A 113,329-nucleotide genomic window follows, 5' to 3' on the forward strand; every position below is an offset into this window, starting at 1 on the left:
TGGCCCAGGCCCGCGGCGAGGACCGCGCCGTCGGCGGTGAGGACGCCCCCGTCGGCCAGCGTGAGGCGCACCCCCTCGCCCTCCGGGCCGGCGGCGGTGACGCGTCCGGCCACGAACCGGGCGGCGGGTCCGGCGCCGACCGGGAGCGGGCCGCCGTCGGGTCCGGTCTCGGCGCGCAGGGCGGCGACGCAGGCGGCGGCGAGCCGTCGCGGGTCCACCTGATGGTCGTCCGGGGCGTCGAAGCCGGCGGCCAGGCCCGGGGCCAGGGCGGGCTCGGCGCGGCGCAGCGCGCGGACGGAGACGGGCTCGACCCGGCGACCGAGGATCGAGGCGTGCTCGAGCACGTGGTCCCAGGCGCGGGCGTCCGAGGGGTCCGCGGCCACGATCCAGGCGCCCTGTGCGAGGAAGCCCGTCTCCACATCGGTGAAGGCGGCGAGCAGGTCCACGAGGGCCGGGTAGGCCTCCCAGCCGGCCTGCAGCAGCGGGGCGAGGTCGTCCTGGCTGAACTGGGTCTCGGCGAGCGGCGCGAGCATCCCCGCCGCGGCGTGGGTGGCCCCGGCCACGGCGTGCGGGCGCCCGGCGGCGTCCAGCTCGGGGGCGATCAGGGTGACGGCGTGGCCTGCGGCACGCAGACGCACGGCGGCGGTGAGGCCGATGATCCCGGCCCCGACGACGGCCACGTGCACGGACCGGTCCTCCTCACGGCGGCATGACCCGCATCGAGTGGTGATGGTCGGCCGCGCCGGCGCGGTGCGCCCCTGCGGCCCTCTCAGCCCGGCGTGTGCGGCCCGGGCTCCCATGGAACAGCGGCCAGTCTGCCACAGTGGGCGCATGCACTCCCCCGATCCGCTCCTGATGACCGCGGCCGGCCGCGACGACGGCGGCACCGGCCCCGGCGCGCGCCGCCGCGCCCGCCTCGCCGCCTCCCGGCTGTACGTCTGCACCGACCTGCAGCGGTTCCTGCGCCCGGACGGCACGCTCGACACGGCCGCGTTCGCCGACTTCTGCGCGGCGGCGTTCCGCGGCGGAGTAGACGTGATCCAGGTGCGGGACAAGGCCGTGGACGTGGCGGTCGAGCTGGCCGCGTTCGCCACGCTCGTCCCGCTGGCCCGGGAGCACGGGGCGCTCTCGGCCGCCAACGACCGCGCCGACGTCGCCGCCCTGGCCGGGGTGGACGTGTTCCACACGGGCCAGACCGACCTGACCACCGCGCAGTGCCGCGCCCTGCTGGGCCCGGACGTGGTGCTCGGCCGCTCGTGCCACACCGAGGCGCAGGTGCGCGGCGCCCGCGCGGAGGACGGCCTGGACTACTTCTGCACGGGGCCGGTGTGGGCGACGCCCACGAAGCCGGGCCGGGCCGCCGTCGGACTGGAACTGCCGACCCTCGCCGCACGCCTGGACGCGGAGGACCCGGCGGGGGCGCGGCCGTGGTTCGCCATCGGCGGCGTCGACGCGGACCGGCTGCCCGAGGTCCGCGCGGCCGGGGCGGAACGGATCGTGGTGGTCCGCGCCGTGACGCAGGCCGAGGACCCCGAGGCCGCGGCCCGGACCCTGCGCGCGGGCCTGCCCGGCTGACGCGCCCCGCGGGGAGGTCACGGACGGGCCGTCCTGATGGTGTAGAGTCGACGAGTCCGCAACGCGCTCGACGCGTCGCGACCCCCGCCTCCGTAGCTCAGGGGATAGAGCGTCTGCCTCCGGAGCAGAAGGCCGCAGGTTCGAATCCTGCCGGGGGCACGAGCGAACAGAGCCGGACCCCCGTGGCGACACGGTGGTCCGGCTCTTCTGCGTTCTGCGGACCCGGACGCTCGAGCGGAGCGGGAGGTCCGGGTCACCGGCATTCGAGGCGGGAAATCGACCTCATAGGACGTCCCGAGGTGCGTATTCGCCGGATTTCCCGCCTCGAACGTGTCGAAGCCCGGAGGTCCCGCCCTCAGCCCCGCTGCGCATGACCGTGGTCGACGGGCCCGTGCCACGTCGGCCGCGAGGCGTCCCCGACCGCGAGCGCCTCCCCCGCCCGCATCGCGTCGGCCAGCCACGGCTTGGCCCGCTCGAGTGCGTCGTCCCAGCTCAGGCCCGCCCCGGCCAGCGTGGCCAGGGCCGAGGAGAGGGTGCAGCCGGTGCCGTGCGAGGCGCGGGTCGTCACGCGCGGGCCGCGCACCTCGTGCACGGCCCCGCCCACGCGCACGACGGCGTCCGGCACCTCCGCCGCTGCGGCCTCGGGCGCCTCGGTCTCGTCCAGGTGCCCGCCCTTGAGCAGCACCGTCACCCCGTGCTCGGCGGCCAGGCCCCGCGCCGCGTCGAGGGCGGCGTCCCAGTCCGTCGCGTCCCGCCCGGTCAGCCGGGCCAGCTCGGGCAGGTTGGGTGTCACCAGGTGCGCCACCCGCAGCAGCCGGGCCCACGCGGCGCGCCCGTCGTCGTCGCCGACCGCGGTGAGGGCGTCCCCGCTCGAGGCCACCATGACCGGGTCCAGCACGACGACGGCGGGCCGGGTCTCCTCGAGCCAGCCGGCGACGGCCCGCATGAGCTCCACCGTGCCGAGCATGCCGATCTTCACGGCGTCCACGGCGATGTCGGCGGCGACCGAGTCGAGCTGGGCGCGCACCACGTCCACCGGCAGCGGGTGGACGGCCTGCACGCCCTGCGTGTTCTGGGCGGTGATCGCGGTGATCGCGGTCATCCCGTAGCCGCCCCACGCGGCGATGGTCTTCAGGTCGGCCTGGACACCGGCGCCGCCGCCGGAGTCGGAGCCGGCGATGCTGAGCACACGGGGGACGGCGGAGGTCATGCGGGGGCTCCTTCGGGTCGGGGCGGATCGGCCGCCCGGGCCGGGCCGATCCCGCCCATGAGAATGTAGTCGCATGTCCCACGTCACAGAGAGCTCTCCCGCGCACCCCGGCCGAGCCGAGGAGTCGGCGCCGCTGCGGCCGACCTCCCCGCTCGGGATCGCCGCCACGTTCATCGGCACCACCATCGGCGCCGGGTACGCCTCGGGCAACGAGATCCTGCAGTACTTCGTGAGCTTCGGCCTCTGGGGCGGCACGGGGGCGCTCGTGATCGCCGGCGCGCTGTTCTTCCTGCTCGCGGTGATCGTGCTGCGGCTGGCGCAGAAGCTGCGGACCACGGACATCCACCGGATCGTGAACCCCACGACGTCGCGCGTGCCCACCTGGTTCGCGGACCTGTCCATCACCACGTCCCTGCTGGGGACGCTGGTGATCATGCTGGCCGGGGCCGGGGCGGCGGTGCACACCGCGTTCGGGCTGCCCTCGCTCGTGGGCTCGCTGGTGATGGCCACCGTCTGCGTGGTCTCGGTGCTGGCCGGCATCACGGGCCTCGTGCGCGTCCAGGCCGTGGTGGTCCCCCTGATCATCGTGGTCGCCGTCGGCGTCGCGGTGTGGGGGTTGGCGAACCCGGGGGCCGCGGTGGACGACGTCGCCGCGCTCGTGACCTCGTCCCCGCTGATCAACCAGTGGTGGCTCTCGGGCGTGCTGTACGTGGCCTTCAACATCCAGCTGGCCTACGCGGTGCTCGCCCCGATCGGCGAGGAGAGCTCCTCGTCGGGCCGCTCCCTCGTCGCCGGGGCCGGGCTCGGGGCCCTGGGCCTCGTGGTGATGGCCGGCGCGGTGATGGCCGCGATGACCGCCCACGCCCAGCTGATCGGCCGCGCCGAGCTGCCCATGGTCGAGCTGGCCGCGATGATCGGCGGCTGGGCCGCCCTGCTGTACACGGTCGTCCTGCTGCTGGCGCAGTTCACGACGGCGGTCTCGTGCCTGTACGGCGGGGTGGAGCGCATCGCCCTGCTGTCCTCGATGCGCCGCGTGCCGGGCTGGGTCATCGCCGTCGTCACGGCCCTGGCCGCCACCCTGCTCTCGAGCGTCGGCTTCTCCGACCTCGTGGGCACCGTCTACCCCGTCCTCGGCTACGCCGGCCTCGTCATCATCGTGATGCTGGTCGTGACGTGGATCGTCGAGCGCTCCACGGTACGCCGCCGGGCGGCCCGCGCGGCGCGCGCCTGAGCGCCCGGCCGCATGGCCGGACGGCGGACGGTGAGGCGCCGCGGGGGACGTGCTAGGGTCGCTCGCATCCCACGGGAGCCCCACGGCACGGGGCTGAGACCGGGCTGACGCCGCCCGGAGACCGTCTGAACCTGTCCGGGTCATTCCGGCGAAGGAAGAAGGAGCAGCGGCCATGTCCGTTTCCGAGCGCACCCCCCTGCCCGCAGCCGAGTCGACGGCCGAGGTCGTCGCCGAGGAGAACTACCCCACGCACCGTCTGGGATGGCTCGAGGACGCCGAGCACGGCATCCGCGTGCCCGTCACCGAGGTCCACCAGGACGACTCCCCCGACGGCACGCCCAACGCGCCCCTGACCGTCTACCGCACCATGGGCCCGGGCTCCGTGCCCGAGCGCGGCCTGCCGGCCCAGCGCGCCGAGTGGATCCGCGCCCGCGGCGACGTCGAGGAGTACGAGGGCCGCGAGCGCGACCTGCTCGACGACGGCCGCTCGGCCGTGCGCCGCGGCGCCGCCTCACAGGAGTGGGCCGGCGAGCGCCGCCCCCCGCTGCGCGCCAAGGAGGGCGCGCGCGTCACCCAGATGCACTACGCCCGGCGCGGCGAGATCACCCCGGAGATGCGCTACGTCGCCCTGCGCGAGGGCGTGGACGTGGAGCTGGTGCGCTCCGAGGTCGCGGCCGGCCGCGCCATCATCCCGGCGAACGTGAACCACCCCGAGTCGGAGCCGATGATCATCGGCAAGGCGTTCGCCGTGAAGGTCAACGCGAACATCGGCAACTCGGCGGTGACGTCGTCGATCGCCGAGGAGGTCTCGAAGCTGCAGTGGGCCACCCGCTGGGGCGCGGACACCGTGATGGACCTGTCCACGGGCGACGACATCCACACCACCCGCGAGTGGATCCTGCGCAACTCCCCCGTGCCGATCGGCACCGTGCCGATCTACCAGGCCCTCGAGAAGGTCGGCGGCGACCACCAGGCCCTGACCTGGGAGATCTTCCGCGACACCGTGATCGAGCAGTGCGAGCAGGGCGTGGACTACATGACCGTGCACGCCGGCGTGCTGCTGCGCCACGTGCCGCTGTCCGCGGACCGCGTGACCGGCATCGTCTCCCGCGGCGGCTCGATCATGGCCGGCTGGTGCCTGGGCCACCACAAGGAGAACTTCCTCTACGAGAACTACGACGAGCTCTGCGAGATCTTCGCGCGCTACGACGTCGCGTTCTCCCTGGGCGACGGCCTGCGGCCGGGCTCCGTGGCGGACGCCAACGACGCCGCCCAGTTCGCCGAGCTCGACACGCTCGCCGAGCTGACGGAGCGGGCGTGGGCGTACGACGTCCAGGTCATGGTGGAGGGCCCCGGCCACATCCCGCTGCACCTGGTGCGGGAGAACGTGGAGCGCCAGCAGGAGCTGTGCAAGGGCGCCCCGTTCTACACGCTCGGCCCCCTCGTCACGGACATCGCCCCGGCGTACGACCACATCACCTCGGCCATCGGCGCCACCGAGATCGCCCGCTACGGCACCGCGATGCTCTGCTATGTCACGCCCAAGGAGCACCTGGGCCTGCCGGACCGGGACGACGTGAAGACGGGCGTGATCACCTACAAGATCGCCGCGCACGCCGCCGACGTCGCCAAGGGCCACCCCGGCGCCCGCGACCGCGATGACGCGCTGTCCAAGGCGCGCTTCGAGTTCCGCTGGCGCGACCAGTTCGGCCTCGGCCTGGATCCGCAGCTCGCCGAGGAGTACCACGACGAGACGCTGCCGGCCGAGCCCGCCAAGACCGCCCACTTCTGCTCGATGTGCGGGCCGAAGTTCTGCTCCATGCGCATCAGCCAGGACATCCGCAGCGAGTTCGGCGGCGCGTCCGAGCAGGCGCGGATCGCCGAGGCCGGCATGGCCGCGAAGTCCGCGGAGTTCCGGGCCGCCGGCGGGTCCGTGTACCTGCCCGAGCCGACGATCCGCACCGCCTCGGACGCCTGAGGCCGGACGCGGGGTGAGGTGGGGCGGGATGGCCCGCCCCTGCGCCACCTGACGATCGCGTCATGACCTGAGGGCCGCCACCAGGTCATGACGCGATCGCCAGGACAAGGCCCTCCGGGACGGCGAAGGCGCGGCCCCACGGACGGGGCAGTGCGCTCGGTGGTCGATCGAGTGGTGATGCCTCTTGACTCACACACACACTGGGCTCACTATTCCGTCAGGCCCCTGTGATGCGTGTCCCATTCGCCCACAGGAATTGAGTGGATGGAATATGACGTGAAAGTCGACATGACCCCGCCGGTCCGCACCCCAGGGGCGCTTCCCAGGTGAGGCATCATCCAGCCGCTCAGCTCTCCTCGGGCCAGCCGTGATGACCCGGATGCTCGTCTCGAGATTCCTCCTTCTCCTGATCACGCTCGGAACAGCAGCGCTCCTCGCGTCCTACGTCGGGGTGGAGAAGGAGGAACGCTGGCGCATGGACGGCACGGTGTACGAGATCTCGGCATTCCCCGCTGGCGAGGCCTGGCCCATGATCCGGACGTCGCTGACGGGACCGGACTCCGGCTCTGCGGCCACGTCCACGAGCCCCCACGTGACTGCCCTCGCCGGCCGACCTGCTCTGGACGTGCTCCCGGATGGCGTCGCCCCGACCGCGGTCGTCCCCAGCACCTCCCCCTTTGCCGCACGTGCCGCTGCGGGCGAACTGAGCTGGCCGGACGTCGATCGGGTCGTCGTCCGAGACCTCTCCTCCGCGCCGGATCGCGCCACCGAAGCAGACCTCCTGGTCCCGTTCCTCTCCACCGACAGTTCGTCCCTTGCCGGCGTGATCGGCGGCTCACCGGCCCAGGTCGACGAGCTCGTCCAATCGCTGCGGCGGGCCGGTGTCGTCGTCGACGTCGTCCCGCTCCCGCCGCCGTGGGAGGCAGCGATGCGACGCAGTGTCCATGTGCCCCTGCTCGCCGTGATCGCCGGCTTCGCCCTGCTGGGCGCACAGGTCGTCTGGCGCACGACCCTGCGCAGTCGACTGCTCCCTGCCGTCACCTCGCACCGCCTCGTCGGTGCCTCCCCACTGCGAGCGGCCCGGCTCGGTGTCCGGCCCGCCATGGTCGCCTGGACGACCGCCGCCGCGAGTGCCGGCGGAGTCTGGCTCGTGGCATGGCCCCGGTGGGACGCGGAGATCGGTCTCACCGGCGACACCGCTCTCCTCTGGTCCGCCGTGCTCGTCGTGGACGCCATCCTCATCCTCGGCACGACCCTGTCCACCCTCTGGGTCCGAAGGGCACACGCATGACGGCAGCCATGCGGGCCGTTGCGGACGGCCTCCGCGACCTGTTCGACACGCCCGGACTGCTGTTCCTGTCCCTGCTGCACACGACCGTGGCGTCGGTCGTGTTCGGACTGGCCCTGGGCGTCGCCGGCGGAGTGACCACGGCGCTCGAGGTGCTCGAGGACGCCGAGTCGTCGGGCCTGGTGGCAACCAGGATCCTGGACCCCGCCGTCACGACCGACCTCCACCCCCGCGCCGTCGACACCGTCTCCCGGGCGTTCGCCGCCCATGTCGACGGAGTCGACCCCCGTGCCTTCCTCGTGACGGACGCCATCGGAATCGAGGACCCCCGGCTGCAGGGGGCGGTCATCGCCACGCCTGGTCTGGCCCGGGAGTTCGGCGCCGCTGCTGCCGTCAGTCCCGCCGAGGGTGTGTACTTCGCTCCCGCCGCGATCACCTCCGGGGCACCGGGCGGCACCGTGTACGTGGGGTCCACACCCCACAGCTATGCCGGCCCACTCCCCGGGGACGCGGCCGCGCCGCGGGCCGACGGATCCCTCTGGCCCCTGGGTGAGTCGCCCGTCATCGTCACCAGCACGACGACCATGGCCGGCCTGATCGAACCGGCCCAGCTCGCGGCGGTCTACGGTTCCGTCGTGGCATGCCAGGACGCGGCCTCCGAGGTGAGAGCGGTACTCGACGTCCTCGAGGACGAGACGGGCGTGGTCGCCGAGTTGGCCCCGATCGCCTCGGCCAGGTCTCCGATCGCCCGAGAAGCCCGCGGTGCCGCGCTCATGGTCACCGCCTACACCGCCGGGCTTGCCAGCGCCGTCGTGACGGTGGTGAGCCTCCTGACGACCATGACCCGTCGACTCACGCCCACGTGGCTGGCGCACCTGACGGTCGGGGCGCCCAGACGACTGATCCGGCTCCGGATCGCCACATCCGTGGCCGCGGTATGGGGCATTCCGGCCGTGCTCGGATCGTTGCTCGGCCTCGGCATCGCCTCGGAAGCGGGCGGACTGCGTCCGGCGCCTGCCGTCGTCGTGGTCGGGCTGGCGGTCGTCTTGGCGATCGCCGCTGCGTGCACCCGTCATCCCCTCCGCCAGCTGCACCGGGCCGTCCGCACGGCGGCACTCGTCGAAAGGACCGTGTGATGTCCCTGCTCACCGTGCACGACGTACACCGCTCCTACCGCGGCCCCGCCGGGGATGTCCCCGTGCTCCGCGGCGTCTCGCTCCAGGTCCCCGGGGGCGGCGTCCACGCGATCATGGGACCCTCCGGGTCCGGCAAGTCGACCCTGCTGCGGCTCCTCGCCTGCCTTGACACACCGGACGCCGGGAGCATCCGTGTGGCCGGGCGGAGCCTGCCGGCACCGTGGTCGTCCGACGGCGACGCCTACCGGAACCGGACGTGCGGCATCGTGCTCCAGGACCATCTGCTCATCGATCGGGCGACCGCCGTGGACAACGCGGCCCTGCCGCTGCTCTACGCGCGGCCGCGCACCTCGAAGCGGGAGCGCCGCACCATGGCCGCCGAGCTTCTGACGCGCCTCGGGCTCGGAGACCGTCTCCACCACCCCGTCGGCCGGCTCTCCGGCGGCGAGCGCCAGCGCGTGGCCATCGCCCGGGCCGTGATCATGGGGCCCTCCCTGCTGCTCGCCGACGAGCCGACGGGCGCCCTGGACGAGGAGCGCACCGACGAGGTGATGGGGCTCTTCCGCTCCATGTCCCAGCCGGAGCGGGCGATCGTGGTCGTCACGCACGACCCCGCCGTGGCGGCCCGGTGCGACCACACGTGGCGGCTGCGGGCCGGGCGGCTCGAGTGACGAGGTCCGGCCGTGCCTCCTGCACAGGTGTCCGCAGACGGCGTGGCGTCCCCGGGCGTCGCGTTCCGGTTCCGGATGTCCGGGGCCGCTCCTAGGCTCGGATGCATGAGCGCGCACCACGCCGACGACGGCCTCCCCGCCCCCGTCTCCACCCTCGCCGAGGATCCACCGGCCGACGGGCGACAGGCGCCGCCGAGTGGCGTCGTCGTGGGTGAGGACGGGCGGGCCCGCCCGCCGTGGGCGGCACGGGATCCGCTGCTGCGGGAGTACTACGACACGGAGTGGGGCCTGCCCGTCACGGACGAGCGGGGCCTGTTCGAGCGCCTCGTCCTCGAGGCGTTCCAGTCGGGCCTGAGCTGGCGGACCGTCCTGGCCAAGCGGCCCCGGTTCCGGGAGGTGTTCGCGGGCTTCGACGCGGACGCCGTCGCGGCGTTCGGGGACGCGGAGGTCGAGGCGCTGCTGGCGGACCCCGGCATCATCCGGAACCGGCGCAAGATCGAGGCGGCGATCGCGAACGCGCAGGCCGTCGTCGGGATGCGCGGCGAGCGGTTCACCCCGCTGCACCCGGGCTCCCCCGGCGCGGGCCCCGCCTGGCACGGCGACGGCGACCGGCCGGCCCGCGGTCTGGCGGGGCTGGTCTGGGCGCACCAGCCTGCCGCGACCCCACGGCCGGAGACGGTGGCGCAGGTCCCCTCGGCCTCGGAGGAGTCGCGCGCGCTCGCGAGGGCGCTGAAGGCGCACGGCTGCCGATTCGTGGGGCCGACCACGTGCTTCGCCCTGATGGAGGCCGCCGGGGTCGTGGACACCCACCTTCTCGGCTCGTGGCGAAGAGGGGCGTCCGGGATCTGGGAGTGAGCGGGGGCCTCCGGCAGGATGGGGAGCTCAACGCAGGACGTCCACACGAAAGGGTGACGACTGATGACCACCACCTCCGCCTCTCAGGGCTACCGCACGATCAACCCGGCCACCGGGGAGCTGCTGAAGTCCTTCGACAACGCCACGGATCAGCAGATCGCCGACGCCCTCGACGCCTCGCAGGCCGCGTACGAGCAGTGGTCCCGGAAGTCGGTGGCCGAGCGCGCCGCCGTCGTGAAGCGGATCTCCGAGCTGCTGGCCGAGCGCTCCAAGGACATCGCCGCGCTGATCACCACGGAGATGGGCAAGTCCCTCGGCGCGGCGGTCGGCGAGGTGCGCTACAGCGCCCAGATCTTCGGGTACTACGCGGACGAGGCCGAGGAGCTGCTCGCGGACCAGCCGATCAAGCAGTTCTCCGGGCAGGAGGCGTTCGTCCAGCGGCTGCCGATCGGCCCGCTGCTGGGGATCATGCCGTGGAACTTCCCGGTGTACCAGGTGGCCCGTTTCGTGGCGCCGAACCTCGTGCTCGGCAACACCATCCTGCTCAAGCACGCCGAGATCAACCCGCAGGTGGCGCAGCTGCTGGAAGAGCTCTTCACCGAGGCCGGCCTGCCGGAGGGCGTGTACCAGAACCTGTTCGCCACCCACGACCAGATCTCCACGATCATCGCCGATCCGCGCGTGCAGGGCGTGTCCCTCACCGGTTCGGAGCGGGCCGGCGCCGCCGTCGCCGAGCAGGCCGGCCGGCACCTCAAGAAGGTCGTCCTCGAGCTCGGCGGCTCCGATCCGTACATCGTGCTCTCCGCGCCGGACGCCCGCGCGGCCGCCCGCGACGCACTGGCCACCCGGATGGGCAACTGGGGCCAGGCCTGCAACTCGAACAAGCGCATGATCGTCATGGAGGACCTCTACGACGACTTCGTGGATGAGCTGGTCCAGCGCTCCTCGGCGATGAAGCCCGGCGACCCGACCTCGCGCGACGCCGACGTCTACGGCCCGCTGTCCTCCGAGTCCGCGGCCGACGGGCTCACCGAGCAGATCGCCGCGGCCAAGGAGGCCGGCGCCACCGTCCACGTGGGCGGCGAGCGCGTCTCCGGCCCGGAGGGCGAGGGCTTCTACGTCTCCCCGGCCGTGATCACGGACGTGGACCAGGAGAACCCCGCCTACACGCAGGAGCTGTTCGGCATGGCCGCCGTGGTCTACAAGGTGTCCTCGGCCGAGGAGGCCGTGGCGCTGGCCAACGACTCCCAGTACGGTCTCGGCGGCGCCGTGTTCTCCACGGACCTGGACGAGGCCAAGCGCGTGGCCGACCAGCTCGAGGTGGGGATGGCGAACGTGAACCTCGCCTCCGCCGCCGGCGCGAACCTGCCCTTCGGCGGCGTGAAGCGCTCGGGCTTCGGCCGCGAGCTCGGCCCCATGGCCGTGGACGAGTTCGCCAACAAGCGCCTGTACGCGGTGCAGGGCCCCCTGGAGGGCTGACCCGGGGCCGGGTCGGCCGGGCGGGTCTCCCGCTCCGGCCGCCCCGTCGGCCCCTCAGCCGCGCAGCGGGACGGTCGCCAGCACCTCGTGCAGCGGCCCGCCGGACCGGCCCTCGCCGAGCCGGGACGCCACGACCTCGACCTCGTCGGCGGTCCACTCCGGCCCGCGGTACACGGCGAGCGCGCGCACGGCCTCGGCCAGCAGGACGGTGGCCGGCGCCGGCGGACGGGGCTCGCCCCGCCTCCGACCCCGAGGTCGGAGCGCGGCCCCCGAGACCGGCGCCACGGTGAGGTGGGCGCGCCGGCGGTCCCGGCCGTCGTCGTCGGCGAGCCAGGGCTCCGCCAGGAGCGCGCCGAGCTCCCGGACCTGCCCACCCACCCCCACCCAGAGCGTGCGGTGCGAGAACTCCCCCGCTCCGGCCAGGTGCAGGTCCAGCGGGCCATGTCCCGCCGCGATGCGGCCGGCGACGGCGACGACGTCGTCCACGGCGCCGGCGGGCACCTCCGGGTGGAACGCCAGCGTCAGGTGCCGCTGCTCCGGCTCGGTCCAGCACAGCGCGCGTCCGGCCCGGTCCCGGACGCCGTCGAAGGCCGGCTCGAGGTGGTCGAGCACGGCCCTCGGCGGACGGATCGCGAGGAAGAGCCTCACGCCTGCGCGCGCGGATCCGCGGCGGCTGCGGTCGAGCCCCCGGCGGCGTCCCGCGTCATGGCGGCCGGGGCCACGTCCGGGTGCGGCTCACGGCCGGCCACGATGTCGATCGCGCCGGTGAACTCGGCGTCGATCCGCCGCTGCACACGGCGCGAGCGCTGGGTCACGAGGGACACCACCACACCCACCACGAGGGCGGCGACGAAGCCCGGCAGCAGCTCGTACAGGCCGAACCACTCCCACGTCTCGGCACTGGCCTCCGACCACGCCCAGGCGACGGCGGCGCCGGTGACCATGGCGGCCATCGCCCCCCACGAGGTGAACCGCGGCCAGTACAGGGCGAGCAGGATCACGGGGCCGAAGGCGGCGCCGAAGCCGGCCCACGCGAAGGAGACGAGCTCGAGCACGGAGGAGTCCGGGTTGAGGGCGAGCAGACCCGCCACGAGCGCCACCACCAGCACGCCGATGCGGCCGAGCCACAGGGTGAACGTCGAGGACCCGGTGCGCCCGCGCAGCATGTAGAGGTCCTCCACCAGGGCGGAGGAGCACACGATCAGCTGCGAGGAGAGCGTGGACATGATCGCGGCGAGGACGGCGGCCAGCACCAGGCCGGCCACGAACGGGTGGAACATGATCGAGGCAAGCACCAGGAACACGGTCTCCGGGTCCTCGAGCGTGGTGCCGGGGTTGGCCTGGAAGTAGGCGATGCCCACGAGGGCCACCATCACGGCGCCGAACACCGACAGCGCCATCCAGCCGATGCCGACGCGCCGGGCGACGGCCGCGTCGTGCGGGGTGCGCAGGGCCATGAAGCGGACGATGATGTGCGGCTGGCCGAAGTAGCCCAGGCCCCAGGCGAGGGAGGACAGGACGCCGATCAGCGTTGCGTTCTCGAACATCGAGAAGTGGTTCACTCCGCCGCCGGCGGCGTCGGCGGCGCGGATGCCCTCGACGACGGCGTCCCAGCCGCCCATGGTCAGGATCACGACGATGGGGACGGCCAGCAGGGAGAGGAACATGAGGATGCCCTGGGCCACGTCCGTCAGCGAGGCGCCGAGGAAGCCGCCGAACAGGGTGTAGAGCACCGTGATGCCCGCGACCACGAGCATGCCGGTGAGGTAGTTGATGCTGATGCCCTGGGCGTAGAAGGAGTCGGGGCCGAAGGTGGACTCGACGAACTTGCCGCCGGCCACCATGCCCGAGGACACGTAGAAGGTGAAGAACACGAGGATGATCAGGCCGGCCACGATCCGCAGGATGTGCGTGCGGTCCTTGAATCGGTTCTCGAGGAAGGACGGGATCGTGATCGAGTTCCCGGCCACCTCGGTGTAGGAGCGCAGGCGGGGGGCGACCACGCGCCAGTTCACCCACGCGCCCACGGTCAGGCCGACCGCCATCCAGCCCTCGACCAGGCCCGCGGCGTAGATCGCGCCGGGCAGGCCCATCAGGAGCCAGCCGGACATGTCGGACGCACCCGCGGAGAGCGCCGCGACGGACGGCTTCATGTCGCGTCCTGCGAGCATGTAGTCGTCGAGGTCGGTGTTCTTGCGGGAGGCGTACAGGCCGATCGCGATCATCGCGAGGAAATAGAGGCCGATCGCCGCCAACAGGAAGACGGTGTTCGTGTCCATGGGCTCCAGAGAATCACATCCGGACTCTCAGCCCCAGTCCCAGGTCCGTCCCAGATTCGCCCCGTCCGGGTCGGCCCGGGCCCCCGCGCGCCTAGGATGGAGGCCGTCATGACGCAGACTCCCCCGCCCTCCACGCCCGCCGCGCAGCCGTCCGCGACGCCCCACGACGCCGTCGCGATCACGTTCCCCGAACACCTGCCGGTGGCGGAGCGCCGTGAGGAGATCATGGCCGCGATCCGCGACCACCAGGTGGTGATCGTCGCGGGCGAGACCGGCTCGGGCAAGACCACGCAGCTGCCGAAGATGTGCCTGGCCCTCGGGCTCGGGGAGGCCGGCTCGATCGGCCACACCCAGCCCCGGCGCATCGCCGCCCGCTCCGTGGCCGAACGCATCGCGCAGGAGCTGGGCGAGGAGATCGGGCAGACGGTCGGCTACCAGGTCCGCTTCACGGCGCAGACCTCGAAGGCCACCCGGGTCAAGGTCATGACGGACGGCATCCTGCTGGCCGAGATCCCCCACGACCCGCAGCTGCGCCGCTACTCCGTGATCATCGTGGACGAGGCCCACGAGCGCAGCCTCAACATCGACTTCCTCCTGGGCTACCTGCGCAACCTGCTGCCCCAGCGCCCGGACCTGAAGGTGATCATCACCTCGGCCACCATCGACCCGGAGCGCTTCGCCCGGCACTTCGGCCGGCCGCTGGCCGCGGGCGAGGACCATGCGGACGCGGTGGAGGCCGACGACGGCGGCCGCGTGGTCCCGGTGCCGATCATCGAGGTCTCGGGGCGCACCTACCCCGTCGAGATCCGCTACCGGCCGCTGACCGACGAGCCCTCCCCCGACGACCCCGAGGACGATGCGGACGACGCCGCCGAGACCCGCGACCCCCTCGACGCGATCGGCGACGCCGTCCTCGAGCTGGCCGCCGAGCCGCCGGGTGACATCCTCGTGTTCCTGCCGGGCGAGCGGGAGATCCGCGAGGCCGCGGACCACCTGACCGGCGTCGTCGCCGGCACCACGCGCCTGGCCGGCACGGAGATCCTGCCGCTGTTCGGCCGCCTGTCCATGGCGGAGCAGCACCGCGTGTTCGGCCGCGCCGGGGCCGGGGTGCGCCGGCGGATCGTGCTGGCCACGAACGTCGCCGAGACCTCCCTGACCGTGCCGGGCATCAAGTACGTGATCGACACGGGCACCGCGCGCATCTCGCGGTACTCGCACCGCACCAAGGTGCAGCGCCTGCCGATCGAGCGTGTCTCCCAGGCCAGCGCGAACCAGCGCGCGGGCCGGTCCGGCCGCACCTCGGACGGCATCGCGATCCGCCTGTACTCGGAGGAGGACTACCTCTCCCGCCCCGAGTTCACGGACCCGGAGATCCTGCGCACCTCCCTGGCCTCGGTGATCCTGCAGATGCTGTCCCTCGGTGTGGCCCGCACCCCGGGCGACGTCAAGGAGTTCCCCTTCGTCCAGCCCCCGGACGGCCGACAGGTCACCGACGGCGCCACCACGCTCACCGAGCTCGGCGCGCTCGAGGCCGGCGGCGCCCGCGCCGGCACCATCACCCGGGTCGGACGCCGCCTGGCCCGTCTGCCCGTTGACCCGCGGCTGGGCCGCATGATCCTCGAGGCCGGTGAACGCGGCTGCGTCCGGGAGGTCATGGTGATCGCCGCGGCCCTGACCATCCAGGACCCCCGCGAGCGCCCCACGGAGCAGCGCGAGGCCGCGGACGAGCTGCACCGCCGGTTCGCGGACGAGAACTCGGACTTCTCCGCGATCCTGAACCTCTGGGCCTACCTGCACGAGCGGCAGAAGGAGCTCTCCGGCTCCCAGTTCCGCAAGCTGTGCCGCCGTGAGCACATCAACTGGCTGCGCGTGCAGGAGTGGCAGGACCTGGTGCGCCAGCTGCGCCAGCTCGCCAAGGACGTGGGCCTCACCGTCGAGGCCGGACCCGTGGACCCGGTGGGCCGGCACGAGGCCGTGCACAAGTCCCTGCTCACGGGCCTGCTCTCGCAGATCGGCGCCTACGACGAGCGCCGTCGCGAGTACGCGGGCGCCCGCGGCACCCGTTTCGCCGTGTTCCCCGGCTCCGCCCTGTTCAAGAAGCGCCACCCGTTCGTCATGGCCGCCGAGCTCGTGGAGACCTCGCGGCTGTGGGCCCGCACGGTGGCCCGGATCGAGCCGGAGTGGGCCGAGGAGGTCGCCGGTCACCTCGTCAAGCGGGCCTACAACGAGCCGCACTGGTCGCGGCGGGCGGGCTCCGTCGTCGCGCGCGAGAAGGTGACGCTGTTCGGCGTCACCCTGATCCCGGACCGCTCGGTCCGGTACGGCCGGATCGACCCGGAGCTCTCCCGCGAGCTGTTCATCCGGCACGCCCTCGTGGAGGGCGACTGGCGCACGCGTCACCGGTTCTTCGCCCGCAACCGGGCTGCGCTCGAGGAGGTCGACGCCCTCGAGACGCGCCTGCGCCGCCGCGACCTGCGGATCGGGGACGAGGACCTGTTCGCCTTCTACGACGCGCGGATCCCGGGAAACGTCGTCTCCGAGCGGCACTTCGACGCGTGGTGGAAGAAGGCGCGCCAGGATCAGCCGGACCTGCTGGACCTCGACGTCGCCGCCCTGCTCACCGCCGACGCCGAGGACCTGGACACCGACGCGTTCCCCACCACGTTCGCGTATCCGATGCCCGGCGGCGACGTGGAGCTCGACCTCGAGTACACGTACGACCCGACCGGCGCGGCCGGCACCGACGGCGTGACCGTGGCCGTGCCGATCCTGCTGCTCAACCAGGTCTCCCCCGGCCCCTTCGCGTGGCTGGTCCCCGGCCTGCGGGTCGAGCTCGTCACCGCCCTCATCAAGGCGTTGCCCAAGGCCGTGCGCAAGAACCTCGTGCCCGCCCCGGACGTGGCCCAGCAGCTCGTCGCGGACCTCGAGGCCCACGCCGACCCGCTGCGGGACGAGCTGCCGGACGCGCTGTCCGCGGCCGTGCGCCGGGTGCGCGGCGTGGTGGTGGAGCCCGGACTGTGGGCCCCGGACGCGGTGCCCCTGCACCTGCGGATGGACTACCGCGTCGTGGACGCCCGCGGCGCCGTGATGGGCGCCGGCCAGGACCTGCCCGCGCTGCAGGCCCGGCTCGCGCAGGCCAACCGCTCCGCGATCGCCGCCCGGCTCGCCGGCACCGACGACCCCGCCTCGGCCCGGCCGGGGCCGCGCGGCAAGGGCCGCGGCGGCCGTGCCCAGGCCGACGCGCGGGCCGGGGCCGAGGGACGCCGTCGCCCGGAGGGCCCCGGGCGGTCCGGCGCGACGCCGGCCTTCGAGGAGCGGCACGGGCTGACCTCGTGGAGCATCGGCACGGTGCCGAAGACCGTCTCCACCGCGGCCGGGGCGCGCGGCCCCGCCATCACGGGCTACCCGAGCCTGGTGCCCGAGACCACGCCCGACGGCGGCCCCGCGGCCGGCCTGACCGTGGCCCGGTCCGCGGAGGACCAGGCGGCCTGGCACCGGGCCGGGGTGATCCGGCTGCTGCTGGCCACCCTGCCCAGCCCACAGCGCTACGTGCTGGACCACCTGGACAACAGGGAGAAGCTCACCTTCACCCAGAACCCGCACGGCTCGGTGGACTCCCTCGTCGCGGACTGCACCCAGGCCGCCGTGGACCGTCTCGTCGGGGACGAGCTGCCGTTCGACGAGGCCGCGTTCCGCGCCCTGTTCGACCGGGTGCGGGCCGACCTGATCGACACGGTCTTCGCCGTCACGTCCCTGGTGGAGCAGGTGCTCTCCCGGGCCGCGCAGGTGCGACGCCGGCTCAAGGGCTCGGTCTCGCTCGCCCTCGCGCCGGCGCTGTCGGACGTGAAGGCACACCTCGAGCAGCTCGTGTTCCCCGGCTTCGTGGCCACCACGGGCTGGGAGCGGCTGCAGCACCTGCCGCGCTACCTGCAGGGCATGCTGACGCGCCTGGACCGGTTGGACGCCGGCGGCCACCTGCAGCGCGACGGGCAGCACATGGCGGTGGTGCAGGGGCTCGAGGACGAGTTCGACGCCGCCGTCGCGGCCCACCGCGCCCGGTTCGCGGGCACGCCCGTGCCCGCGGAGCTGGAGCGGGTGCGCTGGCTCATCGAGGAGCTGCGCGTCTCGTTCTTCGCCCAGGAGCTGGGCACGGCGGTCTCGGTCTCCGAGAAGCGGGTGCGTCAGGCGCTCGCCCGGGCCACGCGCGCCTGAGTCGGGCCCGGGCGGCGCGGGCCGTCAGTCCTGCGGGACGACCTCGCCGTGGCCCAGGTCCCGCAGGGCCGCGCGGAGGCGGGCGGCGGCGTCGTCCAGGTCCGCCGGATCGGGGGCGTTGTCCACGCGAGCCAGGTCGAAGTCGGCGAGCGAGGTGGAGGGCCACACATGCACGTGCAGGTGCGGGATCTCATAGCCGGCGATCATGAGCCCGGCCCGGCGGGCGGAGAACGCCGCCACCTGCGCCTTGCCGATCTGCTGGGCGACCGTCGTCAGGTGCGTGACCAGCGCCGGGTCGACCTCCACCCATTCGTCCACCTCCTCACGGGGCACCACGAGCGTGTGCCCCGGCTGGAGCGGCGCGGCGGACAGGAACGCGACGCACGTCGGGTCCTGCCACACGAAGCGGGCGGGCAGCTCGCCGGCGATGATCCTGCTGAAGACGGTGGCCATGGGGGGTCCTCCTGGGGGTCGGCGGGGCGGGGCCCCGGGGCTCGTCAGTCCCGGCCGGACGCGCCGTAGGGCTCGGGGCCGACCGCGACGGCGTTGGACGGGTCCTGGACCCATGCTGACCACGAACCCGGGTAGAGCGCCACTCCGGGTCGCCCCGCGACGGCCAGGGTGAGCACGGCGTGCGCCGCGGTGATGCCCGAGCCGCAGTACACGGCCACGGGAGTGGCGTCGTCCACGCCGACGGCGTCGAACCGCTCCGCCAGCTCTGCGGCGGGCCGCAGGCGGCCGTCCTCGGCGATGCTCTCCGCCGTGGGCACGTTCCGCGCCCCGGGGATGTGCCCGGCCACGGGGTCGAAGGGCTCGACCTCCCCGCGGTAGCGTTCGGCCGCCCGCGCGTCGAGGAGCAGACCGCCGGAGGCCATCGCCTCGGCGCCGGCCGTGTCCACGACGGGCATGCGGCCCCACGACGGCCGGGCGGTGCCGGGCACCGGGATGACCTCACCGGGCTGCAGGGGCAGGCCCGCGGCGCGCCACGCCTCGAGGCCGCCGTCCAGGAGCACGGAGTCCCGCAGCCCCGCGTGGCGCAGCAGCCACCAGGCGCGCGCGGCGGACAGGCCGTGGTCGTCGTCGTAGACCACGATGGTGTCCCCCTCGTCGATCCCCCACATCCGCACGGTCTCCGCGAACTGGCGCGCGTCCGGCAGGGGGTGGCGCCCCGCCGCCGGACCGGCGTGGCCGGCGACCTGGCTGGGCAGGGAGACGTAGACGGCGCCGGGCAGATGGCCCTGGAGATAGGCGGCGTGGTCCGGCCCGCCCCCCGTGGCCCGGAACCGGACGTCGAGCAGGATCACCCGGTTCGGGCGGCATCGGCCCGGCTGGGCGTAGGCCGGGCCCCCGGGCACCGGCGGCAGGTCCTCGACGGGGGCCAGGCCGAGCCAGCCGGCCAGCACGTCCACCGTCACCAGGGTGGGCGGCTCGGCGGCCTCAGGGTCGACGCCGTCGATGTCCGCGTCCGGGTCGCCGCCGGCGTCATGGGACGAGGACGGGGCCGCCGTGGGCGCCGGGACCACGCGGCCCTGCCCCTCGTCGACGACGATCAGCGGGTCGGGTCGATCGGGGGCGGCGCCGTCGCGGTCCGGGACAGGGGATGGGTCCGGGCTCTCGCTGTGCACCCGGACACCCTACTCCACGCCCCATTCGGCGCCGCTGATAACCTGGAGGATGGCCCGCGCGGACCTGTTCCGGACCGCGCGGAGGAGGCGGCAGCCGCCGCAGAAGGAGTCGTGAGCACCGTGAGCGCCCCCCAGCCCAGCCCCCGGGCCGCCCGTCCCCGGGCGACCCGGCAGAAGGCCGCCGTCGACCGAGCCCTGGACCGCATCCCGGACTTCGTGAGCGCGCAGGAGCTCCATGCCCGCCTCCAGGACCAGGGCGAACGCGTCTCGCTGGCCACCGTGTACCGGACCCTGCAGCAGCAGCTCGACGACGGCCTCGTGGACATGCTCCGCCGCGACGACGGCGAGACCGTGTACCGCCGGTGCGAGGACGAGGGCCACCATCACCACCTGGTGTGCCGGATCTGCTGGACCACCGTCGAGGTCACCGCCCCCCACGTCGAGGCGTGGGCCACCGCCGTCGCCGCGGAGCACGGCTTCACGGACGCGGACCACACGGTGGAGATCACCGGCGTCTGTGCCCGCTGCCGGGCCGAGGGGCGCACCCGCGCGGCCTGACCCCGGGGCCGGGCCCCGGTCAGTGGCGGATGCCGCCCGCGGGGTCGTCCAGGAAGTCCGCCGGGTCCTCGACTGCCGTGGAGGGCCCGTGCAGGGCGCCCCGGCCGTAGGCGATGTCCAGGTTCTCGACCGTGAGCACGTTCCGCGGCGGGCCGGAGGCCACGACACGCCCGCCCATCAGGACCACATGGTCCGCCTCCGCAGCCTCGTCGAGATCGTGGGTCGTGTAGACCACGGACACCCCGCGCGTCGGCTCCTCGTGGAGGAGGTCGTCGATCGTGCGGGCGGAGACGATGTCGAGGCCCGTCATCGGCTCGTCGAGCAGCAGCACGTCGTGGTCCTGGGCGAGGCCCTGGGCCACGTAGGCGCGCTGGCGCTGGCCGCCGGAGAGCTGGTCGAGGTGCCGCCGCGCCAGGTCCGCGACCTGCATGCGCTCCATGGCGGCCCGCACGATGTCCCGGTCCTGCTTCCGGAACGGGCGGAACCACCCGAGCGTGGGGTACCGGCCCATCCCGACGACGTCGCGCACCGTCACCGGCACTCCCTGGGGCACGCCGATGGACTGCATCACGAAGGAGGTGCGCTGCGAGCGCCGCCGCGGGTTCTCGCCGAGCACCTCCAGCGCACCGGAGGCCGGGTCGCTCAGGCCCGCCAGGGCGGTCAGCAGCGTGGACTTGCCGGAGCCGTTGGGCCCGATCACCGCGATCAGCCGCCGGGCCGGCAGGGTGAAGTCGGAGGGCCGGACGGCCACGTGCGAGCCGTGGCGCAGTTCGAGCGCCCGGGCGACCGCGAGGGGAGGCGTGGCCGCCGCGGCGCCCGCGGGGAAGGACGCGTTCATCGGGGGGCCTCCGCTCCGGGCAGGGCCACGACCGGCGCCTCCTGCTCACGCTGCGCGCGCGAGCGCACGTGCCGGCCCAGGAGCGCCAGCACGGCGGCGCGGACGGCGAGCACCACGAAGAACAGCAGGATCGGCATGAGCGCCATGGTGGCCGAACCCGCCGTGCCCAGCCGGTAGCTGAGGGTGAGCCCGGTGACGACGCACGCCGCGCCGATCACGACGGAGACGAGCATCATCTGGGGCACGCTGCGCGTCAGCAGCGCCGCCGTCGCGGGCGGTCCCACGAGGAGGCCGAACACGAGCACCGTGCCCACCGCCTGGAACGAACCGATCACGGCCGCGCCGATCATCACCAGCAGCAGCGTGTGCGTCAGCCCCGGTCGCATGCCCAGCGAGCGCGCCTTGACCTCGGAGAAGCTCAGTGCCAGCAGGGGCCGGTAGAGCAGCAGGGCCAGGGCGATCACCACGACGGCGATGACCGCCTGGGTCACGATGCCGTCCACGCTGACCCCCAGCACATCGCCGAACAGGATCGACGTGAGCGATCCCGTGTAGGAGTCCGACTTGGAGATGATCACCACGCCCAGGGCCATCATCCCCACGAAGAGCAGGCCGATGGCGGTGTCCTCCTTGAGGGTGGTGGCCCGGTGCACCAGCGAGATGCCCGCCATCATGACGACGGCGGCCACCGCCGCACCGAGGTGGGGGCTGCCACCGGTGACGACCGCCAGGGCGATGCCCGGCAGGACACCGTGCACGAACGCGTCCCCGAAGAAGCTCATCCCGCGCAGCACCAGCCACGTGCCCACGACCGAGCACATCACCACGGCGATGAGTCCGCCGACGAGGGCGCGCTGCTGGAATCCCATCTGGAAGGGCTCGAGCAGCCAGTCCATCCTCAGCCCTCCAGCGCGTCGGCGAGGGTGCGGGCGTTGAGGAGCATGGCCTCGGCGTAGTCCGCCTCCGGGGTGTCCTTCGGGCCGACGCCGCCCTCGTAGACCTCGATGACCGGCAGGTCGCCGGCCTCCTCGGCCACGGTGTCCACGAGGCTGTTGCGCGCGCCCACGGACGTGATCACGGCGTCTGCGCCGCCGTCGCGGATGGACCGGGCGAGCTCGGCGATCTCCTGGGAGGAGGGCTCGCCGTCGGTGGAGCCGCCCGGGACGACGACGCCGGACACGGTGAAGTCGTAGGCCTCGCTGAAGTAGCCGTAGGCGTCGTGGTCCGTGACCAGCGTGCGGCGGTCCTCCGGGACCCCGGCGAGGATCTCCCGGACCTGCGTGTCCGTCTGCTCGAGCTCCCCGCGCACGGTCGCGCCGCACTCGGCGAACCTCTCGTCACCCCGCTCCTGGGCGAGCGTGTCGCCCATCAGCTCGGCGGCCCTCGCCATGCGGGCGACGTCCATCCAGACGTGCGGGTCCTCGGACCCGTGGTCATGGCCCTCGTGGCCCGCCCCCTCCTCGGCGTGGTCATGGCCGCCGAAGGGCAGCGGATCCAGCTGGGGCGCCACCTCGACGACGGTCGCGCCGTCCGCCTCGGCGTTGGCGAGGGCGGACTCCATGCCGCCCTCGAGGCCGAGGCCGTTGGAGAACACGAGGCCGGAGGAGACCATGTCCTTCACCTGCGCGGACGAGGCGGAGAAGTCGTGCGGATCATCCCCCGGGCCCATCACCGTGACGCTGCGGGCGTCGGCGCACGCGACCACGCGGTCGAGCACGGAGCCGAGCTGCGTCGTCGTGGCGACGGCCACGGGCGCGCCCGCGGCCGAGCCGGACCCGGCGGCAGCAGAGGCGCCCGCGGCCTGCTCGCCCGCGGAGTCGCCGCTGGTCCCGCCGCACGCGGCGAGGCTCAGGGTGAGCGCGGTGAGGGCCCCGGTCAGGGCGGGCAGACGACGGCGGCGGAGCATGGGGCGACCTCGTTCGTGTCGGGAGGATGTGTGAAATCGGTTCTCAACAGTAGCACCGCGCCGCCCGCGCGACGCTCATGCGGGCCGGAACCGACGTGGCGACTGCGTCACGTCGTTGATCTCCCCGACGAGCTCCTCGAGCACGTCCTCGAGGAAGAGGATGCCCGCGGTCTCGCCCTCGGGCGTGATGACCCGGGCGAGGTGGGAGCCCGTGCGCTGCATGAGCGCGAGTGCGTCCTCGACCTCGTCCTCGAGCCGCACGTTGGCCAGCGAGCGCACGCGCGTGAGCGGGATCGGCTCGTCGTACCCCGACGGGCCCACGGTGAGGACGTCCTTCAGGTGCAGGTAGCCGGTGTAGCCGCCGTCGGGGTCCTCGACCACGAACCGGGAGAAGCCCACGCGGCCCACGGTCCACTCGAAGTCGTGCGGCGTGATCCCCTCGGGGACGGTGACGACCCGCTCGAGCGGCACCATCACGTCCCCGGCCCGGTGGTCCGAGAACTCGAGGGCCGAGTGCAGCACGCCGGACTCGTCCTCCAGGGTGCCCGAGCGGGTGGACTCGGCCACGATCGACTGCACCTCCTCGAGCGTGTAGGAGGAGGCCACCTCGTCCTTCGGCTCGATGCGCAGGGCGTGCAGCACGAGGTTGGCCGTCCAGTTCAGCGCGGCCACGACGGGATGCAGCAGCTTCGAGAGCCACACGAGCGGCTGGGCCAGCAGCATCACGGCGCGGTCCGCGAACGAGACGGCGGCGTTCTTGGGCACCATCTCGCCCAGGGTCACGTGCAGGAAGGTGACCACCAGCAGCGCGAGCACGAAGGCGGTCACGTCCGCCGCCGCGGACGGGACCCCGAGGGCGGCCATCGGGACGACGAGCAGGTGGTGCAGCGCCGGCTCGGACACGTTGAGGATGAGCAGGGAGCACACCGTGATGCCGAGCTGGCAGACGGCCAGCATCTGGGAGACGTGCTCCATCGCGTAGAGCGCCACCTGGGCCTGGCGGGAGCCGGCCTCGGCCCTCGGCTCGATCTGCGCCCGACGGGCGCCCATGACGGCGAACTCGCCCGCCACGAAGAAGGCGTTGGCGGCCAACAGGACCACCAGCCACAGCAGTCCGACGACGTCCCCGTTCATGCGCGCGTCTCCTCGTCCTCAGCGGCCGGGTCGAAGCGCACGCGCTCGATGCGGCGGCCGTCCATCCGCTCGACCGTCAGGGTGCCGCCGTCCACATCCACCACGTCCCCGACCTCCGCCAGGCGCCCCAGTCGGGCCAGGATGTACCCGCCGACGGTCTCGTAGGCCCCGTCCTCCGGCACCACGAGGCCCGGGATCTGGGTCCGCACCTCGTCGGGCCGCAGCTCCGCCGGGAAGTACCAGCGGCCGGAGGCCGTCTGCAGGACCCCCGGGGTGACTCGGTCGTGCTCGTCCGCGACCTCGCCGACGATCTCCTCCACCACGTCCTCGAGCGTGACCACCCCGGCGGTGCCCCCGTACTCGTCCACGACGACGGCCATCTGCAGGTTCGCGTCGCGCAGCTCGGCCAGCAGCTGGTCCAGGTGCACGGTCTCCGGCACGCGGATGACCTCCGTCATCAGCGCACCGGCCTCGAGGTCGGCGCGGCGCTCCCGCGGCACGGCCACGACCTTCTTCACGTGCACCACGCCGCGGATGTCGTCCGAGGAGTCGCCGATCACGGGGAACCGGGAGTAGCCGGTGCTGCGGGCCAGGTCCAGGACCTCGGGCAGAGCCTGGTCCTCCCTCACCGTCTCCACGCGGATGCGCGGGGTCATCACGTCCGCGGCGGTGCGGTCCGCGAAGCGCAGCGTCCGGTCCAGGAACGTGGCGGTCTGCGCGTCGAGCGTGCCCAGCTGCGCCGAGCGGCGGACCAGCGAGGAGAGCTCCTCGGGGCTGCGGGCGCCGGAGATCTCCTCCTTGGCCTCGATGCCCACGCGGGCCAGCACGCCGTTGGAGAACCCGTTCAGGACCAGGATCGCCGGCTTGAACACCGTGCTGAACACGAGCTGGGGCCGGGCGAGTGCGCGGCCGATCGCCATGGGCTCGGCGATGGACAGGTTCTTGGGGATCAGCTCGCCGAGGAGCATCGAGAGCAGGGTCGCCACGACCATCGCGACGACGAGCGAGACGGTGCCCACCACGCCGGCCGGCAGCCCCACCTGGAGCAGCAGCGGGTCGATGAGCCGGCTGATCGCCGGGTCCATCACGTATCCGGTGAGCAGTGTGGTCAGGGTGATGCCCAGCTGGCACGCGGAGAGCTGGGTCGAGAGTGACTTGAGACAGCGCAGCAGGGGCTCGGCGCCGCGGTCACCCGCGTCCACCATCCGCTGCACGGTCGGCACGTCGATCGCGATCATGGCGAACTCGACGGCCACGAAGAACCCGGTGCCCACGATCAGGACCAGGCCGAGGATCAGCAGGAGCCACTCCACCCGACCTCACCCCCTCGACGGCGGGCCGGGCGGCGGTGCGGGGCACCGGGACTGGAAGGCTCCGATCCGGCCGCGTCCGCGTGGGCGGACGAGCGGTCTGGCACACAGGTGTCAGGGTGATCCATAGTCCGCCCAGTATAGGGGCGTCAGGCCCCGGCGGAACGAGCAGGGGCATGCGGCCGCCTCACCACGACGAGGCGACCGGCCGGCCCTCCTCGTAGCCCGCCGCGGACTGCAGGCCGACGACGGCGCGCTCACGGAACTCCGCCAGGTCGTGGGCGCCGGCGTAGGTCAGCGACGAGCGCACACCGGACGTGATGGTGTCCAGCAGGTCCTCCACCGAGGGGCGGCGCGGGTCCACGTACATGCGCGAGGAGGAGATGCCCTCCTCGAACATCGCCTTGCGGGCCTTGGTGAAGGCGTCCTCGTGGCGGGTGCGGTGCTGGACCGCGCGGGCCGAGGCCATGCCGAAGCTCTCCTTGTACCGCCGACCGTCCGGACCGTGCACGAGGTCGCCCGGAGACTCGAGCGTCCCCGCGAACCACGAGCCGATCATCACCGAGCTGGCTCCGGCGGCCAGCGCGAGCGCCACGTCCCGCGGGTGCTTCACCCCGCCGTCCGCCCACACGCGTGCCCCGAGCTCGCGGGCCGCGGCGGCGCACTCCAGGACCGCCGAGAACTGCGGCCGGCCCACCGCGGTCTGCATGCGCGTGGTGCACATCGCGCCCGGGCCCACGCCCACCTTCACGATGTCCGCGCCGGCCGCGACCAGGTCCCGGACGCCGTCGCCGGAGACGACGTTGCCGGCCACCACGGGCACGCCGGGGTCGAGGGCCCGCACCGCAGCGAGCGCGTCCAGCATGGTCCGCTGATGACCGTGCGCCGTGTCCACGACGAGCACGTCGACGCCGGCCTCGACCAGGACGGCGGCCTTCTCCCCCACCGCCCCGTTGATGCCGACGGCGGCGCCGACGCGGAGCCGTCCGTCGTCGTCGAGACCGGGCGTGAACAGGGACGAGCGCAGCAGGCCCGCCGCGGTGACGACCCCGCGCAGCACGGGGGCGGCGGTCCCCACCGCCGGGTCCACGACGGGGGCCATCTCCTGGCGCGCGGCGTGGAGGCGCTCGAAGGCCGCCTGCAGCGCCTCCTTGCTCGGGGCCCCGTCCGTGCCGCCGAGCTCGGCGAGCGTGAGGGTCACCGCCGGAGGGTGCATGACGGAGGCGGCCGAGGCGAAGCGGTCCACGCCCTCGCAGTCCTGGGGGCGGACCACGCCGAGCAGCCCGCCGTGGGCGTCCACCACGCAGACGGCCCCGTGGTTGCGGCGGTCCACGAGGTGGAGCAGGTCCAGCACCGTGTCCTGCGGCCCGACGGTCAGGGCGGTGTCCGCCACGGGGTGGGCCACCTTCACCCGACGCACGACGTCCCGGATCACGTCCGCCGGGATGTCCTGCGGCAGGATCCCGAGACCGCCGCGCCGGGCCATGGTCTCGACCATCCGGCGCCCGGTGACGGCGGTCATGTTGGCGGAGACCAGGGGGATGGTGGCGCCCGTGCCGTCATCCGGGGCGATGTCCACGTCCATGCGACTGGCGACGTCCGAGTGCGAGGGCACGAGGAAGACGTCGTTGTACGTCAGGTCGACGGCCGGGTCGGTGAGGAAGCGCATGGCGTCAGTCTCCCAGACGAGGCGGACGCCGAGGGGCCCCGCGCGTCCGCCGGGATGTCCTGCGGCAGGATCCCGAGACCGCCGCGCCGGGCCATGGTCTCGACCATCCGGCGCCCGGTGACGGCGGTCATGTTGGCGGAGACCAGGGGGATGGTGGCGCCCGTGCCGTCATCCGGGGCGATGTCCACGTCCATGCGACTGGCGACGTCCGAGTGCGAGGGCACGAGGAAGACGTCGTTGTACGTCAGGTCGACGGCCGGGTCGGTGAGGAAGCGCATGGCGTCAGTCTCCCAGACGAGGCGGACGCCGAGGGGCCCCGCGCGTCCGCCGGGAGCGGAGTCGAGACGAGGCCGCGGCATTCCGACCGGGGGCGTCGAAGAACTATGATGTCTCGAGGCGTTCCCGGCCCCACGCGCGCCGCGCGGGTGGCCCGGCGCAGCACATCGCATCCCAAGGCTCAGGAAGAGGCGTTACACAGTGCCAGAACTCACGTCGGACCGGCTCGCACAGGAGTTCCCGGGGAACGAACGGCTGGTGGCCGAGATCTACCGGAAGTACCGCGAGGACTCCGGTTCCGTGGACCGGCAGTGGGCACAGATCTTCGCCCGTCTCGAGGCCAGCGCCCCCGCCGCCGAGGCCGAGCCGAAGGCCGCCGCCAAGGCCGAGCCGAAGGCCGCCGCCAAGACCGAGCCGAAGACCGCCGCCCGGGCCGAGCCGAAGGCCTCCGCCAAGGTGACCGAGCCGAAGGCGGCGACCGCCCCGGCCCGGGGTGCGCAGCCCAAGGAGACCTCGGTCAGCACCGGCCCCAAGCCCAAGAAGACCCCGGCGGCCCAGGCCGTGCCCTCCGAGCCCGCCGACACCACCGCCACCACCGCGGACGAGAAGCAGGAGAAGGCCACCGTCCTCAAGGGCATGGCCAAGGCCGTGGCCACGAACATGGACGCCTCCCTGTCCATGCCCACCGCCACCACCGTGCGCGACCTGCCGGCCAAGGTGCTGATCGACAACCGCGTGGTCATCAACAGCCACCTGGCCCGCACCCGGGGCGGCAAGGTCTCCTTCACCCACCTCATCGGCTACGCCGTGGTCCGCGCGCTCGCGGCCATGCCTTCGATGAATGTGACCTACGAGGAGCGCGACGGCAAGCCCACCATGGTGGAGCCGGCCCACGTGAACTTCGGCCTCGCCATCGACCTGCCCCGCCCGGACGGCACCCGCGCGCTCGTGGTCCCCAACGTCAAGGCCGCCGAGACCCTCGACTTCCGCGGCTTCTGGAAGGCGTACGACGACCTCGTCCAGCGCGCCCGCAAGAACAAGCTGACGATGGACGACTACGCCGGCACCACGGTCTCCCTGACCAACCCGGGCGGCATCGGCACCGTGCACTCGGTGCCCCGCCTGTCCCAGGGCCAGGCCGCCATCATCGGCGTCGGCGCGCTGACCTATCCGGCCGCCTTCCAGGGCGCCGCCGAGTCCACGCTGCACGACCTGGCGATCTCCAAGACGATCACCCTCACCTCCACGTACGACCACCGCGTGATCCAGGGTGCCGGCTCGGGCGAGTTCCTGAAGATCGTGCACGGCCTCCTGCTGGGCGAGGACGGCTTCTACGACGAGGTCTTCCACTCCCTGCGCATCCCCTACGAGCCCGTCCGCTGGGCCCAGGACGTGCAGGTGAACCCGGAGGAGCAGGTCGGCAAGGTCGCCCGCATCCAGCAGCTCATCCACGCCTACCGGGACCGCGGCCACCTGCTGGCCAACGTGGACCCGCTCGAGTACTCGATGGCCTACCACCCGGACCTCGACATCCGCGAGCACGGGCTCACCCTGTGGGACCTGGACCGTCAGTGGCCCACCGGCGGCTTCGGCGGGGCGAGCAGCCTGACCCTGCGCAAGATCCTCGGCGTGCTGCGTGACGCGTACTGCCGCACCATCGGCGTCGAGTACATGCACATCCAGGACCCGGCCGAGCGCGCCTGGTTCCAGGAGAAGCTCGAGCAGCCGTACGCCAAGCCCACCCGCGAGGAGCAGCTGCGCATCCTGGGCCGCCTCAACGCCGCGGAGGCGTTCGAGACGTTCCTGCAGACCAAGTACATCGGCCAGAAGCGCTTCTCCCTGGAGGGCGGCGAGTCCCTCATCCCGCTGCTGGACGGCATCCTCGGCGACGCCGCCGACGCCGGACTGGACGAGGTCGCCATCGGCATGGCGCACCGCGGTCGCCTGAACGTGCTCACCAACATCGCCGGCAAGACCTACAGCCAGGTCTTCCGCGAGTTCGAGGGGGCCACCCCGGGCGGCGCCTCGGGCTCGGGCGACGTGAAGTACCACATGGGCACCGAGGGCACCTTCGTGTCCGACGCCGGCAACAGCACCCGCGTGTATCTCGCCGCGAACCCCTCGCATCTGGAGGCTGTGGACCCGGTCCTCGAGGGCGTCGTGCGCGCCAAGCAGGACCGCCTCGATCTGGGTGGCCAGCGCCCGGACTCCTTCTCCGTGCTGCCGATCCTCGTGCACGGCGACGCGGCCTTCGCGGGCCAGGGCGTCGTGACCGAGGTCCTGCAGCTCTCGCAGCTGCCCGGCTACCGCACCGGCGGCACGATCCACGTGATCGTGAACAACCAGGTGGGCTTCACCACGCCGCCGACCCAGGCGCGCTCCGCGGTGTACTCCACCGACGTGGCCAAGACCATCCAGGCCCCGATCTTCCACGTCAACGGCGACGAGCCGGAGTCCGTGGTGCACGTGGCCCAGCTCGCCTTCGAGTACCGCCAGCGGTTCAACAAGGACGTCGTCATCGACCTCGTCTGCTACCGCCGCCGCGGCCACAACGAGGGCGACGACCCGTCGATGACGCAGCCGCGCATGTACAACCTCATCGAGCAGAAGCGCTCCACCCGCAAGCTGTACGTCGAGTCCCTCGTGGGCCGCGGCGACATCACGCAGGAGGAGGCGGACAGCGCCCTGAAGGACTACCAGCAGCAGCTGGAGCGGGTCTTCGCGGAGACCCACGAGGACGCGCCCGCCTCCGGCGGGGAGGGCCTCCGCCCGGCCGAGGACCGGGACGCGGCCCCGGAGGCGCCGGCGTCCACGGCCATCTCGGCCGAGACGCTGCGGGCCATCGGGCAGGCGCACATCGACGTGCCCGAGGGCTTTACGGTCCACCCCAAGCTCGCGGCCCTGCTCGAGCGCCGCGCCAAGATGGCCGTCGACGGCGGCATCGACTGGGGCTTCGCCGAGCTGGCGGCCTTCGGCTCGCTGCTCATGGAGGGCGTGCCGGTCCGCCTGGCGGGCCAGGACTCCCAGCGCGGCACCTTCACGCAGCGCCACTCGGTGTTCCACGACCGGATCACCGGCGACACGTGGGCGCCGCTGAGGCACCTCTCCGAGGACCAGGCGAAGTTCTGGGTCTACAACTCGCTGCTGTCCGAGTACGCCGCCCTCGGCTTCGAGTACGGCTACTCCGTGGAGCGCTCCGACGCCCTCGTGCTGTGGGAGGCCCAGTTCGGCGACTTCGTGAACGGCGCGCAGACGATCATCGACGAGTTCATCTCCTCGGCCGATCAGAAGTGGTCGCAGACCTCGTCCGTGGTCCTGCTCCTCCCCCACGGCTACGAGGGACAGGGGCCGGACCACTCCTCCGCCCGCATCGAGCGCTTCCTGCAGATGTGCGCCGAGGACAACATGCGCGTGGTCAACCCCTCCACGGGCGCGAACCACTTCCACCTGCTGCGCGAGCACGCCTACGCCCGCCCGCGTCGGCCCCTCATCGTGTTCACCCCGAAGCAGCTGCTGCGCCTCAAGGCCGCCGCGAACTCGGTGGAGGACTTCACCGAGGGCGGCTTCCAGCCGGTCATCCCGGACGCCGGGGTGGACGCCAAGGACGTCACGCGCGTGGTGCTGGTCTCCGGCCGGCTGTACTACGACCTGCTCGCCCGCCGCGAGAAGTCCGGTGACACGTCCACCGCGATCGTGCGGGTGGAGCAGCTCTACCCGCTGCCGCTCGACGAGATCCGCAAGGCGCTCCGCGCCTACCCGGTCGCCGACGTCACCTGGGTGCAGGACGAGCCCGCGAACCAGGGCCCGTGGCCGTTCATGGCACTGAACCTCGTGCCGCAGCTCGACGGCCCCGTGACCCTCGTGTCCCGCCCGGCCTCGGCCGCGACCTCCGCGGGCACCAAGGGCCGCCACGACCAGGAGCTCAGCACGCTGCTGGACGCCGCCTTCGGCCGCTGACCCGGACCGACCCTGCGCCGCCGCCGCACCCTCCGGTGCGGCGGCGGCGCCGGATCGGCCGACGAAAGGACACACTGTGCACAACCGCCGGATCCGGATCGCCGCCGTCGGCGACCAGCTGCTGGCCGGTGCGGGCGACGCCCGCGCCATCGGCTGGTGGGGCCGCGTGCTCGCCCGCACCCAGGCCCCCGACGTGGAGCTGGAGAACTACGTGCTGGCCGTGCCGCACGAGACCACCGAGGACCTCAACGAGCGCTGGTGGGGCGAGGCCTCGCGGCGCTTCTCCGAGGAGACGGAGAACCGCCTCGTCGTGGCCCTGTCCGACGCGGACCTGGACCTGGAGGCCACCTCGACCGCCCGCTCGCGGCTGAACCTGGCCAACGTCCTGGACACCGCCTCGCAGCGGAACATCCCGGTGCTCGTGGTGGGCCCCACGCCCACCCTGGACGAGCAGCGCAACGCCCGGCTCGCCGAGCTCAACGCCGCCTACCTGGATGTGGCCGACCGGCGCAACCACGTGTACGTGGACACGTTCACCCCGCTGGTGGGACACGAGCAGTGGCGCGCGGACCTCGCCTCCGGCCAGGGCCGGCCGGGCCAGGCGGGCCACGGGCTCATCGCGTGGCTCGTGCTGCACCGGGGCTGGTACCAGTGGCTCGGTCTGCCTGAGCCCACGGCCTGATGTGACAGAATGGACCACCGACCGACTCGTTGAAGGGAGACGTCATGAGCAAGCGTGCACGCAAGCGTCGCGACCGCCGCAGGAACGGCGCCAACCACGGCAAGCGTCCCAACGCCTGATCCGCTGATCGGCGTCGCGGACCGGCCGGGTGCCACCCGGCGACCGCAGAGACCACGAAGGGCCGTCCCCTCAGGGGACGGCCCTTCGTCATCGTCGGGGCGCCCGATCGGGTGCCCACGGGTCCGCATGTCGCGGTGTCAGCCCCAGGTGACGGTCGTCGTCGAGATCTGGGTGATGCGGGTCATGATGGTGGCCCGCAGCTGCGCGGGCGCCTTCTCCTGACAGCACCGACGCACCGCCGAGCGGATGAGCTCCTCGAGCTCCTTCTGGTGCCGGCAGTCCGGACACTCCGCCACGTGGGCGCGCACCTGCTCGATGTCCTCGGGCGTCAGGGCGCCGTCCAGGTACTGGTACAGCCGCTCCAGGGAGGCGTCCTGGGCGACGCGGCACTCATGGCCGTGCTGGTCCGCGGTCATCGCGTGGCCTCCTTCGTGCTCGTCTCGGTCTGCTTCGTGCCGCCGCGCCCGGTCTTCTTCTTCGGCTGGGCCTTGATGCCGCGCGCGGCCGCGTAGTCCGCGAGGCGCTCGCGCAGCTGCTTGCGGCCGCGGTGCAGCCGCGACATGACGGTGCCGATCGGCACGTCGAGGATCTCGGCGATCTCCTTGTAGGCGAAGCCCTCCACGTCCGCGAAGTAGACGGCGAGCCGGAACTCCTCCGGGATCGCCTGCAGGGCGTCCTTCACCTGGGAGTCGGGCAGCCGGTCGAGGGCCTCCGTCTCGGCCGAGCGCAGGCCACCGGAGGTGTGCTCGGCGGCCCGGGCCATCTGCCAGTCCTCCACCTCAGGGTTGTCCGCCTCGAGGGGCTGGCGCTGCCGCTTGCGGTAGAGGTTGATGTACGTGTTCGTGAGGATCCGGTAGAGCCAGGCCTTGAGGTTGGTGCCGGGCCGGTACTGGTGGAACGAGGAGTAGGCCTTCGTGTACGCCTCCTGGACCAGGTCCTCGGCGTCCTGCGGGTTGCGCGTCATGCGCAGCGCAGCGGAGTACAACTGGTCCACGAACTCGAGGGCGTCACGCTCGAACCGGGCACGGCGCTGCTGTTCGGACTCGGCGGCGACGTCGATGTCGGCGCGGTCGTGCTCGGGGGCGTCCTCGGGCCGGGCGAATTCCGGCCGGCTGTTGTCAGTGCTCATCGCGGGCCAGTCTACGGTCCGGGAGGGATGCGTCAGCAGGGCGGCGCTCATGCGGGGCTCCTCTCCGGCTGCGGTCCGCGGCGAGCGGGACCGGTGCGCCGACACGGGTACGGGGTCGTCCAGTGGAGCGCCAGGAGCGTTCCAGGTATTCCCCCGCGACAGGCCGACCCCGGCCGACAGCCGCCGGATAGGCTGGTCCGGTGACCCGCCCCACGCGTGCCGCCGCGCACTCCCCCGCCCCCCGTCCCGACGCCGCCGAGACCTGGCCCGCGCCCGTGGCGCGCGGCCCGGTGCGCGGAGAGGTGCGGCTGCCGGGATCGAAGTCGCTGACGAACCGGCATCTCGTGCTCGCCGCGCTCGCCGACGGTCCGTGCGTCCTGCACGGCGTCCTCGAGTCGCGGGACACGGCATTGATGCGCACGGCGCTCACAGCGCTCGGGGCCCGGTTCGAGCCCCTGTCCGACGGCGGACTGCGGGTGCATCCGATGCCGGTCGGCGAGCCGCTGGCCGGGGATGTCGCCGTGGACTGCGGACTGGCGGGGACGGTCATGCGCTTCGTCCCGTTCGTCGCCGCGCTGCGGCCCGGCCGGGTCCGCTTCGACGGCGACGCCGGCGCGCGCCTGCGCCCGATGGCCCCGGTCCTGGACGCGCTGCGCCAGCTCGGGGTGGCCGTCAACGAGGAGGGCGAGCCCGGTCGCCTGCCCTTCACGATGACGACCCGCGCGGACGCGGCCACGGTGGCCCCCGACGGCGACGTGCCGGAGGTCGCGGTCGACGCCTCCGGCTCCTCCCAGTTCCTGTCCGCCGCGCTGCTGGCGGCCGCGGGGATGCCGCGCGGCCTCCGGCTGCGGCACACCGGGCAGACCGTGCCGAGTCCGGAGCACGTCGCGATGACCGTCGGGGTGCTGCGCGCGCTCGAGGTGGACGTCGCCGAGACGGGTCCCGGGGCGTGGACCGTGGCCCCGGGGCGCATCCCGGCACACGAGGCGACCGTCGAGCCGGACCTGTCCAACGCAGGCCCCTTCCTGGCCGCCGCCGTGGCCACGGGCGGCTCCGTGACGGTGCCGGACTGGCCCACCCGCACGACGCAGATCGGCGACCGCTGGCGGCGGATCCTGCCGCAGTTCGGGGCGAGCGTGGCCCTCACGGTCGACCGCACGGACCGCTCCCGCGGCCGGCTCACGGTGACGGGGGCGGTCCACGACGACGGCGCGCCCCGCATCACCGGCGCCGGTGAGATCGCGGACACGGCCGAGCTCGCCCCCACCGCGGCCGCGCTCGCCCTGCTGGCCTCCGGGCCCACCCGCCTGACGGGGATCGGCCATCTGCGGGGCCATGAGACGGACCGGCTCGCCGCGCTCACCGCCGAGGCCGCCCGCCTGGGGATCACCGTGGACGAGGACGAGACGTCGCTCGGCTTCCCGGGGACGGACGCGTCGGGGCCGCTGTCGCCCGCCGCCCTCGAGACCTACCACGACCACCGGATGGCGACCTTCGCCGCCGTCGTCGGCCTGCGCGTGCCGGGGACCGGCATCGTGGACGTGGCGACCACCGCGAAGACGATGCCGGACTTCCCCGCACTGTGGACCGCGCTCGTGGCACCCGGCGATGCGGCCGAGGAGGCCCGCTGATGGCCCGGCGCCTCGATCCCTCCGCGTGGGACGAGTCCGATGTCCGGGTGCGCCCGTCCAAACGCGGCACCCGCCCGCGCACCAAGGAGCGGCCCAAGCACGAGGATGCGCAGGTCGGCATGGTCACCACGGTGGACCGCGGCCGGTACGCCGTGGTGCTGCCGGATCGCCTGGACGAGCGGATCACGGCGATGCGCGCCCGCGAGCTGCGCCGCACGCCGATCGCCACGGGCGACCGGGTGGCCGTCGTCGGGGACCTCTCCGGGGACGAGGGCACGCTCGCACGCATCGTCCGTGTCGAGGAGCGCAGCACGGTCCTGCGCCGGTCGGCGGACGACTCGGACGAGGTCGAGCGGGTGGTGGTGGCCAACGCCGACCTGCTGGTGATCATGGTGGCCGCGGCCAATCCGGAGCCCCGGACCGGCTTCATCGACCGCGCCCTGGTCGCCTGCTACGACGCCGGCATCCACCCGGTGCTGCTCATCACGAAGACCGACCTGCGTGATCCGGCCGCGCTGGTGGCGCACTACGAGGCCCTGGACCTGGAGGTGATGACCTCCGGTGCGGCGACCTTCGAGGCCGAGACCGGGGACACCGCCCTGGACGCCTCGCTCGTGGCCCGGGTGGCCGAGCGGCTGATCGGGCACACGAGCGCGTTCGTGGGGCCCTCCGGCGTCGGCAAGTCCACGCTGCTGAACGCGCTCACCGGCGCGGAACGGGCCACCGGCCACGTCAACGCCGTCACCGGCCGGGGCCGGCACACCTCCTCGTCCGCGCTCGCACTGCCGCTGACGGGCGACGACGGCGCCCCCCTGCCGGACACCTGGGTAGTGGACACCCCCGGCATCCGGTCCTTCGGGCTGGGCTGGGTCGAGCCGGACCGCGTGGTGGAGGCGTTCGACGACCTCGCCGGCGGGCTGGCGGACTGCCCGCGCGGCTGCACCCACACCGCCGACTCCCCCGGCTGCGGCCTGGACGCATGGGTGGCCGCGGGCCACGCCGGCCCCTCGGGAGCGGCACGCCTGGCCTCGCTGCGGCGTCTGCTCGGCAACCGGCTGGCCCCCTCGGGGGCGGAGGACGCGGCGTCGTCCGAGGACTGAGGCGGCCCGCGCGGTATAGCGTGGGCGGCATGGAGCGACCTGAGAACCCTGCGACCCGCGGCCGCGACCTCACGGAGGACCTGCGGCTGGCCCACATGCTGGCGGACAACGTGGACTCGATCACGATGTCCCGGTTCAAGGCCCAGGACCTCGAGGTCAGCACCAAGCCGGATCTCACCCCTGTCACGGATGCGGACCGCGCCGCCGAGGAGTCCATCCGCTCGACCCTGTCCCGTGCCCGGGCGCGCGACGGCATCGTGGGTGAGGAGTTCGGCGGATCTCTGAGCCGCTCCGGCCGGCAGTGGGTGGTCGACCCCATCGACGGCACCAAGAACTTCGTGCGCGGCGTGCCCGTGTGGGCCACCCTCATCGCGCTGCTGATCGACGGCGAGCCCGTCGTCGGCGTCGTCTCCGCCCCCGCCCTGCACCGTCGCTGGTGGGCCGCGGCCGGCCAGGGCGCCTTCGCGGGCACCTCGCTCACGCGTGCTCAGCGGATCACCGTGTCCGGCGTGGACCGGGTCGAGGACGCGTCGCTGTCCTTCTCCTCGATCGAGGGCTGGCGCGAACGCGGCTCGATCCGCGCGTTCCTGCAGCTCACCTCGGACGTGTGGCGCGTGCGCGGCTTCGGCGACTTCTGGTCCTACATGCTCGTCGCCGAGGGCGCCGTGGACATCGCGGCCGAGCCCGAGCTCGAGCTGCATGACATGGCCGCTCTGGTGCCGATCGTGCGCGAGGCCGGCGGCCGCTTCACCTCGCTGGACGGCGAGGACGGCCCGTTCGGCGGGCACGCGCTGGCCACGAACGGCCTGCTCCACGACGACGTCCTCGCCCGCCTCCGCGCGGGTGACGAGACCGAGGGCGGCGCCTGATAGCAGTGCGGGGGGAGACGACGGCCGACCGGAGGGGCGGGCGCGGGACAGATCGCCGGCCCGGCACTGCGGGTGCGGTGGCCCTCGGCGGTGCCGCGGGCGTGCTGTGCGGTGCGGGGGTGATGAACGCGGTGACCGCGCTGGCCGGGGCGCCCAACTTCCGCGGCACGTTCGGCGCCGCGTTCGGGGCGGTCGACGTGCTGGTCCAGGCCCTGCCGCTGTTCGTGGTGAACGTGCTCGGCTCGTTCCTGCTCGGCCTGCTGTGGGCGGCCTCGCGACGCCGCGGGCCGGACTGGCGTCCACGCCTGGTGGCGGGGCTGGGAACCGGCTTCCTCGGTGCGTTCACCACCATCTCCAGCGCCGTCGCCCTGGTGCTGTGGCCGGTGCGGCTGGGCGCCGCGGCGTCCGGGGCGGGTGGCGTCCTCGCCGCGGCGGTAGCGGTGCTGCTGGTGCTCGCGCTGATGGCTGCACTCTCGACGGCGGCGGCCGTGCTCGGCCTGCGCGCCGGTGGCGCCCCGGGGTCGCGCGCGGTCGGGACGGATCGTTCGGCGGAGGACGCATGAGCGGCGCGGGATACGAGGTCTTCGCTCTCCTCCAGGTGGCCCTCCTGGCCTGCCTCGCGGCGGGCGGGGCGCTCGGCGCCCTGGTGCGCCGGCGCCTGACCGACCGGCTCGGCCCCCGGGGTCTGCTCACCGCCAACACGACGGCGGCCCTGCTCCTCGGCGTCACCGTCGGCCTGGCCGTGCCGGAGCTGGTGTACGCCTCCGAGAGCTGGGGCGACGGGCAGGGGCTCGTGCTCGTCGCGGCGGTGTCCGCCGTGGTGTCCGGGTTCTGCCTCGCCCTGGGGACGTGGTCCACCGTGGCCGCTGAGGCGGCTGACGCCGCGCTCGCCCGTCGATGGGGCACAGCCGCCCGCCTGTGGACCGCGCATCTGGGGCTGGGGCTGGTGGCCGTCGTCGTCGGCTGGGGCGCCGGCCTGGGCCTGCACGCCGTCCTGGCCGGCTGAGGGGCGGGCCGCCGCACACCGGCATGGACACGACGAAGGCCCCGGAATCGGGGTGATTCCGGGGCCTTCCCGTGGTGGTGAGTGGAGCCGGCGGGAATTGAACCCGCGTCCGATGAGGTGTTGCCAGGTCTTCTCCGGGCGCAGTCTGCTGTGGGTGTTGCTCGGTCCTGGCCGTCCCGCAGACGGGCGGCCAACCCGGACCCAGCCGGATTGATGTCGGCGTCACGACCCCCGGCGAGGGTGACGCCCAGTGGCTATCTAGCTGACGCCACGATCCGAGGCGACAGCGACCTCGGGGTGACGGACTCGATCACTGATCAGGCAGCGAGAGCGAAGTCAGTGCGCTTGGATTCGGCACTTATTGGTTTGCAGAGAGCGTTTGACGAGATGACTCTGCATCCTCGGCCCGCTTCTCCCGACGCGACACACACCGTCGAAACCGATCGGCCCCATGGGGGCGACTCCTCTATGAGGTTGTCAATCACCACTGCAGGCGGAGGGCGCGAGGCCCGCCGGTCCTGAAACCGGCCCTGCGAGAGATACAACGTAGCACGCCCCCGAGGCATTCCCAAGGGGTCCACCGCGCTCAGGCCACGCCGGCGCGCCGGTTGCGCATCCGCATGGCCCGCTGGGCCTCGCGGTTGTCCTGCTGCTCGCGCAGCTTGTGCCGCTTGTCGTATTCGCGGTTGCCGCGCGCGACGCCGATCTCCACCTTCACGCGCCCGTTCAGGAAGTACAGGGACAGCGGCACGATGGTCAGGCCCGGATCCTGGATCTGGCGGGAGATCTTCGTCAGCTCGGCGCGGTGCAGCAGCAGCTTGCGGCGGCGGCGGGCGGCGTGGTTGGTCCACGAGCCGTTGAGGTACTCCGGGATGTAGACCTGCTCGAGCCACAGCTCGTCCCGGTAGAAGACCGCGAAGCCGTCCACGAGCGAGGCCTTGCCCTCGCGCAGCGACTTCACCTCGGTGCCGGTGAGCACCATGCCGGCCTCGTACGTGTCGAGGATGGTGTAGTCGTGGCGCGCCTTCTTGTTGTTGGCGATCACCTGGCGCTCGCCGGGGGCCGGCTGCTTGGCGGCCTTGCCCTTGCTGTTCTTGCCCATGGCCTCACGTCCTTCCAGCGTCCACGGCGACGGCCGCGCCCCGATCAGGGCGCGGCCGTCCAGTCTATCCCGTGCCGGCCCGATGCCCGCCGAGGCGGTGCGCCGGGGCCGCGGGGCGGCGTCGTCGGCTCAGTCCAGCGGCGCGCCGGTGAGCGCGCGGACCTGCTCCTCGGTGATGCCGGGCGCGGTCTCCACGAGCGCCAGGCGGGGCTGTTCCGGGGTGCCGACGACGTCGATCACGGCCAGGTCCGTGATGATGCGGTCGACGACGGCGCGGCCGGTCAGCGGCAGGGTGCACTGGTCGACGATCTTGGGGGTGCCGTCCTTGGACACGTGGTCCATCATGACGATCACGCGGCCGGCGCCGTGGACGAGGTCCATCGCACCGCCCATGCCCTTGACCATCTTGCCGGGCACCATCCAGTTGGCCAGGTCGCCCGCGGCGGAGACCTCCATGCCGCCCAGGACGGCGACGTCGATCTTGCCGCCGCGGATCATGCCGAAGCTCAGCGCGGAGTCGAAGAAGGACGCCCCCGGGTTCACGGTGACGGTCTCCTTGCCCGCGTTGATCAGGTCCGGGTCCACGGCGTCCTCCGTGGGGTACGGGCCCGTGCCGAGGATGCCGTTCTCGGACTGCAGCACCACGGACCGCCCGGCGGGGATGTGGTTGGGGATCAGCGTGGGCATGCCGATGCCGAGGTTGACGTAGGCGCCGTCCGGCAGCTCCTGCGCGGCGCGGGCCGCCATCTGGTCGCGGCTCAGGCCCTGGGGACGCCCGGTGGTCTGCTCGCTCATGCCCGCCCCTCCCCCGACGCGCGCACGGTGCGCTTCTCGATCCGCTTCTCGATGTCCGTGCCGACCTCCACGATCCGGTGCACGAAGACACCGGGCAGGTGCACGTCATCCGGGTCGATCTCGCCGGGCTCGACGAGCTCCTCCACCTGCGCGATGCACACGCGGCCGGCCATGGCCGCGGGCGGGCCGAACTGGCGGGTGGCCTTGCGGAACACGAGGTTGCCGTGGCGGTCGCCCTTCCACGCGTGCACGAGGGAGAAGTCGGTGACGATGGAGCGTTCGAGCACATAGGTCTCGGGCTCGTCCGGGGTCTGGCTGAGGTAGCCCTCGCCGAGCACGAACGTGTCCGTGGGCTTGGCCTGCGAGGACTTCACCACGGTGCCGTCCGCGTCGTAGCGCATGGGCAGGCCGCCTTCGGCCACCTGGGTGCCGACGCCGGAGCGGGTGTAGAACGCCGGGATGCCGGCGCCGCCGGCGCGGAGCTTCTCCGCGAGGGTGCCCTGCGGGACGAGCTCCACCTCGAGCTCGCCCTTGAGGTACTGGCGGGCGAACTCCTTGTTCTCCCCCACATAGGAGGAGGTCATCTTCCGCAGCCGGCGCGCGCCGAGCAGGATGCCCAGGCCCCAGCCGTCCACGCCGCAGTTGTTGGAGACGACGGACAGGTCCGTGGCGCCCTGCTCGAGCAGGGCCTCGATGAGCTGCACGGGGTTGCCGGAGAGCCCGAAGCCGCCGACGGCCAGGGACGCGCCGTCCGGCACGTCCGCCACCGCCTCGGCGGGCGTGGCCACGGTCTTGTCGAGAGCCATGTCCGGGGTCCTTTCTGTCAGGGGCGGTCTGTCAGCGGAAGAGGATCAGGGCCTCGCCCTGGCCGCCGCCGCCGCAGAGCGAGACGGCCGCGCGGCCGCCGTCGCGCCGGTCGAGCTCGAGGGCGGCGTGCAGGGCCAGCCGGGCGCCGGAGGCGCCGATCGGGTGGCCCAGGGCGATGGCGCCGCCGTGGATGTTGGTCTTCTCGTGCGGGTAGCCGAGGTCGCGCAGGGACTGCACGGCCACCGCGCCGAACGCCTCGTTGATCTCGATGAAGTCAAGGTCGGCCACGTCCCAGCCCTGCTTCCGCACCGCCGCGGCGATCGCGTCCGAAGGCTGCGAGTGCAGCTGCGAGCTGTCCGGGCCGGCGGTCTGGCCGGGTGCGCCCACCGTGGCGAGGATCGTCAGGCCCTTCTCCTCGGCGAAGGCCCGCGAGGTCACCACGAGGGCGGCGGCGCCGTCGGACAGGGGCGAGGAGTTGCCGGCCGTGATGGTGCCGTCCTTCGCGAACGCCGGGCGCAGGGCGCCCAGCGACTCGGCGGTCGTGTCCGGGCGGACCCCTTCGTCCTGGGAGACGACCAGCGGGTCGCCCTTGCGCTGCGGGATCTCCACCGGGGCGATCTCGCCCTCGAAGACGCCCTCGGACTGGGCCCGGGCGGCCCGCTGGTGCGAGGCCGCGGCGACCTCGTCCTGCTCGGCGCGGGCGATGTTCCGCTCGCCGTTGCCGGACTCGGTCAGCTCGCCCATGGCCTCGTGGCTCAGGGAGTCGGTGAGGCCGTCCCACGCGACGGCGTCGAGCATGGTGGCCGGGCCGTACTTGAAGCCCTTGCGCGCGCCGGGCAGCAGGTGCGGGGCGTTGGTCATGGACTCCTGACCGCCGGCCACCACCACGTCCACCTCGCCGAGGCGGATGAGACGGGCGGCGTCGATCACGGCGGTGAGGCCGGACAGGCACACCTTGTTGATCGTCATGGCCGGGACGTTCAACGGGATGCCCGCGGCGAGCGCGGACTGGCGGGCCGGGTTCTGGCCCGCGCCGGCCTGCACGACCTGGCCCATGTAGACCATGTCCACGTCCTCGGGGGCCACGCCGGCGCGCTCGAGCGCGTGCGTGATCGCGTGGGCGCCCAGGTCCACGGCGCGCAGGTCGGCCTGCTGCGAGAGCAGCCGGGTGAAGGGCGTGCGGGCACCGCCCACGATCACGGCATCGGTGGGCTGAGGCTGGGGCAGCTCGGCGGTCATGCGGTCCTCCTGGGACGTTCAACTCGGTTCATCACGATTCACTCAAATGCAGTCTATGACCCCGGTCACAGGCGCGCCAGGGAGCGACGCGTCTGTGACGGCGCGCCGCGGCACAGGGACCACGACGGCCCGCACCCGCAGCGCGCGGGTGCGGGCCGTCGTCGGGACGTCCGGGGATCGGGCCGGAGCCTCAGAGGCCCTGGCCGGTGGGCGAGACGAGGATCTTCACGGCCGTCTCGTTGTGGTGGATGAGGGTCTCGAAGCCCTGGTCGACCAGGTCGTCGAGGCCGATCTTGCCGGTGATGAACGGCGCGAGGTCCACGGCGCCGTCCTCGACCATGCGGATGGTGTCCGCGTGGTCGTTCGCGTACGCGATGGTGCCGCGCAGGTCGATCTCCTTCATCACCAGCTTGTGCAGGGCCACGGCGGGCTCGTGGCCCCAGATGGACTCGTTGACGATCACCCCGCCGGGACGCACCGCGTCCAGCAGCATGTCCAGCACCACGTCCACCGAGGTGCACTCGAAGCCCACGTCCGCGCCCTGGCCGTCGTGCAGCTCGCGGATCTTCGCGGGCACGTCCACCTCGCGGGGGTCGAATGCCTCGTCTACCACGCCGGCCTCGAGCACCTTCTGGCGGCGCAGCTCCGAGAGCTCGGAGACGTACACCGTCAGGCCCTTGCCCTTGAGCACGGCCGCCGTGAGCGCGCCGATGGGGCCGGCGCCACCGATCACTGCCACGCCCGACGTCGGAGAGCCGGCCCGCACCCACGCGTGGTGGGCCACGGAGAGCGGCTCGATGAGCGCGGCCTGGTCGAGAGGCACGGAGTCGGCCACCGGGTGGACCCAGCGGCGCTGCACCGCGATCTGCTCGGCCAGTCCGCCGCCGTCGCCGCCCAGGCCGATGAAGTTCATGTCCGGCGCGAGGTTGTAGTCCGGTCGGTCCCGGTCCTCCTCGCGCACGATGTACGGCTCCACGACGACCTTCTGGCCGACCTCGAGGTCCGTGACGCCCTCGCCCAGGGCGGCGACGGTGCCGGACATCTCGTGGCCGAGCGTGACGGGGGCGGCGTCGCCGGAGATCGGGTGCGGGTGCCCGGCCGGCGGGATGAAGATCGGGCCCTCGAGGTACTCGTGCAGGTCCGTGCCGCAGATGCCGCACCACGCGACGTCCACGAGGACCTGCCCCGGACCGGCCGTGGGCGAGTCGATCTCCTCGATGCGGATGTCCTTCTTGCCGTGCCAACGGGCGGCGCGCATGGTCATGCTGTTTGACCTCCTGGGTGGGAATGGAGTCGGCTGCCGGACCGGCGCGCGGGGGCGCCTGCCCGGTGCTTCGAGCATCCCACCGGGCCGGTCTCCCGGGCCAGGCCCGAGGCCCCTGCGGGGGCTTGAACGACGACGCCGGCCCGCGCCTCGCTGCGGAGGTGCGGGCCGGCGTCGTGGTGGCCCGGGCGGCGGGGCCGCGCCGCGGGACTCAGTCCTCCTGGGCGGCCTTGACCTGCTCGGCGCGCCAGCGGATCCCGGCGTCCACGAAATCGTCGATGTGGCCGTCGAACACGGAGGAGGGGTTGCCCTCCTCGTGGCCCGTGCGCAGGTCCTTGACCATCTGGTACGGGTTCAGCACGTAGGAGCGCATCTGGTCGCCCCAGGACGCCTTGACGTCGCCGGCCATCTCCTTCTTCTTCGCGTCCTCCTCGGCCTTGCGCAGCAGCAGCAGGCGAGACTGGAGCACGCGCAGGGCGGCGGCACGGTTCTGGATCTGCGACTTCTCGTTCTGCATGGACACGACGATGCCGGTGGGCAGGTGCGTCATGCGGACGGCGGAGTCCGTGGTGTTCACGGACTGGCCGCCGGGGCCCGAGGAGCGGAACACGTCCACCTTGATCTCGGACTCGGGGATCTCGATGGAGTCGTCCGACTCGATCAGCGGCACCACCTCGACCGCCGCGAAGGACGTCTGGCGGCGGCCCTGGTTGTCGAAGGGGCTGATGCGCACGAGGCGGTGCGTGCCGGCCTCCACGGAGAGGGTGCCGAACGCGAAGGGCGCGTTGACCTCGAAGGTGACGGACTTCAGGCCGGCCTCCTCCGCGTAGGAGGTGTCCATGACCTTGGTGGACCAGCCGCGCTGCTCGGCCCAGCGCAGGTACATGCGCATGAGGGTCTCGGCGAAGTCGGCCGCGTCCACGCCGCCGGCGCCCGCGCGGATGGTCACGACGGCGTCGCGCTGGTCGTACTCGCCGCTGAGCAGCGTGACGACCTCGAGCTCCTCCAGGGCCTTGCGGATGGAGGTCAGCTCCTGGTTGGCGTCGTCCAGGAGGGAGGGCTCGTCCTCCTCCGCGGCGAGCTCGACCATGGTCTCCAGATCCTCGATGCGGCCCTCCAGGGAGGTGATGCGCTTGAGGTCCGTCTGACGGTGGGAGAGCTTGGAGGTGACCTTCTGGGCCTCCTCCGGGTCGTCCCAGAGGTCCGGTGCGGAGGCCTGCTGCTCCAGTTCGGCGATGTCCGCCTTGATGCGGTCGAGGTCCGAGACCTGCTCGATGGAGGCCAGGGTGTGGCGCAGGGAGTCGATCTCCGCGGAGAAGTCAGTGTCAGCCATGATTCGGCCAGCCTACCGCGTGGGGTGGACGCCGGTCGTGTGCCAGCGGCGGATCGCCGCCGCGACGGCCTCGGGCTCCGTGACGTGCGGCCAGTGGCCCGGGCCGACGTCGACGACGGTGGCGTGCTGAGTGACCGCGTCCAGGTCCCGTTGGTGGACGTTCCGGGTGCTGCGCACGTACAGCGTCGGGACGGTGAGGGAGGACCACAGGGCACGGGTGTCCGCGGCGAGGACGGCGGCCCAGAGCTCGCGCATCGGATGGTCCGGCGTGGCGTCCAGGTCGGCCAGGATCCGCTCGTGCCACGGCTCCGGGACGAGGAGGTCGCATGCGAGCGAGGCGCGGAGCACGCTCCGCCAGTCGGGGCGGGCGGCGAGGCGGGCCTTGTCTGCCCGGGCGGCCAGGGCGGTGTCCGTCACCGGGACGTTCGAGTCGATGACCACGAGGGCGCGGGGTCGCACCAGCCCGTCGGCGACGGCGCGCAGCGCGATGACCCCGCCCGTGCTGTGGCCGATCAGCAGCCCCGGCACGGGGCCGGCCTGTGCTGTCCAGGTGCGGGCGGCGTCGAGGACGGGGTCCGCATCGGTCGCCGGCCGTGCGGCCCGGGGGCGGTCCTGACCGCCGGCGTCCATGCCCGGGTGGCCGGGCAGGGCGGGCGAGGCGGCGAGGCCGGCCGCGGCGCCGAGGGCGTCGGCAAGGGGCTGGAAGTGGGCGGGTCGGCCACCGATGCCGTGGAGGAAGCGGATCACCGGGCCAGGCTAGTGCGACTGCTGCCCGTCGCCTCGAGAGGGACCGACAGGGGCAGTGTCCCCGCGAACGGGCCGGTCATGGCGAACAGATCGGCCCGGGCGTTGAGGGTGACGACGACGGTGCTGCCGTCCTCGGCCACGCGGGCGTTCATCCCGCCGAGCCCGGGGACGGCCTCGCGGGCGCCGACGGCTGCGAGGTGCGCGCTGGCGGAGGCGGCGACGTCGTCGTCGGAGAGCACGACGCCCGGGTCCTCCCCCAGCCGGAAGCCGAGCTCCTCTGCCCCGGCGATGGCGGCCGAGTCCGCGAGCGACTGCAGGCGACGGTGCTGCAACTGCACGGTGGTGACCGCGAGCATGACCAGCATGAGGGCCACGAGCACGGCGCACAGGCCGACGGTGAGGACGGTGGTCTGCCCGTCGTCGTGACCCAGGCGAGCGGTGAGGCGGCGGCGCATCAGAACCTCGGCACCGTCTGCCGGGCGTCGGAACCCACCGTCACGGGGGTCAGCGACCACGCTGCCGGCGTGAGGGGGACGGTCACCGCCACGTCCACCCGCACGGCGACGACCTCGCCCGGTTCGAGCGTGCCACAGCCACCCTGGTCGCAGCCGACGGTCAGGTCGTACTGGCCGGCGCCCACGCCGTAGTCGGCGAGCGTGAGCTCGACGGTGGCATGGGCAGCGCCTGCGCTGGGGTGATCGGCGTCGGCGACCACGGCCTTGACGGCCTGGTCCGCGGCGGCGACCGAGGCGAACGCCGCGGCCTGGACCTGGGAGACGTAGATCATCAGGTACACCACGGGGATCAGCAGGACGAGGGTGAGGCCCAGGAATTCGACCGTGGCCGCTCCCCGCTCGTCGCGGACGTCATTGACGGAACGCATGACCGCTCACCTCCACGGGGATCGGGCCCGGCAGGAACCCCAGGCCGGGCAGCGAGCTCGAGACCGTGACGCGCAGGACCGGGACCCCGTCCTGGCTGGTGAGCTCCGCGGCGACGTCGGCCCCGGACTGGCCGGGCACGCCGGAGGAGAGCAGCTCTCGAGCCCGCTGGACACCGTCCTCGGGACTCCGGTCCGCGAGCGCCCCGTACCGGGCGCCGGCGGACGCGGCGTCGATCATCACGTTGCGCGTGTGGATCACGACGCCGGCCTGGAGCAGCGCCGCGAAGAGCAGGACGACCAGGGTCATCACCATGGTGGACTCGGCCACCGCGGCGCCCCGGTCGTCCCGCCAGCGGACGCCCATGTGGACGCCACGGGGCACCGGCACGGCGTGGACAGCACCCCGGGGCATGCTCAGCCGCCCTGGGACACCTGGGAGATGGCCTGGTTGAACAGTCCCTGGAGCGCCGGCAGGGCGAGGGCCAGCAGGCCGGCCACGAGCACGGCGGACATGAGGGTGATCATCACCCAGCCGGGGACGTCGCCGCGCTCGTCGCGGACGTCGTCGTGGATGAGGGCGCGCAGGGCGGCCAGGACGGTGATGGCGTGGTGGTGGAGCATGGTCCCCTCCTCGGGTGGCCGGCCGCCCGTGCGGCCGGAGTGGATGGTGATGGTGGGTGGATGGATGGACTATTCAGTTGTGGGTCTTCAGAACCCCAGGCGCATCAGGGAGATGCCGGGGAAGACGGCGAAGATCACCGTGAGCGGGAGGATGCCGAACACGAGGGGGACCATCATCTGGATCTCCTTCCGGCCGGCGGCCTCCATGAGCTCGCGGCGACCCATCTCACGCACGTCCTGGGCCTGCGCGCGCAGGACGTCGGCGAGGGGCGTGCCGCGGTCGAGCGCGATGAGCACGCCGCCGATGAACCGTTCGACGGGGGCCAGCTGCACGCGCCGTCCCATGGCCTTGAGCGCCGCGGACAGCGACGCCCCGGCACGCATGTCGGCGAGCGTGGTGCGGAACTCGCCGGCCAGCTCCCCGCGCGCCGTCCCCGCGATGCGTTCGAGCGCTCCGGCGGCGCTCTCCCCCGCGCCCACCGAGAGCGCGAACAGCTCGGCCACGGACGGGAACTCGGAGAGGATGGCCTCGCGCCGCCGTCGCACCCGCAGGGAGAGCAGCTGCTCCCGGAGCAGGAACCCGGCCATGCCGCCGGCGATCACGAGGGCGACCCCCGTGATCACCGGCACGCGGCCCGTGACGGTGAGGCTGAGCGCGAGGACGGCCGCCACAGCGGCCCCCGCGGCCGCGCTCAGGACCTGCTGGGCACGGAAGTCCGTCGACGTGACCGCCAGCCCCGCGGCGGCCAGTTTGCGGTCGAGCGCCGCCCCGCCCGGGGAGATGCGCTGGACCCAGCCGACTCCGGACTGCACCACGGGATCGAGGATGCGTCCCCACGCTCCCCAGGGCGAGGCGCCCGCACGTTCCTCCTCGAGGAGGCGGGAGGCCGGGATGTGGTGGCGCAGCTGCGGTTCGACCCGTTGCTCGAGGCTGGGGCGCCAGCCCACCGGCTGGGTGACCAGGATGAGGAGCAGTCCCGCCCCGAGGGTGAGGCCCAGGAGCGCAGCCCAGATCAGCGCGGACGTCATGCGAACACCCGCTTCTCCCGGGGCAGCGCGCCGATGCGGAGCATGACGCGGTAGCAGACGACGGAGGCCACCATGCCGGCGAGGAGCACGGCCCCGCCGGCGGCGGACCGATAGGCCGCGACCGCGGCGGGCTGGGTCCCCAGCAGCAGGAGCACGAGCCACGGGGCGCACACCGCCAACCGGGCCGCGTTCACGGTCCACGACTGCCGGGCCTCGAGCTCGGCGCGGATGCGGGCGTCCTGCCGGAGGAACTCGGAGAGGGTCTGCAGCAGACGGCCGATGTCGGCGCCCCCGACCTCGCGGGTCAGGCGCAGCGAGACCACCAGGCGGTCCGCGACGGGGTCGGCCATCCGGGCCTTGAGCCGGTCCAGTGCGTCCACGAAGCGGGCTCCGGCCCGGTAGTCCCGGGCGAACTGCTGGAACGGCTCGCGCAGCCCCTCCGGCCCGGTCTCCCCGAGCTGGATGAGCGCCTCCGGGAGAGTCAGGCCCGCGCGGATGGCCGACCGGGCGTGGTCGATCGCGTCCGGCCACAGCTCGCGCAGTGCCGTGGAGCGCCGGCGGGCCTGCCAGGACAACAGCAGCCAGGGCACGGCCGCGCCGAAGACGGCGAAGCACGCGGCGATGGTCCACGTACTGGTCAGCGACAGGACGAGCAGCCCGACCACGAGACCGCCGACGGCCATGGCGGACACGACGCCGGCCGGGCTGAGACGCTGGATGCCGGACTGGGCGATCAGCACACGCAGGCGGGAGTCGGTGCGGGCGGCCCCGGGTTTCTCCGTGGGAGGGGACCAGAGGGACCACCACAGCAGGAACAGGCCGCAGCCGAGCGCGAGCCCCAGCAGCGCGGCCATCAGCGCAGCCCCACCAGCTCGTGGACGTCCACGCCGCGACGGGCGAGCGCCTCGAACTCCAGGTTCGCACCCTCGTTGAGACGCAGGTCGCCCTCGGCGTCGCGCTGGAAGAGCGCCGACGTCTCGATGACCCCGCCCTCCACCCGTGAGCCGACGGTGAGGATCTCCCGCACCCGCCGGCGGCCCTGACGGTCGCGCTCGCAGTGCACGACGACGTCGATGCACGTGGCGACCGTCGGAACGACGAAGTCCCGGGAGATGTTCTCCCCGGCCAGCAGCGGCAGCGTGCAGAGCTTCGTGAGCGCGTCCGCGGCCGAGTTCGCGTGGATCGTGCACATGCCGGCCAGGCCGGAGTTCAGCGCCACGAGCATGTCCAGTGCCTCGGCCTCGCGCACCTCGCCGACGATCAGGCGGTCCGGGCGCATCCGCAGCGCCTCCTTGACGAGGCGGCGCAGCGGGATCTCGCCGTGGCCCTCCAGGTTCGGCTGGCGGCACTGTAGCCCGACGACGTCGCGCACCGGGATCTGCAGCTCGAAGATCTCCTCCACGGTGATCACGCGCTCCCGCGGGCCGATGGCCGAGGCCAGGCAGTTGAGCAGGGTGGTCTTGCCCGCCTGGGTGGCCCCGCTGACGAGGATGTTCATGCCCACGTCCACGGCCGCGTCCAGGAAGCGGGCCGCCGTCGGAGTGAGGGAACCGCCCCGGACGAGGTCGTCCAGCCGGCGCGCCCGGGCGATGAACTTCCGGATGTTCACGGCCCAGTGCCGCCGCGTGATGTCGGGGATGGCCACGTGCAGGCGCGAACCGTCTGGCAGGGCCGCGTCGACGAACGGCATCGACAGGTCCAGCCGCCGGCCCGAGGACTTCAGCATGACCTCGACGAGGTCCTGGACCTCCTCCTCGGTCAGGACGATGCCCGTCAGCTCGGAGCGGCCGGACCGCGCGCAGTAGACGGCGTCCGGCGCGTTCAGCCAGATCTCCTCCACGGAGGGATCGTCCATGAGCCGCTGGAGCGGCCCGAGGCCCGCGATGCGGTCGAACAGGTCCTGCCGCGCCGCCACGGGATCCTCCAGGTCCGGCAGCGAGCTGACCATCGCGCGGGACTCGTAGTCCGCGGCCGCTTCCTGGATGAGCGTCAGGACCCGGGCGTGCTCACGCTGCGGGTCGATGCCCTGCCGCCGGACGATCTCCCGGATCTCGTCCTCGAGAATGCGCACCGCATCCATGTGTCCCTCCTGTGCCCGATTCGGCGCCATCCCCAGCGCCGCACATGTCTCGATCAGGAAGATACCCCGTTCCGTCGATGCGTGTGGTCCAGGACACCATGACTGTGGACAACGTGGCGGCGGTCCCGTTCGACGGGGAGTTGTCCACAGGCCGCCCGAGCCGCCATCAGGCCGTGGCAGGGTCGTCCCCAGGCGGCCGGACGGGCCGGTCGCCGGTCTCAGGAGGGAGGGGCGGGGATGGCCTGGAGCGTGCGGATCCTGGGCGGGGCCGCTCCCGAGACATGGCGGGTGGAGCACTTCCCCGCCGACGCGGACGAGCAGGACCGGGCGGTGCGGGAACGTTTTCCCGCCCGGTCGCTGCACCGGTGCGCTGCCGGGCCGCGCAGCGTGACGTACGCGGAACGGGTCGGGAGTGCACCGGCCCGGGGGCCGGAGCTCGCGGTGGTCACCGAGCACGGACCCGACGCCGGCCGCCTCGTCCCTCTGGGGGAGGGCGGGTTGAGCGTGGGACGCGGCGGGGCGCGGCTGTTGCTGGACGACCCCTCTGCCCCGTCGCGGCCGATGCGTCTGCGGCTCGCGCCCACCGGGCTGCACGTCCACGACGGTCCTCGGGACACCGGACGCCTGTGGGACGGCCGCAGCCCGCTCCCTGTGGGCCGGACCGCCCTGGGCCTGGTCCGCGGGCCCGGGTCCGCCCTGCCGCGGCCGATCACGCCGGAGCCGCCCGCCGTCGACCTCGGATCCCCACCGGCCCGGCAGTCCGTCGTGATCCCGCTGGTGGCGGCCCTGGGCCCGCTGGTGCTCGGGGTCGCCCTGGTCCTGATGATGGGCAACCCGATGTTCCTGCTGTTCGGTGTGCTGTCCGTGACGGTGGCGCTGGTCATGCTGGCGATGCAGCGCCGTACCCGGCTGCGGCATGCGCGGCTGCTCGCCGCCCGCGCGGACGCGGTCGTCCGCCGGCGGGCTCGGGCGGCACTGAGCCCCGGTGGGGTGGCCCGCGCCGTCCGCTCCGGCGCGACGGACCGCTTCGGGCTGACGGCGGGGGCCGACGAGGCCGTGGCGGTCTCGTGGGGTTCCGGCGTCGGGGCGCTGTCCCTGTCGCGGGACGACCCGGACGAGGCATGGGTGGAGGCCGTCACGTCGCGGCGCACCGTGATGACGACGTCACCGCCGGAGTCGCGCGTCGTCGTGGTCGGGCCGCCGCGCGATGTGGCCGGGGCCTGCCGGTGGGCGGTGTTCCAGCTCCTGCGGCACGCGGTGGCCGCCGATGGCGCGTTCGTGGTGGAGGCCGGTGGAGTCCGCCGCACCTGGTGGTCGGGCGGGTCCGGCCCGCGGCTGCTGGTGTCGGCTCCTGAGGACGCGGCACTGGATCCGGCGTGGCGAGCGTGGCGGGCCGCCATCGGCGACGACGCGGGGACGACGCCCACGGCCCGGACGGATCTACCCTGGACGCGGTACGACTTCACCGGGCCGTCGCCTGCGCCGGGGGACGCCGTCGTCGACCTGCGCGGGCGCACCGTCGTGGTCCCGGCGGAACAACAGCGCTTCGAGGACGTGACCGCCGACGGCCTCGCCGACGGCACCCTGGTCGCCTGGCTGACCGAGCTGGCCGACGACGTCGTGGACCTCGGCATGCTGCCCACCGACGACGGGGACGGCACGCTCACACCCCCGGGGCAGGTGGGCGCCCGCGATGCCGTCGACAGGCTCACCGTGACCCTCGCCCGTAGCGGCGACGAGACGGGCGTCGTCGAGATGGACCTGGCCGCCGACGGTCCGCACCTGCTCATCGCGGGCACCACGGGATCCGGGAAGTCGGATCTCCTGCTGTCCCTCCTGCTGGGGGCTGCGGCGCACCACCCGCCGGCCGAGGTCGCGTTCCTGCTGCTGGACTTCAAGGGCGGCGCGTCGTTCGGTCCGCTGGGTGCGCTCCCCCACACGATGAGCCTGGAGACCAACCACGTGGGAACGGCCTCGTTGCGGGCGCTGAGCGCCATCCGGGCGGAGCTGCATCGCCGCGAGGCCCTCTTCGCGGAGGCCGGGGTCAGCGACTATCCCGGCTTCCGTCGCCGCCATCCGGACGCGGCGCTGCCTCGGCTCGTCGTGGCGATCGACGAACTGCGCGTGCTCGTGGACGACCACCCGGACGCGGCCGCCGTCCTGCAGCGTCTGGCCGCCACGGGCCGTTCCCTCGGCTTCCACCTCATCCTGGCCACGCAGCGGGCCACGGGCGCGGTGGGCTCGGACCTGCGCTCGAACCTGGGCAGCACGATCGCCCTGCGCACCGCGACGGAGCAGGAGTCGTGGGACCTGGTGGGCACGGCCGCCGCGGCCCGGCTCGACCCGCGTCGCCCCGGCTCCGCGATCCTCTCGACGGCGGGGCGCCCGCCGGTCCCCTTCCGCGCGTCCCAGTGGACGGTCGACGGCGGCACGCCCGTGTGGCGACCGCTGGGCGAGGCCGCGGCCGCCCCGGCCGTCGCCCCCTGGGAGGCCGTCGTCTCGGTCCTGGTGGAGAAGTACGCGGCGGGTGACTGGCCGACACCTCCGCCCGTGGTCACCCCCGCCCTGCCGGAGCGCTGGGTGCCGGACCGCGCTCGCCGGGCGGAGGCCACGGCCCTGGCCCTGCTCGACGACGCGGCCCACGGCCGGCACCGTCCCTGGCGGTGGCCGACCGGCGCGGAGGGACGCACCGCATGGATCGTCGAGGCCGCGGGCGGTCGCGCGGAGACGCTGGCCGCCGTCGTCGAGGTGGCGATGCGCAGCGGCCGGCCGGTGGCCGTGCTGGACGGCACCGGGGAGGCCGCGGCGGCCGCACGGTCCGGGTGGCCGGTGCTGACCCCGGACTCCGAGGGTGCCGGGGAGGCCGTCCTGGCCCGCCTGCGCGAGCTCGCGGCCGCCGGCGGCACGGCAGTGATCACGGGCTGGAACGCGTGGTCCGGCCTGCGCGTCGGGGACACCTACCGCACGGTCGAGGAGGACGTGCACGACTGGCTCGGCCGTCCGGCGGCCGCCGGGCTGCGGTTGGCGGTGTTCGGCGGCCGCGAGCTGGCGACGGGCCGGCTGCTGCTGCACCTGCCCCATCGATTCTTCGTGCCGGCCGGGACGAACGCCGAGCACCGGCTCGTCTGGCCCCGGCTGACCGAGGTCGAGCCCCTGCCGGGGCGGGCCGTGCACATCAGTCCCGCCGTCCCCGAACCCGGCATGCCCTGCCAGCTCGCGTCTCCCGCCCCGGCGTGACCGCACTGACGGCGATGCCGCGTGGACGTCACGGGCGAGCGCACCGGGAGCAGCCAGACATGGCGCCCCTTCGTCGCCGTACGTCCGAAGCGGCCGCGGCATCGTCCGGCGATGACGTCCTGGAGGTCGCAGGACGGATGGGGCGAGGAGGCCGCTGCCCGCTCGTACCTCGAGCGGCCCCGTGACCGATCGCACGAGTGGCTCGGCACTCATGCAGAAGATTCCTCGCCGCTCGCCCGCGCAGTCTCCGCCCGCGCGACGTGAAGACTGAGACGGTGCTGTCCTGGGGTCACAGCGACGAGAACCCAGGGCACCGGTCAGGGAAGCACTGCGCTTGCCCTCCACGCAATGAGCGCTAACTCGCCCGCGGCTGAAGACGGAGCCACCTCACTTCTTCGCCCCCGCTCACCCACCCGCACTCTGGGGAAGCCGCCCACCGCGGTCTACGCTCTGACCCATGGCGCAGATCATCCTCTTCCACCACGCCCTCGGTCTCACGGACGGCGTGCGCGCGCTCGCCGACCAGATCGCCAGCGGCGGTCACACGGTCCACACCCCGGACCTCTACGACGGCCGCACCTTCGCCACCGTGGACGAGGGTGTCGCCCACGCCCAGCACATCGGCTTCGAGGAGATCGGCCGGCGCGGGATGCGGGCGTGTGCCGAGCACCAGGAGGCCTCCGTCGTCGCGGGCATCAGCATGGGCGTGATGCCCGCCTGGCGTGCCGCCCAGGTGGTCCCCGGCTTCCGCGCGTGCATCGCCATGGCCGGCGCCGAGGCCCTCGACGCCTACGCCCCGCTCTGGCAGCCCCACACCGCCCTGCAGATCCACCTCGGCGCCCGCGACCCCTGGGCCCTCGAGGGCGACCTCGAGACCGCCCGCTCCTACGCGGCCACCGCCGAGCACCCGGACCGCCCCGCCGACCTCTTCGAGTACGACACGGACCGGCACCTGTTCATGGACTCCTCCACCGCGGACTTCGACGCGGACCTCACCGCCGTGCTGGTCCGCCGCATCCACGAGCTCCTGGCCTGAGGCGCCGAGCGGGTCCGGCTCAGGCGGGGCGCCGCCCGCGCGCCACCGTCGCCAGGGCGGCCAGCAGCACGAGCACGAAGCCCGCGGCCGCCGCGAACACGTAGCCGGCGGACGGGGCGACGCCGTCGATGAACACGCCGGCCAGCGGGGCGCCCATCGCGGCGCCCGCGGTCATGGCCGAGCCGTAGAAGCCCATCGCCTCGCCCCGCCGCTCCTCCACTACGAGGTGCGAGAGCCGGGACGAGGCCGAGGCCAGGGTCGGCGCCGTCAGCAGACCCGAGGGGATCGAGGCCAGGGCGAGCGCCCACACCCCGTCCACGAGCGCGAGCGGCACCGTCGCCACGGCGAACAGCGCCATCAGCAGGTACGGGTGCACCTGGCGGCCCCAGGCCCCATAGAAGAGCCCGCCCACGGCGGAGGCGCCGCACCAGAACGCGTACACCAGACCCACCGACGCCGCGGCGCCCTGCGACTCCAGCTCGGCCACCATCGAGACCTCGGTGCCGACCATGACGATCCCGGCCGCCATCGACACCACGAGCACGCCGAGCACCTCCGACCCAACCCAGGAGAAGTGGCTCCGCCGCCACTGCCGCAGCCGCTCGGCCCGGGCCCTGCGCGGCGCCGTCGTCGGCCCGGAGCCGTCCGCGGCGATGACGGGCAGCGACCCGGTGACGAGGGGGATGGCCTCCGTAATGGCCGGCAGCGCGCCGGTGGCCAGGCTGGGGGCGGCCATCTCCACGTGCATGGGCGCGGCGGTCACCGCCTGGGCGATCGCCTCCTGACGGTCCTGCTCCTCGGTGTAGGGATCCTCGGTCGCCGGTCCGACGACGGCCAGCTGACTCGACCGTGTCGGCGGGTTGAACCACATCAGCAGGATGCCGCCCAGCGCGCTGGAGAGGCCGACGATGGTCAGGCCGAGGGCACTCGACCACGTGGCCGCGACGACGGCGCCCAGCGCCGGGCCCATCATGAAGATCGTCTCCGTGACGATGGAGTCCAGGGCAAACGCCGTCTGCCGGTCCTTGCCGTGGGTGAGCACGCCGAGTCCCTGCCGGACGACGGAGAAGATCGGCAGTGAGAACACGCCGCCCAGGAACACGGCCAGGAGCATCGGCCAGAACGGCAGCCACGGGACGATCGGCCAGATCACCGCCTCCGCGATCACGGAAGGCAGCAGTGCACGGCGCAGCCCCTTCGCGTCCACCACGCGGCCCCGCCACGGCGAGCCCACCGCGATGCCCAGCGTCATCGCCGCCCCGGCCAGGCCGGCCTGGCCGTAGCCCAGGCCCAGCGTGAGAGCCACGTGGAGGGTGAGTATCACCCCGGCCGCGGTGTGCGGGAAGCGGGCGATGAACCCCACCGCCAGCAGATGGCGGATCCGAGGGTCCTGCAACAGCCGTCCGTACGCTCCGAAGTCCACCGTCGAATCCTACGGGAGGGGTCAAGGCACGCCCCGGAGGCGCCGTCGAGACGGCCGCGCGCTCGGCGGACTCAGCTGCTGCTGCGCCGGTCCTTGGCCCGGATCAGGTCGAGTGCGATGGCCGTGCCGAGCACGGCGCAGCGCACCACGGGCGGCATGCCGGGGTCCAGGCGCATCTCGTACCGCGAGCGCCCGGCCAGGGCGTTCATGACCCCTCCGAACCGCGCGGTCACCCGGGCGATCGGCTGCTGCCCCACGGTCATGTCGTAGTCGTGGTCCCACAGGTCGCCGGTCACCGCGAAGCACGTGCCGTCCACGACCTCGACGTTCACGGACGTCCGCAGGAACGCGAACTGGCGGACGAGGTGGGCCAGGGGCAGCCCGTCGGCGTCCAGGATCGCGAAGCGGTCGCGGCCGAACGTGGCCGGGTCGGCGAGGCGGAAGAGCACGCGGCCGTCGTCACCGTCGACCACGTCGAAGCTGCGGTTCCCCATCAGCATTCGGCCCAGTCCTCCGCCCGTAGTGACCACCGAGACGACGGTGCGCCCGTCCGGGTCCGTCACTCGGATGTCGTTGGACAGGAAGCTCGTCACCTGCTGCAGGATGAGGACGTCCGTGTGGGCGAGGCGACCGGCGTCGAAGGCGGGGCTCATGGGACCAGTCTGCCGTGTCGGGCCCTGCGGAATATTCAGGACGGGGCGGCTCGTTGTGCGGTATAGTTCATTTTTGAAGAACACGGCGACGGCGCGGCCGGCACCGTGAGACCCGCCCCCGGGCACACTGAGGAGCACACCATGCAGTTCGGCGTCTTCACGATCGGCGACATCACCGCCGATCCGACGAACGGGACCGCCCCCACCGAGCATCAGCGGATCAAGGACACCGTCAAGATCGCCCGCCACGCCGAGCAGGCGGGCTTCGAGGTGTTCGCGACCGGCCAGCACCACAACCCGCCCTTCGTGGCCCCGGGCAACCCGCCCACGCTGCTGGCCTACCTGGCCGCGCAGACCGAGACCCTCCAGCTCTCCACGGCGACGACCCTGATCACCACCATGGACCCGGTGCGTCTGGCCGAGGACTACGCGTACCTGCAGCACCTCGCCGACGGTCGCGTGGACCTGACGATGGGCCGCGGCAACACCGGCCCCGTGTACCCGTGGTTCGGCAAGGACATCCGCCAGGGCATCCAGCTCGCCGTGGAGAACTACAACCTCCTCTACCGCCTGTGGCATGAGGAGACCGTGGACTGGAGCGGCACGCACCGCACCCCGCTGCAGGACTTCACCCTCACCCCGCAGCCCCTGGACGGCGTCGCCCCCTTCGTGTGGCACGGCTCCATCCGCTCCCCCGAGATCGCCGAGCAGGCCGCCTACTACGGCGACGGCTACTTCCACAACAACATCTTCTGGAACAAGGAGCACGTCATCCAGATGGTGCGCCTGTACCGCCAGCGCTACGAGTACTACGGCCACGGCAAGGCCCATCAGGCGTACGTGGCCCTGGGCGGCCAGGCCTACATGGCGAAGAAGTCGCAGGACGCCGTGGCGGAGTTCCGCCCCTACTTCGACAACGCGCCGGTCTACGGCCACGGCCCGTCCCTCGAGGACTTCTCGAGGATGACGCCCCTGACGGTCGGCTCGCCGCAGCAGGTCATCGAGCGCACGCTCACGTTCCGCGACTGGGTGGGCGACTACCAGCGTCAGATGTTCCTCATCGACCACGCCGGCCTGCCCACGGACACCGTCCTGCGGCAGATCGACCTCTTCGGCGAGGAGGTCCTGCCCGTGCTGCGCAAGGAGTTCGACGCTCTGAAGCCGGACGACGTCCCGGCGGCCCCGACCCACGAGTTCCTCGTGGCGCGCGCCCGCCGCGGCGAGGCTCCCGTGCCCGGCGGCAAGGAGGGATCGCCGGCCCAGCTCGACCGCGCTGCGGCCGCCGAGCAGCGCGCCGCCGCCGATGCCGCGAAGGGCGGTGCCGCGAAGTGACCACCCCCGGCGCCTTCGATGCCTCCGACCCGTTCACGCCGCAGGCCCGGCACCTCGCCGTGGTCTCCGGCGGGTCCGGGGACCCGTCCCAGACCCGCATGCTCGCCGAACGCATGGCGGAGTCCGCCTCGGCGGCGCTCTCCGAGCACGGCGTGGTCCCGCAGATCCACCTGATCACGCTGCGGGAGCTCGCCGTGGACATCGCGCAGGCCCTGGTGACCTTCGCATTCTCCCCGGCCCTGCGCGCCGCCCTGGACGAGGTCGCCCAGGCCGACGCCGTCATCGCGGTCTCGCCCACGTACAAGGCCTCCTACTCGGGCCTGTTCAAGTCCTTCTGGGACCTCGCGGAGCCCACGTCCGTCGTCGGGGTGCCCGTGCTCCTCGGCGCCACCGGCGGCACCGCCCGCCACTCGCTCATGATCGACACCGCCATGCGGCCGCTGTTCGCCTACCTCAAGGCCCGCATCGTGCCGACCGCGGTCTTCGCGGCCTCGGACGACTGGGGCGAGGCGGCCGGCGTGCAGGCCTCGATGCGGACCGACCCGCTGCAGTCCCGCATCCGGGCCGCCGGACGCGACCTGGCCGAGATCACCCTGAGCCGCCCCCCGCGGGCACGCGCCGCCGCGCCCGCGGACCTCGACCTGGAGGTGACCCCCTTTGAGCAGCTCCTCAACCCCGGCCCCTGAGCCCGCCGCGCAGGACGCGGCGCCGGCGGAGCCCGACGGCGGCTGGTTCGGCTCCGCATCGGAGGCGCACCGCCCGGTGGACCCGCCCAAGCGCGCCTGGCGCGCCTACTTCGAGGCCACCCAGATGCTCACGGAGGTGGTGGAGCGCCGCCTGAAGCAGGACTGCGGCATGTCGCTGGCCGACTACAACCTGCTGCTGCTCCTCTACGAGTCCCCCGAGGGCCGGCTCCGGCTGGGAGAGCTGGCGTCCCGGATGGTCTTCTCCCCGTCGCGCATCACCTACCAGGTGAAGACGCTCGTGGCCCGCGGCCTGATCGACCGCCGCCCGGTGGCCTGTGACCGGCGGGGCTTCGAGGCCGTCCTCACCGACGAGGGCCGGTCCGCCTTCCGGCGCGCCGCGATCGAGCACGCCCGGCAGGTGGACGAGCTCTTCCTCGGCGACCTGGCGCCGGGCGAGGCGGAGTCCCTCACCCGGATCTTCTCCCGCCTGGGGCGGCGGCTCGAGGGGCTGTGCTGACCGCGTCCCCACCTGGCCGGGGCCGCCCCGGGACGTGACGAGGCCCGGTGATCCGTGCGGGATCACCGGGCCTCGTCGTGTCGTTCGGGGCGGAATCGATCAGCCGACCAGCTGACCGCCCAGGGTCACGGTGGCGTCCGTGGCGGCGCCGGCGGCGTCGACCACGGTGACCACCACGGAGCCGCCCGCGGGCACCTCGGCCGGCACGGGCAGCCAGGCGCGGTACTCGCCGGTGAGGTCCAGGCCGTCCTGGCCGAGGACCGTGCCGTCGGCGTCGTAGGCCGTGACGGTGACGGAGGCGAAGCCGCCCTGATCCGTCTGCGCGACCACCTGGGTGCCGTAGGCGACACCCTCGGCGGGCGCGGCCACGACGTCGGTCACGCCCGGCGCAGCGGCCTCGGCGACCGGGGCCTCAGCAGCGGGGGCCGCCTCGGCGGCCTCCTCCTCCGCGGCGGCCTCGGCGCGGGCCTTGAGCTCGGCCGCGATGGCCTCCTCCTCAGCCGGCGTGAACTCGGTCAGCTCGGACTCGTCCACGGCGGGCTCGCCGCCGGTGGGCAGGTCCTCGTCGGCCACGGGGCCCGCGACGTCGGCGATCGCCGGGGCGGTCTCGGCGGCCGGAGCGGTCTCCGCGGCCGCGGCGGTCTCGGCGGCGGGCGCCGCGGAGGCGTCCAGCGCGTCGAGGGACTCGACCGGGACCATGATCGAGGACATCGCCTGGGCGTCGCAGCCCACCACGTTGCCCTCGGCGTCGAAGGTCACCGGGGCGATGCCCGAGATGACCCCGACCACCCGCTGCTGGGCGTCATAGACGGCCCCGCCCGAGTCGCCGGCGTAGGTCGAGGCGGTGTCGAGGGCAACCTGATCCGCGTACGCGTCGTCGCAGACCGTGGCGGCCTCGAAGGTCTGCGTGTGGGACACGGTGTTCGGCGCGCCCAGCGGCACGGACGAGCCGTGGGTGTAGACGGTCTCGCCCACACCGATGGACGAGGCCGGCCGCGTGGACCAGTCGCCCACGACGTCGACGTCGTCGGCCAGGGCCACGCGGACCGCGTCCACGCCCGAATCGCCGGGCAGTGCCGAGACGGTGCCGATCGCGGTGCCGTCGACGTCGCGGACGGTCGAGCCGATCTGCCATTGGCCCGCACCACAGTGGGCCGCGGTGTAGGCGGTGGCGTCGTCGACGATGGTCAGACTGCACGCCCCGGCCGGCGCGGTGATCGCCGAGCCCTGGGTGAGCGTGGTCTGCGCGAGGGCGGGGCCGGCACCGGCCACCACCACCGCGCCCAGCGCCGCGGTGGCGACGCCGGTCAAGGTTCTGGTTCTCATGGGTACTCCTCGGAGGATGGGAGGCATGGGGCCGGCGCGCGGCGCACGGCCTCCAGGATGGGGTGGGGCCACCACGGGCCCTCCCCTCCCCCTCAACGGTACCGGACAGGCCGGGCGACCGATCAGGGTCGGCGGACCGTGATCTCCACGGAGTCGGCCCGCTCGGCCAGCAGCGGCAGGTCTGCCAGGAGGGTCTTGAGCGTGGCCGTCATCAGGCGCACCCCGGCCGCGTCGGCGTCCCGGGTGGGCATCGCGACGATCTGCAGCTCGGGCCCGGCCCCGCCTCCGTTCATCACCGCGCCGGAGCCCGTGTGCGTGGCCACCCCCGACCCGGGTGCGAGGCCCAGGTTGAGCAGGTTCGGGACCAGGTCGGCGACCTCGGCGATCTCGTCCGCGATCTCCTGGTCCCGATAGGCGGGGGTCCACTCCCTCTGCTGGGCGAGCGACCACACGGCCGGGCGTCGCACCACGTACGTGTGCTCGGCGCCGGCGTCGATGACGACGAGCTCACAGCCCTCGTCCACGGCGGACAGGCAGGCACGCGGCAGCCACACGGCCACGGGTCGGGCGACCGGGTTCCATGCCGTCAGCGCGGGCACGTTCGTGAACACCGGCAGCGCCTGCCGGCCGTCCGGCGCGCGCATGGTCACGAGGGCCACGTCCGCGGCCTTGTCCCCGTGCGCCGCGACGTCGTGCTCGTGACCGGTGTGGTCGGCGTGGTCGTGGACGTCGTCCTCGTCCACGGCAAGGGTGGGCACGACGGCGGCGAACACGCGGATGCGCGCGAGCACCTCCGTCACCTCCCGCTCACCGGCGGAGCCGTCCGTCAGGGCCGACATGACGGCGGTCCACTCGGCCGGGCTGGTGCCGTCGTCCTCGTCGAACACGTGCAACGGGTTCGCGGAGCCGTCCACGCCGGGGCCGGAGAGGTCACGGCCCTGCCACGGGACGCCCGCGGTGTCCGCGGTGTTCTCGCCCGCGGTCTTCTCCCGCATGCGGTCGAGTGCGGCCCGGATGTGCCCCGGCAGCTCCCGGGCCGCCGGATGCGGCACCGCGACCGTCTCGTCGATCGGACCGAGCCCGTCGTCGCGGGCCAGGCCGCCGTCGTCGTGCGAGCCCGTCACGGGGCGACCGGGCCGGGCTGCTCGGAGCGCGCCTGCTCCACCGTGGCGCCGCCGGCGACGGCCAGCGCCTGCTCCAGGCTGAAGCGGCCGGCGTACAGCGCCTTGCCCATGATCGCGCCCTCGACGCCCTGGCCGGTCATGGCCGCGAGCGCGGCAACGTCCTCGAGGGAGGAGATGCCGCCCGAGGCGACGACCGGCTTCGCGGTCTTCGCGCAGACCTGGGCGAGCAGCTCCGTGTTCGGCCCCTTGAGCGTGCCGTCCTTCGTGACGTCGGTGACCACGTAGCGGGCGCAGCCGGCATCCTCGAGGCGGGCGAGCACCTCCCAGAGGTCGCCGCCCTCCTTGGTCCAGCCGCGGGCGGCGAGCGTGGTGCCGCGCACGTCGAGGCCCACGGCCACCCGGTCGGCGAAGCGCTCGATGACGCGCGCGGTCCAGTCCGGGTCCTCGAGGGCGGCGGTGCCCAGGTTCACGCGCGCCGCACCCATCTCGAGGGCGTTCTCGAGCGAGGCGTCGTCGCGGATGCCGCCGGACAGCTCGATCTTCACGCCGATCTCCTCCACCACACGGCGCATGACCTCGCGGTTGTCACCGCGACCGAAGGCCGCGTCCAGGTCCACGAGGTGGATCCACTCCGCGCCGGCGCGCTGCCAGTCCAGGGCGGCGGTGACCGGGTCGCCGTACGAGGTGGCGCTGCCGGCCTCGCCCTGGACGAGGCGGACGGCCTGGCCGTCCTGGACGTCGACGGCGGGCAGCAGCTCGAGGGCGGGGGCGTTCGGGGTCATGGGGTTCCTCTCGGGTGGGGCGGCCGGCGCGGTCAGGCGCCGACGGTCAGGAAGGAGGCGGCGATGGCCATGCCGGCCAGCACGAGGACGATCACGATGGCCCACAGCGGCGCCTTCTGCGTGCGCATGGACCAGGCGGCGCCGAGCAGCAGCCCGCCGAGGGCGAGGTAGAGGACGGACCAGTAGGGCATCAGAGGGTCTCCAGCCAGTTGCGCAGCAGCTGCAGCCCGGCGTCCCCGGACTTCTCGGGGTGGAACTGCGTGGCCGACAGGGGGCCGTTCTCCACGGCGGCGATGAAGTCCGCGCCGTGGTGCGCCCAGGTGACCTGGGGCGGACGCATGGCGGAGATCGTCTGGTCGAACTCCCATTCGAGCACGCCGTAGGAGTGGACGAAGTAGAACCGCTCGTCCTCGATGCCCGCGAAGAGGGCGCTGCCCTCGGGCGGCCGGACGGTGTTCCAGCCCATGTGGGGCAGGACCTCGGCGGGCAGCTCGGCGACGACACCCGGCCACTCCCCCATGCCTGCGGTGCGCTCGCCGTGCTCGACGCCGGCGTCGAAGAGGATCTGGTGGCCCACGCAGATGCCGAGGACGGGTCGGCCCCCGGCCACGCGGCGGCCGATCCAGCGGGTGCCGCCGACCTCGGTCAGTGCCCGCATCACGGACGCGTACGCCCCGACGCCGGGCACGAGCAGCCCGTCGGCCTCCTGCACGGCCTGCGGATCGCGCGTGAGCTCGACCTCCGCGCCGGCCCGCTCCACGGCACGCAGCGCCGAGTGCACGTTGCCCGAGCCGTAGTCCAGGACGGCGACGCGCGGCCGCACGCCGGGGACGGTGGTGGGGCGGGCCATCAGAGGGCGCCCTTGGTGGAGGGCACGCCGGTCATGCGGGGGTCGTCCTCGACGGCGGCGCGCAGGGCGCGGGCGAAGGCCTTGAACTGCGCCTCGACGATGTGGTGCGGATCCCGGCCTCGCACGACGTCCATGTGGAGGCAGATCGCCGCGTGGTACGTGATCGACTCGAACACATGGCGGGTCATGGAACCGGTGAAGTGCCCGCCGATGAGGTGGTACTGCTGGCCCTCGGGCTCGCCCTCGTGCACGAGGTACGGCCGGCCGGAGACGTCGACGACGGCGCGCGCCAGCGCCTCGTCCAGCGGCACGGACGCCTCGCCGAAGCGGCGGATGCCGGACTTGTCCCCGAGCGCGGTCTTGAGCACCTCGCCCAGGGTGATGGCGACGTCCTCGACCGTGTGGTGCACGTCGATGTGCGTGTCCCCGGTGGCACGGACCGTCAGGTCGATCTGGGAGTGCCGGGACAGCGCGGTGAGCATGTGGTCGTAGAACGGCACGGTGGTGGAGATTTCAGCGCGGCCGGTGCCGTCCAGATCCATCTCGACGTACACGTCCGACTCGCTCGTGGTGCGCGTCATGCGCGCACGGCGTCCGGAGATCAACTCGGCTGCCACGGGTCCTCCTCGGGCTGGGTCCGCACCGGTCCGGGACGGGTGCGGGGGGATGCGGGTGCGCGCGGCCGGTGCCGGCGGGCCGGGGCGCCGCGCGCGCTGTCCCTATCCTAGGGAGCCGGGCGGACGCCGAGACTCCGGTGACGCCTCAGGACCGGTCCCCGGTCTCGCCGAGGACCTCCGCGAGAGCGGTGAGGAACGCCGTCGTCTCCGCCTCGGTGCCGGCGGTGACGCGCAGGTGGTGCGGGATGCCGACGTCCCGCACGAGGACGCCGCGGTCGAGCAGGCGGCGCCACACGTCGGACGCGTCCTCGAGGTGACCGAAGAAGACGAAGTTCGAGTCGGACACCGAGGGCCTCAGTCCCAGGCCGCGCAGGGTGGAGACGATGCGGTCGCGCTGGGCCTTGATGTCCTCCACGGTGCGCAGCAGCGCGTCCACGTGATCGAGGGCGGCCTCCGCCGTGGCCTGCGTGACCGCGGAGAGGTGGTACGGCAGGCGCACCAGGCGCAGGGCGTCGGCGACGGCGGGGTCCGCGGCCAGGTAGCCCAGGCGCGCGCCGGCCAGGGCGAACGCCTTGGACATGGTGCGCGTGACGATCAGCCGCTCACGGCCGGGCAGGAGGGTGAGGGCGGAGCGGGTGCCGGCGAGGGCGAACTCCGCGTAGGCCTCGTCCACGACGACCATGGCGCCGGGCCCGCCGGCGGCCTCGTTCTGCGCCTGCGCGGCGTACACGGCCTCGATGGTCGCCAGGTCCAGGGCGGTGCCCGTCGGGTTGTTGGGCGAGGCCAGGAAGACGACGTGCGGACGGTGCTCCCGCACCATGGCCGCCGCGTGCTCGGCGCTGAGGGTGTGGTCTTCGGCACGGCCGCCGTCCACGAACACGGTGTCCGTGCCGCCGGCCAGCAGCGGGTACATGGAGTACGAGGGCAGGAAGCTCAGCAGTGTCCGCCCGGGGCCGCCGAAGGCCTGGAGGATCTGCTGCAGGATCTCGTTGGAGCCGTTGCCGGCCCACACGTGGTCCGCCGTGAGGCCGTGGCCGAGGTAGCCGGCGAGCGCACGTCGCAGCCCCGTGAACTCGCGGTCCGGGTAGCGGTTCAGCCCCCCGGCGACGGCCGCGACCCGCTCGGCGATGGCGGTGGCGACCTCCTCCGGCACCGGATGCGTGTTCTCGTTGGTGTTGAGCATGTACGGCACGTCCAGCTGGGGGGCGCCGTAGGGGCTCAGGCCGCGGAGGTTCTCACGCAGGGGCAGAGAGCTGAGGTCGGTCATGGCCGCCAGTCTAGGAAGCGTGGAGGGCGAGGCCCGCCGTGCGTCACCGCGTGGCCGGGACGAACAGCTCCTCGCCCGGCGCGGGGGCCCGGCCCTCGAGCCCGTTGAGCTCGTCGATCGTGGCGATCACCTCGTAGACGTCCGCCTCCGGAGCCACCGTGGTGGCGATGGTCCACAGGCTGTCCCCGGGCATGACCGTGACGGACTGGGTGGCGGGCCCCGCGGTGTCCGCGGACACCGCGGCGGGCGACAGCAGCACACCCAGGAAGAAGGCGGCCGCCAGCGTGGCGGCCACGGCCGCGGCGATCACGGGGATCCCCCGCAGCACGAGGCGGCCGCGGCGGGTCAGACGGATGGTGGCCGGACGCGGCCGCGCCGTCGCGGGCGAGCCGGCGAACTGGGCGGTGGTGAGCGTCATGGTGTCCTCCTCCGGGGCGGATGCCCTCCAGGTGATCGAACATGTGTTCGAATCCGTTCGAATGCCTTTCTAGCACAGGTGTTCGAGACATGCCACGACGAGATCGAACATATCTTTGAAGGAGAGGCGGCTCTCCTCTAGGCTCGAGGCCATGCACGGACGCCCCGGAACGCCCCGGGACCGCCAAGACACAGGCAACCAGCGGGGGCGGACACGGTAAGCGTCCGGACGGCAGCCGGACGCCGGAACACGAGTCCGGCCACCATCACCCCGGGAGAACGGACGGCAGCCATGAGCACCACCGACGATCAGCCGGCGGCGCGCGCGCCGCTCACCGACCGCCAGCGGCGGATCGTGCAGACCATCCGGGACGCGATCGCCGACCACGGCTACCCGCCCTCCATGCGCGAGATCGGCGACGCCGCGGGCCTGGCCTCGCTCTCCTCCGTCACGCACCAGCTGGGCCGTCTCGAGCGGCACGGCTACATCCGGCGCGACCCCGGACGCCCGCGTGCCCTCGAGGTGCTGCTCGACGTGGACGGCACCCCGCTGGGCGAGGCCGCCTCCCCCACCGCTGCGCCGTCGTCGCGGGTCTCCGCGATCCCCGCGTGGCACACCGGCGCAGACGAGGCGGACAGCGTGCCGGTCCCCTGGGTCGGCCGCATCGCGGCGGGCGGCCCGGTCCTGGCTGAGCAGCAGGTCGAGGACGTCATGGCGATCCCGCGACGCCTCACGGGCGAGGGCGAGCTGTTCATGCTGCGCGTCACGGGCGACTCGATGGTGGACGCCGCGATCTGCGACGGCGACTGGGTGGTGGTGCGCCGGCAGGACACGGCGGAGAATGGCGACATCGTCGCGGCCCTCCTCGACGACGAGGCCACCGTGAAGACCTTCCGCCGCCGCGACGGGCACACCTGGCTCCTCCCCCAGAACACGGCCTACGAGCCCATCCTCGGCGATCACGCCACCGTGATGGGGCGGGTCGTCACGGTCCTGCGTTCGCTCTGACCCGCTCCCTCCGGCCGGGCCGACGGCCCGAGGCCGAGCGAGGTCAATCGCCCGAGGCGAGCCGTGCCAGCACCCCGCGGACGACGTCGCGGTCCGTGGTGCGCCAGAAGTCCGGCAGGGCGCTCGTGATGTAGCCGCCGTACCGCTCGGTGGCCAGGCGGGGGTCCAGCACGGCCACCACGCCGCGGTCCGTCACGGAGCGCACGAGGCGCCCGGCGCCCTGGGCCATGCGCACGGCCGCATGCGTGGCGGAGATCCGCATGAACCCGTTGCCGCCGTTCCGGGCGACGTCCCGGGTGCGGGCCTGGGAGAGCGGGTCGTCCGGCCGCGGGAACGGGATGCGGTCGATCACCACGAGCCGCAGCGAGTTCCCCGGCACGTCCACGCCCTGCCACAGGCTCATGGTGCCGAACAGGGACGTGTCCGGCTCCTCGGCGAACTGGCGCACGAGGGCGGAGAGGGTCGCGTCCCCCTGGCACAGGATCGTGGTCTTCGGCCCGAGCCGACGGCGCATCTCGGCGGCGGCGTCCTCGGCCGCCCGGCGCGAGGAGAACAGGCCGAGGGCCCCGCCCCGCGACGCACTCAGGAGCGCCTCGAGCTCATCCAGGGACTCGGGCGAGGCCGTCCGGCCGGGCCGGGGCAGGTGCCGGGCCACGTAGAGCACCCCCTGACGCGGGTAGTCGAAGGGGCTGCCGACGTCGAGGGCCTCGAACTTCGGGGCGTCCGGGCCGGCCAGGCCTACGTCGCCGGCCACCGAGTCGAACCGGCGCTCCCCCGAGCCCACGGTGAGCGTGGCGGAGGTGAGCACCGTCGTCGCCTTGCCGAACAGGCCCTCCCGCAGCTTGCCGGCCACCGAGAGCGGGGCCACGTAGAGCTGGGGCGGGTCGGTCTCGTCCCCCGGCTGCCAGCCCACGCCGGGCTCGAAGTGGCCGGGGCGGGTGGCCCACAGCACCTCGGGGAAGTCGGCCTCGGGCCGGGCCGCGAGCATGCGCTCCACCACCTCGAGGACCTCGAGGATCCGCGAGCGCGCCATCTGCCGTCCGCCGTCGGCGTCGGCCTCCTTGTCCTTGTCCTGGCCGAGGTCGGACAGGCACTGGCGCGCGGCCGTGAGGACGCCGGTGAGGGCCTGCTCCTGCACCTCGTCCGGGCCGGCGGCGATCAGGCCGGACGGGGTGTCCGTGAACGCGCGGTCCAGGGCCGCCCCGGCCTCGATCAGATCCTCCACGGCCACCGTGGTGTGGCGGCGCAGCGAGGTGGCCGCGCCGTGCACGATCGACCCGGACAGCTGCCCGGTGACCGCACCGGTCACCCGGTCCTGGAGCTCGTGGGCCTCGTCCACGATAACGGCCGAGTACGCCGGCAGCACCGCGAGCCCCTCGAAGGCGCTGATGGCGAGCATCGCGTGGTTGGTGACCACGACGTCCGCGTCCGCCGCGTCCGCGCGGGCCCGCTCGGAGAAGCACTCCTCGGCCTGGGGGCAGCGGGACGCGCCGAGGCAGTCGACTGCGGAGACGGAGACCTGCCGCCACGCGCGGTCGGTGACGGGGACCTCGAGGTCGTCGCGGTCACCGGTCTCGGTCTGGTCCGCCCACGCCCGCAGGTACATCACCTCCTTGCCCAACAGGGAGGAGGGCCCGGCGGCGCCGTCCGTGGCGGAGCCGATCACCCCGCCGTCGTCGGCGACCGTGAAGAGGGCCTCCTCCCCCTCGTCCCCGGGGTAGCCGCCGTCCACCTTGTGGCGGCACAGGTAGTTGGAGCGGCCCTTGACCAGGGCGACGACGGGCTCGCGGGGCAGCTCGTCCTTGAGCGCCTCGACCAGCCGGGGGGCGTCCCGCTTCATGATCTGGGCCTGCAGCGCGAGCGTGGCCGTGGCGACGACGACGGGGTCCTCCTGCGTCATCGCGTGCTGGATCGCGGGGATCAGGTAGGCCAGGGACTTGCCGGTGCCGGTGCCGGCCTGCACGAGCAGGTGGCGGCGCGACTCGAGGGCGCGCGCCACCTGCAGCACCATCTCCCGCTGTCCCGCGCGGTGCTGGCCGCCGGTGGCCTGGACCGCGGCATCCAGCAGGCGCAGCGCCTCGCGCTCGTGCTCCGTGCGCGGCTGCGCGCCGCCCGCCCCGGCCTCCTGCTCCTCCTCGCTCACGACGCGTCCGCCTCCACGACGAACTCGGCGAAGTCCGGCGCGATGTCCTCACGGACCAGCACGGACAGGCGGGTGCCGCCCTCCTCGTAACCCTCGGCCAGGATCTCCGCGTCCGCCGAGTGGAGGCGGGAGACCAGCTCACCCCGGGTGAACGGGATCAGCAGTTCGAGCCGCACGTCCGGCCGCGGGATGGTGGCCGCGATGGCGCGCTCGAGCTCGTCGATGCCCTCGCCGGTGCGCGCGGAGACCACCACGGCGTGGGGCTCCTTGGACCGGATCCGGGCGACGACGGCCGGGTCCGCGGCGTCCGCCTTGTTCAGCACGATGATCTCGGGGATCCGGTGCGCGTCCACCTCCGCGAACACGGAGCGCACCGCGGCGATCTGGCCCTCGGGATCCGGGTGCGAGCCGTCCACGACGTGCAGGATGACGTCCGCGTCCGCGACCTCCTCGAGGGTGGAGCGGAACGCCTCGACCAGCTGCGTGGGCAGGTTCCGCACGAAGCCGACCGTGTCCGAGAGGGTGTAGCCGATGCCGTCCGGCGTCATGGCCTTGCGCACGGTGGGGTCCAGCGTGGCGAACAGGGCGTTCTCCACGAGCACCCCGGCGTGGGTGAGGCGGTTGAGCAGGGACGACTTCCCGGCGTTGGTGTACCCGGCGATCGCCACGGACGGCACCCGGTTGCGACGACGGTTGGCGCGCTTGGCCTCCCGGGCCGGCTTCATCCCGGCGATGTCCCGGCGCAGCTTCGCCATGCGGGTGCGGATGCGGCGGCGGTCCAGCTCGATCTTGGTCTCACCGGGTCCACGGGAGCCGATGCCCTCGCCGGCGGCGGCACGGCCGCCGGCCTGCCGGGACATGGACTCGCCCCAGCCGCGCAGGCGCGGCAGCAGGTACTCGAGCTGCGCGAGCTCGACCTGGGCGCGGCCCTCACGCGAGCTCGCGTGCTGGGCGAAGATGTCCAGGATCAGCGCGGTCCGGTCGATCACCTTCACCCGCACCACGTCCTCCAGCGCGCGACGCTGAGACGGGGCGAGCTCGGAGTCCACCACCACGGTGTCCGCACCGGAGAGCGCCACGATCTCGGCGAGCTCCTGCGCCTTGCCCTTGCCGAGGAACGTGGCCGGGTCCGGGGTGGCGCGGCGCTGGATGACGCCGTCGAGCACCTCCGAGCCCGCGGTCTCGGCGAGCGCGGCGAGCTCCCGCAGGGAGTTCTCCGCATCCTCCGCGGAGCCCTCGGTCCAGACGCCCGCCAGCACCACGCGCTCCAGGCGCAGCTGGCGGTACTCGACCTCGGTCATGTCCTCGAGCTCGGTGGACAGACCCTGCACGCGCTTGAGGGAGTGGCGCGCGGCGAGCTCGTCCTGGTCACCGTCGGCGTCCGTGTGCCCGTCCTCGCCCTCGTCCAGGGCGAGTGCACGGCCCGCGAGCGCGCCGGAGCGGTCCGGGGTGCCGGCGTCGGGGGCGTCCCGGTGCTCGGCGGCGGCGCCGTCCGCGGAGCCGCGCCCGGTCGCCTCGCGCTCGGAGGCGCGGCGAGCGTCATCGGCGGCCAGGATGCGGTCGATCACGGCCTGGATCTCGTCCTCGGAGCCGTGGGCGCCCTGGGGGCCGGGGGTGTGCTGGTTCTTCTCAGTCATGGTCTCCTCTGGGCCGCCGCGGTCGGGCGACCCGATCGTCTCAGGGTAGAGGGGTCGGCGGACGCGTTAGGCGGCTGTCCGCAGGGGGCGGACGTGGCGGGTGACGCGCACGGCCGGTTAGGCGGAGGTCGGCGCCGCGCTGCGACGATCTCGCGGCGGCTCCGTCGGCATGGGGAAGGTGAGCACGCGGCACCGCAGCCACGAGGTCTCGTCGGCGGGCGTGCAGGGACGGACCACATCGTCCATGGTGGGATCTCCATCAGGTGCCGGGGCGCGCTCGACGGCCTCATCCGAGGCGGGCGCGCGAGGGGGCGGGGGCGGGCAGTGACGCGGGGGCGTCAGCGCAGGAAGATCCACATGGGCGTCGAGTGTACCGGGCGGCGCGTGTGGGCGACAGGGGCCCCGGCGCCCGGTCCGCTGACGACGCGCACGTATCCTGCGGGCATGACCGCGTCCCCCTCCCCCGCCCCGCCGCGGCCCGGCCGGACGGGCCGGGCGACCGTCGTCGTGATCGGCGCGGGCCAGGCGGGGCTGTCCGCCGCCTACCACCTGCGCCGCCGCGGTTTCGTGGGGCTGGGTCCGAACGACGACGGCGCCGCCGGCGTCCCCGACGACGCCCCCGGCACGTTCGTGGTGCTCGACGCGGAGACCGCCCCGGGCGGCGCGTGGCAGCACCGCTGGGACTCGCTCACGATGGCCACCGTCAACCACATCCACGAGCTGCCCGGCGACCCGGTGCCGCCGGCCGACCCGGCCGCGCACGCCAACACCCTGCTGCCGGCCTACTTCGCCGATTACGAGGCACGGTTCGCCCTGCCGATCCGGCGGCCCGTGCGTGTGAGGCGCGTCGAGCGGATCGGCGAGCCGGGACGTGCGCGCGGGTTCTTCGTCCGCACGGACGGGGCGCCGGGCACGTGGCGGGCGGACTTCGTGGCCAACGCGACCGGCACCTGGACGTCCCCACGGTGGCCCTCCGTGCCCGGGATGCGCTCGTTCCGCGGCCGGCAGCTGCACACCCGTGACTACGTGTCCAAAGACGAGTTCGCCGGGCAGCGGGTGGTGATCGTGGGCATGGGCGTCTCGGCGACGCAGCTGCTGGCCGAGATCTCCACGGTCGCGGACACCCTGTGGGTGACCCGCCGCGAGCCGCAGTGGCAGGACTCGGCCGCGCCCGGCGCCCTGGCCGAGTCGGTGCGCGGGGTGGACGAACGGACCCGTGCGGGCCTGCCGCCGGGCTCCGTGGTCGGGGCGACCGGGATGCACCGCTCGTCCTGGGTGCGCGAGGCCGAGTCACGAGGCGTGCTGGTGCGCCACCCCATGTTCACGGCCGTCGAGCCGGACGGGGTGCGGATGCCCGACGGCTCGTTCGAACCGGCGGACGTGATCCTCTGGGCCACCGGCTTCCGGCCGGCGATCCGGCACCTCGCTCCCCTGCGGCTGCGCACGCCCGCCGGCGGCATCCGCGTGGCGGGCGGGCGCGCCCTGGACGAGCCGCGCCTGTTCCTCCTCGGCTACGGGCCCTCCCAGTCCACGGTCGGGGCCAACCGCGCCGGGCGCGACGCAGTGCGCGCGATCCTCGCGGACCTGGCCGGGCCGGCATCGGGCTGAGGGCCGCCACGACCCGCTGGCTACCATGGTCGCCGTGAGCTCCGCATCCCACTACTTCGACGCCGACCCCTCCGCGCCCGAGCGGCGGCGCACCGTGCGGACACGCCTGGGCGGCCGCGACGTCGAGGTCCAGACGGCCAACGGGATCTTCTCCCCGGACGGCCTGGACAAGGGCACCGCGGCCCTGTTCTCGGCCGTGCCCGCGCCGCCGGCGACGGGCCGGTTCCTCGACGTCGGCGCGGGCTGGGGACCGATCGCCCTCACGCTGGCGCTGCGGTCGCCCGAGGCGGAGGTGACCGCCGTGGAGGTCAACGACCGCTCGCTGCAGCTGACCCGCGACAACGCCGCGGCCCTGGGCCTCGGCAATGTCGTGGCACTGCGGCCGGAGGACGTCCCCGAGGGCGCGGAGTTCGACCTCATCTGGTCCAACCCGCCCATCCGGATCGGCAAGCCGGCGCTGCACGCCCTGCTGGAGCGGTGGCTGCCACGCCTGGCCCCCGGCGGCGAGGCCTGGCTGGTGGTGCAGAAGAACCTCGGCGCGGACTCGTTGCTGCCGTGGATCGGCCGGATGCTCGAGGCGCGCGCGCCCGGCCGGTTCACCGCGGAGCGGGCGAACAGCGTCAAGGGCTTCCGGATCCTGCGGGTGGCGCGGGCGCGCTGAGGCGCCGTTTCCCGAACGACAGCGGTCCGTGGCCTGCCGTTTCCCGAACGACAGCGGTCAGGCGGTGAGTTCGCCGTCGAAGACCAGCTCGGCCGGGCCCGAGAGGACCACGTGCTCGGCCCCCTCCGGGCCCGGCACGACATCCACGGCCAGCACGCCGCCGGGCACCTCGACGAGCCACGAGTCGGTGCCCTGGTCGCCCGACCACGCGCGCATCGCCACGGCCACCGCGCACGCGCCCGTCCCGCAGGACTGGGTCTCGCCCACCCCGCGCTCGTGCACGCGCATCCGCACGCGGCCGACGCCCTCGCGCACGAGCGGCTCGTGCGCGGCCACGAACTCGACGTTCGTGCCGAGCGGCGGAGCGGGGTCCACCTCGGGGGCGCGGCCCAGGTCCAGGCCCTGGAGGTCGGCGAAGGAGGCCAGCGGGACCACGGTGTGGGGGTTGCCCAGCGACACGCTCAGCGCCGGACGCGGATCGGTGAGGCCGTGGGCGCGGACCATCGAGTCCGACGCCGCCTCCTCCGCCAGCTCGGGGTCGAGGTAGGACCAGGGGCCCATGTCGATCGCGTAGCCGTGCTCGAGCCGGGTCACGGCCTTCACGCCGGCGCGCGTGCCGATGGTGATCGCCCGGCCGGGGGCCAGGTCCACGAAGCCCTTCTCGACCAGGAAGTGCACGAAGACGCGCACCCCGTTGCCGCACATCTCGGCGATCGAGCCGTCGCCGTTGCGGTAGTCCATGAACCACTCGGCCTCGGGGTGCTCGGCGAGCAGCGCCTCACCCTCCGGCAGGCGTGCCGAGCGCACGGCGCGGATGACGCCGTCGGCGCCGACCCCCCGGTGCCGGTCAGCCAGCCGTGCGACGCGCTGGGCGTCGAGCTGCGTGTTGCCGTCCGGGTCGGCGATCAGCACGAAGTCGTTGCCCGTGCCATGGCCCTTCGTGAACGGCACGCGCGGCGCGCTCGCGTGGAGGGGGTCCTGGGCGGCGGGCGCCGCGGGCTGCTCGGTCATGGGCCCAGTCTAGGTGGCGTCCCCGGCGACGACGGCGAGCGCCTCCGCCACGACGTCCTCGCCCTGCGCGTCGAGCCAGACGACGCGCGGGTCGGCCCGGAACCAGGTCTCCTGGCGTCGGGCGAACCGGCGCGTGGCCACGACGGTCTGCTCGGCCGCCTCCGCCTCGGTGAGCTCGCCGTCGAGGACGGCGAGCATCTGGGCGTAGCCGATCGCGCGGGACGCGGTCGGCCCCTGCCGCAGCCCCTCCGGCCCGGGGACGTCGAGGCGGCGGACCTCGTCCAGCAGGCCCTCGGCCAGCATGCGCTCCACCCGGGCCGCGATCCGCCGGTGCAGCTCGGCCCGGTCCAGGCGCAGGCCGAGCTGCACCACGGGGGCGACCTCCGGGGCGTACCTGCGCTCCGGCATGAACGCGGAGAACGGGCGGCCCGTCAGCCGGCACACCTCCAGCGCGCGCACGATGCGGCGGGCGTCCCGCAGCCGCTCCGCCGAGACCGGGTCCAGGGCGGCCAGCTCGGCCCTCAGCCCGGCCAGGCCCTCCCGCTGCGCGCGCGCCTCCAGCTCGGCCCGCAGCGCCGGGTCCGTGGGCGGGAACTCGAGCACGTCCAGCGCCGCCCGCACGTACAGCCCGGAGCCGCCCACGAGGATCGGGGTCCGACCCCGCGCGCGGATCTGGTCGAACAGGCCGCGGGCCGCGGACTGGAAGGCCGCCACCGAGGCCTCCTGGCCGACGTCGAGCACGTCCAGCAGATGGTGCGGGACGCCCTCGCGTTCCGCCTGGGTGACCTTCGCCGTGCCCACGTCCATCCCCCGGTAGAACTGCAGGGCGTCCCCGTTGACCACCTCGCCGTCCAGCGCGTGCGCCAGGGCGACGGCGAGGGCGGACTTGCCCGTCGCCGTCGCCCCGACCACGGCGACGACGGGCGGGCGGGCCGCGGCGGCGGACATCAGGACCGCGGGCGCAGGGTCGGCATGCCGAGGCTCGTGGCCCCGGAGCCGCCCGCCGTGCCGGGGGCGGGCGCGCCGCACGACTCGGCCTGGGCGCGGTCCCACGCGTCACCGGCGCGGGAGCGGCGCAGGACGTAGTCCTGTGCGGTCGGGTCGGCGACGGCGAAGAAGGGGTGGGCCTCGGTGACCGTCACGGTGACGAAGTCGCCGGGGCGGGGGGTCTCGGCGCCGGCGGGCACGGAGAAGTGCACGAGCCGGTTGTCGGGTGCGCGCCCGGACAGGCGGCCGCGCTCCGCGGCCTTGGAGCCGGAGTCGGCGGTGACGAGCAGCTCCTGGCGGGTGCCGACGAGCGTGGCCATCTCCTCGGCCGAGATCCGGTCCTGCAGTGCCACGAGGCGCTCGAAGCGCTCCTGGACGACGGCCTTGGGCACCTGGTGGTCCATCTTCCCGGCCGGGGTCCCCGGGCGGATGGAGTACTGGAAGGTGAACGCGGAGGAGAAGCGGGAGGCCTCGACCACCCGCATCGTCTCGGCGAAGTCCTCCTCGGTCTCCCCGGGGAAGCCGACGATGATGTCCGTGGTGATGGCGGCGTGCGGGATGCGCTCGCGCACCTTCTCCAGGATCCGCAGGAACTTCGCGGACCGGTAGGAGCGGCGCATGTCCTTGAGCACCTTGTCCGAGCCCGACTGCAGGGGCATGTGCAGCTGCGGCATGACGTTGGGGGTCTCGGCCATCGCGTCGATGACGTCGTCCGTGAACGCGGCCGGGTGGGGGCTGGTGAAGCGGACGCGTTCGAGGCCCTCGATCTCCCCGCACGCGCGCAGCAGCTTGGCGAACGCGCCGCGGTCGCCGAACTCGACGCCGTAGGTGTTCACGTTCTGGCCCAGCAGCGTGACCTCGACGGCGCCGGCGTCGACGAGTGCCTGCACCTCGGCGAGGATCTCCCCGGGGCGGCGGTCCCTCTCCTTGCCGCGCAGCGACGGGACGATGCAGAACGTGCACGTGTTGTTGCAGCCCACGGAGATGGACACCCAGCCGGAGTGGGTGGAGTCGCGCTTGGTGGGCAGGGTGGAGGGGAACACCTCGAGGGACTCGAGGATCTCGATCTCGGCCTCGGCGTTGTGGCGCGAGCGCTCCAGCAGCACGGGCAGGGAGCCGATGTTGTGGGTGCCGAAGACGACGTCCACCCACGGGGCCCTGCGCTGGATGGCGGCCTGGTCCTTCTGGGCGAGGCACCCGCCGACGGCGATCTGCATGCCCGGGTGCGCGTCCTTCACCGCACGCAGGTTGCCGAGGTTGCCGTACAGGCGGTTGTCCGCGTTCTCGCGGACCGCGCACGTGTTGAAGACCACGAGGTCGGCCTGGGCGTCCTCGGCGACCGGGGCGTAGCCGGTGGACTCGAGCAGGCCGGAGATGCGCTCGGAGTCGTGCACGTTCATCTGGCAGCCGAAGGTGCGGACCTCATAGGTCAGGCCCTCGTGCGGGCGCGCGGCGGCGCCGTCCTGCGCGAGCGGGGTGGTGCGGGGGGTGGGGTCCGTCAGAGTCACCGCACCATTCTAGGAACTCCGGGCGCGGCCCGGGTCCGCTCACTCCTCGTGCTCGGCGAGGACCTCCTTCACGACGGCGAACGCGAGGCCGCCGCCGTAGCCCTTGCGTCCCAGCATGCCGACGAGGCGGCGGGTCACCTTGTCCCGCTCGGCCCGGGCCTCCGGCGAGGCACCGCCGGGGACGGTGCGGCCCCGCAGCCGTCGGCGCACGAGGTCGAGGGCGGCGGCCCGTTCGTCCTCGCCGTCGATGGCCTCGAGCGCCTCGGCGGCGATCTCCCGGTCCACGCCCTTCTGCTGGAGCTCGTGCCCGAGGGCACGGCGCGCCAGGCCCTTGCTTCGGTGACGGCTGCGGACCCAGACCTCGGCGAAGGCGGCGTCGTCCACGAGGCGCACCTCCTCGAAGCGGTCGAGGACGCGCTCGATCAGCTCGGGCTCGGCCTGGCGCTCGGCGAGCTTGCGTTCGAGCTGGCCGCGGGAGCGGGGGCCCAGGGCGAGCTGGCGCAGGACGACCTCGCGTGCGGCCTCCTCGCGCTCACGCGGTGCGGTGGGCAGGGGCGCCGGGCCGGGGCGACGTCGGGGGCGGTCGGTCTCGACGGCGGGGCGGGGATCCACGGCCGGGCGTCCCTCGTCGCGAGGACGGCCACGCCGCGGGGGCGTGGTGGCCCGCTTCCGGCCCCGGCGCTCGATGTCCGCCCGGGTGTCCTCGCGCCCGGACCAGGGCAGCGCACGGGGCCCGGCGCCGGGCGCGGGACTGGGCAGGTCGCTCGCGCGAGTCAGCAGGGCCCCGAGATCCGGTGCCGCGCCGGGGGCGGGGTCCGGGACGTCCCCCGCGGGGGTTCCGGCGTCGCGCGCGGGCACGGCGTCCCGCGCGGCGTCCGCGTCGGACGACGTCGGCTCCGGTGCGCCGGCCAGGTCGAGCCACATCCGGCCCACGTCCGAGTCCCGGGCGTCGTCGAACGCGGACGCACCGGAGGCGGAGCCGCTCCGGCCGGTCGTCTCCGACCGGTGGGCGGCCCCGCCTCCGACGTTCCTGCGCGATCGGGTCATCCGGCCGCGGTGTCCCCCGGAACCGCGGTCAGGGCCGGGGCCTCGTCGTCCTCGGCCTCCGGGGCCACGCCGATGCCGAGCTTCGTGAGGATGCGCTCCTCGATCTCGTTGGCGAGGTCCGGGTTGTCCCGGAGGAAGCGACGGGCGTTCTCCTTGCCCTGCCCGAGCTGGTCCCCGTCATAGGTGAACCACGCGCCGGACTTCTTGACGATGCCCTCCTCGACACCCATGTCGATCAGGCCGCCCTCGCGGGAGATGCCGACCCCGTAGAGGATGTCGAACTCGGCCTGCTTGAAGGGCGGGGCCATCTTGTTCTTGACGATCTTCACGCGGGTGCGGTTGCCGACGGGGTTGCCGGCCTCCTTGAGGGTCTCGATGCGGCGGACGTCGATGCGCACGGACGCATAGAACTTGAGCGCCTTGCCGCCCGTGGTGGTCTCCGGGGAGCCGAAGAACACGCCGATCTTCTCGCGCAGCTGGTTGATGAAGATGGCCGTGGTCTTGGTCTGGTGCAGGCGGCCGGTCACCTTGCGCAGCGCCTGGGACATGAGGCGGGCCTGCAGGCCGACGTGGGAGTCGCCCATCTCGCCCTCGATCTCGGCGCGCGGGGTCAGCGCGGCCACGGAGTCGATGACGACGATGTCCAGGGTGCCCGAGGAGACGAGCATGTCCATGATCTCCAGGGCCTGCTCGCCGGTGTCCGGCTGGCTGACCAGCAGGGCGTCCGTGTCCACCCCGAGCTGGCGGGCGTAGACCGGGTCCAGGGCGTGCTCCGCGTCGATGAAGGCCGCGATGCCGCCGTTGCGCTGCGCGTTGGCCACCGCGTGCAGGGCCAGGGTGGTCTTGCCCGAGGACTCCGGGCCGTAGATCTCCACCACGCGGCCGCGCGGCAGGCCGCCGATGCCCAGGGCCACGTCCATGGCCACCGAGCCCGTGGGGATGACCTCGACGGGTGCCTGGGTCTGGTCCCCCAGCCGCATGACGGAACCCTTGCCGAACTGCTTGTCGATCTGGGCGAGAGCGGCCTCGAGGGCCTTCTCGCGATCCGTCACCTTGCTCATCCTTCACCCCTAGCTCTGGTGGTGCTGCCGCGGACGCTGGAGCGCCCGCCTCGGTCATGTCCGTGAATCTACGGGGGGCGGCGGACACGATAAGCGTGGCCGGCCCCGCCTGTGCACGAGATCACCCCGTCGCACTGCTGTGCAGGACTCTACCGCATTCTTCGAACACGTGTTCGAACAGGGGCAGTGCCCCGCCAGCGCGTCGCGGCGTCAGCGTTTCGGCGGCACGTCCCGACCGAGACGCCGCTCCTGGGGGATCTCATGCAGGTCGCAGACCGCCAGCCAGACCCGCCGCGGGTCCACGCCGGCGGCGAGCGCCGCCGTCGCGGTGGTGTCCAGGCCGGGCAGGTGCAGGGAGTCGGCCACGAGGCCGGCCCGGGCGGGGCCGAACTCCTCGTCCATCAGCCGGCGGAACTCGCTCTCGCGCACGGGCGGTCCTCTCTGTGGTCGGTCGCGGGGTCAGGGACGGGGACGCAGACGGCGCGGGCGCCCCGAGACGGGGCGCCCGCGCCGTGGGTGTGGCGGGGTCAGCGGCCGGCCAGCGAGCCCAGGCTGGGGTCCGTGAGGTCGTCCGGCAGGGTGTCCGGGACGACCATGCCCTCCTGCTCCACGAGCCGGTCCGAGACCTCCCGCAGCAGGTAGGACAGCGGGATGTCCAGCGCCTGGCAGATCGAGGCCAGCAGCTCGGAGGAGGCCTCCTTCTGGCCGCGCTCCACCTCCGACAGGTAGCCGAGCGAGACACGGGCGTCGTGCGAGACCTCGCGCAGGGTGCGGCCCTGGAGCTGCCGGACGTCGCGCAGGACGTCGCCGATCTCGTGGCGGAGGAGGGGCATGCTGCGCTCCTTGATGTCGGGGGCGGCCGCGCGGGGACGGGGCTGGTCATCGACCCAGCGCGTGATTCCGTGGGAATGGACGGGATGTCGCATCATGTCTATCGCCTGCTCCTGGACTTTTCCTGAAGGGCGCCGGGCCGCGGGCCTGATCCCGCCGGGGCACTCTTCTTGACTCGTTACATTCAACGTCGGGCGGGGTCGCGTTCATTCCCGAGACATGGTCTCCTCCGCCGTCGGGCCCTCGGCGGCCCCGTCGCCCTCGTGCCGCTCCGAGCGCCGATGTCGTTCCCGCAGGGAGTACGTGGCGTTCCGGATGCGGTCGGAGTCGTCCAGGCTCGAGCCGACGGCCCCGGCCATCGTGCCCATCGACGCCGCGAGCCACACGAGCCGCACGTAGTCGCGCACGCCGCCGGGCTGGTCGAGCTCCTCCTCCAGATACTCCACGGGGATGATCATGAGCGCGACCAGCAGCAGCGTGACGAAGAGCAGCACGTAGACGACGGTGCAGGCCAGACCGACGGTGAGCACGGTGGAGAGGTTGTCCAGCCGCGAGCTGTGCCGGTGGGTCGCACCGTGCGTCCACAGGCCGTTCGTGGTGACCAGCCACGCCACCAGCAGCACCACGGACAGCACGCTGACCGCCGCGAGCCGCACCGGGGACATCACGCTGGAGAGCACCCAGATGGAGCCGAAGAACACGCCGTAGGCACCGGCCGCGCTGGCCGAGGCGATCGTGAACGTCATGTCCCGCGGCATGAGCAGCGGCCGGTTGGCCATCACCATCCCGGCCAGCAGACGCAGCGTGCCCGTCCAGCCCTTCACGTACACCGTGGACGTGCGCCGGGACCCGCCGCCCATCCGGGTGGTCGTGGTCACGTCCGCGTCGACGTCGACCAGGGGGGCGATGCCCCGCAGTGCGGCCGTGTCGGGCTCGGGGGGCTCGTCCGTCGGGGACGGGCCGTCGTCCTCCTCCACCTCGCCGGACTCGTCGGAGGACTGCACGTCCAGCTCCCCGTCCGGCGGGTCCACGTGGGGGGCGGTGTCGATGTGCTCGACGATCCGCAGCACCGTCTCCCGCAGCCGGCGGGCCGGGGTGATGACCCCCAGCGCCGGGACGCACACGACGCCGACCCGCAGCTGCGGCACGACGTCCGCCACCACGCCGCGCCGGTCGTCGAACCGGGGCAGGTCGACGACGGCGACCACCGTGTCCCATCCCTGCCCGTCTGCGAGGGAGCGGACCGGCTCCTCCAGGACCATGCCCCCGGTCGCACCGACCGGCAGCGACTCCTGCCGCGTCTCGACCCGCCAGCCGCCGGGCTGCGGCAGGCGTTCGTCGAGCCGGTCCTCGACGTCCCCGGCGATGCGGCGCACGAGAGCCCACGGGGTGCCCGGGTCGGCCACGAGGCCGATGACGCGGGGGCCCGGGGCGTCGTCGCCGTCCTGCGGTGCATGCTCGGGCGGGGTGGGAGGCGATGCGGTCTCCATCGCGCCGAACCTACGCGGCGGGGCGGGCCGGCACCAGGGACGGGGCGCCGAGGCGGGTCGGTCGGCGCCCCCATGCAGCCTCAGTGGCCGGGGCCGGCGAGCAGGTGCGTCAGGGCCTGCAGCGCCGCGGCGACGGTGGCCTCCCGGATCGCGGCCCGGTCGCCGTCGAGCCGGAGGAGGATCGCGGTGGCCGCGCCGTCGCGCTCGCCGCCGAGCACGTCCAACGCGTTCGCGTCCGCGTCGGGCACGGCCAGGCCGAGCCACACGGTGCCCACCGGCCGGCCCTGGTGGGGCTCGGGCCCGGCGACGCCCGTGGTGGCCACGCCGACGTCGGCGCCCAGGGCCGCCCGGGCGCCGAGGGCCATCCGTCGGGCCACGTCCGCGTCCACCGCCCCGACCCGCGTGAGCAGGTCCTCGGGCACACCCAGCAGGCCGGTCTTCACGGCGTTCTGGTAGGCCACCACGCCACCGTGCAGCACGGCCGACGCCCCGGGGACGTCGGCCAGGCGCGCGGCCACCAGACCGGCGGTGAGGGACTCCCCCGTCGCCACCGTGAGGCCCGCGTCCGCGAGCGCGTGCACCACGCCCCGGGCCGCCGCCGTGGTCATCGCCTCAGGCCCCCCGCTGGGCGGCGAAGGCGTCCCGCCGCAGGACCCACGCGTCCTTGACGTACTCCAGACCGGTCAGCACCGTCAGGACGGTGGCGGCCCCGATGACCACCCAGCCGGCCCACGGCCACCAGCCGCCCACGAGCGGGGCCAGGGGCAGGAGCAGCAGGCCGATGCCCACGGTCTGCAGCACGGTCTTGAGCTTGCCGCCGCGGCCGGCCGGCATCACGCCGTAGCGGATCACCACGAAGCGCATCAGGGTGATGCCCCATTCACGCACCAGGATCACGATGGTCACCCACCACCACAGCTCCCCCAGCAGGGAGAACAGCACGAGGGCCGTGCCCGTGAGCAGCTTGTCCGCGATGGGGTCCGCGATCTTGCCGAAGTCGGTGATCAGCCCGCGGGCGCGGGCGATGTCCCCGTCGAGCTTGTCGGTGTACATGGCCGCCGCGAACAGCGCCAGCGCGACCCAGCGGGCGACGAGCGAGTCGCCGCCCCACGGCCCGCCGGCCCACAGCGCCCAGGCGAAGAAGGGCACCATCAGGATGCGCACCGAGGTCAGGATGTTCGGCAGGTTCCAGGCGGACACGCGCTGCGCCCCGCCCGCCGCGCTCATCTGCCCGTCAGCTGCCACGCGTCCTCCGATCCCTCGTCGTCGTCCTCATCGTTCCAGTCCACGGCGGCCGGGCGCGAGTCCAGGTCCTCCTGCACCAGGTCGCGCGGAGCGGCCGACGCCGAGGCGTCGCCGTCGCCGGAGGCGGCCGAGGGTGGGGTGTCTCCGGAGATGGTGGCGAGCACGTCCGCGAGGTCGTCGGGCTTGACCAGCACGTCGCGGGCCTTGGAGCCCTCGGAGGGGCCCACGACGCCGCGGGACTCCATGAGGTCCATGAGGCGGCCGGCCTTCGCGAAGCCCACCCGCAGCTTGCGCTGCAGCATGGACGTGGAGCCGAACTGCGTGGTGACCACGAGTTCGACGGCCTGCAGGAGCAGGTCCAGATCGTCGCCGATGTCCTCGTCGATGACCTTCTCGGTCTTCTCGGGGATCACGTCCTCGCGGTACTGGACCTGCATCTGCGACTTCACGTGCTCCACGACGGCGTGGATCTCGGACTCGTTGACCCACGCCCCCTGCACGCGCATGGGCTTGGACTTGCCCATCGGCAGGAACAGGGCGTCGCCCTGGCCGAGCAGCTTCTCCGCGCCGGGCTGGTCCAGGACCACGCGCGAGTCCGTGACCGACGACGTCGCGAACGCCATGCGCGAGGGCACGTTGGCCTTGATCAGGCCCGTGACCACGTCCACGGACGGCCGCTGCGTGGCGAGCACGAGGTGGATGCCGGCCGCCCGGGCCAGCTGGGTGATGCGCACGATCGCGTCCTCGACGTCGCGCGGGGCGACCATCATCAGGTCCGCGAGCTCATCCACGATGACCAGCAGGTACGGGTACGGGCGCAGCACGCGCTTGGAGTCCGGCGGCAGCTTCACCTGGCCGGCCCGGACGGCCTTGTTGAAGTCGTCCACGTGCTTGTAGCCGAACGCCGCGAGGTCGTCGTAGCGGGTGTCCATCTCCTTGACGACCCACTGCAGCGCCTCGGCCGCCTTCTTCGGGCTCGTGATGATCGGGGTGACCAGGTGGGGCACGCCCTCGTACGCGGTGAGCTCGACGCGCTTGGGGTCCACCATCACCATGCGCACCTCGTCCGGGGTGGAGCGCATGAGGATCGAGGTGATCATCGAGTTCACGAACGAGGACTTGCCGGCGCCGGTGGCGCCCGCCACGAGCATGTGGGGCATCTTCGCGAGGTTGGCCACCACGTAGCCGCCCTCCACGTCCTTGCCGACGCCCATCACCATCGGGTGGTCGGTGCGCTGGGCGGCCTGCGAGCGCAGGACGTCGCCGAGGGCCACGACCTCCTTGTCCGTGTTGGGGATCTCGATGCCGATCGCGCGCTTGCCCGGGATGGGGCTGAGGATCCGCACGTCCGAGGAGGCCACCGCGTACGCGATGTTCTTCTCCAGCGCCGTCACCTTCTCCACCTTGGTGCCGGGGGCGACCTCGACCTCGTACCGCGTCACCGTCGGCCCGCGGGAGAACCCGGTGACCTGGGCGTCCACCTTGAACTCGGTGAACGTGGTGGTCAGCGCGGCGACGACCCGGTCGTTGGCCTCGGAGCGCTCCTTCGGCTGGGGCCCGGCGGGGAGCAGGGCAGACTGCGGCAGCGTGTAGGACACGTCCCCGCCCAGCTCGGACTGGGTGCCGCGGGCCGGCTCGGCGGTCACCGGCGGCACCGGCGCGGGGGTGCTGGCGGGCACGGCGGAGGACGACGACGACGCGGCGGTCCCGGAGCCCTGACCTGGGGCGTCGTCCAGGGCGAACGGGGTGTCCTCCCCCGCGTCCTCCTCCAGGGATGCGGCGGCCGGGGCGGCGGCCTCACGCTGGGCGCGGGCGTGTTCGCGCACCTGCTCGAGGGCACGGTCCGCGGCCGTGGGCCGGCGCACTCCGGCGGGTGGCTGCGGCTCGGCGTCCGCGTCCTCGGGCGCGTCGTCCTCGTCCACCCACGGGTCGAAGTCGTCCGAGGCGTCCTGGTCCGCGTCCCGCGGGTCACGCGCGTCTGCGGCGGCCTGCTCGGCGTCGAACACGCCCTGCTCCCCGCGAGCGGCTCGCCGGGGGGCGGGCCGGGGCAGGACCTGGGTGGTCTCCGCCTCGGGGGCGGCGTGGGAGCCGGCCTCGGCCTCGTGGATCACCGGGGAGTCGTAGGCGGTGCTGGCGGTGTGCTCCGGGGCGGCGTCGGCGGCCTGCTCCTCGCGTGCCCGGCGCCCGCCGAACAGGCGCGCGAACAGGCCGGGGCGGGAGGCCCCGGCGGCGTGGGCGCCGGCGGCCGGGCCGTCCAGGTAGGACTGGTCGTGGTCCGGGTGGGTGCGCCCGGTCTCCGCATCCACGGAGAGCGGGGTGGCGAGGTCCTCGGCCTCGCGGCGCTCCTCCCGGGCCCGGCGCCGCTCGGCACGGCGGGCGGCCCGCTGCTCGGAGGCACCCTCGGGGTCCTGGCCCGTGAGCCAGTCGTAGCCGCCCGCGATCCGCTGCGGGATCGAGCCGACGGGCGTCGCGGTGAGCACGAGCACCGAGAAGAAGGCCAGCAGGATCATGAGGACCCAGACGGGCACGGGTGTCAGCAGGGAGGCCAGCGGCGCCGTCGCCAGGTAGCCGACCATGCCCCCGGCGCCGAGCATGTCCTCGAAGGCCTCGGCGGCCGAGGGCACGCCGCCCACGAGGTGGGCGATGCCGGAGCCGGCGACCGTGGCCATGAGCAGGCCGATGATGATGCGCCCGTTGGCGCGATGGTCCGTGGCGTGGCGGAAGCAGCGCACGGCCACGACGAGCAGGGCGATCGGCACCAGGAGGGCGAACCACCCGACGGTGCCGCCCACCACCCCGTGCACCACGCGGCCGACGGCGGTGCCGCGCAGGCCCCACCACTCCACGGCCGCGATCAGCGCGGCGAGCAGCAGCAGGAGCAGGCCGGTGCCGTCACGGCGTTCCTCGCGGTCGATGCGCACGTCCGGGCCGAGCTTGCGGAAGCCCGCGCCGACCGGTGTGGCCAACCCCATCCACAGGGTGTGCAGGGCGCGCAGGGGCGCGGCGGGCCGGTCGGCCTCGGGGACGGTCGCGGTCGACCCCTTCCGTCCGGAGCCTCGGCGTCCGGCGGAGCCGGAGCGGGACGTGGCGGAGGAGGACGACGAACGCGTGGGGGAAGTACGGGTCGCCATGCCCACCAAACTACCGCGAACCGCGGACACGGCAGGCATGGCGACCCGGAGGGGTCAGGCCTCCAGGACCACCGGGATGATCATCGGGCGGCGGCGCAGCTTGCGGTTGACCCACGTGCCGACGGTCCGGCGGACCACCTGCTGGAGCTGGTGGGCGGTGTGGTCCTTGCTGGACTGCACGGCCTCCTCGAGCGCCCGGACGATCTTCGGCTTGATCTCCTCGAACACCTTCTCGTCCTCGGCGACGCCGCGGGCGTGGACGTCCGGGCCGGACACGATCGTGCCGGTCTGCCGGTTGACCACGGTGATGATCGAGAGGAAGCCCTCCTCGCCCAGGACACGGCGGTCCTTGAGGTCCGAGTCGGAGATCTCGCCCACGGAGGAGCCGTCCACGTACACGTAGCCGCACTCCACCTCGCCGACGACCTTCACGAGGCCGTCGGTCATGTCCACCACGGTGCCGTTGCCGGCCAGGATGACGTTCTCGGCCGGCACGCCGGTCTTCTCCGCGATCCGGCCGTTGGCGATCAGGTGGCGGGTCTCGCCGTGCACCGGCATCACGAACTCGGGCTCGACGATGTTGTAGCAGTACAGCAGCTCGCCCTCGGAGGCGTGGCCGGAGACGTGCACCTTGGCCATGCCCTTGTGCACCACGGTCGCGCCGAGCTTCATGAGCCCGTTGATCACGCGGAACACGGAGTTCTCGTTGCCCGGGATCAGGGAGGAGGCCAGCACGACGAGGTCGCCCTCCTCCAGCTGCACCTGGTGGTCCCCGTTGGCCATGCGGGACAGGGCCGCCATCGGCTCGCCCTGGGAGCCGGTGACCATGAGCACGATCTCGTCGTCGCGGTACTTGTCCACCTTGCGGATGTCCACGAGGATCCCGTTCGGCACGTTGAGGTAGCCGAGCTTCGCCGCGATGGTCATGTTGCGGATCATGGAGCGCCCGCCGAAGGCCACCTTGCGACCGTGCTTGTGGGCGGCGTCGAGGACCTGCTGGACGCGGTGCACGTGGGAGGAGAACGAGGCCACCACGATGCGGCGCTTCGCCGTGGCGAAGTAGCGCTCGAGGGTGGGGCCGATCTCCGCCTCCGTGGTGGTGAACCCCGGGACCTCGGCGTTCGTGGAGTCGGTCATGAACAGGTCCACGCCCTCCTCGCCGAGACGGGCGAAGGCGCGCAGGTCCGTGATGCGGCCGTCGAGCGGCAGCTGGTCCATCTTGAAGTCGCCGGTGTGCAGGATGGTGCCGGCGTCCGTGTGGATGGCGACGGCGAGCGCGTCCGGGATCGAGTGGTTCACGGCCACGAACTCGCACTCGAACGGGCCGAACTCGACGATGTCGTCTTCCTTGACCACGCGGGTGCGCGGCTTGATCCGGTGCTCCTCGAGCTTGGCCTCGATCAGGGCGAGGGTCAGCTTGGAGCCGATCACGGGGATGTCGTCGCGCAGGCGCAGCAGGTACGGCACGGCACCGATGTGGTCCTCGTGGCCGTGGGTCAGGACGATGCCGACGACGTCGTCCACGCGGTCCCGGATGTAGTCGAAGTCCGGCAGGATCAGGTCGACGCCGGGCTGGTGCTCCTCGGGGAAGAGGACGCCGCAGTCGACGATGAGGATCTTGCCGTCGATCTCGAAGGTGACCATGTTGCGGCCGACCTCCTCGAGGCCGCCCAGCTGGACGATGCGGCAGGTGCCCCGCTTGAGCTTGGGCGGGGTGGACAGGCGGGTGCCTGCGGTCATGGAACGGGTCCCTTCTAGAAGGTGATGCCGGCCTCCGCGAGGTCGGCTCGGATGACGGAGAGCTCGTCCGGCGTGGCCTGGACGAGGGGCAGCCGCACGGCTGCGGACGGGATGACGCCCTGGGCGGCGAGGACGGCCTTCGCGGCCACCGCGCCCTGGACGTGGGTCATGATGCCGCGCTGGACGGGGTCCAGCGCGAAGTGGTGATCACGGGCACCGGCCAGGTCGCCGGCGTGGACGGCGTCCACGAGCTGGCGGTACAGCTCGGGGGCCGCGTGCGCGGCCACCGAGACGACCCCGACGGCGCCGAGCGCCATGAGCGGCAGGGTCGCGCCGTCGTCGCCGGAGTAGAGGTCGAGGTCTGTGTGCGCCAGGACGGTGGTGGTGGACTGCAGGTCCCCCTTCGCGTCCTTGAGCGCACGGATGTTGGGGTGCTGCGCGAGCGCGATGATCGTCTCGGGCTCGATCGGCATCACGGAGCGGCCCGGGATGTCGTAGAGCATGATCGGCAGGTCCACGCCGTCGGCCACGGCCTCGAAGTGCGCGCGGATGCCGGCCTGGTTGGGCTTGTTGTAGTACGGGGTGACGAGCAGCAGCCCGTCCACGCCCGTCTCGGCCGCGCGGCGGGACAGCTCGAGGGTGTGCGCCGTGTCGTTGGTGCCGGTGCCGGCCACGACCCTGGCGCGGTCCCCCACGGCCTCGACGACGGTGCGGAACATCGCCACGTTCTCGTCGTCCGTGAGCGTGGAGGTCTCGCCGGTGGTGCCGGTGACCACGAGGCCGTCGGCCCCGCGGTCCACCAGGTGCTCGGCCAGCGCGGCGGCCGCCTCGAGGTCCACGGCGCCCTCGTCCGTCATGGGGGTGACCATGGCGGGCACGACCGTGCCGAAGAGCAGCTCGGAGGGGATGACGGCGGAACGGACGGCACTCATGGGCCCCACCCTACCTGCGAGACTGGGGGCCCGCGCCGTCCGTGGCCCCTCCGCGACGCGCGGCGACTCGAGAGGAGCCCGCCCTGCGTCCCGCCCCGCCCCCCGCCGCCGTCCGCCCGGACCGGCCCGCGCGTCGCCGGCTGCCCGGCGTCGACGCGGCCCGCGGAATCGCCCTGCTCGGCATGATCACCGTCCACGTCCTCGACCCGGCGACGGCGGACGGGGCGCCGCACCCGGCGTTCCTGTCCTTCGCCGGACGCGCCTCGGTGCTGTTCGTCCTGCTGGCCGGCGTCGGGCTGGCCCTGTCCACGGGGGGCGCGACGCCGGCCACGGGGGCCCGGCGCGCGACGCTGCGCCGCCGGATCGCCCGACGCGCGGGCCTGCTGTTCGTGCTCGGGCTCGCGTGCGGGACGCTCGGGGTCCCCGTGGCCGTCATCCTGTGCCACTACGCCCTGCTCTTCCTGCTCGCGCTGCCCCTGCTGGGCCTGCGTGCCCGCACCCTGGGGGTGATCGCGGGGGCGTGGCTCGTGCTCGGGCCGGTGCTGGTGTTCGCGGTGGTCGCGGCCGTGCAGGCCGTCGTGGGGCGCCAGGAGTTCTTCGTGGGCGGGCGGCTCTGGCTCTCCCCCGGCCCCGCGGACCTGCTGCGTCCCGGGCTGCTGCTGGCCGATCTGACGCTCACGGGCTACTACCCCGTCCTGTCCTGGGGCGCGTTCCTCGTGCTGGGGCTGGCCCTGGGGCGGCTGCCGCTGGACCGGCCCCGCGTGGCCGCCGGGATCCTCGGCGGCGGGGCCGCGGCGTGGGCGGCGGCCGGCGTCGTCGGTGCGGCGGTGCTGCGGGCTCGGGGCACGGTCGGGCGGGTCGCCGCGGCGATCGGCACGGACCCGGTCGAGACGGCGCTCACGCTGCGCACGGGCGAGCCGCGGCTCGCGCTGCTGATCCCGGATCCGCTGTGGCTCGCCCTGCCGACCCCGCACTCCGGGTCCGTGGTGGCCGCCGTGTTTGCGGCGGGCTGGGCCTGCGCCGTGCTGGGCGCCTGCCTGCTGGCCCGGCCGCTGGTCGGGCACGCCGCGCTGCGCCCGCTCGTGGGTGCGGGGCGCATCCCGCTCACGCTCTACGTGGGGCACCTCGTGGTGCTCGCGCTCGTGGACGCGACCGGACTCGACCCGGCCGACGGGGCACTGCTCGCCGCCCTCGTCGTGCTGAGCCTCGCGGCCGGGCTGGCCGCCGAGCTCAGCGGCCGACGGGGTCCGCTCGAAGCCGTGATGGCCCGGCTCTCCCGGGCGGGTGGGGAACGGGCCGTCGCAGGGCGTTGAGCGAGGCGTGGGCCGCGTCAGCCGGCGCGGTGCAGGCGGACGGCCTCCCGGGCCGCCTCGCGGGCGCGGCGGCGGTCGCCCGAGGCGTCGTAGGCCAGGGCGAGGCGGTAGCGGGCGCGCCAGTCGCGCGGTGCGGCCTCGGCCTCCACGCGGTACAGGTCGAACTGGGCGTCGGCGGCCTCCCGGTCGATCCGGCCGCCGGGCGAGCGCGGCAGGTCGTCCTCCGGCAGCCCGCCCTCGGCCTCGAGCTGGTCGGCCAGGCGTTCGGTCTGGCGCCCGAACCACACCTCGCGGGCCAGGACGGCCACGGTCACCAGCACCACGAGGATGACGCCCGCGCCGATCGCCTTGGCCAGCGGCTGCGGGGCGCGCACCAGCGCGACGGACGCGTTGAGGGCGAACCCGGCGAACAGCAGCACGAGCAGGGACACGAAGCCGACCCACACCTTGCTCATCACGGTCGAGCGGCGGGCACGGGCGGCGTGCTCGGTCGGGCCCACGGCGCCGTCGTCGGGGATGCGGGAGGGCTCAGCCAAGGTCCAGGTATCCATCCAGTCCGTAGGTCAGACCCGGGCGGGAGGCCACGGTCCGCAGGCCGAGGACGACGCCGGGCATGTAGGCGCCGCGGTCGAATGCGTCGTGCCGGACCACGAGCTGCTCACCCGGCCCGCCCAGCAGCACCTCCTGGTGCGCCTCCAGGCCACGCAGGCGCACCGCGTGCACGTGCACGCCGTGGACGACGGCACCGCGCGCGCCGTCCGGGTCGTGCTCGGTGGCGTCCGGGGAGACGGGCACGCCGGCCGCCTCCCGGGCCGCGCCGATGAGCTCGGCGGTCCGCACGGCCGTGCCCGACGGGGCGTCCACCTTGTCCGGGTGGTGCAGCTCGACGAGCTCGACGGACTCGAAGTACCGCGCCGCCTGCGCGGCGAACGCCGAGGCCAGCACCGAGCCGACCGAGAAGTTCGGGGCGATCAGCACGCCCACCCCCGGGTGCTCCGCCAGCTGCGCCTCGAGGCGCGCGCGGCGCTCGGGCACCCAGCCCGACGTGCCCACGACCGTGTGCAGCCCGTGCTCCACGGCGAAGGCCACGTTCTCGGGCGAGGCGTCCGGCACCGTGAGGTCCAGGACGTGCGTGGCGCCGGCGTCGAGCACCGCGTCCAGGCGGTCCTGCGAGCCGAGCTCGGCCACGAGCTCCAGCCCCTCGGCCGCTCGCACCGCGGGCACCGCGTGGCGGCCCATGCGGCCACGGGCGCCCAGGATCGCGACGCGCGGGACGTCGTCGGGAGCGGACACGGCGGAGGGGGTGCGGGTCTCGGTCATGGCCTCCAGCCTACGCGGCCCGCCCCGGCGGCCGTGGCCGAGGTCAGGCCGGGGCGACGACGACGCGCGCCCGGTCCCCCGCGGCCAGGCGCGCGGCCACGGCCCGGACCTGGCCGGCGTCGACCTCGCGGACCCGGGCGAGGGAGGCCGCCAGGTCCACGTACTCCCCCGTGACCAGCTCGGCCCGTCCCAGCCGGGACATGCGGGCGCCCGTGGACTCCATGCCCAGCACGGTGCCGCCGCAGATCTGCCCGTGGGCGCGCGCGAGCTCCTCCCCGGTGACGTCGGCCTCGGCCATCCGGTCCAGCTCGGCCTCCATCAGCGCGGCCACCTCGTCCACCCGGTCCGGCTGGCAGCCCGCGTACAGGCCCCAGTAGCCGGCGTCGGAGTACCCGGCGGAGAACGAGTAGGTGTTGTAGGCCAGGCCGCGGCGCTCGCGGATCTCCTGGAACAGCCGCGAGGACATGCCCCCGCCCAGGACGGACTGCATGACGCCCAGGGCGAAGCGGTCCGGGTCCGTGGTGGACAGCGAGCGGCCGCCGACGAGGACGTTGGCCTGCTCGACCGCCTTGGTGACGGTGTGCGTGCCGGTCCGCACCCGCGAGGCCGCGGCCCCGGCGGTGTCCACGGCACGGCGCGGGGCGGGCAGGGCTCCCGGGGTGAGCTCCCAGCCCGAGGCGCGCAGGGCGGCGAGGACGAGGCGGCAGACCTCGTCGTGGTCGAGGTGGCCGGCGGCGGTGACGACGAGCTCGTCCGGGCGGTACCAGTGCGTGTAGTGCCCGACCACATGGTCGGGGGTGACGGCCCGGATCGTCTCGGGCGTGCCGCCGATCGGCCGGCCGAGGGGGTGGCCGTCCAGCATGACCTCGGCGAGCTTCTCGTGGGCCACGTCCACGGGGTCGTCCGCGTCCATGGCGAGCTCCTCGAGGATCACGCCGCGCTCGGTCTCGAGCTCGTCCGGGTCGATCAGGGAGGAGGTGAGCATGTCCGTGAGGACCTCCACGGCCATCGGCAGGTCCTCGTCCAGCACGCGGGCGTGGTAGACGGTGGACTCCTTGGCCGTGCCGGCGTTGGACTCCCCGCCCACGCGGTCGAAGGCGGCCGCGATGTCCATCGCGGTGCGCGTGGGAGTGCCCTTGAAGAGCAGGTGCTCGAGGAAGTGCGTGGCGCCGTAGCCCTCGGGCGACTCGTCACGGGACCCGACGGCCACCCAGTAGCCGATGGTCACCGAGCGCTGGTCCGGCATGGCCTCGGTGAGCACGCGGACGCCGCCGGGCAGCACGGAGCGGCGCACCACGGAACCGTTGCCCTCGTCCGCCAGCACGCCGTCGAAGTCCAGGGGGATCTCACGGTGAACACTCATGACGGCCATTCTCGCCCATGCGCGACGACGGCGCCGCACCACTCGCGGGGAGGGTGCGGCGCCGTCGTGGTCACCGGGCCGGGCGGGGCGGATCAGGCCTCGATCTGCGAGGACTCGATCGCGTCCGCGGTCTCGGCCAGGGCGTCGGACTCCGCCACCACCGGGGAGAGGGACAGCTTGCCGCGGTCGTCGATCTTGGTGATCTCGACCTGGACCTTCTGGCCCACGCCGAGCACGTCCTCGACGTCGTCCACGCGCTTGCCCTCGTTGAGCTTGCGCAGCTCGGAGATGTGCAACAGGCCGTCCTTGCCCGGGGTGAGCGAGACGAACCCGCCGAACGTGGTCAGCTTCACCACGGTGCCGAGGTAGCGCTCACCGACCTCGGGGACCTGCGGGTTGGCGATCGCGTTCACCGCGGAGCGCGCGGCCTCGGCCGAGGCGCCGTCGGTGGCGCCGATCAGCACGGTGCCGTCGTCCTCGATGGTGATGTCCGCGCCCGTGTCGTCCTGGATCTGGTTGATCATGGCGCCCTTGGGGCCGATGACCGCGCCGATCTTGTCCACCGGGATGCGCACGGAGATGATCCGCGGGGCGGTGGGGGCCATCTCGTCCGGGGCGTCGATGGCGGCGTTCAGCACGGACAGGATGTGCAGGCGCGCCTCGCGGGCCTGCGTCAGGGCGGCGGCCAGCACGGAGGCCGGGATGCCGTCCAGCTTGGTGTCCAGCTGGATCGCGGTGACGAACTCCGCGGTGCCGGCCACCTTGAAGTCCATGTCGCCGAACGCGTCCTCGGCGCCGAGGATGTCGGTCAGGGCCGCGTACTGGGTCTGGCCGTCCACCTCGGCGGAGACCAGGCCCATGGCGATGCCGGCCACGGGCGCACGCAGCGGCACGCCCGCGTTCAGCAGGGACAGGGTGGAGGCGCAGACGGAGCCCATCGACGTCGAGCCGTTGGAGCCGAGGGCCTCGGAGACCTGGCGGATCGCGTAGGGGAACTCCTCGCGGGCCGGCAGCACGGGCACGAGGGCGCGCTCGGCGAGGGCGCCGTGGCCGATCTCGCGGCGCTTCGGGGAGCCCACGCGGCCGGTCTCGCCGGTGGAGTACGGCGGGAAGTTGTAGTGGTGCATGTACCGCTTGGCCGTCTCCGGCGCCAACGAGTCGATCTGCTGCTCCATCTTGAGCATGTTCAGCGTGGTGACGCCCATGATCTGGGTCTCGCCGCGCTCGAAGATGGCGGAGCCGTGCACGCGGGGCAGGACCTCCACCTCCGCGGTCAGCTTGCGGATGTCCGTCAGGCCGCGGCCGTCGATGCGCACCTGGTCGGTGAGGATGCGGCGGCGCACGATCTGCTTGGTGAGGGAGCCGTAGGCCTTGGCGATCTCGCCCTTGCGCTCGGCGAAGTCCTTGCCCTCGCCGGCGAGCTCCTCGAGCACCTCGAGCAGGTAGGCGTCCGAGGCCGACTCGCGCTCCTGCTTGTCGCCGATGGAGAAGATCTCGGTCAGGCGGTCCGTGGCGAGCTTCTCGACGGCGGCGTAGGCGTCGTCCTGGTAGTCCTGGAACACGGGGACGTCCACCGGGTCCTTGCCGGCGCGCTTGACCAGGTCGGCCTGGGCCTCGCACAGGGCGCGGATGAAGGGCTTGGCGGCCTCGAGGCCCTCGGCCACGATCTCCTCGGTGGGCGCCTGCGCGCCGCGCTCCTTGACCAGGGTCCAGGAGTCCGGGGTCGCCTCGGCCTCGACCATCATGATGGCGACGTCGTCGCCCACCACACGGCCGGCCACGGCCATGTTGAACACGGCGCCCTCGAGCTGGGAGTGCTTCGGGAACGCGACCCACTGGCGCGTGCCGGAGCCGTCGTCCATGAGGGCCATGCGCACGCCGCCGATGGGACCGGAGAACGGCAGGCCGGACAGCTGCGTGGACAGGGAGGCGGCGTTGATGGCCACCGTGTCGTAGATCTCGTCCGGGGCGATCGAGGTGACGGTCACGACGACCTGGACCTCGTTGCGGATGCCCTTGACGAACGCCGGGCGCAGCGGGCGGTCGATCAGGCGGCAGGTGAGGATCGCGTCCGTGGACGGGCGGCCCTCGCGGCGGAAGAACGAGCCGGGGATGCGGCCCGCGGCGTACATGCGCTCCTCGACGTCCACGGTCAGCGGGAAGAAGTCGAAGCCCTCGCGGGGCGACTTGCCGACGGTGGTGGCGGACAGCATCGACGTCTCCTCGTCGATGTAGACCATGGCGGCGCCGGCGGCCTGCTGGGCGAGGCGCCCGGTCTCGAAGCGGACGGTGCGCTTGCCGTACGAGCCGTTGTCGATGACGGCCTCGGCGAAGGTGATCTCAGGACCCTCCATGAGGGCCTCCTTTCAGGTGGACGGCGCCGCAGGCGTCCCTGTCCCCCTGGTCTTCGATCGAGGCCCTCGGCGTCCCGCCGTGCGGCGGGGTCCGGGAGCCACTGTCGAGGACCGCGGGCGATGGGCGCGGAGCCGTCGGGTGTGTCGATGATGCGGGGATGCGCGCCATGGCGCGCCGGAGTGCCGCAGGCTGCGGCGGTCTCCCCCCGGGACACACTACGTGCGTCCGGGGGCAGACGAAAGGCGGCGCCGGCGCTCGCGGGTCTCCCGCGGGCTCCGGCGCCGCCTCCTCAGGTCACTTGCGCAGGCCGAGGCGCTCGATCAGCGCGCGGTAGCGCTCGATGTCGACCTTCTGCAGGTAGCCGAGCATGCGACGACGGCGACCGACCAGGGCCATCAGGCCGCGACGGGTGTGGTGGTCGTGCTTGTGCTCCTTGAGGTGCTCGGTCAGGTCCTTGATGCGGCGGGACAGGACCGCGATCTGCACCTCGGGGGAGCCGGTGTCGCCCTCGTGGGTGGCGTACTCCTTGATGATCTGCTGCTTGACAGCGGGATCCAGGGCCATGGTGGGCCTCCTTCACTTCGGTACCGCGAACACGGGCCGCGCCCCGCCGGGGCGGACGACGCGGGGCCCACCCCACCGCGGACTGCAGGGAGGCCGAGGGTCGAGTCTACCGCATCGCCTACCCTGGCCCGGTGAGCACCCCACCGGTCCCCCACTCCCCGGCCCCGTCGTCGTTCCCCCTCCGGCCGCCCGCGCCGCCCCTGGATCTGCCGCTGATCGGCCACGGCTACCCCGCGCTGCTGCGCACGCCGCGGGCCCGATGGTGGAACCCGCTCGCGTCCTTCGGCCTCGTGCTGGCCGGCCTGGTGGGCCTCCTCGTGCTCGGGGGCGTGCTGGGCGCTCTCGCCCTGATCGCCACGTCCGGGCCCGCGCTGCTCGGCGCGGCCGACCCGACGGACGTGACCGACCTCGACCTGTACTCCGCGCCCATGGTGCTGCTGAACAACCTCCTGCTCGCCGCGCTGATCGGGGTCGCGCTGCTGGCCGTGGCGCTGGGCCACCCCGTCGCCGCCCGCTTCGTCCACTCGGTCGAGGGCCGCGTGCGCTGGCGCTGGCTGGCGCGCTGCGTCGTCGTGCTGACGCCGCTGTTCCTCGCCTACGTGCTGGGCGCGTGGGCCCTCGACGGCGCCCCCACGGCCCCGCGCGCGCAGGACTGGGTCTGGCTGCTCGTCATGGCGTTCGTGCTCACCCCGTTCCAGGCCGCGGGCGAGGAGTACCTGTTCCGCGGGTGGCTGCTGCTGGCCGTCGGCACGTGGATCCGCCGGCCGGTCGTGGCCGCTGCGGTCACCGCGGTGCTCTCGGCGGCGACCTTCTCGCTCGCCCACGGCTCGCTCGACCCGTGGATCCTGCTGGACCTCGCCGCGTTCGCCGTCGCCGCCGTCCTGCTCACGTGGCGCACGGGCGGGCTCGAGGCCGCCGTCGCCCTCCACGTGGTCAACAACGTGGTGATCATCGCCGTCGGCACGCTCGTGGGCACCGTCGAGGACAGCTACGTGGGCGCGGAGACCGCCGGCTCCCCGGCGGCCACGCTGCTCTCGGTGGCGGTGGTCGCGGTGGCCACGGCGCTGCTGCTCTGGCAGGCGCGGCGGGCCGGGATCGCCCGGACGGTCCCGGTCACCGTGGGCGCCCGCCCCTGACCGGCGCCGCCCACCAGGCCACCGTCACGTAGGGCACCTGCAGGACCGCGTCCGCCGCATGGCCCAGGTGCTCGTGCAGGTACCAGTCGAGGTTGGCCGTCATCCGGGACCGGATCCGCTCGTCCGCGCGCAGCCAGTACGAGCGCGAGGCCATGAGTCCGTGCAGCCCCGCCGCGGTCATGGGCTGCGTCCACGCCCAGCGCGCGTGCTCCTCCGCCCCGAACGGGGCGGCGAACCGGCGCTGCTCCGGCCGGGCGGCGTGCACGTCCCCGGCGTGCATGATCCGGGTGAGACGGTGCACCCACGGCACCGCCGTGTCGAGCTGGTTCCACACCGCGGCCAGGCGCCCACCCGGGCGCAGCACCCGTGCGGCCTCCGCGCTCGCCGCGGCCGGGTCCATCCAGTGCCATGCCTGGGCCGCCAACACGGCGTCGGCGCTCGCCGCCGGCAGGCCCGTGGCCTCGCCCGTGCCCGGCACGGCGCGCACCCGCCCGCCCGTGCCGGCCGCGACCTCGCGTTCCAGGACGGCGCGCATCGACGCCGACGGCTCGAGGGCCGTCACCGTCCGCACCCGGTCCGCCGGGCGGGCCGCGAGCAGCCGGGTGAACAGTCCCGTCCCGGCCCCGAGCTCCACCACCTCCGCGCCGTCGGCGATGCCCGCCAGGACGCGGTCCACCACGGCGGCCGGGTAGGAGGGGCGGACGGCGTCGTAGTGCTCCCCGCCGGTCTCGAAGGGGTTGGGCCCGGCCCGACGGGCCCGGGCCGGGCGCCCCGGCAGGTTCGGCACAGCGGGGGGAGCGCCCGGCTCCGGGGCGCTCACCGGTCGGAGGGGGTCGTGGCCAGGATCGCCCGGGCCTCGTCCACGTCCTGCGTGATCTGCGCCACGAGCTTCTCGACGCCCTCGTAGGCGACCATCCCGCGCAGCCGGGCCACGAACTCGACCTCGATGTGCTGGCCGTACAGGTCGAAGTCCTCCACCCGCTCGTCATGGCGGTCGATCACGTGCGCCTCCACCACGCGGGAGACGTCCTCGAACGTGGGGTTCGAGCCGATGGAGATCGCGGCCGGCCACACGCCGCCGTGCGCGTCGTGCACCCAACCGGCGTAGACGCCGTCGGCCGGGATCATGCCCTGCACATCCGTCTCGAGGTTCGCCGTGGGGAAGCCGAGCTCGCGGCCGCGCGCGAACCCGTGCACCACCTCGCCGGCGAGCACGTGGTGCCGGCCGAGCACGGCCGCGGCCTGGGCGACGTCGCCCGCGGCCAGGGCCTCCCGCACCCAGGTCGAGGAGCAGCGGCGCTCCGGCTCGGCCCCGTGTTCGGCGGGGAACTCCTCGACGGCCTCGACCTCGAAGCCGTAGCGGGCCCCCAGGCGCACCATCTCCGCGACGTCGCCGGTGTTGCCCCGGCCGAAGCGCACGTCGTGCCCCACGACCACGACGGCGGCGTGCAGCCCGTGCACGAGCATGCCGCGGACGAACTCCTCCGGGGACTGGTCCGCGAACTCGAGGGTGTAGCGCTGCAGGAGCACCGCGTCCAGACCCGCCTCGTCCAGGAGGACGACCCGCTGCTCGGGGCTGATGATGTCCACGTGGGGCACCTCGGGATGGTGCACGGCGCGCGGGTGCGGGGTGAAGGTCACGGCCACGGCCAGGGCGTCGCGGGCCCGCGCCAGCTCGACGACCCGGCGCAGCACCTCCCGGTGGCCGCGGTGCACGCCGTCGAAGTTGCCCAGGGTGACCACGGTGCGCGGCAGGTCCGTGGGGACCTCGTCCAGGCTGTTCCAGACCCGCATCAGAGCGCCCCCGCCTCGGCCGGGCGGGCGGGGCGGTGCGTCAGCAGCCAGATCAGGCCGACCACCGGCAGCACGAGCGGCACGTAGCCGTAGCCCGCGCCGAACCGGGACCACACGGTGTCGTGGGCGAACATCCCCGGATCCAGGACGGTCCACAGGCCCACGCCCACCACGCCGGCCAGCTCCACGAGCACGGCGCCCAGCGCCACGGCCCAGGCGCGCGCGCCGGAGCGGGCGAGCGCGAACGTCGCCACGATGTACACGACCGCCGCGACCGCGGAGAGCGTGTACGCCACGGGGGCGGCGTCGAACTGCGTGAGGATCTGGAAGAGGCTGCGCGCGCTCGCCGAGAGGGCGAACACCGCGTAGACCATGACGATGATCCGGCCGAGACCCTGGTTGCGCGCGGGGGCGCCGTCGCTGGGTGCCATGTCCATCCTCCTCACCACTGCCCGAACCAGATGACCTGCATGCGATGCAGCATCACGGCGATCGTGGGCCCGACCACGGCCAGCACGAGGTTGGACCACCGGGTCTTGTCCGTGACGGCCCAGCCCACGGCGATCACCGGCACGATCAGGGCGGTGAGGATGTAGCCCCAGAACTCCCAGCCGGGGCCGTTCAGGGTGTCCCCGCCGAGCTGGCGGACGGCGGCGGCCGCCGCATAGACGAGCGTGAACAGCTCGACGGCGGCCACCGAGAGGATCGAGGCGTCCGCGGGGTGGCGGCGGATCGCCGTCATCACCACGCAGACGACGAACGAGACGGCACCGATCACCAGTCCCGTCCAGAACCAGGCGTCGAGGATCATGCGGTCCTTCCCTGTCCCGGCCCCTCGGCCGGGGCGAACACGAGCTGGGGCTTGGCGACGTCGGCGCCGCGGCGGCGCACGTCGGAGACGAGGGCGATGACGCGGCCGTCCGGCGCGCGCCCGGCGACGAGCGTCTCACCCGTGCCGGTGGGCGCCACGACCCGCCCGAAGGCGAGCTCGTGGGCCTCGTGCTCCGTCAGCTCGCGCACCGGGAAGAGCCCGGCGGCGGCCTCGGAGAGCTCGGTCATCGCGAACCGCTCCGCGAGGGCCTCGAGCGAGAGCGCGTCGGCCACGTCGAACGGGCCGACGGCGGTGCGGCGCAGCGCCGTCAGGTGACCGCCGGTCTCGAGGGCCTCGCCCAGGTCGCGGGCGAGCGCCCGGATGTAGGTCCCGGAGGAGCAGCGCACGGTGACGTCGAGGTCGACCAGCCGGCCGCCGTCGAGCCGGCGCAGCTCGTGCACCGTGAACTCGTGCACGGTGACGGGGCGGGCGTCGAGGGTGACGTCCTCTCCCGCGCGGACGCGATCGTAGGCGCGCCGGCCCGCCACCTTGACGGCGGAGACGGCCGAGGGCGCCTGCAGGATCTCGCCCGTGAGGGCGGCGACCTGCTCGGCCACGCGCTCGGGCGTGACGGCGTTGGCCAGCCGGGTCTGCACGACCTCGCCCTCCGCGTCGTCCGTGACGGTCGACTGCCCGAGCCGGATCGTGGCCGTGTACGTCTTGTCCGTGCCCGTGATGGCGGTCAGCAGGCGCGTGGCCTTGTTGACGCCGACCACGAGCAGGCCCGTGGCCATGGGGTCCAGGGTGCCGGCGTGGCCCACCTTGCGGGTGCCCGCCAGCCGGCGGACCCGCCCGACGACGTCGTGCGAGGTCCACCCCTGCGGCTTGTCCACGAGGACGACCCCCGACGCCTCCGTTCCCGGCGCGTCGGGGGCCTGTCCCCCGGTGCTGCGTGCGCTCACCGTGCCGCGGGCCTCAGGCGCGCGGGGCGTCGTCGGCGTCGGCGTCCGGCTCCGCGGTGCGGTACGGGTCCGCGTCACCGGCGTACGACGCGCCCTCGCGCGCCTTCGCCAGCTCGGCGTCCCGCTCCTTGGCCGCGCGGAGGACGTCCTCCAGGTGTGCGGCCGCCTCGGGGACGGTGTCCGCCACGAACTCGAGTGTGGGCACCAGGCGGATGGTGAGCCCGCGGCCCACCTCGCGGCGCAGGATGCCGCGGTTGTCCTGGATGCCCTCGTGGGCGGCGGCCACCGTGGCCTCGTCGCCCAGGACGGTGTAGTAGACGGTGGCGTGCTGCAGGTCGTTGGTCACGCGGACCTCCGTCACGGTGACGGGCTCCACGCGGTCGTCCTTGACGCCGCGGCGCAGCGCCTCGGCCACGAGGACCTTGATGCGCTGGGCCAGACGGCCGGCGCGTGCCGGATCGGCCATGGTGCGGTTCCTTCCGGTGGTGATGGTTCAGAGGGTGGGACGCGGAGGGCGGGGGCCCGTGCGGGCCCCCGCCCCGGCCGTCAGACGCGCGGCTTCTCCTGCATCTCGAAGGTCTCGATCACGTCGCCCTCCTTGATGTCGTTGAAGCTGCCCAGGCCGATGCCGCACTCGTAGCCCTCGCGGACCTCCGTGGCGTCGTCCTTGAAGCGGCGCAGCGACTCGATCTTGAGGTGATCGGAGACCACCACGCCGTCGCGCACCAGGCGGGCCTGGGCGTTGCGGCGGATGAGGCCCGAGCGCACGAGCGAACCGGCGATGTTGCCCCACTTGGAGGAGCGGAACACCTCGCGGACCTCGGCCGAGCCGAGCTCGACCTCCTCGTACTCCGGCTTCAGCATGCCCTTGAGCGCGTTCTCGATGTCGTCGATCGCGTCGTAGATCACGCTGTAGAAGCGCATGTCCACGCCCTCACGGTCGGCCAGGTCGGCGACCCGCTCGGCGGGGCGCACGTTGAACCCGATGATGATGGCGTTGTCCACGGTCGCCAGGTTCACGTCATTCTGCGTGATGGCGCCGACGCCGCGGTGGATGACGCGCAGCTGCACCTCGTCCTCGCCGACCTCGATCTTGAGCAGCGAGTCCTCGAGCGCCTCGACGGCACCGGACGCGTCGCCCTTGATGATGAGGTTGAGCGTGTCCAGCTTGCCCTCGGCCACGGCCTGGTCGAAGTCCTCCAGGGTGATGCGCTTGCGGCGCTTGGCCAGCTGGGCGTTGCGGTCCGCGGCCTCGCGCTTCTCCGCGATCTGGCGGGCGGTGCGCTCGTCGTCGGTGACGAGGAACGAGTCGCCGGCACGCGGCACCGCGGACAGGCCGAGCACCTGGACGGGACGCGACGGATCGGCCGCCTCCACGGCGTTGCCGTTCTCATCGAACATGGCGCGCACACGGCCGTGGGCGGAGCCCACCACCATGGTGTCGCCCACGCGCAGCGTGCCGGTCTGCACCAGCACGGTGACGACGGCGCCGCGGCCCTTGTCGAGGTTGGCCTCGATGGCCACGCCGCGGGCGGCCTTGTGCGGGTTCGCCGTGAGCTCGAGGGCGGCGTCCGCGGTGAGCAGGATCGCCTCGAGCAGCTGGTCGATGTTGATGTTGTTGCGCGCGGAGACGTCCACGAACATCGTGTCGCCGCCGTACTCCTCGGGCACGAGGCCGTACTCGGTGAGCTGACCGCGGATCTTGTCCGGGGCGGCGGTGTCCTTGTCGATCTTGTTGACCGCCACCACGATCGGCACGCCGGCCGACTGGGCGTGGTTGAGCGCCTCGACGGTCTGCGGCATGACGCCGTCGTCGGCCGCCACCACCAGCACGGCGATGTCGGTGACCTTCGCACCGCGGGCACGCATGGCGGTGAACGCCTCGTGACCCGGGGTGTCGATGAAGGTGAGGCGACGCTGCTCGCCCTCGTGCTCCACGGGCACCTGGTAGGCGCCGATGTGCTGCGTGATGCCGCCGGCCTCGCCCTCGATGACGTTCGAGGAGCGGATGGCGTCCAGCAGACGCGTCTTGCCGTGGTCCACGTGGCCCATGACGGTGACGACCGCGGGGCGCGGCTCGAGGTCGGCCTCGTCCTCGTTGGCCGCCTCGGCCTCGAGGTCGATGTCGAAGGCCTCCAGCAGCTCCTTGTCCTCGTCCTCCGGGGACACGATCTGGACCTTGTAGCCCAGCTCGTCGCCGAGCAGCTGGAAGGTCTCCTCGTCGAGGGACTGGTTGGCCGAGGCCATCTCGCCGAGGGTGAAGAGCACCTTCACCAGGTCGGCGACGTCGGCGCGGATCTTCTCGGCGAAGTCGGCCAGGGACGCGCCGCGGCGCAGGCGCAGAACGGTGGTGCCGTCACCCTTGGGGACCTTGACGCCGCCGATCTCACGCGTGTGCTGCTGCTCGAACTCCTGGCGCTTCGCGCGCTTCGACTTGCGTCCCCTGCGCGGGCCGCCGCCGCGCCCGAAGGCGCCCTGGGCGTTGCCGCGACCGCCACGGCCGCCCGGGCCGCCGGGACGACCCGGACCGCCACCGGGGCCGCCGCCCGGACGGCCACGGCCGCGGGCCGGCTGCGGGGCCGGGGTGATCTGCTTGGGCATCATGCCCGGGTTCGGACGCGGCCCACCGGGGCGGGGACCGCCGGCGCCCGCGGCCGGGCGCGGACCGCCCGGACGGGGACCGCCGGCACCGGCCGGCGGACGGGGGCCGCCCGGACGAGGCGCGCGGTCCTCACGACCGGAGCGCATGCCCTGCGAGGGGGCGAACGGGTTGTTGCCCGGACGCGGAGCACCGCCACGGCCGCCCGGGCGGGCGCCCGGGCGAGGCCCGGCGGAGCCGCCCTTGGGGCTGAACGGGTTGTTGCCGGGACGCGGGGCGCCCGGCTTGGGCGCGGAGGCACCCGGCTTGGGCGCGGCGGCGCCCGGCTTCGGCACGGCCGACCCCGGCGTGGCCGGCGGCTGCGGGGCCTTCGGCTCGGCCGGGGCGGCCGGCGTCGGTGCGGCGGGGCCGGGGGTCGGGGCGGCGCCCGGCTTGGGCGCGGCGGTGCGGCCCGCGGCGGGACCGGGCGCCGGGGCGCCGGCATTCGACGTGGGGGCCGCGGCGCGCGGCGACGGGGCGGCCGCCGGCTTCGGCGCGGCGGAACGGCCCGGGGCGGCGGGCGTGGAACCGGGCTTGGCGGCGGACTTGCCGGCACCCGGGTAGGCGTTGCGCAGCTTCTTGACCACCGGGGGCTCGATGGTGGACGAAGCCGAGCTGACGAACTCGCCGAGGTCCTTGAGCGTGCTCAAGGCCTCCTTCGAGGTGATGCCGAGCTCCTTGGCGAGCTCATGGACGCGGACCTTGGCCACGGTTCTCCTGTTCTGGCCCCACGGGCCGGAACGGAGCCGCTCGGGCTGTCCGTCTCAGCGCGTCCTGGGACCGTTGACGTTGCTCCAGGCCGTCGCGCGCGCCACCAGGGCACGCGCACCACGGCCTGCCTGATAGCAGGGGGTGAAGTTCATCGCTGGGCACTCATGCTTCAGTGCTCATCGGGTACGCATCAGATCTCTGACCCGCCTTCATCTGTCGGTCTGTCAGCCGGTGCCTCCGCGGTGCGGCCCAGCGCGTCGGCGTCGACGGCGGACCGGAAGGCCCGCCCGAACGCGCGGCGGCGCAGGGCGAGGAGGAGGCAGTCCTCGCCGGGATGCAGCCACGCACCCCGGCCGGGACGGCGTCGTTCCGGGTCCCAGACGACGGATGGGGGTTCCGTCGAGGAGTCCAGGGCGACGCGCACCAGCTCTTGCTGGTCCGCCCTCGATCGGCATCCGATGCAGGTGCGCACGACCGTCCGAGACGTCATGCGTTCACCCCTCACGGGCGTCGGATCGAGAAAGGACCTCATCCATCCTAGCGCGTCCGGGCCCGGATCTGTTCCCGGGGACGGTCAGCGGCCCGGGGCGGAGGTGGTGACCCCGTCGCCGACGATGTCGATCCGCCAGCCCGTGAGCTTGGCCGCGAGGCGGGCGTTCTGGCCCTCCTTGCCGATGGCCAGGGACAGCTGGTACTCCGGCACCACGGCGCGGGCCGAGTGCTGGTCCGCGTCGAGGATCTCCACCGAGACGGTCGTGGCGGGCGAGAGGGCGTTGGCGATCATCGCGGCGGGGTCGTCCACGTGGTCGACGATGTCGATCTTCTCGTCGTTGAGCTCCGTCATGACGGCGCGCACGCGGCTGCCCATCTCCCCGATGGAGGCGCCCTTGGCGTTCACCCCGGGGCGGGTGGCGCGCACGGCCATCTTGGTGCGGTGGCCGGCCTCGCGGGCCAGCGCCGTGATCTCGACCGAGCCGTCCGCGATCTCCGGGACCTCGAGCTCGAAGAGCTTGCGCACGAGGCCGGGGTGCGAGCGGGACACCGTGACGGACGGGCCCTTGGCGCCGCGCGTCGCGGAGACCACGTAGGCGCGGATCCGGCGGCCGTGGGCGTAGTCCTCGCCGGGCACCTGCTCGGGCGGCGGGAGGACGGCCTCGAGGGTGCCGAGGTTCACCTGGACCATGTGGCGGTTCAGGCCCTGCTGGATGACGCCGGAGACGAGCTCGCCCTCCTTGTCCTTGAACTCGCCGAGGACCTTGTCGTCGTCCTCCTCGCGCATGCGCTGGATCATCACCTGGCGCGCCGTGGAGGCGGCCACCCGGCCGAAGCCGTTCGGGGTGTCGTCGAACTCGCCGATGGGCGTGTCGTCCTCGTCCAGCTCCGTGGCCCACACGGTGACGTGGCCGGTCGCGCGGTCGATCTCCACGCGGGCGCGCTTCAGGGCCCCCGGGGTGCGGTGGTACGCCATGAGCAGGGCCTGCTCGATGGTGGGGATGAGGCGGTCCATCGGGATCTCCCGCTCCGCCTCCAGCATGCGCAGCGCGCTCATGTCGATGTCCAACTCATGCCTCCGTGTGCTCGGCCGTGTCCTCGCCCGCGGCGGCGTCGGCGTCGCCGGCCTGCTGAGCGGGGCTCCACTCTACCTGCACGATCGCCGGACCGAGGCGGTCGAGGGCGACCCGCTCGGCGGGCAGCTCCTTGGCCTTCATGCCCTTCTTCGCGGGCGGGCGCACCACGGCCAGCTCGACGTCGTCGTCCGTCACGTCCTTCAGGCGGGCGGTCACGGGCGCGGCGCCGTCGACCGAGACCTCGACGAGACGGCCGACGTTGCGGGCGAAGTGGCGGGGCTCGGTGAGCGGGCGGTCCACGCCCGCGGTGGTGACCTCCAGCAGGTACTCCCCCGCGCCGACGCCGGGCACGTGGTCGCCCAGGGCGTCGAGGGCGGCGGAGACCCGGCCGGAGAGGCGGGCGACGTCGTCCAGGCTCAGGCCCTGGGTGCCCGAGGCGCGGTCGAGGACCACCTCGACGGTGCGGTGCTCGGCGGTGCCCGTGGCGCGCACCTGATCCACCACCACGTCGTCGGCCGCCAGGGCCTCCTCGACGCGGGTGCGCAGCTCGGCGAGGTCGTCGCGGCGGTCGGTGCTGTCCATGGGGTGCCTCACTCGTCGGGTCGGGGCCGCCGCGCCACGCGGGCGGGGGCCGGGGTCGGGATCCGGGGCCGAGCCTACCGGCGGCCCACGGCGGGGCCGAGTGCTCCCGACCGGGTTGGACGGGGCGAGCTCAGCGCAGCAGCGGGGCGAGGGTGTCCGCGCCGACCTTAACGATGAGCGCGGTCACCACCATGAGGTACACCACGCGGATGAAGCCGGTGCCGCGGGCGATCGCCATGCGGGCCCCCACGTAGCCGCCCACGAGGTTGGCCGCGCCGAGCAGCAGCCCCAGGCCCAGCACCGCGTGCCCCGAGGGCACGAAGTACGCGAGCGCGCCGAGGTTGGTCGCGAGGTTGACCACCTTCGCCTGTGCCGAGGCGTGCAGGAAGTCGAACTTGAGCAGCAGGACCAGCCCCAGGATGAGGAACGTGCCCGTGCCGGGGCCGAGGACGCCGTCGTAGAAGCCCACCGCCGCGCCGAGCGCCACGGCCCGGGCCAGCGCGGTGCTCCGCCGCGGCCCCACGCCGGCGACCTGTCCGAGGCCCGGGCGCACGGCCGTGAACACGGCGACGGCGATCAACGCCGCCAGGATCACGGGCCGGATCACGCCGGCCGGCAGATGCGCGGCGACCACGGCCCCGCCCAGGGCCGCCGCGAAGGCGACGGCGGCCATCGGCAGTGCGGTGGACAGATCCTGCCGCAGGCGCCGCCGGTAGGTGAGCGCCGACGTCGCCGTGCCGAACACCGAGCCGAGCTTGTTGGTGGCCAGGGCCTGGATCGGGCTCAGCCCGGGCACGAGCAGCAGGGCCGGCAGCTGCAGGAGCCCGCCCCCGCCCACGACGGCGTCGATCCAGCCCGCCGCGAAGCCCGCGGCGAGCACGAGGACGAGCAGCCCGGCGGTCAGCTCGACGGCGCCGAACCACTCAGCGCCCGTCGCGCACCTCCGCGAGCACCGCCGCGACGGCCCCGTCCACGGGCACGGGGCGCGCCTCACCGGTGGCACGGTCCTTGAGCTCGAGCTCGCCGTCCGCCAGGCCGCGGCCGATCACCACGGTGGTGGGCACGCCGATGAGCTCGGCGTCCTTGAACTTCACGCCGGGGCTGACCTTCGGACGGTCGTCCACGAGCACGGTCAGGCCCTCGGCCTCGAGGCCCGCGGCGAGGGTCTCGGCGGCGGCGAGGCCGTCCTCGCCCTTCGTGGCGACGACGACGTGCACGTCCGCCGGGGCCACCGCGCGCGGCCACGCCAGGCCCTTGTCGTCGTGGTAGCGCTCGGCGATCGCGGCGACGGCGCGCGTGATGCCGATGCCGTAGGAGCCCATGGTCACCACGACCTGCTTGCCGTGGACGTCGAGGACCTTCAGGTCGAGGGCCTCGGCGTACTTGCGGCCGAGCTGGAAGATGTGGCCCATCTCCATGCCGCGGCGGGTGTGCAGCGGGCCGGAGCCGTCCGGGGCCTCGTCGCCCTCGCGCACCGCGGTGGCCTCGAGCACGCCGTCCCACATGAAGTCGCGGCCGGCCACGAGGCCGAACACGTGGCGCTGGTCCGCGTTCGCGCCGGTGATCCACGCGGTGCCGGGGGCGATGCGCGGGTCCACGAAGAAGGGCAGGCCCGAGACGGAGCCCTCCGCGCCGAGGACCGGGGTGCCCTCGACCGCGTCGGCCGCCGCGGGGCCGATGTAGCCCTTGACCAGGGCGGGGTGCGCGGCCAGGTCCGCGGCGGTCGCGGCCTCGAGCGTGGGCTCGCCGACCACGCCGAGCGCCGGGCCCACGGAGGCCTCGAGACGCTTGAGGTCCACCTCACGGTCGCCGGGCACGCCCACGACGAACGGGCGGCGCTCGCCGCCGTCCACCACCGCGGTGACCACGACGCACTTGAGCGTGTCCGCGGCGGTCCACGGCTCGCCCTCGCGCGGGGCCAGCTGGTTGGCGACGTCCACGAGCGCGGCGATGGTGGTGGAGACCGGGGTGTCCTTGACCTCGGCGGCGGGCAGGACCGCCATGGCCGCCTCGTCCAGCGGGGCGGGGGCCACCGTGGTGACGGCCTCGACGTTGGCGCGGTAGCCGCCGTCGGACTCGACGAAGGTGTCCTCGCCCACCTCGGTGGGGTGCAGGAACTCCTCGGAGCGGGAGCCGCCCATCGCACCGGAGGTGGCCCGCACCGGCACGACCTCGAGGCCGAGGCGGTCGAAGATCCGCAGGTAGGCGGCCCGGTGGGCCTCGTACGCGGCGTCCAGGCCGGCGTCGTCCACCGTGAAGGAGTAGGAGTCCTTCATGATGAACTCGCGCCCGCGCAGCAGGCCGGCGCGCGGGCGGGCCTCGTCCCGGTACTTGGTCTGGATCTGGTACAGGTACGCGGGCAGGTCCTTGTACGAGGAGTACAGGTCCTTCACCAGGAGCGTGAACATCTCCTCGTGTGTGGGGGCCAGGAGGTAGTCGTTGCCCCTGCGGTCCTGCAGGCGGAACAGCCCGTCGCCGTACTCATCCCAGCGCCCCGTGGCCTCGTAGGGCTCCCGCGGCAGCAGCGCCGGGAAGTGCACCTCCTGGGCGCCGATCGCGTCCATCTCCTCGCGCACGATCCGCTCCACCTTGGCCAGCACCTTCAGGCCCAGCGGCAGCCACGAGTAGATGCCCGGGGCCGCGCGACGGATGTAGCCGGCACGGACGAGGAGCCTGTGGCTCGCCACCTCGGCCTCCGCCGGGTCGTCGCGCAGGGTGCGCAGGAACAGGGTGGACATGCGCAGGGGCATGACGGGGCCTCCTCGGACGGGCTCGCGCGGTCGGGGCGGCGCGCGGGACGGGACGACGCCGGCACGGGGTGCCCGGCGTCCTGACCGCCGATCCTATCGCCCGCGCAGGGCCCGCCGGGTCAGTACAGGACGGTCGCGAACGTGCCGCGCCGCTCGAACCCCACGCGCTCGTACGTGCGCAGCGCGGGGGTGTTGTACGCGTTGACATAGAGGCTGACCACGGGCGCCTGGAGTCGCACGTAGTCCACGACGGCGGCCATCGCCGACGCCGCCAGTCCTCGGCCCCGCGCGGCGGGGGCCATCCACACGCCCTGGATCTGGGCGCACCGGGAGGAGAGCAGCCCGATGTCCGCCTTGAAGCGCAGCGGGCCGCCCGCGTCGCGCGGTCCCGGGTCGATGAAGACGCGTCCGGCGTGGATCAGCCGCTCGACGCGGTCCCGGTACTGGGCCGCGCCCCCGGCGAATGGGGAGAAGCCGAGCTCCTCCTCGAACATCGCCGCGCTGGCCGGCAGGACGCGCGCGAAGTCGTGTGGCTGCGCCTGCACCACGTGCGGGTTCGGGTCGATCCCCCCGGCCGTGCCCAGCACGAGCAGCGGCTGGTCGGGGCGCACGGACCGGGACCGGTGGCCCGCGGCGGCGAGGGCCTCGCCGGCGGCCAGCACGGGACCGGCCGGGCCGTAGATCGACCCGTACCGGCGGCGCAGCGCGGCGGCCGCCGCGCCGAGCGCCTCCGCGTCGCCCGGCGCCCAGCCGGCGTCCGGGGCCTCGGACGCGGCGACCGGCACCACGTTCGAGCCGATCCAGACGGCCGCGCGCAGCGCGCCGGCGCCCGGGGCGTCGTCGTCGATCCCGAGGAACAGGGTGCCCGCCGCTCCCCCGCGCGGGCCGGCCAGGCGGCCCGCCTCGAGCAGGGAGTCCACGAACACGTTGGACACGGGGGCACGGGCGGACAGGGCCGCGAGCGCGGCGGTGTCCGCGTCGGTCAGCAGGCGGACGCGGTCACCCGTGGCGGCCCGGACCTCCCGGTCAGTGGACGGAGACCACCGGGGCACCGGCGGCAGCCTGGTCACCGCCGTCCTCCCCCAGGTCCATCTCACCGGCGATCCGGTTGGCCTCCTCGATGAGGGTCTCCACGATCTGGTCCTCGGGCACGGTGCGGATGACCTCGCCCTTGACGAAGATCTGGCCCTTGCCGTTGCCGGAGGCGACGCCGAGGTCGGCCTCGCGGGCCTCGCCCGGCCCGTTGACGACGCAGCCCATGACGGCCACCCGCAGCGGGACCTCGAGGTCCTGGAGGCCCTCGGTGACCTGCTCGGCCAGCGTGTACACGTCCACCTGGGCGCGGCCGCACGAGGGGCAGGAGACGATCTCGAGCTTGCGCTCACGCAGGTTCAGGGACTGCAGGATCTGCAGGCCCACCTTGACCTCCTCGACCGGCGGCGCGGAGAGGGAGACGCGGATGGTGTCACCGATGCCCTGGCCGAGCAGGTAGCCGAAGGCGGTAGCGGACTTGATGGTGCCCTGGAAGGCCGGGCCGGCCTCGGTGACCCCGAGGTGCAGCGGCCAGTCACCCTGCTCGGCGAGCAGCTCGTAGGCGCGGGCCATGATCACCGGGTCGTTGTGCTTGACGGAGATCTTGAAGTCCTTGAAGCCGTGCTCCTCGAAGAGGGAGGCCTCCCAGACGGCGGACTCGACGAGGGCCTCCGGGGTGGCCTTGCCGTACTTCTGCAGCAGGCGCGGGTCCAGGGAGCCGGCGTTGACGCCGATGCGGAGGGAGGTGCCGTGGTCCGAGGCGGCCTGCGCGATCTCCTTGACCTTGTCGTCGAACTTCTTGATGTTGCCCGGGTTCACGCGCACGGCGCCGCAGCCGGCCTCGATCGCCGCGAACACGTACTTCGGCTGGAAGTGGATGTCCGCGATCACGGGGATGGTGGACTGCTGGGCGATGACCTTGAGGGCCTCGGCGTCCTTGTCCGTGGGGCAGGCCACGCGGACGATGTCGCAGCCGGCGGCCGTGAGCTCGGCGATCTGCTGCAGGGTCGCGCCGATGTCGTGCGTCTTGGTGGTGGTCATCGACTGCACCGAGACGGGGTGCTGCGAGCCGACGCCCACCGAGCCCACCTGGATCTGCCGGGTGGTGCGGCGCGGGGCCAGCACGGGCGGCGGGGCGGACGGCATTCCAAGGCTGACGGGCACGGGGGCGCTCCTCATGGGTTCTCGGGGTCGACGGCGCGGGGCCGCCGGGTTCTCCGGTCCATCCTAGGCGCGCGGGCGCCCCGGGGCGCGGGGCGACCGCCCACGGCGAACGGGCCGGGCTCAGAACAGCCGGACCGGCTCCACGATGTCCGCCACGATCAGGATGACGCCCATGAGCAGCATCGCCGCGCCCACCGCGTAGGTCAGCGGCAGCATGCGGGCCAGGTCGAACGGCCCCGGGTCCGGGCGGCCCGTGATCCGGGCCCAACCGCGGCGCACCGCCTCCCACAGGGCGCCGGCCACGTGGCCGCCGTCGAGCGGGAGCAGCGGGATGAGGTTGAACACCATGAGCGCCACGTTCACGCCCGCCAGCAGGGACAGCAGCAGGGCGGCCTTGTCCGTCAGCGTGGCCTCCTCGAGCGCCGCCGCCTCCCCGGCGATCCGGCCGACTCCCACCACGGACATCGGGCCGTCCGGGTCGCGCTCGGCCGGGGTCACCACGGCGACGGCGGTGTCCCACAGCCGCTGCGGCAGCACGAGGACGACGTCGACGACGCCCCGCACCTGCTGGGCCACGAGCGGGCCGGCGTCGAGCGGGGTGCCGCGGACCGTCTCGAGCTGCGCGCCCATGCCGATGAACCCGACCTCGTGGGTCGCCACGGTCCCGTCCGGGGCCCGCTCGGGCCGGCCCAGCGCGTCCGTCACGGGCCGTTCCGTCAGGCGCGGGGTCAGGGTGGCGCTCATCCGCTCGCCGTCGCGCTCCCACTCGATCCGGGTGGGCTGTCCGGCGCGGTCCCGGATCGCGGCGGAGAGGGCGTCCCAGTCGGAGACCGGCCGCCCGTCGAAGGCGAGCACGGTGTCGCCGGGGCGCAGTCCCGCCTCGTGGGCGGGCGCGGCGGGATCGCCCGGGCGGCAGTCCTCTGTCCCGCCGGAGGCGGCGCGGGCCTGCTGCTCCTGCATCGTGACCACGCACCGGTAGACCTCGGCGACGGTGGTGCTGGGCTGCGAGGTGCCCACCGTGGTGACCAGCAGGGCGGTGGCGCCCAGCGCGATGAGCAGGTTCATGAACGGCCCGCCGAGCATGATCACCACCCGCTTCCACACCGGCAGGGCGAGGAAGCGGCGGTGCTCGTCGCCGGGGCGGACCTCCTCGGCGGCCTGGGCCCGCGCGTCGTCGGCCATGCGGCCCAGCTGCTGGACGAAGCCCGTGGACGCCGCGCGGGGCGTCTGCCCGGGCCGCGGCGGGGGCAGCATCCCGATCATCGCGACGTAGCCGCCCAGCGGCACGGCCTTGAACCCGTACTCCGTCTCGCCGCGGCGCCACGAGACGAGCGTCGGGCCGAAGCCGATCATGTACTGCGTGACGCGCACGCCGAAGAGCTTGGCCGGGACGAGGTGGCCGATCTCGTGCAGGGCGATCGAGACCGCCAGGCCCAGCGCGACCGCGAGGACGCCCGCGACGTACCAGAGGATCTCCACGACGGTCACCAGCGGGCCCGCGCCGCACGGCGCGCCCAGGCCTCGGCGGCGAGCACGGCATCCACGGTGAGCCCCGTCGGCGCGGGGTCGTGGCCGGCCGCGGCGAGCACGTGCTCGGGGGCATAGTCGGCGACGACGGCGCGGACCGTGTCCACGATCCCGTCGAAGGGCAGGGCGCCGGCGTGGAAGGCGTCCACGGACTCCTCGTTGGCGGCGTTGAACACGGCCATGTGGGTGGGCGAGGCGGCCGCCGCCTCCTTCGCGGCCCGTACCGCGGGGAAGGCCTCCTCGTCGAGGGGCTCGAACGTCCAGGTGGCCGCCCGCGTCCAGTCGCAGGCCGGGGCCGCGCCCGAGAGACGGCGCGGCCAGCACAGCCCCAGGGCGATGGGCAGGCGCATGTCCGGCGGGGAGGCCTGGGCGAGCGTGGACCCGTCGACGAACTCGACCATCGAGTGGACCACGGACTGCGGGTGGACCACGACGTCGATCCGGTCCAGGGGCACGTCGAACAGCAGGTGGGCCTCGATCACCTCGAGGGCCTTGTTCACGAGGGAGGCGGAGTTGGTGGTGACGACGCGGCCCATGTCCCACGTGGGGTGGGCGAGGGCCTGGGCGGGCGTGACGGCGTGCAGGGCGGCGCGGTCCAGGCCGCGGAACGGCCCGCCCGAGGCCGTGAGCACGAGGCGGCGGACCTCGTCCGCCGTGCCCCCGCGCAGCGCCTGCGCGAGCGCGGAGTGCTCGGAGTCCACCGGCACGAGCTGGCCCGGCGCCGCGGCCGCCTTCACGAGGGCCCCGCCGACGATGAGCGACTCCTTGTTGGCCAGGGCCAGGCGGTGGCCGGCGTGCAGGGCGGCGAGGGTGGGCCGCAGGCCGATCGAGCCCGTGATCCCGTTGAGCACGGTGTCGGCGCCGGGCCACGCGGCGATCTGCTCGGCGGCGCACGGGCCGGTGAACAGCACGGGTCGGGGGGACGGGCGCCCGAGGCGGGCGGCGGCGTCGGCGAGGGCGGCGCGCAGCTCCTCCTCCCCCGCCGCGGCGGAGCCCACCGCCTCGACCTCGAAGCGCACGGCCTGCTCGGCCAGCAGGGTCGTGTTCGCCCCGCCCGCGAGCGCGACGGCCCGGAGCCGGGTGGGGTCCTGGGCGATCACGTCGAGGCCCTGGGTGCCGATCGAGCCCGTGGAGCCGATCAGGGCGACGGCGCGCGGGGCGCCGTCGTCGTCCGCCGGGGCGGGGGCGGGCAGCGTGTAGTCGGTGAGGGATCCGTGCGTCACCCCGCCATGATGCCAGTCGGGCCTGGACACGGACGGGGGGCCGGCCGGACGGACGCCGCACCCCGACGTCCCGCCCCGCCGGCCCCCGTGGGACCGGGTCAGCCGCGGATCAGTGCTGCACCGGCTTCTCGGCGCCGATGCCGGTGAGGGAGCGGACCTCCATCTCGGCCTGCTTGTCGGGGTCCTCGGCGCGCGACGAGGTCACCGAGCCGAGCCAGCCGAGGAAGAAGGCCAGCGGGATGGAGACGATGCCCGGGTTCTTCAGCGGGAACACCGCGAAGTCCGCGCCCGGGATCATCGAGGTCGGCGTCCCGGACATCACCGGGGACAGGACGATCAGGATGATCGCGGAGAGCAGTCCGCCGTACATCGACCACACCGCGCCGCGGGTGGTGAAGCGCCGCCAGAACAGGGAGTAGAGGATGGTCGGCAGGTTCGCCGAGGCCGCCACCGCGAAGGCGAGCGCCACGAGGAACGCCACGTTCTGGCCCTGGGCGGCGATGCCGCCGACGATCGCCAGGACGCCGATCACCACCACGGTGATCTTGCCGATCCGCACCTCCTCCTGCGGGGTGAGCGGGTGCTTGGCGATCACGGAGCCGTACACGTCGTGGGCGAAGGACGCCGCCGCCGTGATGGCCAGGCCCGCGACCACCGCGAGGATGGTGGCGAACGCGACCGCCGAGATCAGGCCCAGCAGGATGGAGCCGCCGAGCTCGAACGCCAGCAGCGGGGCCGCGGAGTTCTGCCCGCCGGGCGCGGCCAGGATGCGCTCGGGGCCGATCAGCGCGCCGGCGCCGTAGCCCAGCACGAGGGTGAACAGGTAGAACGCGCCGATGAGGACGATGGCCCACACCACGGACTTGCGCGCCTCCTTGGCGGTGGGCACCGTGTAGAACCGCATGAGCACGTGCGGCAGGCCGGCGGTGCCGAGCACGAGCGCGATGCCCAGGGACACGAAGTCGAGGCGGGTCAGCGCGCTGGCGCCGTACTGCAGGCCCGGCTCGAGGATCGCCTCGCCCTTCGGGTTCATCTCGACGGCGGCCCCCAGCATGGCGTTGAAGTCGAAGCCGAACAGGGCCAGTGACCACACGGTCATGATCCCCGCGCCGGCGATCAGCAGGATCGCCTTGATGATCTGCACGTAGGTGGTGCCCTTCATGCCGCCGATCAGCACGTAGACGATCATCAGCACGCCCACGATCACGATCACGAGGGCCTGGCCGGCCCGGTCGTTGATGTTCAGCAGCAGGGACACCAGGCCGCCGGCGCCGGCCATCTGGGCCAGGAGGTAGAAGAGGCAGACGGCCATGGTGCCGAAGGCGGCGGCGATGCGCACGGGACGCTGCTGCAGGCGGAAGGACAGCACGTCCGCCATGGTGAACTTGCCGGTGTTGCGCAGCAGCTCGGCCACCAGCAGCAGGGCCACGAGCCACGCCACGAGGAAGCCGATCGAGTAGAGGAAGCCGTCGTAGCCGTAGAGGGCGATCGCGCCCACGATGCCCAGGAACGAGGCCGCGGAGAGGTAGTCACCCGCGATGGCCGTGCCGTTCTGGGTGCCGGAGAAGCCGCGGCCGCCGGCGT

104 protein-coding genes, 1 tRNA gene, 1 other RNA gene and 2 riboswitches (2 of these 108 cut by a window edge) are annotated in these 113,329 nt (G+C 73.6%); of the genes, 29 read left to right on the forward strand and 77 right to left on the reverse strand.

Annotated features, from left to right (window positions below):
- Window positions 1-686: the 5' portion of an FAD-dependent oxidoreductase gene (locus DE149_RS02640; protein WP_073115808.1), read on the reverse strand. Its footprint begins 484 nt before the window's first position; only the first 686 of its 1,170 coding nucleotides appear in the window; its start codon is at window positions 684-686; the stop codon falls past the left edge of the window.
- Window positions 680-810: riboswitch (TPP riboswitch) on the reverse strand. Its footprint overlaps the gene before it by 7 nt.
- A gap of 21 nt (window positions 811-831) precedes the next feature.
- On the opposite strand from DE149_RS02640, the gene thiE reads away from it, so the two are divergent.
- On the forward strand, window positions 832-1,575 hold the full coding sequence (gene thiE / locus DE149_RS02645) for a thiamine phosphate synthase (RefSeq protein ID WP_036316591.1): 744 nt from the start codon (window positions 832-834) through the stop codon (window positions 1,573-1,575).
- 86 nt (window positions 1,576-1,661) lie between these two features.
- Window positions 1,662-1,734: transfer RNA gene (locus DE149_RS02650), tRNA-Arg, on the forward strand.
- A 196-nt stretch (window positions 1,735-1,930) separates the two neighbouring features.
- Here DE149_RS02650 and thiD read toward each other — a convergent pair.
- Window positions 1,931-2,785: a bifunctional hydroxymethylpyrimidine kinase/phosphomethylpyrimidine kinase gene (gene thiD, locus DE149_RS02655; RefSeq protein WP_044659216.1), complete on the reverse strand. Its 855-nt coding sequence runs from the start codon at window positions 2,783-2,785 to the stop codon at window positions 1,931-1,933.
- Window positions 2,786-2,858: 73 nt separating this feature from the next.
- On the opposite strand from thiD, the gene DE149_RS02660 reads away from it, so the two are divergent.
- From DE149_RS02660 to DE149_RS02690, 7 genes are all read left to right on the forward strand, one after another.
- Window positions 2,859-4,016 carry a membrane protein gene (locus tag DE149_RS02660; RefSeq protein ID WP_044659217.1) on the forward strand — a complete coding sequence of 386 codons (1,158 nt, stop codon included), beginning with the start codon at window positions 2,859-2,861 and terminating at the stop codon, window positions 4,014-4,016.
- Between the two features lie 61 nt (window positions 4,017-4,077).
- Window positions 4,078-4,192: riboswitch (TPP riboswitch) on the forward strand.
- Window positions 4,189-5,994: a phosphomethylpyrimidine synthase ThiC gene (gene thiC, locus DE149_RS02665; protein ID WP_036341386.1), complete on the forward strand. Its 1,806-nt coding sequence runs from the start codon at window positions 4,189-4,191 to the stop codon at window positions 5,992-5,994. Its footprint overlaps the riboswitch before it by 4 nt.
- A 370-nt stretch (window positions 5,995-6,364) precedes the next feature.
- Window positions 6,365-7,285, forward strand: a complete 921-nt coding sequence (locus tag DE149_RS02670) for a hypothetical protein (protein WP_049147226.1) — start codon at window positions 6,365-6,367, stop codon at window positions 7,283-7,285.
- A complete protein-coding gene (locus tag DE149_RS02675) occupies window positions 7,282-8,418 on the forward strand; it encodes a hypothetical protein (RefSeq protein ID WP_233490692.1) in 1,137 nt (378 codons plus the stop codon). Before DE149_RS02670 ends, DE149_RS02675 begins: the two co-directional genes overlap by 4 nt.
- Complete coding sequence (locus tag DE149_RS02680; RefSeq protein WP_101965573.1) at window positions 8,418-9,089, forward strand: ABC transporter ATP-binding protein; 672 nt, start codon at window positions 8,418-8,420, stop codon at window positions 9,087-9,089. The genes DE149_RS02675 and DE149_RS02680 overlap by 1 nt, the downstream gene beginning before the upstream one ends.
- Before the next feature lie 105 nt (window positions 9,090-9,194).
- Window positions 9,195-9,944, forward strand: a complete 750-nt coding sequence (locus DE149_RS02685) for a DNA-3-methyladenine glycosylase I (protein ID WP_020624982.1) — start codon at window positions 9,195-9,197, stop codon at window positions 9,942-9,944.
- A 63-nt stretch (window positions 9,945-10,007) separates the two neighbouring features.
- Entirely contained in the window at window positions 10,008-11,423 is a 1,416-nt protein-coding gene (locus tag DE149_RS02690; protein ID WP_101965575.1) for an NAD-dependent succinate-semialdehyde dehydrogenase, read from the forward strand.
- A gap of 54 nt (window positions 11,424-11,477) precedes the next feature.
- On the opposite strand, the gene DE149_RS02695 is transcribed toward DE149_RS02690, so the two are convergent.
- Together DE149_RS02695 and putP are read right to left on the reverse strand one after the other, a co-directional pair.
- Window positions 11,478-12,035 (reverse strand): 2'-5' RNA ligase family protein, encoded by a 558-nt coding sequence (locus DE149_RS02695; protein ID WP_233490693.1) that lies wholly within the window; start codon window positions 12,033-12,035, stop codon window positions 11,478-11,480.
- Between the two features lie 32 nt (window positions 12,036-12,067).
- Window positions 12,068-13,702, reverse strand: a complete 1,635-nt coding sequence (putP, locus tag DE149_RS02700; RefSeq protein WP_020625160.1) for a sodium/proline symporter PutP — start codon at window positions 13,700-13,702, stop codon at window positions 12,068-12,070.
- A 108-nt stretch (window positions 13,703-13,810) separates the two neighbouring features.
- Between putP and hrpA the strand changes: the two genes are divergently transcribed.
- Complete coding sequence (hrpA, locus tag DE149_RS02705; protein ID WP_113913910.1) at window positions 13,811-17,914, forward strand: ATP-dependent RNA helicase HrpA; 4,104 nt, start codon at window positions 13,811-13,813, stop codon at window positions 17,912-17,914.
- 24 nt (window positions 17,915-17,938) lie between these two features.
- Here the strand turns inward: hrpA and DE149_RS02710 are convergent, their stop codons facing one another.
- Window positions 17,939-18,367 (reverse strand): HIT family protein, encoded by a 429-nt coding sequence (locus DE149_RS02710; RefSeq protein WP_044659226.1) that lies wholly within the window; start codon window positions 18,365-18,367, stop codon window positions 17,939-17,941.
- A gap of 44 nt (window positions 18,368-18,411) precedes the next feature.
- Complete coding sequence (locus tag DE149_RS02715; RefSeq protein WP_113913911.1) at window positions 18,412-19,539, reverse strand: sulfurtransferase; 1,128 nt, start codon at window positions 19,537-19,539, stop codon at window positions 18,412-18,414.
- A gap of 111 nt (window positions 19,540-19,650) precedes the next feature.
- Between DE149_RS02715 and DE149_RS02720 the strand changes: the two genes are divergently transcribed.
- Window positions 19,651-20,097, forward strand: a complete 447-nt coding sequence (locus tag DE149_RS02720) for a Fur family transcriptional regulator (protein ID WP_036337773.1) — start codon at window positions 19,651-19,653, stop codon at window positions 20,095-20,097.
- A gap of 19 nt (window positions 20,098-20,116) precedes the next feature.
- Here DE149_RS02720 and DE149_RS02725 read toward each other — a convergent pair whose 3' ends face one another.
- The 7 genes from DE149_RS02725 to DE149_RS02755 all read right to left on the reverse strand — a co-directional run bounded on the left by DE149_RS02725 (window position 20,117) and on the right by DE149_RS02755 (window position 27,232).
- Complete coding sequence (locus DE149_RS02725) at window positions 20,117-20,935, reverse strand: metal ABC transporter ATP-binding protein (RefSeq protein ID WP_113913912.1); 819 nt, start codon at window positions 20,933-20,935, stop codon at window positions 20,117-20,119.
- A complete protein-coding gene (locus tag DE149_RS02730; RefSeq protein ID WP_041104321.1) occupies window positions 20,932-21,831 on the reverse strand; it encodes a metal ABC transporter permease in 900 nt (299 codons plus the stop codon). The genes DE149_RS02725 and DE149_RS02730 overlap by 4 nt, the downstream gene beginning before the upstream one ends.
- A 2-nt stretch (window positions 21,832-21,833) precedes the next feature.
- Window positions 21,834-22,841, reverse strand: a complete 1,008-nt coding sequence (locus DE149_RS02735) for a metal ABC transporter substrate-binding protein (RefSeq protein ID WP_041104319.1) — start codon at window positions 22,839-22,841, stop codon at window positions 21,834-21,836.
- Window positions 22,842-22,916: 75 nt separating this feature from the next.
- Complete coding sequence (locus DE149_RS02740; protein WP_113913913.1) at window positions 22,917-23,975, reverse strand: hemolysin family protein; 1,059 nt, start codon at window positions 23,973-23,975, stop codon at window positions 22,917-22,919.
- Complete coding sequence (locus DE149_RS02745) at window positions 23,972-25,288, reverse strand: hemolysin family protein (RefSeq protein WP_102708347.1); 1,317 nt, start codon at window positions 25,286-25,288, stop codon at window positions 23,972-23,974. Before DE149_RS02745 ends, DE149_RS02740 begins: the two co-directional genes overlap by 4 nt.
- Window positions 25,289-25,472: 184 nt before the next feature.
- Window positions 25,473-26,954, reverse strand: a complete 1,482-nt coding sequence (locus DE149_RS02750) for a GuaB1 family IMP dehydrogenase-related protein (RefSeq protein ID WP_101965578.1) — start codon at window positions 26,952-26,954, stop codon at window positions 25,473-25,475.
- Entirely contained in the window at window positions 26,921-27,232 is a 312-nt protein-coding gene (locus tag DE149_RS02755; RefSeq protein ID WP_370446014.1) for an IMP dehydrogenase, read from the reverse strand. Before DE149_RS02755 ends, DE149_RS02750 begins: the two co-directional genes overlap by 34 nt.
- A gap of 199 nt (window positions 27,233-27,431) precedes the next feature.
- Here DE149_RS02755 and DE149_RS02760 point away from each other — a divergent pair, with 199 nt between their 5' ends.
- The 3 genes from DE149_RS02760 to DE149_RS11925 all read left to right on the forward strand — a co-directional run bounded on the left by DE149_RS02760 (window position 27,432) and on the right by DE149_RS11925 (window position 31,988).
- On the forward strand, window positions 27,432-31,187 hold the full coding sequence (locus DE149_RS02760) for a multifunctional oxoglutarate decarboxylase/oxoglutarate dehydrogenase thiamine pyrophosphate-binding subunit/dihydrolipoyllysine-residue succinyltransferase subunit (protein WP_113913914.1): 3,756 nt from the start codon (window positions 27,432-27,434) through the stop codon (window positions 31,185-31,187).
- A 76-nt stretch (window positions 31,188-31,263) separates the two neighbouring features.
- Window positions 31,264-31,869 (forward strand): GDSL-type esterase/lipase family protein, encoded by a 606-nt coding sequence (locus DE149_RS02765; RefSeq protein ID WP_041104309.1) that lies wholly within the window; start codon window positions 31,264-31,266, stop codon window positions 31,867-31,869.
- 44 nt (window positions 31,870-31,913) lie between these two features.
- Window positions 31,914-31,988, forward strand: a complete 75-nt coding sequence (locus DE149_RS11925) for a 50S ribosomal protein bL37 (protein ID WP_095346645.1) — start codon at window positions 31,914-31,916, stop codon at window positions 31,986-31,988.
- Window positions 31,989-32,126: 138 nt separating this feature from the next.
- On the opposite strand, the gene rsrA is transcribed toward DE149_RS11925, so the two are convergent.
- Together rsrA and DE149_RS02775 are read right to left on the reverse strand one after the other, a co-directional pair.
- The gene (gene rsrA, locus DE149_RS02770) at window positions 32,127-32,405 is read right to left on the reverse strand and encodes a mycothiol system anti-sigma-R factor (RefSeq protein WP_060974333.1); all 279 of its coding nucleotides are present in this window, start codon (window positions 32,403-32,405) and stop codon (window positions 32,127-32,129) included.
- Window positions 32,402-33,118 (reverse strand): sigma-70 family RNA polymerase sigma factor, encoded by a 717-nt coding sequence (locus DE149_RS02775; RefSeq protein WP_036314006.1) that lies wholly within the window; start codon window positions 33,116-33,118, stop codon window positions 32,402-32,404. The genes rsrA and DE149_RS02775 overlap by 4 nt, the downstream gene beginning before the upstream one ends.
- Before the next feature lie 200 nt (window positions 33,119-33,318).
- Here DE149_RS02775 and aroA point away from each other — a divergent pair, with 200 nt between their 5' ends.
- The 5 genes from aroA (at window position 33,319) to DE149_RS02800 (ending at window position 37,724) form a co-directional block, all read left to right on the forward strand.
- A complete protein-coding gene (gene aroA, locus DE149_RS02780; RefSeq protein ID WP_044659233.1) occupies window positions 33,319-34,749 on the forward strand; it encodes a 3-phosphoshikimate 1-carboxyvinyltransferase in 1,431 nt (476 codons plus the stop codon).
- The gene (gene rsgA, locus DE149_RS02785; RefSeq protein WP_044659234.1) at window positions 34,749-35,849 is read left to right on the forward strand and encodes a ribosome small subunit-dependent GTPase A; all 1,101 of its coding nucleotides are present in this window, start codon (window positions 34,749-34,751) and stop codon (window positions 35,847-35,849) included. The genes aroA and rsgA overlap by 1 nt, the downstream gene beginning before the upstream one ends.
- A gap of 29 nt (window positions 35,850-35,878) precedes the next feature.
- On the forward strand, window positions 35,879-36,718 hold the full coding sequence (gene hisN / locus DE149_RS02790) for a histidinol-phosphatase (RefSeq protein WP_041104303.1): 840 nt from the start codon (window positions 35,879-35,881) through the stop codon (window positions 36,716-36,718).
- A gap of 77 nt (window positions 36,719-36,795) precedes the next feature.
- Window positions 36,796-37,281 (forward strand): CrcB family protein, encoded by a 486-nt coding sequence (locus DE149_RS02795; protein WP_041104301.1) that lies wholly within the window; start codon window positions 36,796-36,798, stop codon window positions 37,279-37,281.
- Window positions 37,278-37,724: a CrcB family protein gene (locus DE149_RS02800; protein WP_041104299.1), complete on the forward strand. Its 447-nt coding sequence runs from the start codon at window positions 37,278-37,280 to the stop codon at window positions 37,722-37,724. The genes DE149_RS02795 and DE149_RS02800 overlap by 4 nt, the downstream gene beginning before the upstream one ends.
- A 79-nt stretch (window positions 37,725-37,803) precedes the next feature.
- Here DE149_RS02800 and ssrA read toward each other — a convergent pair.
- The 15 genes from ssrA to DE149_RS02875 all read right to left on the reverse strand — a co-directional run bounded on the left by ssrA (window position 37,804) and on the right by DE149_RS02875 (window position 49,624).
- Window positions 37,804-38,175, reverse strand: a transfer-messenger RNA (tmRNA) gene (gene ssrA, locus DE149_RS02805).
- Window positions 38,176-38,310: 135 nt separating this feature from the next.
- Window positions 38,311-38,826, reverse strand: coding sequence for an SsrA-binding protein SmpB (gene smpB, locus DE149_RS02810; RefSeq protein ID WP_044659238.1), 516 nt, complete (start codon window positions 38,824-38,826; stop codon window positions 38,311-38,313).
- A 129-nt stretch (window positions 38,827-38,955) separates the two neighbouring features.
- Window positions 38,956-39,621: a CoA transferase subunit B gene (locus DE149_RS02815; RefSeq protein WP_044659239.1), complete on the reverse strand. Its 666-nt coding sequence runs from the start codon at window positions 39,619-39,621 to the stop codon at window positions 38,956-38,958.
- Window positions 39,618-40,427: a CoA transferase subunit A gene (locus DE149_RS02820; protein ID WP_041104295.1), complete on the reverse strand. Its 810-nt coding sequence runs from the start codon at window positions 40,425-40,427 to the stop codon at window positions 39,618-39,620. The genes DE149_RS02815 and DE149_RS02820 overlap by 4 nt, the downstream gene beginning before the upstream one ends.
- Before the next feature lie 31 nt (window positions 40,428-40,458).
- Window positions 40,459-41,667: an acetyl-CoA C-acetyltransferase gene (locus tag DE149_RS02825; RefSeq protein WP_113913915.1), complete on the reverse strand. Its 1,209-nt coding sequence runs from the start codon at window positions 41,665-41,667 to the stop codon at window positions 40,459-40,461.
- 190 nt (window positions 41,668-41,857) lie between these two features.
- Entirely contained in the window at window positions 41,858-42,925 is a 1,068-nt protein-coding gene (locus tag DE149_RS02830) for a 2,3-butanediol dehydrogenase (protein WP_041104337.1), read from the reverse strand.
- 217 nt (window positions 42,926-43,142) lie between these two features.
- Window positions 43,143-44,264, reverse strand: a complete 1,122-nt coding sequence (prfB, locus tag DE149_RS02835; RefSeq protein WP_061867909.1) for a peptide chain release factor 2 — start codon at window positions 44,262-44,264, stop codon at window positions 43,143-43,145.
- Window positions 44,265-44,276: 12 nt separating this feature from the next.
- Window positions 44,277-45,011 (reverse strand): alpha/beta fold hydrolase, encoded by a 735-nt coding sequence (locus DE149_RS02840; RefSeq protein WP_113913916.1) that lies wholly within the window; start codon window positions 45,009-45,011, stop codon window positions 44,277-44,279.
- On the reverse strand, window positions 45,008-45,466 hold the full coding sequence (locus tag DE149_RS02845) for a Tad domain-containing protein (protein WP_113913917.1): 459 nt from the start codon (window positions 45,464-45,466) through the stop codon (window positions 45,008-45,010). The genes DE149_RS02840 and DE149_RS02845 overlap by 4 nt, the downstream gene beginning before the upstream one ends.
- Window positions 45,466-45,894: a hypothetical protein gene (locus DE149_RS02850; protein WP_113913918.1), complete on the reverse strand. Its 429-nt coding sequence runs from the start codon at window positions 45,892-45,894 to the stop codon at window positions 45,466-45,468. The genes DE149_RS02845 and DE149_RS02850 overlap by 1 nt, the downstream gene beginning before the upstream one ends.
- Window positions 45,878-46,306 (reverse strand): TadE/TadG family type IV pilus assembly protein, encoded by a 429-nt coding sequence (locus DE149_RS02855; RefSeq protein ID WP_225348400.1) that lies wholly within the window; start codon window positions 46,304-46,306, stop codon window positions 45,878-45,880. Before DE149_RS02855 ends, DE149_RS02850 begins: the two co-directional genes overlap by 17 nt.
- Window positions 46,307-46,308: 2 nt before the next feature.
- Window positions 46,309-46,515, reverse strand: a complete 207-nt coding sequence (locus DE149_RS02860) for a hypothetical protein (protein WP_010079078.1) — start codon at window positions 46,513-46,515, stop codon at window positions 46,309-46,311.
- An 87-nt stretch (window positions 46,516-46,602) separates the two neighbouring features.
- The gene (locus DE149_RS02865; protein ID WP_113913919.1) at window positions 46,603-47,544 is read right to left on the reverse strand and encodes a type II secretion system F family protein; all 942 of its coding nucleotides are present in this window, start codon (window positions 47,542-47,544) and stop codon (window positions 46,603-46,605) included.
- A complete protein-coding gene (locus DE149_RS02870; protein ID WP_060974324.1) occupies window positions 47,541-48,398 on the reverse strand; it encodes a type II secretion system F family protein in 858 nt (285 codons plus the stop codon). The genes DE149_RS02865 and DE149_RS02870 overlap by 4 nt, the downstream gene beginning before the upstream one ends.
- Window positions 48,398-49,624: a CpaF family protein gene (locus tag DE149_RS02875; RefSeq protein WP_102708353.1), complete on the reverse strand. Its 1,227-nt coding sequence runs from the start codon at window positions 49,622-49,624 to the stop codon at window positions 48,398-48,400. Before DE149_RS02875 ends, DE149_RS02870 begins: the two co-directional genes overlap by 1 nt.
- Before the next feature lie 237 nt (window positions 49,625-49,861).
- On the opposite strand from DE149_RS02875, the gene DE149_RS02880 reads away from it, so the two are divergent.
- Together DE149_RS02880 and DE149_RS02885 are read left to right on the forward strand one after the other, a co-directional pair.
- On the forward strand, window positions 49,862-52,861 hold the full coding sequence (locus DE149_RS02880; RefSeq protein WP_113913920.1) for an FtsK/SpoIIIE domain-containing protein: 3,000 nt from the start codon (window positions 49,862-49,864) through the stop codon (window positions 52,859-52,861).
- 457 nt (window positions 52,862-53,318) lie between these two features.
- Window positions 53,319-53,897 carry a dienelactone hydrolase family protein gene (locus DE149_RS02885; protein ID WP_113913921.1) on the forward strand — a complete coding sequence of 193 codons (579 nt, stop codon included), beginning with the start codon at window positions 53,319-53,321 and terminating at the stop codon, window positions 53,895-53,897.
- A gap of 19 nt (window positions 53,898-53,916) precedes the next feature.
- Here the strand turns inward: DE149_RS02885 and DE149_RS02890 are convergent, their stop codons facing one another.
- Window positions 53,917-55,320, reverse strand: coding sequence for an MFS transporter (locus DE149_RS02890; protein WP_113913922.1), 1,404 nt, complete (start codon window positions 55,318-55,320; stop codon window positions 53,917-53,919).
- A 71-nt stretch (window positions 55,321-55,391) separates the two neighbouring features.
- On the reverse strand, window positions 55,392-55,973 hold the full coding sequence (locus tag DE149_RS02895) for an LURP-one-related/scramblase family protein (protein ID WP_113913923.1): 582 nt from the start codon (window positions 55,971-55,973) through the stop codon (window positions 55,392-55,394).
- A 141-nt stretch (window positions 55,974-56,114) separates the two neighbouring features.
- Between DE149_RS02895 and DE149_RS02900 the strand changes: the two genes are divergently transcribed.
- The 3 genes from DE149_RS02900 to DE149_RS02910 are packed head-to-tail and all read left to right on the forward strand — an operon-like array spanning window position 56,115 to window position 58,508.
- Window positions 56,115-57,305: an LLM class flavin-dependent oxidoreductase gene (locus DE149_RS02900; protein ID WP_102708357.1), complete on the forward strand. Its 1,191-nt coding sequence runs from the start codon at window positions 56,115-56,117 to the stop codon at window positions 57,303-57,305.
- Window positions 57,302-57,991 (forward strand): FMN reductase, encoded by a 690-nt coding sequence (locus DE149_RS02905; protein ID WP_113913924.1) that lies wholly within the window; start codon window positions 57,302-57,304, stop codon window positions 57,989-57,991. The genes DE149_RS02900 and DE149_RS02905 overlap by 4 nt, the downstream gene beginning before the upstream one ends.
- The gene (locus DE149_RS02910; protein ID WP_020628146.1) at window positions 57,963-58,508 is read left to right on the forward strand and encodes a MarR family winged helix-turn-helix transcriptional regulator; all 546 of its coding nucleotides are present in this window, start codon (window positions 57,963-57,965) and stop codon (window positions 58,506-58,508) included. Before DE149_RS02905 ends, DE149_RS02910 begins: the two co-directional genes overlap by 29 nt.
- Before the next feature lie 99 nt (window positions 58,509-58,607).
- Here the strand turns inward: DE149_RS02910 and DE149_RS02915 are convergent, their stop codons facing one another.
- The 8 genes from DE149_RS02915 to DE149_RS02945 form a co-directional block, all read right to left on the reverse strand.
- Window positions 58,608-59,834 (reverse strand): trypsin-like serine protease, encoded by a 1,227-nt coding sequence (locus tag DE149_RS02915; protein WP_223247523.1) that lies wholly within the window; start codon window positions 59,832-59,834, stop codon window positions 58,608-58,610.
- Window positions 59,835-59,956: 122 nt separating this feature from the next.
- A complete protein-coding gene (locus DE149_RS02920; RefSeq protein ID WP_020628148.1) occupies window positions 59,957-60,958 on the reverse strand; it encodes an SseB family protein in 1,002 nt (333 codons plus the stop codon).
- Window positions 60,955-61,740, reverse strand: a complete 786-nt coding sequence (gene priA, locus DE149_RS02925; protein ID WP_036313998.1) for a bifunctional 1-(5-phosphoribosyl)-5-((5-phosphoribosylamino)methylideneamino)imidazole-4-carboxamide isomerase/phosphoribosylanthranilate isomerase PriA — start codon at window positions 61,738-61,740, stop codon at window positions 60,955-60,957. Before priA ends, DE149_RS02920 begins: the two co-directional genes overlap by 4 nt.
- A 32-nt stretch (window positions 61,741-61,772) precedes the next feature.
- The gene (locus tag DE149_RS11670; RefSeq protein WP_004167696.1) at window positions 61,773-61,931 is read right to left on the reverse strand and encodes a hypothetical protein; all 159 of its coding nucleotides are present in this window, start codon (window positions 61,929-61,931) and stop codon (window positions 61,773-61,775) included.
- Complete coding sequence (gene hisH / locus DE149_RS02930) at window positions 61,931-62,590, reverse strand: imidazole glycerol phosphate synthase subunit HisH (RefSeq protein WP_004167703.1); 660 nt, start codon at window positions 62,588-62,590, stop codon at window positions 61,931-61,933. Before hisH ends, DE149_RS11670 begins: the two co-directional genes overlap by 1 nt.
- Complete coding sequence (hisB, locus tag DE149_RS02935; RefSeq protein WP_152743305.1) at window positions 62,590-63,171, reverse strand: imidazoleglycerol-phosphate dehydratase HisB; 582 nt, start codon at window positions 63,169-63,171, stop codon at window positions 62,590-62,592. Before hisB ends, hisH begins: the two co-directional genes overlap by 1 nt.
- 181 nt (window positions 63,172-63,352) lie before the next feature.
- Entirely contained in the window at window positions 63,353-64,474 is a 1,122-nt protein-coding gene (locus DE149_RS02940) for a histidinol-phosphate transaminase (protein WP_020628150.1), read from the reverse strand.
- A 43-nt stretch (window positions 64,475-64,517) separates the two neighbouring features.
- Window positions 64,518-64,892 (reverse strand): LysM peptidoglycan-binding domain-containing protein, encoded by a 375-nt coding sequence (locus tag DE149_RS02945; RefSeq protein WP_020628151.1) that lies wholly within the window; start codon window positions 64,890-64,892, stop codon window positions 64,518-64,520.
- A 291-nt stretch (window positions 64,893-65,183) separates the two neighbouring features.
- On the opposite strand from DE149_RS02945, the gene lexA reads away from it, so the two are divergent.
- Complete coding sequence (lexA, locus tag DE149_RS02950; protein WP_020628152.1) at window positions 65,184-65,900, forward strand: transcriptional repressor LexA; 717 nt, start codon at window positions 65,184-65,186, stop codon at window positions 65,898-65,900.
- A 43-nt stretch (window positions 65,901-65,943) separates the two neighbouring features.
- Here the strand turns inward: lexA and DE149_RS02955 are convergent, their stop codons facing one another.
- Both DE149_RS02955 and hflX read right to left on the reverse strand, forming a co-directional pair.
- Window positions 65,944-68,043 carry an ATP-dependent DNA helicase gene (locus tag DE149_RS02955; protein WP_113913925.1) on the reverse strand — a complete coding sequence of 700 codons (2,100 nt, stop codon included), beginning with the start codon at window positions 68,041-68,043 and terminating at the stop codon, window positions 65,944-65,946.
- Window positions 68,040-69,680, reverse strand: coding sequence for a GTPase HflX (hflX, locus tag DE149_RS02960; protein WP_113913926.1), 1,641 nt, complete (start codon window positions 69,678-69,680; stop codon window positions 68,040-68,042). Before hflX ends, DE149_RS02955 begins: the two co-directional genes overlap by 4 nt.
- A gap of 444 nt (window positions 69,681-70,124) precedes the next feature.
- On the opposite strand from hflX, the gene DE149_RS02965 reads away from it, so the two are divergent.
- Both DE149_RS02965 and DE149_RS02970 read left to right on the forward strand, forming a co-directional pair.
- A complete protein-coding gene (locus DE149_RS02965) occupies window positions 70,125-71,288 on the forward strand; it encodes an NAD(P)-binding domain-containing protein (protein WP_113913927.1) in 1,164 nt (387 codons plus the stop codon).
- A gap of 25 nt (window positions 71,289-71,313) precedes the next feature.
- A complete protein-coding gene (locus DE149_RS02970) occupies window positions 71,314-71,949 on the forward strand; it encodes a class I SAM-dependent methyltransferase (RefSeq protein ID WP_113913928.1) in 636 nt (211 codons plus the stop codon).
- A gap of 57 nt (window positions 71,950-72,006) precedes the next feature.
- Here the strand turns inward: DE149_RS02970 and dapF are convergent, their stop codons facing one another.
- The 13 genes from dapF to dapA all read right to left on the reverse strand — a co-directional run bounded on the left by dapF (window position 72,007) and on the right by dapA (window position 86,932).
- Complete coding sequence (gene dapF / locus DE149_RS02975; RefSeq protein ID WP_113913929.1) at window positions 72,007-72,960, reverse strand: diaminopimelate epimerase; 954 nt, start codon at window positions 72,958-72,960, stop codon at window positions 72,007-72,009.
- Between the two features lie 9 nt (window positions 72,961-72,969).
- Window positions 72,970-73,908: a tRNA (adenosine(37)-N6)-dimethylallyltransferase MiaA gene (miaA, locus tag DE149_RS02980; protein ID WP_113913954.1), complete on the reverse strand. Its 939-nt coding sequence runs from the start codon at window positions 73,906-73,908 to the stop codon at window positions 72,970-72,972.
- A complete protein-coding gene (miaB, locus tag DE149_RS02985) occupies window positions 73,908-75,455 on the reverse strand; it encodes a tRNA (N6-isopentenyl adenosine(37)-C2)-methylthiotransferase MiaB (protein ID WP_113913930.1) in 1,548 nt (515 codons plus the stop codon). The genes miaA and miaB overlap by 1 nt, the downstream gene beginning before the upstream one ends.
- A 39-nt stretch (window positions 75,456-75,494) precedes the next feature.
- Window positions 75,495-76,502, reverse strand: coding sequence for a regulatory protein RecX (locus DE149_RS02990; RefSeq protein ID WP_102708366.1), 1,008 nt, complete (start codon window positions 76,500-76,502; stop codon window positions 75,495-75,497).
- Window positions 76,499-77,563, reverse strand: coding sequence for a recombinase RecA (recA, locus tag DE149_RS02995; RefSeq protein WP_070708704.1), 1,065 nt, complete (start codon window positions 77,561-77,563; stop codon window positions 76,499-76,501). The genes DE149_RS02990 and recA overlap by 4 nt, the downstream gene beginning before the upstream one ends.
- A gap of 210 nt (window positions 77,564-77,773) precedes the next feature.
- Window positions 77,774-77,992: a DUF3046 domain-containing protein gene (locus DE149_RS03000; RefSeq protein ID WP_002856506.1), complete on the reverse strand. Its 219-nt coding sequence runs from the start codon at window positions 77,990-77,992 to the stop codon at window positions 77,774-77,776.
- 98 nt (window positions 77,993-78,090) lie between these two features.
- Window positions 78,091-78,492 (reverse strand): helix-turn-helix domain-containing protein, encoded by a 402-nt coding sequence (locus tag DE149_RS03005; RefSeq protein ID WP_036315027.1) that lies wholly within the window; start codon window positions 78,490-78,492, stop codon window positions 78,091-78,093.
- Window positions 78,493-78,600: 108 nt separating this feature from the next.
- On the reverse strand, window positions 78,601-79,884 hold the full coding sequence (locus DE149_RS03010; protein WP_102708367.1) for a hypothetical protein: 1,284 nt from the start codon (window positions 79,882-79,884) through the stop codon (window positions 78,601-78,603).
- 80 nt (window positions 79,885-79,964) lie between these two features.
- Window positions 79,965-80,492 (reverse strand): CinA family protein, encoded by a 528-nt coding sequence (locus DE149_RS03015; protein WP_113913931.1) that lies wholly within the window; start codon window positions 80,490-80,492, stop codon window positions 79,965-79,967.
- Between the two features lie 4 nt (window positions 80,493-80,496).
- A complete protein-coding gene (locus tag DE149_RS03020; RefSeq protein ID WP_113913932.1) occupies window positions 80,497-81,111 on the reverse strand; it encodes a CDP-alcohol phosphatidyltransferase family protein in 615 nt (204 codons plus the stop codon).
- Window positions 81,108-84,260, reverse strand: coding sequence for a DNA translocase FtsK (locus DE149_RS03025; protein ID WP_113913933.1), 3,153 nt, complete (start codon window positions 84,258-84,260; stop codon window positions 81,108-81,110). Before DE149_RS03025 ends, DE149_RS03020 begins: the two co-directional genes overlap by 4 nt.
- A 54-nt stretch (window positions 84,261-84,314) precedes the next feature.
- Window positions 84,315-86,000 (reverse strand): ribonuclease J, encoded by a 1,686-nt coding sequence (locus DE149_RS03030; protein WP_113913934.1) that lies wholly within the window; start codon window positions 85,998-86,000, stop codon window positions 84,315-84,317.
- A gap of 14 nt (window positions 86,001-86,014) precedes the next feature.
- Window positions 86,015-86,932, reverse strand: a complete 918-nt coding sequence (gene dapA, locus DE149_RS03035) for a 4-hydroxy-tetrahydrodipicolinate synthase (RefSeq protein WP_036384223.1) — start codon at window positions 86,930-86,932, stop codon at window positions 86,015-86,017.
- A 41-nt stretch (window positions 86,933-86,973) separates the two neighbouring features.
- Here dapA and DE149_RS03040 point away from each other — a divergent pair, with 41 nt between their 5' ends.
- On the forward strand, window positions 86,974-88,245 hold the full coding sequence (locus DE149_RS03040) for a heparan-alpha-glucosaminide N-acetyltransferase domain-containing protein (RefSeq protein ID WP_113913935.1): 1,272 nt from the start codon (window positions 86,974-86,976) through the stop codon (window positions 88,243-88,245).
- A gap of 17 nt (window positions 88,246-88,262) precedes the next feature.
- On the opposite strand, the gene DE149_RS03045 is transcribed toward DE149_RS03040, so the two are convergent.
- The 5 genes from DE149_RS03045 to rpsO all read right to left on the reverse strand — a co-directional run bounded on the left by DE149_RS03045 (window position 88,263) and on the right by rpsO (window position 93,847).
- On the reverse strand, window positions 88,263-88,781 hold the full coding sequence (locus tag DE149_RS03045) for a hypothetical protein (RefSeq protein ID WP_113913936.1): 519 nt from the start codon (window positions 88,779-88,781) through the stop codon (window positions 88,263-88,265).
- A complete protein-coding gene (gene dapB / locus DE149_RS03050) occupies window positions 88,774-89,565 on the reverse strand; it encodes a 4-hydroxy-tetrahydrodipicolinate reductase (protein ID WP_049146350.1) in 792 nt (263 codons plus the stop codon). Before dapB ends, DE149_RS03045 begins: the two co-directional genes overlap by 8 nt.
- A 43-nt stretch (window positions 89,566-89,608) precedes the next feature.
- The gene (locus DE149_RS03055; RefSeq protein ID WP_370446015.1) at window positions 89,609-90,937 is read right to left on the reverse strand and encodes a M16 family metallopeptidase; all 1,329 of its coding nucleotides are present in this window, start codon (window positions 90,935-90,937) and stop codon (window positions 89,609-89,611) included.
- An 83-nt stretch (window positions 90,938-91,020) separates the two neighbouring features.
- Entirely contained in the window at window positions 91,021-93,282 is a 2,262-nt protein-coding gene (locus DE149_RS03060) for a polyribonucleotide nucleotidyltransferase (RefSeq protein WP_036315001.1), read from the reverse strand.
- 295 nt (window positions 93,283-93,577) lie between these two features.
- Window positions 93,578-93,847: a 30S ribosomal protein S15 gene (gene rpsO, locus DE149_RS03065; protein WP_017488396.1), complete on the reverse strand. Its 270-nt coding sequence runs from the start codon at window positions 93,845-93,847 to the stop codon at window positions 93,578-93,580.
- A 131-nt stretch (window positions 93,848-93,978) separates the two neighbouring features.
- Between rpsO and DE149_RS03070 the strand changes: the two genes are divergently transcribed.
- Window positions 93,979-94,983: a CPBP family intramembrane glutamic endopeptidase gene (locus DE149_RS03070; protein WP_044658601.1), complete on the forward strand. Its 1,005-nt coding sequence runs from the start codon at window positions 93,979-93,981 to the stop codon at window positions 94,981-94,983.
- Here the strand turns inward: DE149_RS03070 and DE149_RS03075 are convergent.
- The 17 genes from DE149_RS03075 to DE149_RS03155 form a co-directional block, all read right to left on the reverse strand.
- Window positions 94,961-95,803, reverse strand: coding sequence for a class I SAM-dependent methyltransferase (locus DE149_RS03075; RefSeq protein ID WP_113913938.1), 843 nt, complete (start codon window positions 95,801-95,803; stop codon window positions 94,961-94,963). The two genes, DE149_RS03070 and DE149_RS03075, sit on opposite strands and share 23 nt — an antisense overlap.
- Complete coding sequence (locus DE149_RS03080) at window positions 95,800-96,777, reverse strand: bifunctional riboflavin kinase/FAD synthetase (protein WP_041104239.1); 978 nt, start codon at window positions 96,775-96,777, stop codon at window positions 95,800-95,802. The genes DE149_RS03075 and DE149_RS03080 overlap by 4 nt, the downstream gene beginning before the upstream one ends.
- A complete protein-coding gene (locus DE149_RS03085) occupies window positions 96,777-97,208 on the reverse strand; it encodes a hypothetical protein (RefSeq protein WP_036314984.1) in 432 nt (143 codons plus the stop codon). Before DE149_RS03085 ends, DE149_RS03080 begins: the two co-directional genes overlap by 1 nt.
- 11 nt (window positions 97,209-97,219) lie before the next feature.
- Entirely contained in the window at window positions 97,220-97,588 is a 369-nt protein-coding gene (locus DE149_RS03090; protein ID WP_002855305.1) for a hypothetical protein, read from the reverse strand.
- Window positions 97,585-98,550 carry a tRNA pseudouridine(55) synthase TruB gene (gene truB, locus DE149_RS03095; protein ID WP_078026112.1) on the reverse strand — a complete coding sequence of 322 codons (966 nt, stop codon included), beginning with the start codon at window positions 98,548-98,550 and terminating at the stop codon, window positions 97,585-97,587. Before truB ends, DE149_RS03090 begins: the two co-directional genes overlap by 4 nt.
- A 13-nt stretch (window positions 98,551-98,563) precedes the next feature.
- Window positions 98,564-99,016: a 30S ribosome-binding factor RbfA gene (gene rbfA / locus DE149_RS03100; RefSeq protein WP_036314977.1), complete on the reverse strand. Its 453-nt coding sequence runs from the start codon at window positions 99,014-99,016 to the stop codon at window positions 98,564-98,566.
- 80 nt (window positions 99,017-99,096) lie between these two features.
- Window positions 99,097-101,898: a translation initiation factor IF-2 gene (gene infB / locus DE149_RS03105; protein ID WP_113913939.1), complete on the reverse strand. Its 2,802-nt coding sequence runs from the start codon at window positions 101,896-101,898 to the stop codon at window positions 99,097-99,099.
- Window positions 101,899-102,089: 191 nt separating this feature from the next.
- Window positions 102,090-102,431, reverse strand: coding sequence for a YlxR family protein (locus DE149_RS03110; protein ID WP_036314070.1), 342 nt, complete (start codon window positions 102,429-102,431; stop codon window positions 102,090-102,092).
- A 42-nt stretch (window positions 102,432-102,473) separates the two neighbouring features.
- Complete coding sequence (gene nusA / locus DE149_RS03115; RefSeq protein WP_036314069.1) at window positions 102,474-103,460, reverse strand: transcription termination factor NusA; 987 nt, start codon at window positions 103,458-103,460, stop codon at window positions 102,474-102,476.
- Between the two features lies 1 nt (window position 103,461).
- Complete coding sequence (gene rimP, locus DE149_RS03120) at window positions 103,462-104,049, reverse strand: ribosome maturation factor RimP (RefSeq protein WP_113913940.1); 588 nt, start codon at window positions 104,047-104,049, stop codon at window positions 103,462-103,464.
- 130 nt (window positions 104,050-104,179) lie between these two features.
- Window positions 104,180-104,929 carry a TSUP family transporter gene (locus tag DE149_RS03125; protein WP_170720847.1) on the reverse strand — a complete coding sequence of 250 codons (750 nt, stop codon included), beginning with the start codon at window positions 104,927-104,929 and terminating at the stop codon, window positions 104,180-104,182.
- 43 nt (window positions 104,930-104,972) lie between these two features.
- Complete coding sequence (locus tag DE149_RS03130) at window positions 104,973-106,799, reverse strand: proline--tRNA ligase (protein ID WP_060973853.1); 1,827 nt, start codon at window positions 106,797-106,799, stop codon at window positions 104,973-104,975.
- Between the two features lie 119 nt (window positions 106,800-106,918).
- Window positions 106,919-107,851, reverse strand: a complete 933-nt coding sequence (locus DE149_RS03135; protein WP_060973856.1) for a GNAT family N-acetyltransferase — start codon at window positions 107,849-107,851, stop codon at window positions 106,919-106,921.
- The gene (gene ispG, locus DE149_RS03140; protein ID WP_061866731.1) at window positions 107,826-109,010 is read right to left on the reverse strand and encodes a flavodoxin-dependent (E)-4-hydroxy-3-methylbut-2-enyl-diphosphate synthase; all 1,185 of its coding nucleotides are present in this window, start codon (window positions 109,008-109,010) and stop codon (window positions 107,826-107,828) included. The genes DE149_RS03135 and ispG overlap by 26 nt, the downstream gene beginning before the upstream one ends.
- 105 nt (window positions 109,011-109,115) lie before the next feature.
- A complete protein-coding gene (locus DE149_RS03145; RefSeq protein ID WP_061866732.1) occupies window positions 109,116-110,483 on the reverse strand; it encodes an RIP metalloprotease in 1,368 nt (455 codons plus the stop codon).
- The gene (gene dxr / locus DE149_RS03150; protein ID WP_052520075.1) at window positions 110,480-111,715 is read right to left on the reverse strand and encodes a 1-deoxy-D-xylulose-5-phosphate reductoisomerase; all 1,236 of its coding nucleotides are present in this window, start codon (window positions 111,713-111,715) and stop codon (window positions 110,480-110,482) included. The genes DE149_RS03145 and dxr overlap by 4 nt, the downstream gene beginning before the upstream one ends.
- A gap of 139 nt (window positions 111,716-111,854) precedes the next feature.
- Window positions 111,855-113,329, reverse strand: the 3' portion of a protein-coding gene (locus tag DE149_RS03155) for a cation acetate symporter (protein WP_041104224.1). It continues 148 nt past the right edge of the window; 1,475 of the gene's 1,623 nt are visible here — the last part of the coding sequence; the start codon falls outside the window, past its right edge — the gene reads right to left on this strand; its stop codon occupies window positions 111,855-111,857.

This window comes from Micrococcus sp. KT16 (assembly GCF_003315015.1).
Lineage (GTDB): Bacteria > Actinomycetota > Actinomycetes > Actinomycetales > Micrococcaceae > Micrococcus > Micrococcus luteus.

Excerpts from the sequence above, each read along its gene's own strand:
- DE149_RS03020 (WP_113913932.1), bottom strand. The coding sequence starts at position 81,111 with ATGAGCGCGGCGGGCGGGGCGCAGCGCGTGTCCGCCTGGAACCTGCCG.
- DE149_RS02945 (WP_020628151.1), bottom strand. The coding sequence starts at position 64,892 with ATGACGCTCACCACCGCCCAGTTCGCCGGCTCGCCCGCGACGGCGCGG.
- DE149_RS02870 (WP_060974324.1), bottom strand. The coding sequence starts at position 48,398 with ATGGCCGCGCTGCTGGGGCTCGCGCTCGGCTGCGGCCTGTTCCTGCTG.
- rpsO (WP_017488396.1), bottom strand. The coding sequence starts at position 93,847 with ATGGCCCTGGATCCCGCTGTCAAGCAGCAGATCATCAAGGAGTACGCC.
- DE149_RS02775 (WP_036314006.1), bottom strand. The coding sequence starts at position 33,118 with ATGAGCACTGACAACAGCCGGCCGGAATTCGCCCGGCCCGAGGACGCC.
- DE149_RS02970 (WP_113913928.1), top strand. The coding sequence starts at position 71,314 with ATGGTCGCCGTGAGCTCCGCATCCCACTACTTCGACGCCGACCCCTCC.
- rsrA (WP_060974333.1), bottom strand. The coding sequence starts at position 32,405 with ATGACCGCGGACCAGCACGGCCATGAGTGCCGCGTCGCCCAGGACGCC.
- DE149_RS02965 (WP_113913927.1), top strand. The coding sequence starts at position 70,125 with ATGACCGCGTCCCCCTCCCCCGCCCCGCCGCGGCCCGGCCGGACGGGC.
- DE149_RS02880 (WP_113913920.1), top strand. The coding sequence starts at position 49,862 with ATGGCCTGGAGCGTGCGGATCCTGGGCGGGGCCGCTCCCGAGACATGG.
- putP (WP_020625160.1), bottom strand. The coding sequence starts at position 13,702 with ATGGACACGAACACCGTCTTCCTGTTGGCGGCGATCGGCCTCTATTTC.
- lexA (WP_020628152.1), top strand. The coding sequence starts at position 65,184 with ATGAGCACCACCGACGATCAGCCGGCGGCGCGCGCGCCGCTCACCGAC.
- dapB (WP_049146350.1), bottom strand. The coding sequence starts at position 89,565 with ATGACCGAGACCCGCACCCCCTCCGCCGTGTCCGCTCCCGACGACGTC.
- DE149_RS02825 (WP_113913915.1), bottom strand. The coding sequence starts at position 41,667 with ATGACCGCCGAGCTGCCCCAGCCTCAGCCCACCGATGCCGTGATCGTG.
- rsgA (WP_044659234.1), top strand. The coding sequence starts at position 34,749 with ATGGCCCGGCGCCTCGATCCCTCCGCGTGGGACGAGTCCGATGTCCGG.
- smpB (WP_044659238.1), bottom strand. The coding sequence starts at position 38,826 with ATGGGCAAGAACAGCAAGGGCAAGGCCGCCAAGCAGCCGGCCCCCGGC.
- DE149_RS02800 (WP_041104299.1), top strand. The coding sequence starts at position 37,278 with ATGAGCGGCGCGGGATACGAGGTCTTCGCTCTCCTCCAGGTGGCCCTC.
- DE149_RS02875 (WP_102708353.1), bottom strand. The coding sequence starts at position 49,624 with ATGGATGCGGTGCGCATTCTCGAGGACGAGATCCGGGAGATCGTCCGG.
- DE149_RS02895 (WP_113913923.1), bottom strand. The coding sequence starts at position 55,973 with ATGAGCCCCGCCTTCGACGCCGGTCGCCTCGCCCACACGGACGTCCTC.
- DE149_RS03090 (WP_002855305.1), bottom strand. The coding sequence starts at position 97,588 with ATGATCCTCGACGCCTGGTTCTGGACGGGACTGGTGATCGGTGCCGTC.
- DE149_RS02710 (WP_044659226.1), bottom strand. The coding sequence starts at position 18,367 with ATGGCCACCGTCTTCAGCAGGATCATCGCCGGCGAGCTGCCCGCCCGC.
- DE149_RS11670 (WP_004167696.1), bottom strand. The coding sequence starts at position 61,931 with ATGCCCTACTGGTCCGTCCTCTACCTCGCCCTCGGCGGGCTGCTGCTC.
- DE149_RS02850 (WP_113913918.1), bottom strand. The coding sequence starts at position 45,894 with ATGCGTTCCGTCAATGACGTCCGCGACGAGCGGGGAGCGGCCACGGTC.
- DE149_RS02680 (WP_101965573.1), top strand. The coding sequence starts at position 8,418 with ATGTCCCTGCTCACCGTGCACGACGTACACCGCTCCTACCGCGGCCCC.
- DE149_RS02670 (WP_049147226.1), top strand. The coding sequence starts at position 6,365 with ATGACCCGGATGCTCGTCTCGAGATTCCTCCTTCTCCTGATCACGCTC.
- DE149_RS02990 (WP_102708366.1), bottom strand. The coding sequence starts at position 76,502 with ATGACCCGATCGCGCAGGAACGTCGGAGGCGGGGCCGCCCACCGGTCG.
- DE149_RS03025 (WP_113913933.1), bottom strand. The coding sequence starts at position 84,260 with ATGGCGACCCGTACTTCCCCCACGCGTTCGTCGTCCTCCTCCGCCACG.
- DE149_RS03085 (WP_036314984.1), bottom strand. The coding sequence starts at position 97,208 with ATGGCACCCAGCGACGGCGCCCCCGCGCGCAACCAGGGTCTCGGCCGG.
- thiC (WP_036341386.1), top strand. The coding sequence starts at position 4,189 with ATGTCCGTTTCCGAGCGCACCCCCCTGCCCGCAGCCGAGTCGACGGCC.
- DE149_RS02755 (WP_370446014.1), bottom strand. The coding sequence starts at position 27,232 with ATGCGCTTCCTCACCGACCCGGCCGTCGACCTGACGTACAACGACGTC.
- DE149_RS02940 (WP_020628150.1), bottom strand. The coding sequence starts at position 64,474 with ATGACCGACCTCAGCTCTCTGCCCCTGCGTGAGAACCTCCGCGGCCTG.
- rbfA (WP_036314977.1), bottom strand. The coding sequence starts at position 99,016 with ATGGCCGATCCGGCACGCGCCGGCCGTCTGGCCCAGCGCATCAAGGTC.
- DE149_RS03060 (WP_036315001.1), bottom strand. The coding sequence starts at position 93,282 with ATGGAGGGTCCTGAGATCACCTTCGCCGAGGCCGTCATCGACAACGGC.
- DE149_RS02815 (WP_044659239.1), bottom strand. The coding sequence starts at position 39,621 with ATGAGCGAGCAGACCACCGGGCGTCCCCAGGGCCTGAGCCGCGACCAG.
- prfB (WP_061867909.1), bottom strand. The coding sequence starts at position 44,264 with ATGGCTGACACTGACTTCTCCGCGGAGATCGACTCCCTGCGCCACACC.
- DE149_RS02740 (WP_113913913.1), bottom strand. The coding sequence starts at position 23,975 with ATGAACGGGGACGTCGTCGGACTGCTGTGGCTGGTGGTCCTGTTGGCC.
- miaA (WP_113913954.1), bottom strand. The coding sequence starts at position 73,908 with ATGTCCGCCGCCGCGGCCCGCCCGCCCGTCGTCGCCGTGGTCGGGGCG.
- DE149_RS02860 (WP_010079078.1), bottom strand. The coding sequence starts at position 46,515 with ATGCTCCACCACCACGCCATCACCGTCCTGGCCGCCCTGCGCGCCCTC.
- priA (WP_036313998.1), bottom strand. The coding sequence starts at position 61,740 with ATGACCCCGAACGCCCCCGCCCTCGAGCTGCTGCCCGCCGTCGACGTC.
- DE149_RS02750 (WP_101965578.1), bottom strand. The coding sequence starts at position 26,954 with ATGCGCTTCCTCACCGACCCGGCCGTCGACCTGACGTACAACGACGTC.
- DE149_RS02660 (WP_044659217.1), top strand. The coding sequence starts at position 2,859 with ATGTCCCACGTCACAGAGAGCTCTCCCGCGCACCCCGGCCGAGCCGAG.
- DE149_RS02675 (WP_233490692.1), top strand. The coding sequence starts at position 7,282 with ATGACGGCAGCCATGCGGGCCGTTGCGGACGGCCTCCGCGACCTGTTC.
- DE149_RS02845 (WP_113913917.1), bottom strand. The coding sequence starts at position 45,466 with ATGCGCCGCCGCCTCACCGCTCGCCTGGGTCACGACGACGGGCAGACC.
- rimP (WP_113913940.1), bottom strand. The coding sequence starts at position 104,049 with ATGGACAGCACCGACCGCCGCGACGACCTCGCCGAGCTGCGCACCCGC.
- DE149_RS03015 (WP_113913931.1), bottom strand. The coding sequence starts at position 80,492 with ATGACCACGGCGGCGGCCCGGGGCGTGGTGCACGCGCTCGCGGACGCG.
- recA (WP_070708704.1), bottom strand. The coding sequence starts at position 77,563 with ATGAGCAAGGTGACGGATCGCGAGAAGGCCCTCGAGGCCGCTCTCGCC.
- DE149_RS03055 (WP_370446015.1), bottom strand. The coding sequence starts at position 90,937 with ATGGCCGTCATGAGTGTTCACCGTGAGATCCCCCTGGACTTCGACGGC.
- dapA (WP_036384223.1), bottom strand. The coding sequence starts at position 86,932 with ATGAGTGCCGTCCGTTCCGCCGTCATCCCCTCCGAGCTGCTCTTCGGC.
- DE149_RS03010 (WP_102708367.1), bottom strand. The coding sequence starts at position 79,884 with ATGGAGACCGCATCGCCTCCCACCCCGCCCGAGCATGCACCGCAGGAC.
- thiE (WP_036316591.1), top strand. The coding sequence starts at position 832 with ATGCACTCCCCCGATCCGCTCCTGATGACCGCGGCCGGCCGCGACGAC.
- DE149_RS02730 (WP_041104321.1), bottom strand. The coding sequence starts at position 21,831 with ATGGACTGGCTGCTCGAGCCCTTCCAGATGGGATTCCAGCAGCGCGCC.
- DE149_RS02690 (WP_101965575.1), top strand. The coding sequence starts at position 10,008 with ATGACCACCACCTCCGCCTCTCAGGGCTACCGCACGATCAACCCGGCC.
- thiD (WP_044659216.1), bottom strand. The coding sequence starts at position 2,785 with ATGACCTCCGCCGTCCCCCGTGTGCTCAGCATCGCCGGCTCCGACTCC.
- DE149_RS02820 (WP_041104295.1), bottom strand. The coding sequence starts at position 40,427 with ATGGCTCTCGACAAGACCGTGGCCACGCCCGCCGAGGCGGTGGCGGAC.
- DE149_RS03005 (WP_036315027.1), bottom strand. The coding sequence starts at position 78,492 with ATGATGCGACATCCCGTCCATTCCCACGGAATCACGCGCTGGGTCGAT.
- DE149_RS02855 (WP_225348400.1), bottom strand. The coding sequence starts at position 46,306 with ATGCCCCGGGGTGCTGTCCACGCCGTGCCGGTGCCCCGTGGCGTCCAC.
- DE149_RS02915 (WP_223247523.1), bottom strand. The coding sequence starts at position 59,834 with ATGAGAACCAGAACCTTGACCGGCGTCGCCACCGCGGCGCTGGGCGCG.
- hisB (WP_152743305.1), bottom strand. The coding sequence starts at position 63,171 with ATGACGCGCACCACGAGCGAGTCGGACGTGTACGTCGAGATGGATCTG.
- hisH (WP_004167703.1), bottom strand. The coding sequence starts at position 62,590 with ATGGCCCGCCCCACCACCGTCCCCGGCGTGCGGCCGCGCGTCGCCGTC.
- DE149_RS03110 (WP_036314070.1), bottom strand. The coding sequence starts at position 102,431 with ATGAGGTCCTTTCTCGATCCGACGCCCGTGAGGGGTGAACGCATGACG.
- hrpA (WP_113913910.1), top strand. The coding sequence starts at position 13,811 with ATGACGCAGACTCCCCCGCCCTCCACGCCCGCCGCGCAGCCGTCCGCG.
- DE149_RS03030 (WP_113913934.1), bottom strand. The coding sequence starts at position 86,000 with ATGACCGCAGGCACCCGCCTGTCCACCCCGCCCAAGCTCAAGCGGGGC.
- DE149_RS02885 (WP_113913921.1), top strand. The coding sequence starts at position 53,319 with ATGGCGCAGATCATCCTCTTCCACCACGCCCTCGGTCTCACGGACGGC.
- DE149_RS03080 (WP_041104239.1), bottom strand. The coding sequence starts at position 96,777 with ATGCGGGTCTGGAACAGCCTGGACGAGGTCCCCACGGACCTGCCGCGC.
- ispG (WP_061866731.1), bottom strand. The coding sequence starts at position 109,010 with ATGAGGAGCGCCCCCGTGCCCGTCAGCCTTGGAATGCCGTCCGCCCCG.
- DE149_RS02735 (WP_041104319.1), bottom strand. The coding sequence starts at position 22,841 with ATGCTCCGCCGCCGTCGTCTGCCCGCCCTGACCGGGGCCCTCACCGCG.
- DE149_RS02830 (WP_041104337.1), bottom strand. The coding sequence starts at position 42,925 with ATGCGCGCCGCCCGTTGGCACGGCAAGAAGGACATCCGCATCGAGGAG.
- DE149_RS02725 (WP_113913912.1), bottom strand. The coding sequence starts at position 20,935 with ATGAACGCGTCCTTCCCCGCGGGCGCCGCGGCGGCCACGCCTCCCCTC.
- DE149_RS02865 (WP_113913919.1), bottom strand. The coding sequence starts at position 47,544 with ATGACGTCCGCGCTGATCTGGGCTGCGCTCCTGGGCCTCACCCTCGGG.
- DE149_RS02900 (WP_102708357.1), top strand. The coding sequence starts at position 56,115 with ATGCAGTTCGGCGTCTTCACGATCGGCGACATCACCGCCGATCCGACG.
- dapF (WP_113913929.1), bottom strand. The coding sequence starts at position 72,960 with ATGACCGAGCAGCCCGCGGCGCCCGCCGCCCAGGACCCCCTCCACGCG.
- DE149_RS03130 (WP_060973853.1), bottom strand. The coding sequence starts at position 106,799 with ATGCCCCTGCGCATGTCCACCCTGTTCCTGCGCACCCTGCGCGACGAC.
- hisN (WP_041104303.1), top strand. The coding sequence starts at position 35,879 with ATGGAGCGACCTGAGAACCCTGCGACCCGCGGCCGCGACCTCACGGAG.
- DE149_RS02685 (WP_020624982.1), top strand. The coding sequence starts at position 9,195 with ATGAGCGCGCACCACGCCGACGACGGCCTCCCCGCCCCCGTCTCCACC.
- hflX (WP_113913926.1), bottom strand. The coding sequence starts at position 69,680 with ATGACTGAGAAGAACCAGCACACCCCCGGCCCCCAGGGCGCCCACGGC.